105 protein-coding genes and 1 pseudogene (1 of these 106 only partly in view) are annotated in these 112,617 nt (G+C 69.1%); 61 read left to right on the top strand and 45 right to left on the bottom strand.

Annotation, left to right across the window (positions count from 1 at the left end):
• Positions 1–664, top strand: partial view of a pyridoxal-dependent decarboxylase, exosortase A system-associated gene (locus EOINJALH_RS20095; RefSeq protein WP_088283342.1) — the 3' portion only. Its footprint begins 593 nt before the window's first position; only the last 664 of its 1,257 coding nucleotides appear in the window; the start codon falls outside the window, past its left edge; it ends in the stop codon at positions 662–664.
• Between the two features lie 132 nt (positions 665–796).
• The gene (locus EOINJALH_RS20090) at positions 797–1,477 is read left to right on the top strand and encodes a hypothetical protein (protein ID WP_144290104.1); all 681 of its coding nucleotides are present in this window, start codon (positions 797–799) and stop codon (positions 1,475–1,477) included.
• Here the strand turns inward: EOINJALH_RS20090 and EOINJALH_RS20085 are convergent.
• The 4 genes from EOINJALH_RS20085 to EOINJALH_RS20070 form a co-directional block, all read right to left on the bottom strand.
• Positions 1,447–2,526: a nucleotidyltransferase family protein gene (locus EOINJALH_RS20085; protein ID WP_158219827.1), complete on the bottom strand. Its 1,080-nt coding sequence runs from the start codon at positions 2,524–2,526 to the stop codon at positions 1,447–1,449. The genes EOINJALH_RS20090 and EOINJALH_RS20085 overlap by 31 nt on opposite strands.
• A gap of 70 nt (positions 2,527–2,596) precedes the next feature.
• A complete protein-coding gene (locus tag EOINJALH_RS20080; RefSeq protein WP_088283336.1) occupies positions 2,597–3,514 on the bottom strand; it encodes an HprK-related kinase A in 918 nt (305 codons plus the stop codon).
• Positions 3,511–3,804 carry an HPr-rel-A system PqqD family peptide chaperone gene (locus EOINJALH_RS20075; protein WP_088283334.1) on the bottom strand — a complete coding sequence of 98 codons (294 nt, stop codon included), beginning with the start codon at positions 3,802–3,804 and terminating at the stop codon, positions 3,511–3,513. Before EOINJALH_RS20075 ends, EOINJALH_RS20080 begins: the two co-directional genes overlap by 4 nt.
• 36 nt (positions 3,805–3,840) lie before the next feature.
• The gene (locus EOINJALH_RS20070) at positions 3,841–4,428 is read right to left on the bottom strand and encodes a hypothetical protein (RefSeq protein WP_088283332.1); all 588 of its coding nucleotides are present in this window, start codon (positions 4,426–4,428) and stop codon (positions 3,841–3,843) included.
• A 256-nt stretch (positions 4,429–4,684) separates the two neighbouring features.
• Here EOINJALH_RS20070 and EOINJALH_RS20065 point away from each other — a divergent pair, with 256 nt between their 5' ends.
• Positions 4,685–5,161, top strand: coding sequence for a (2Fe-2S)-binding protein (locus tag EOINJALH_RS20065; protein ID WP_088283330.1), 477 nt, complete (start codon positions 4,685–4,687; stop codon positions 5,159–5,161).
• A gap of 58 nt (positions 5,162–5,219) precedes the next feature.
• The gene (locus EOINJALH_RS20060; RefSeq protein ID WP_088283328.1) at positions 5,220–7,574 is read left to right on the top strand and encodes a xanthine dehydrogenase family protein molybdopterin-binding subunit; all 2,355 of its coding nucleotides are present in this window, start codon (positions 5,220–5,222) and stop codon (positions 7,572–7,574) included.
• A 49-nt stretch (positions 7,575–7,623) separates the two neighbouring features.
• Here the strand turns inward: EOINJALH_RS20060 and EOINJALH_RS20055 are convergent, their stop codons facing one another.
• The 5 genes from EOINJALH_RS20055 to EOINJALH_RS20035 all read right to left on the bottom strand — a co-directional run bounded on the left by EOINJALH_RS20055 (position 7,624) and on the right by EOINJALH_RS20035 (position 12,983).
• A complete protein-coding gene (locus EOINJALH_RS20055; protein ID WP_088283327.1) occupies positions 7,624–8,793 on the bottom strand; it encodes an ABC transporter permease in 1,170 nt (389 codons plus the stop codon).
• Between the two features lie 8 nt (positions 8,794–8,801).
• Entirely contained in the window at positions 8,802–9,959 is a 1,158-nt protein-coding gene (locus EOINJALH_RS20050) for an ABC transporter permease (RefSeq protein WP_088283325.1), read from the bottom strand.
• 164 nt (positions 9,960–10,123) lie between these two features.
• The gene (locus EOINJALH_RS20045; RefSeq protein ID WP_088283323.1) at positions 10,124–10,819 is read right to left on the bottom strand and encodes an ABC transporter ATP-binding protein; all 696 of its coding nucleotides are present in this window, start codon (positions 10,817–10,819) and stop codon (positions 10,124–10,126) included.
• On the bottom strand, positions 10,816–12,111 hold the full coding sequence (locus EOINJALH_RS20040) for an efflux RND transporter periplasmic adaptor subunit (RefSeq protein WP_088283683.1): 1,296 nt from the start codon (positions 12,109–12,111) through the stop codon (positions 10,816–10,818). The genes EOINJALH_RS20045 and EOINJALH_RS20040 overlap by 4 nt, the downstream gene beginning before the upstream one ends.
• A 44-nt stretch (positions 12,112–12,155) precedes the next feature.
• Positions 12,156–12,983, bottom strand: coding sequence for a Rossmann-like domain-containing protein (locus EOINJALH_RS20035; protein WP_088283321.1), 828 nt, complete (start codon positions 12,981–12,983; stop codon positions 12,156–12,158).
• Positions 12,984–13,097: 114 nt separating this feature from the next.
• Between EOINJALH_RS20035 and htpG the strand changes: the two genes are divergently transcribed.
• Positions 13,098–14,984 carry a molecular chaperone HtpG gene (htpG, locus tag EOINJALH_RS20030; RefSeq protein ID WP_088283319.1) on the top strand — a complete coding sequence of 629 codons (1,887 nt, stop codon included), beginning with the start codon at positions 13,098–13,100 and terminating at the stop codon, positions 14,982–14,984.
• A 37-nt stretch (positions 14,985–15,021) separates the two neighbouring features.
• Here htpG and EOINJALH_RS20025 read toward each other — a convergent pair whose 3' ends face one another.
• From EOINJALH_RS20025 to EOINJALH_RS20015, 3 genes are all read right to left on the bottom strand, one after another.
• Entirely contained in the window at positions 15,022–16,032 is a 1,011-nt protein-coding gene (locus EOINJALH_RS20025; protein WP_088283681.1) for a serine/threonine protein kinase, read from the bottom strand.
• Between the two features lie 61 nt (positions 16,033–16,093).
• The gene (locus EOINJALH_RS20020) at positions 16,094–16,876 is read right to left on the bottom strand and encodes a DUF2726 domain-containing protein (protein WP_088283317.1); all 783 of its coding nucleotides are present in this window, start codon (positions 16,874–16,876) and stop codon (positions 16,094–16,096) included.
• Positions 16,877–17,047: 171 nt separating this feature from the next.
• Positions 17,048–17,815 (bottom strand): GNAT family N-acetyltransferase, encoded by a 768-nt coding sequence (locus EOINJALH_RS20015; RefSeq protein WP_234413950.1) that lies wholly within the window; start codon positions 17,813–17,815, stop codon positions 17,048–17,050.
• A 351-nt stretch (positions 17,816–18,166) separates the two neighbouring features.
• On the opposite strand from EOINJALH_RS20015, the gene rplM reads away from it, so the two are divergent.
• From rplM to erpA, 5 genes are all read left to right on the top strand, one after another.
• Positions 18,167–18,595 carry a 50S ribosomal protein L13 gene (gene rplM, locus EOINJALH_RS20010; protein ID WP_088283315.1) on the top strand — a complete coding sequence of 143 codons (429 nt, stop codon included), beginning with the start codon at positions 18,167–18,169 and terminating at the stop codon, positions 18,593–18,595.
• 9 nt (positions 18,596–18,604) lie between these two features.
• A complete protein-coding gene (rpsI, locus tag EOINJALH_RS20005; protein WP_088283677.1) occupies positions 18,605–18,997 on the top strand; it encodes a 30S ribosomal protein S9 in 393 nt (130 codons plus the stop codon).
• A 79-nt stretch (positions 18,998–19,076) separates the two neighbouring features.
• A complete protein-coding gene (locus tag EOINJALH_RS20000; RefSeq protein WP_088283313.1) occupies positions 19,077–19,787 on the top strand; it encodes a DUF6776 family protein in 711 nt (236 codons plus the stop codon).
• A gap of 37 nt (positions 19,788–19,824) precedes the next feature.
• Entirely contained in the window at positions 19,825–20,223 is a 399-nt protein-coding gene (locus tag EOINJALH_RS19995; protein WP_088283311.1) for a polymer-forming cytoskeletal protein, read from the top strand.
• Between the two features lie 66 nt (positions 20,224–20,289).
• The gene (gene erpA, locus EOINJALH_RS19990; RefSeq protein ID WP_088283308.1) at positions 20,290–20,664 is read left to right on the top strand and encodes an iron-sulfur cluster insertion protein ErpA; all 375 of its coding nucleotides are present in this window, start codon (positions 20,290–20,292) and stop codon (positions 20,662–20,664) included.
• Here erpA and EOINJALH_RS19985 read toward each other — a convergent pair whose 3' ends face one another.
• Together EOINJALH_RS19985 and EOINJALH_RS19980 are read right to left on the bottom strand one after the other, a co-directional pair.
• Positions 20,665–21,792 (bottom strand): anhydro-N-acetylmuramic acid kinase, encoded by a 1,128-nt coding sequence (locus EOINJALH_RS19985; protein WP_088283306.1) that lies wholly within the window; start codon positions 21,790–21,792, stop codon positions 20,665–20,667.
• Positions 21,793–21,821: 29 nt separating this feature from the next.
• Positions 21,822–23,372 carry a peptidoglycan DD-metalloendopeptidase family protein gene (locus tag EOINJALH_RS19980; protein WP_310732323.1) on the bottom strand — a complete coding sequence of 517 codons (1,551 nt, stop codon included), beginning with the start codon at positions 23,370–23,372 and terminating at the stop codon, positions 21,822–21,824.
• A gap of 26 nt (positions 23,373–23,398) precedes the next feature.
• Here EOINJALH_RS19980 and tyrS point away from each other — a divergent pair, with 26 nt between their 5' ends.
• From tyrS to dtd, 3 genes are read left to right on the top strand one after another with little or no spacing between them, the layout of a single operon-like run.
• The gene (gene tyrS, locus EOINJALH_RS19975) at positions 23,399–24,646 is read left to right on the top strand and encodes a tyrosine--tRNA ligase (RefSeq protein WP_088283305.1); all 1,248 of its coding nucleotides are present in this window, start codon (positions 23,399–23,401) and stop codon (positions 24,644–24,646) included.
• A gap of 34 nt (positions 24,647–24,680) precedes the next feature.
• Positions 24,681–25,571 carry a cation diffusion facilitator family transporter gene (locus EOINJALH_RS19970; RefSeq protein ID WP_088283303.1) on the top strand — a complete coding sequence of 297 codons (891 nt, stop codon included), beginning with the start codon at positions 24,681–24,683 and terminating at the stop codon, positions 25,569–25,571.
• Positions 25,568–26,008 carry a D-aminoacyl-tRNA deacylase gene (gene dtd / locus EOINJALH_RS19965; RefSeq protein WP_088283300.1) on the top strand — a complete coding sequence of 147 codons (441 nt, stop codon included), beginning with the start codon at positions 25,568–25,570 and terminating at the stop codon, positions 26,006–26,008. Before EOINJALH_RS19970 ends, dtd begins: the two co-directional genes overlap by 4 nt.
• A 91-nt stretch (positions 26,009–26,099) precedes the next feature.
• On the opposite strand, the gene EOINJALH_RS19960 is transcribed toward dtd, so the two are convergent.
• The 9 genes from EOINJALH_RS19960 to EOINJALH_RS19920 form a co-directional block, all read right to left on the bottom strand.
• On the bottom strand, positions 26,100–27,068 hold the full coding sequence (locus EOINJALH_RS19960; protein ID WP_088283298.1) for a tripartite tricarboxylate transporter substrate-binding protein: 969 nt from the start codon (positions 27,066–27,068) through the stop codon (positions 26,100–26,102).
• Between the two features lie 174 nt (positions 27,069–27,242).
• Complete coding sequence (locus EOINJALH_RS19955) at positions 27,243–28,505, bottom strand: phenylacetate--CoA ligase family protein (protein ID WP_088283296.1); 1,263 nt, start codon at positions 28,503–28,505, stop codon at positions 27,243–27,245.
• A complete protein-coding gene (locus EOINJALH_RS19950) occupies positions 28,498–28,797 on the bottom strand; it encodes a hypothetical protein (protein WP_088283294.1) in 300 nt (99 codons plus the stop codon). The genes EOINJALH_RS19955 and EOINJALH_RS19950 overlap by 8 nt, the downstream gene beginning before the upstream one ends.
• Positions 28,798–28,810: 13 nt before the next feature.
• Positions 28,811–29,623: an ABC transporter ATP-binding protein gene (locus EOINJALH_RS19945; RefSeq protein ID WP_088283292.1), complete on the bottom strand. Its 813-nt coding sequence runs from the start codon at positions 29,621–29,623 to the stop codon at positions 28,811–28,813.
• Between the two features lie 82 nt (positions 29,624–29,705).
• The gene (locus EOINJALH_RS19940) at positions 29,706–31,034 is read right to left on the bottom strand and encodes an ABC transporter substrate-binding protein (protein WP_088283290.1); all 1,329 of its coding nucleotides are present in this window, start codon (positions 31,032–31,034) and stop codon (positions 29,706–29,708) included.
• Positions 31,035–31,133: 99 nt separating this feature from the next.
• Positions 31,134–32,198 carry a branched-chain amino acid ABC transporter permease gene (locus tag EOINJALH_RS19935; RefSeq protein ID WP_088283288.1) on the bottom strand — a complete coding sequence of 355 codons (1,065 nt, stop codon included), beginning with the start codon at positions 32,196–32,198 and terminating at the stop codon, positions 31,134–31,136.
• Between the two features lie 18 nt (positions 32,199–32,216).
• The gene (locus EOINJALH_RS19930) at positions 32,217–33,146 is read right to left on the bottom strand and encodes a branched-chain amino acid ABC transporter permease (protein ID WP_088283286.1); all 930 of its coding nucleotides are present in this window, start codon (positions 33,144–33,146) and stop codon (positions 32,217–32,219) included.
• A gap of 13 nt (positions 33,147–33,159) precedes the next feature.
• Positions 33,160–33,957: an ABC transporter ATP-binding protein gene (locus tag EOINJALH_RS19925; RefSeq protein ID WP_088283284.1), complete on the bottom strand. Its 798-nt coding sequence runs from the start codon at positions 33,955–33,957 to the stop codon at positions 33,160–33,162.
• Position 33,958: 1 nt separating this feature from the next.
• Positions 33,959–35,905, bottom strand: a complete 1,947-nt coding sequence (locus EOINJALH_RS19920) for a long-chain fatty acid--CoA ligase (RefSeq protein ID WP_088283282.1) — start codon at positions 35,903–35,905, stop codon at positions 33,959–33,961.
• Positions 35,906–36,044: 139 nt separating this feature from the next.
• On the opposite strand from EOINJALH_RS19920, the gene EOINJALH_RS19915 reads away from it, so the two are divergent.
• From EOINJALH_RS19915 to EOINJALH_RS19875, 9 genes are all read left to right on the top strand, one after another.
• Positions 36,045–36,758 (top strand): Crp/Fnr family transcriptional regulator, encoded by a 714-nt coding sequence (locus EOINJALH_RS19915; protein WP_088283280.1) that lies wholly within the window; start codon positions 36,045–36,047, stop codon positions 36,756–36,758.
• 148 nt (positions 36,759–36,906) lie between these two features.
• Entirely contained in the window at positions 36,907–39,636 is a 2,730-nt protein-coding gene (locus tag EOINJALH_RS19910; RefSeq protein WP_404872780.1) for a M16 family metallopeptidase, read from the top strand.
• A gap of 165 nt (positions 39,637–39,801) precedes the next feature.
• Complete coding sequence (locus EOINJALH_RS19905) at positions 39,802–41,763, top strand: sigma-54-dependent Fis family transcriptional regulator (RefSeq protein WP_088283276.1); 1,962 nt, start codon at positions 39,802–39,804, stop codon at positions 41,761–41,763.
• 208 nt (positions 41,764–41,971) lie between these two features.
• Positions 41,972–43,048, top strand: coding sequence for an ATP-NAD kinase family protein (locus EOINJALH_RS19900; protein ID WP_088283274.1), 1,077 nt, complete (start codon positions 41,972–41,974; stop codon positions 43,046–43,048).
• A 21-nt stretch (positions 43,049–43,069) separates the two neighbouring features.
• Complete coding sequence (locus tag EOINJALH_RS19895) at positions 43,070–44,065, top strand: thiamine pyrophosphate-dependent dehydrogenase E1 component subunit alpha (protein ID WP_088283272.1); 996 nt, start codon at positions 43,070–43,072, stop codon at positions 44,063–44,065.
• Positions 44,066–44,085: 20 nt separating this feature from the next.
• Positions 44,086–45,102 carry an alpha-ketoacid dehydrogenase subunit beta gene (locus EOINJALH_RS19890; protein WP_088283270.1) on the top strand — a complete coding sequence of 339 codons (1,017 nt, stop codon included), beginning with the start codon at positions 44,086–44,088 and terminating at the stop codon, positions 45,100–45,102.
• Positions 45,102–46,229, top strand: a complete 1,128-nt coding sequence (locus EOINJALH_RS19885) for an acetoin dehydrogenase dihydrolipoyllysine-residue acetyltransferase subunit (RefSeq protein WP_088283268.1) — start codon at positions 45,102–45,104, stop codon at positions 46,227–46,229. Before EOINJALH_RS19890 ends, EOINJALH_RS19885 begins: the two co-directional genes overlap by 1 nt.
• 38 nt (positions 46,230–46,267) lie before the next feature.
• Positions 46,268–47,032, top strand: a complete 765-nt coding sequence (locus EOINJALH_RS19880; RefSeq protein WP_088283266.1) for a lipoyl protein ligase domain-containing protein — start codon at positions 46,268–46,270, stop codon at positions 47,030–47,032.
• Positions 47,033–47,048: 16 nt separating this feature from the next.
• Positions 47,049–47,357, top strand: a complete 309-nt coding sequence (locus tag EOINJALH_RS19875; RefSeq protein ID WP_088283264.1) for an MTH1187 family thiamine-binding protein — start codon at positions 47,049–47,051, stop codon at positions 47,355–47,357.
• A gap of 10 nt (positions 47,358–47,367) precedes the next feature.
• On the opposite strand, the gene EOINJALH_RS19870 is transcribed toward EOINJALH_RS19875, so the two are convergent.
• Positions 47,368–48,279, bottom strand: coding sequence for a 5'-nucleotidase (locus EOINJALH_RS19870; RefSeq protein ID WP_088283673.1), 912 nt, complete (start codon positions 48,277–48,279; stop codon positions 47,368–47,370).
• Between EOINJALH_RS19870 and EOINJALH_RS33345 the strand changes: the two genes are divergently transcribed.
• Positions 48,178–50,148 (top strand): methyl-accepting chemotaxis protein, encoded by a 1,971-nt coding sequence (locus EOINJALH_RS33345; RefSeq protein ID WP_310732322.1) that lies wholly within the window; start codon positions 48,178–48,180, stop codon positions 50,146–50,148. The genes EOINJALH_RS19870 and EOINJALH_RS33345 overlap by 102 nt on opposite strands.
• A gap of 49 nt (positions 50,149–50,197) precedes the next feature.
• Here EOINJALH_RS33345 and EOINJALH_RS19860 read toward each other — a convergent pair whose 3' ends face one another.
• Entirely contained in the window at positions 50,198–51,205 is a 1,008-nt protein-coding gene (locus tag EOINJALH_RS19860) for an AAA family ATPase (protein WP_088283260.1), read from the bottom strand.
• Between the two features lie 299 nt (positions 51,206–51,504).
• On the opposite strand from EOINJALH_RS19860, the gene EOINJALH_RS31895 reads away from it, so the two are divergent.
• Positions 51,505–51,651, top strand: a complete 147-nt coding sequence (locus EOINJALH_RS31895) for a hypothetical protein (protein ID WP_158219826.1) — start codon at positions 51,505–51,507, stop codon at positions 51,649–51,651.
• A 51-nt stretch (positions 51,652–51,702) separates the two neighbouring features.
• On the opposite strand, the gene EOINJALH_RS32245 is transcribed toward EOINJALH_RS31895, so the two are convergent.
• Positions 51,703–52,596 carry a peptidylprolyl isomerase gene (locus EOINJALH_RS32245; protein ID WP_199873431.1) on the bottom strand — a complete coding sequence of 298 codons (894 nt, stop codon included), beginning with the start codon at positions 52,594–52,596 and terminating at the stop codon, positions 51,703–51,705.
• Positions 52,597–52,695: 99 nt separating this feature from the next.
• Between EOINJALH_RS32245 and EOINJALH_RS19850 the strand changes: the two genes are divergently transcribed.
• Positions 52,696–52,938, top strand: a complete 243-nt coding sequence (locus tag EOINJALH_RS19850; RefSeq protein WP_088283258.1) for a hypothetical protein — start codon at positions 52,696–52,698, stop codon at positions 52,936–52,938.
• A 31-nt stretch (positions 52,939–52,969) separates the two neighbouring features.
• Here EOINJALH_RS19850 and gspF read toward each other — a convergent pair whose 3' ends face one another.
• From gspF to gspG, 11 genes are all read right to left on the bottom strand, one after another.
• Entirely contained in the window at positions 52,970–54,184 is a 1,215-nt protein-coding gene (gene gspF / locus EOINJALH_RS19845) for a type II secretion system inner membrane protein GspF (protein WP_088283256.1), read from the bottom strand.
• Between the two features lie 101 nt (positions 54,185–54,285).
• Positions 54,286–55,704, bottom strand: a complete 1,419-nt coding sequence (gene gspE / locus EOINJALH_RS19840) for a type II secretion system ATPase GspE (protein ID WP_088283254.1) — start codon at positions 55,702–55,704, stop codon at positions 54,286–54,288.
• A gap of 2 nt (positions 55,705–55,706) precedes the next feature.
• Positions 55,707–57,833, bottom strand: coding sequence for a type II secretion system secretin GspD (gspD, locus tag EOINJALH_RS19835; protein ID WP_088283252.1), 2,127 nt, complete (start codon positions 57,831–57,833; stop codon positions 55,707–55,709).
• Between the two features lie 86 nt (positions 57,834–57,919).
• A complete protein-coding gene (gene gspN / locus EOINJALH_RS19830) occupies positions 57,920–58,759 on the bottom strand; it encodes a type II secretion system protein N (protein ID WP_088283250.1) in 840 nt (279 codons plus the stop codon).
• Positions 58,756–59,241 carry a type II secretion system protein GspM gene (gene gspM, locus EOINJALH_RS19825; RefSeq protein ID WP_088283249.1) on the bottom strand — a complete coding sequence of 162 codons (486 nt, stop codon included), beginning with the start codon at positions 59,239–59,241 and terminating at the stop codon, positions 58,756–58,758. The genes gspN and gspM overlap by 4 nt, the downstream gene beginning before the upstream one ends.
• The gene (gspL, locus tag EOINJALH_RS19820; RefSeq protein WP_088283247.1) at positions 59,238–60,470 is read right to left on the bottom strand and encodes a type II secretion system protein GspL; all 1,233 of its coding nucleotides are present in this window, start codon (positions 60,468–60,470) and stop codon (positions 59,238–59,240) included. The genes gspM and gspL overlap by 4 nt, the downstream gene beginning before the upstream one ends.
• A 66-nt stretch (positions 60,471–60,536) precedes the next feature.
• Positions 60,537–61,511, bottom strand: a complete 975-nt coding sequence (gene gspK / locus EOINJALH_RS19815) for a type II secretion system minor pseudopilin GspK (RefSeq protein ID WP_088283244.1) — start codon at positions 61,509–61,511, stop codon at positions 60,537–60,539.
• Positions 61,508–62,119 (bottom strand): type II secretion system protein GspJ, encoded by a 612-nt coding sequence (locus EOINJALH_RS19810; RefSeq protein WP_088283242.1) that lies wholly within the window; start codon positions 62,117–62,119, stop codon positions 61,508–61,510. Before EOINJALH_RS19810 ends, gspK begins: the two co-directional genes overlap by 4 nt.
• A 1-nt stretch (position 62,120) precedes the next feature.
• Entirely contained in the window at positions 62,121–62,528 is a 408-nt protein-coding gene (gspI, locus tag EOINJALH_RS19805; RefSeq protein ID WP_234413947.1) for a type II secretion system minor pseudopilin GspI, read from the bottom strand.
• Entirely contained in the window at positions 62,525–63,052 is a 528-nt protein-coding gene (locus tag EOINJALH_RS19800) for a Tfp pilus assembly protein FimT/FimU (RefSeq protein ID WP_088283240.1), read from the bottom strand. The genes gspI and EOINJALH_RS19800 overlap by 4 nt, the downstream gene beginning before the upstream one ends.
• Positions 62,979–63,422 (bottom strand): type II secretion system major pseudopilin GspG, encoded by a 444-nt coding sequence (gspG, locus tag EOINJALH_RS19795; RefSeq protein WP_199873430.1) that lies wholly within the window; start codon positions 63,420–63,422, stop codon positions 62,979–62,981. Before gspG ends, EOINJALH_RS19800 begins: the two co-directional genes overlap by 74 nt.
• Here gspG and EOINJALH_RS19790 point away from each other — a divergent pair.
• Positions 63,417–64,151, top strand: a complete 735-nt coding sequence (locus EOINJALH_RS19790) for a type II secretion system protein N (protein WP_199873429.1) — start codon at positions 63,417–63,419, stop codon at positions 64,149–64,151. The genes gspG and EOINJALH_RS19790 overlap by 6 nt on opposite strands.
• A gap of 90 nt (positions 64,152–64,241) precedes the next feature.
• Here the strand turns inward: EOINJALH_RS19790 and EOINJALH_RS19785 are convergent, their stop codons facing one another.
• Positions 64,242–65,354: a nicotinate-nucleotide--dimethylbenzimidazole phosphoribosyltransferase gene (locus EOINJALH_RS19785; RefSeq protein ID WP_088283236.1), complete on the bottom strand. Its 1,113-nt coding sequence runs from the start codon at positions 65,352–65,354 to the stop codon at positions 64,242–64,244.
• A gap of 108 nt (positions 65,355–65,462) precedes the next feature.
• A complete protein-coding gene (gene ilvA, locus EOINJALH_RS19780; RefSeq protein ID WP_088283234.1) occupies positions 65,463–66,986 on the bottom strand; it encodes a threonine ammonia-lyase, biosynthetic in 1,524 nt (507 codons plus the stop codon).
• A gap of 361 nt (positions 66,987–67,347) precedes the next feature.
• Between ilvA and EOINJALH_RS19775 the strand changes: the two genes are divergently transcribed.
• Positions 67,348–67,770 (top strand): OsmC family protein, encoded by a 423-nt coding sequence (locus EOINJALH_RS19775; RefSeq protein WP_088283232.1) that lies wholly within the window; start codon positions 67,348–67,350, stop codon positions 67,768–67,770.
• 39 nt (positions 67,771–67,809) lie between these two features.
• Here EOINJALH_RS19775 and coq7 read toward each other — a convergent pair whose 3' ends face one another.
• Positions 67,810–68,430, bottom strand: a complete 621-nt coding sequence (coq7, locus tag EOINJALH_RS19770) for a 2-polyprenyl-3-methyl-6-methoxy-1,4-benzoquinone monooxygenase (protein ID WP_234413945.1) — start codon at positions 68,428–68,430, stop codon at positions 67,810–67,812.
• Between the two features lie 258 nt (positions 68,431–68,688).
• Between coq7 and EOINJALH_RS19765 the strand changes: the two genes are divergently transcribed.
• The 5 genes from EOINJALH_RS19765 (at position 68,689) to EOINJALH_RS19745 (ending at position 73,980) form a co-directional block, all read left to right on the top strand.
• On the top strand, positions 68,689–69,735 hold the full coding sequence (locus EOINJALH_RS19765) for a porin (protein WP_088283228.1): 1,047 nt from the start codon (positions 68,689–68,691) through the stop codon (positions 69,733–69,735).
• A 249-nt stretch (positions 69,736–69,984) separates the two neighbouring features.
• Positions 69,985–70,968, top strand: a complete 984-nt coding sequence (locus EOINJALH_RS19760; RefSeq protein WP_088283226.1) for an ABC transporter permease — start codon at positions 69,985–69,987, stop codon at positions 70,966–70,968.
• Between the two features lie 81 nt (positions 70,969–71,049).
• The gene (locus tag EOINJALH_RS19755; protein ID WP_088283224.1) at positions 71,050–71,994 is read left to right on the top strand and encodes an ABC transporter permease; all 945 of its coding nucleotides are present in this window, start codon (positions 71,050–71,052) and stop codon (positions 71,992–71,994) included.
• A gap of 7 nt (positions 71,995–72,001) precedes the next feature.
• The gene (locus EOINJALH_RS19750; protein ID WP_088283222.1) at positions 72,002–72,991 is read left to right on the top strand and encodes an ABC transporter ATP-binding protein; all 990 of its coding nucleotides are present in this window, start codon (positions 72,002–72,004) and stop codon (positions 72,989–72,991) included.
• A complete protein-coding gene (locus EOINJALH_RS19745) occupies positions 72,988–73,980 on the top strand; it encodes an ABC transporter ATP-binding protein (protein ID WP_088283220.1) in 993 nt (330 codons plus the stop codon). Before EOINJALH_RS19750 ends, EOINJALH_RS19745 begins: the two co-directional genes overlap by 4 nt.
• A 28-nt stretch (positions 73,981–74,008) precedes the next feature.
• Here EOINJALH_RS19745 and EOINJALH_RS31325 read toward each other — a convergent pair whose 3' ends face one another.
• Entirely contained in the window at positions 74,009–74,197 is a 189-nt protein-coding gene (locus EOINJALH_RS31325) for an LPS translocon maturation chaperone LptM (RefSeq protein ID WP_144290103.1), read from the bottom strand.
• A gap of 30 nt (positions 74,198–74,227) precedes the next feature.
• Here EOINJALH_RS31325 and cyaY point away from each other — a divergent pair, with 30 nt between their 5' ends.
• Positions 74,228–74,569 (top strand): iron donor protein CyaY, encoded by a 342-nt coding sequence (cyaY, locus tag EOINJALH_RS19740; RefSeq protein ID WP_234413943.1) that lies wholly within the window; start codon positions 74,228–74,230, stop codon positions 74,567–74,569.
• A gap of 47 nt (positions 74,570–74,616) precedes the next feature.
• Here cyaY and EOINJALH_RS19735 read toward each other — a convergent pair whose 3' ends face one another.
• The gene (locus EOINJALH_RS19735) at positions 74,617–76,908 is read right to left on the bottom strand and encodes a penicillin-binding protein 1A (RefSeq protein ID WP_088283216.1); all 2,292 of its coding nucleotides are present in this window, start codon (positions 76,906–76,908) and stop codon (positions 74,617–74,619) included.
• A gap of 282 nt (positions 76,909–77,190) precedes the next feature.
• On the opposite strand from EOINJALH_RS19735, the gene EOINJALH_RS19730 reads away from it, so the two are divergent.
• From EOINJALH_RS19730 to EOINJALH_RS19645, 18 genes and pseudogenes are all read left to right on the top strand, one after another.
• Positions 77,191–78,270 (top strand): pilus assembly protein PilM, encoded by a 1,080-nt coding sequence (locus tag EOINJALH_RS19730; RefSeq protein WP_404872779.1) that lies wholly within the window; start codon positions 77,191–77,193, stop codon positions 78,268–78,270.
• On the top strand, positions 78,267–78,920 hold the full coding sequence (locus EOINJALH_RS19725) for a PilN domain-containing protein (RefSeq protein WP_088283214.1): 654 nt from the start codon (positions 78,267–78,269) through the stop codon (positions 78,918–78,920). The genes EOINJALH_RS19730 and EOINJALH_RS19725 overlap by 4 nt, the downstream gene beginning before the upstream one ends.
• Before the next feature lie 15 nt (positions 78,921–78,935).
• Entirely contained in the window at positions 78,936–79,631 is a 696-nt protein-coding gene (locus EOINJALH_RS19720; protein ID WP_088283212.1) for a type 4a pilus biogenesis protein PilO, read from the top strand.
• A 23-nt stretch (positions 79,632–79,654) separates the two neighbouring features.
• Positions 79,655–80,170 (top strand): pilus assembly protein PilP, encoded by a 516-nt coding sequence (locus tag EOINJALH_RS19715; protein ID WP_088283210.1) that lies wholly within the window; start codon positions 79,655–79,657, stop codon positions 80,168–80,170.
• A complete protein-coding gene (gene pilQ, locus EOINJALH_RS19710; RefSeq protein WP_088283208.1) occupies positions 80,167–82,332 on the top strand; it encodes a type IV pilus secretin PilQ in 2,166 nt (721 codons plus the stop codon). Before EOINJALH_RS19715 ends, pilQ begins: the two co-directional genes overlap by 4 nt.
• A gap of 42 nt (positions 82,333–82,374) precedes the next feature.
• Entirely contained in the window at positions 82,375–84,414 is a 2,040-nt protein-coding gene (locus EOINJALH_RS19705) for a hypothetical protein (protein ID WP_088283206.1), read from the top strand.
• Between the two features lie 2 nt (positions 84,415–84,416).
• Positions 84,417–85,010 carry a shikimate kinase gene (locus EOINJALH_RS19700; protein WP_088283663.1) on the top strand — a complete coding sequence of 198 codons (594 nt, stop codon included), beginning with the start codon at positions 84,417–84,419 and terminating at the stop codon, positions 85,008–85,010.
• Positions 85,007–86,113, top strand: a complete 1,107-nt coding sequence (gene aroB / locus EOINJALH_RS19695; RefSeq protein ID WP_088283204.1) for a 3-dehydroquinate synthase — start codon at positions 85,007–85,009, stop codon at positions 86,111–86,113. Before EOINJALH_RS19700 ends, aroB begins: the two co-directional genes overlap by 4 nt.
• 5 nt (positions 86,114–86,118) lie before the next feature.
• Positions 86,119–87,225: pseudogene (locus EOINJALH_RS19690) on the top strand (deoxyguanosinetriphosphate triphosphohydrolase); the annotation flags it as partial.
• A 139-nt stretch (positions 87,226–87,364) separates the two neighbouring features.
• Positions 87,365–88,057: a transposase gene (locus EOINJALH_RS19685; RefSeq protein WP_088283200.1), complete on the top strand. Its 693-nt coding sequence runs from the start codon at positions 87,365–87,367 to the stop codon at positions 88,055–88,057.
• 287 nt (positions 88,058–88,344) lie between these two features.
• The gene (locus EOINJALH_RS19680) at positions 88,345–93,096 is read left to right on the top strand and encodes a glutamate synthase-related protein (RefSeq protein ID WP_088283198.1); all 4,752 of its coding nucleotides are present in this window, start codon (positions 88,345–88,347) and stop codon (positions 93,094–93,096) included.
• Positions 93,097–93,216: 120 nt separating this feature from the next.
• Positions 93,217–94,695: a glutamate synthase subunit beta gene (locus EOINJALH_RS19675; protein ID WP_088283196.1), complete on the top strand. Its 1,479-nt coding sequence runs from the start codon at positions 93,217–93,219 to the stop codon at positions 94,693–94,695.
• Between the two features lie 190 nt (positions 94,696–94,885).
• Positions 94,886–95,701 (top strand): ABC transporter ATP-binding protein, encoded by an 816-nt coding sequence (locus EOINJALH_RS19670; protein ID WP_088283661.1) that lies wholly within the window; start codon positions 94,886–94,888, stop codon positions 95,699–95,701.
• Entirely contained in the window at positions 95,698–96,480 is a 783-nt protein-coding gene (gene mlaE / locus EOINJALH_RS19665) for a lipid asymmetry maintenance ABC transporter permease subunit MlaE (RefSeq protein ID WP_088283194.1), read from the top strand. The genes EOINJALH_RS19670 and mlaE overlap by 4 nt, the downstream gene beginning before the upstream one ends.
• A gap of 24 nt (positions 96,481–96,504) precedes the next feature.
• A complete protein-coding gene (gene mlaD / locus EOINJALH_RS19660) occupies positions 96,505–96,987 on the top strand; it encodes an outer membrane lipid asymmetry maintenance protein MlaD (protein ID WP_088283192.1) in 483 nt (160 codons plus the stop codon).
• The gene (locus tag EOINJALH_RS19655) at positions 96,984–97,766 is read left to right on the top strand and encodes a VacJ family lipoprotein (protein ID WP_234413942.1); all 783 of its coding nucleotides are present in this window, start codon (positions 96,984–96,986) and stop codon (positions 97,764–97,766) included. The genes mlaD and EOINJALH_RS19655 overlap by 4 nt, the downstream gene beginning before the upstream one ends.
• A 65-nt stretch (positions 97,767–97,831) precedes the next feature.
• Positions 97,832–98,455, top strand: a complete 624-nt coding sequence (locus EOINJALH_RS19650; protein WP_088283190.1) for a phospholipid-binding protein MlaC — start codon at positions 97,832–97,834, stop codon at positions 98,453–98,455.
• A 20-nt stretch (positions 98,456–98,475) separates the two neighbouring features.
• Positions 98,476–98,739: a lipid asymmetry maintenance protein MlaB gene (locus EOINJALH_RS19645; protein ID WP_088283657.1), complete on the top strand. Its 264-nt coding sequence runs from the start codon at positions 98,476–98,478 to the stop codon at positions 98,737–98,739.
• A 36-nt stretch (positions 98,740–98,775) separates the two neighbouring features.
• Here the strand turns inward: EOINJALH_RS19645 and EOINJALH_RS19640 are convergent, their stop codons facing one another.
• The 3 genes from EOINJALH_RS19640 to EOINJALH_RS19630 form a co-directional block, all read right to left on the bottom strand.
• Positions 98,776–99,642, bottom strand: coding sequence for a MurR/RpiR family transcriptional regulator (locus EOINJALH_RS19640; protein ID WP_088283655.1), 867 nt, complete (start codon positions 99,640–99,642; stop codon positions 98,776–98,778).
• An 8-nt stretch (positions 99,643–99,650) separates the two neighbouring features.
• Positions 99,651–101,096, bottom strand: coding sequence for a glucose-6-phosphate dehydrogenase (zwf, locus tag EOINJALH_RS19635; protein WP_088283188.1), 1,446 nt, complete (start codon positions 101,094–101,096; stop codon positions 99,651–99,653).
• Positions 101,097–101,193: 97 nt separating this feature from the next.
• Positions 101,194–102,174, bottom strand: coding sequence for a hypothetical protein (locus EOINJALH_RS19630; RefSeq protein ID WP_234413941.1), 981 nt, complete (start codon positions 102,172–102,174; stop codon positions 101,194–101,196).
• A 189-nt stretch (positions 102,175–102,363) separates the two neighbouring features.
• On the opposite strand from EOINJALH_RS19630, the gene EOINJALH_RS19625 reads away from it, so the two are divergent.
• The 10 genes from EOINJALH_RS19625 to EOINJALH_RS32865 all read left to right on the top strand — a co-directional run.
• Entirely contained in the window at positions 102,364–102,837 is a 474-nt protein-coding gene (locus EOINJALH_RS19625; RefSeq protein WP_234413940.1) for a cytochrome c, read from the top strand.
• A gap of 147 nt (positions 102,838–102,984) precedes the next feature.
• Positions 102,985–103,944: a transaldolase gene (tal, locus tag EOINJALH_RS19620; protein ID WP_088283184.1), complete on the top strand. Its 960-nt coding sequence runs from the start codon at positions 102,985–102,987 to the stop codon at positions 103,942–103,944.
• The gene (gene pgi, locus EOINJALH_RS19615; RefSeq protein WP_088283181.1) at positions 103,944–105,548 is read left to right on the top strand and encodes a glucose-6-phosphate isomerase; all 1,605 of its coding nucleotides are present in this window, start codon (positions 103,944–103,946) and stop codon (positions 105,546–105,548) included. Before tal ends, pgi begins: the two co-directional genes overlap by 1 nt.
• Positions 105,545–106,207, top strand: a complete 663-nt coding sequence (locus tag EOINJALH_RS19610) for an HAD family phosphatase (RefSeq protein ID WP_088283179.1) — start codon at positions 105,545–105,547, stop codon at positions 106,205–106,207. The genes pgi and EOINJALH_RS19610 overlap by 4 nt, the downstream gene beginning before the upstream one ends.
• Before the next feature lie 110 nt (positions 106,208–106,317).
• Positions 106,318–107,160 carry an ABC transporter ATP-binding protein gene (locus EOINJALH_RS19605; RefSeq protein WP_234413939.1) on the top strand — a complete coding sequence of 281 codons (843 nt, stop codon included), beginning with the start codon at positions 106,318–106,320 and terminating at the stop codon, positions 107,158–107,160.
• Positions 107,144–108,058 (top strand): ABC transporter permease, encoded by a 915-nt coding sequence (locus EOINJALH_RS19600; RefSeq protein ID WP_234413938.1) that lies wholly within the window; start codon positions 107,144–107,146, stop codon positions 108,056–108,058. The genes EOINJALH_RS19605 and EOINJALH_RS19600 overlap by 17 nt, the downstream gene beginning before the upstream one ends.
• Complete coding sequence (locus tag EOINJALH_RS19595) at positions 108,055–109,014, top strand: ABC transporter permease (RefSeq protein ID WP_199873446.1); 960 nt, start codon at positions 108,055–108,057, stop codon at positions 109,012–109,014. The genes EOINJALH_RS19600 and EOINJALH_RS19595 overlap by 4 nt, the downstream gene beginning before the upstream one ends.
• A gap of 67 nt (positions 109,015–109,081) precedes the next feature.
• Positions 109,082–110,083 carry an ABC transporter substrate-binding protein gene (locus EOINJALH_RS19590; protein ID WP_088283176.1) on the top strand — a complete coding sequence of 334 codons (1,002 nt, stop codon included), beginning with the start codon at positions 109,082–109,084 and terminating at the stop codon, positions 110,081–110,083.
• A complete protein-coding gene (locus tag EOINJALH_RS19585) occupies positions 110,055–110,873 on the top strand; it encodes a TetR/AcrR family transcriptional regulator (RefSeq protein WP_088283174.1) in 819 nt (272 codons plus the stop codon). Before EOINJALH_RS19590 ends, EOINJALH_RS19585 begins: the two co-directional genes overlap by 29 nt.
• Positions 110,874–110,962: 89 nt before the next feature.
• The coding region (locus EOINJALH_RS32865) for a serine/threonine-protein kinase (RefSeq protein WP_234413937.1) at positions 110,963–112,617 on the top strand (1,655 nt) is incomplete at its 3' end.

Below are 112,617 nucleotides of genomic sequence, written 5' to 3'. Positions count from 1 at the left end.
GCGCATCGCGCAGGCGGGTCTGTCGTTCGAAGGCTTCCACCTCTTCGCCGGCTCGCAGAACCTGCGCGCCGACTCCATCTGCGAAGCCCAGCGAAAGTCGTACGAGCTGGCGCTGCGGCTCGCCGAGGCCGTTCCGGCGCCCGTGAAGTTCCTGAACCTCGGCGGAGGCTTCGGCATCCCCTACTTCCCAGGTGAGCAGCGGCTCGACCTGGCGCCCATCGGCGACAACCTCCGGGCGATCCAGGATCGCGCGCGGTCCGAACTGCCCGAGGCCTCCATCGTCATCGAACTCGGCCGCTACTTCGTCGGCGAGGCCGGTGTCTACGTGGCCCGCGTGGTGGACCGCAAGGTGTCGCGCGGTCAGGTGTACCTGGTCACCGACGGCGGCCTGCACCACCACCTGTCGGCCTCGGGCAACTTCGGCCAGGTGGTGCGCAAGAATTACCCGGTCACGATCGGCAGCAAGGCGGGCGACGGCGAGCGCGAGGTCGCCTCGGTGGTCGGACCCCTGTGCACGCCGCTCGACCTGCTGGCCGATCGCATGGACCTGCCGGTGGCCGACGTGGGCGACCTCGTGGTCGTGTACCAGTCTGGCGCCTACGGTGCGAGCGCCAGCCCGCAATCGTTCCTGGGCCATCCGGCCTGCGTAGAAGTGCTCGTCTGACCGATCCGTCGGACCACCCATTCAGGTGGTTTGCCGGTTCTGCGGCCTTGCAGCGCGAAGGGCCGATGCCAGAATGAACGGTCCCCCGGCATGGTGGGCTTCTACGGGTTGGCACGCGGTCGAGGTGTTGAGATGAGCAAGCGCGCTTTGGTGGCATTGGTGGCCTGGGCTGCATGCCAGGCGGCGATGGCCGCTGACGCGCCGAAGGCATCGACCGAGCGTGCCGCAGCCGGGCCGACCGGTGGCGGATCAGAAGCAGCCGAAGAGCCCGAGCCAGCGCGTCCATCGCAGCTCGAGGTCTCCACCGGTGACCGCAGCATGGACCTCTTGCTGAAGGCGAAGCTGGGCGGCGATTCCGGCGTCGAGGGCGATCCGGCGGCGTTGGATCGTGCCTCTCGCGGGATGTCAGTCGCCGTGCCCGACCCGTCCCGCCGCGCCAGCGCACCGCCGGGCACGCTGGCGGCCGATCGCGACGCCGCCGACCCCACCCTCGTCAGGCAGTTGATCAAGTCGGCCGTCGGCGTCCTGGGCGGTGGCGAGCGTGCGCCACCGCGCGAGAGCCCGACGGTCAACGATCGGGCGGAAGCCACGGCCATGCCCCTGGTGGTGGCCGCGCCGGCCGACGGCGTGCTGGCCGTACCGGGAAGGTTCTTCGCCTTCATCCGGGAGCATCGTGACTGGGTGGTCAGTCTGGCCGTGCTGGTCGGTGCCACGGCGGGCTTCGTCACCTGGCGGCAAGGGCGGGCTTCATCCAGGCCTGCCGCGCCCGCCGGAACCCGGCGTCATGGCTCGCGCCGCAGGCGCCGCACGTAGGCCTTGCGCACCAGGTGCGGCACCACCTGGTGCATGGGCATGCGCACGTAGTGCGACCGCACGTACAGCAGCCAGCGTGCCCAGGGCGATGACGGCAGGTCGCTGCTGGGGTGGGGCGGCCTGAGCGCAATGGTCAGCAGCGCACTCAACCCCTTCGCGCTGGCGCCCCAGGGTTCGATCTCGACCAGGCGGTCGTGCGCCTCGGCCGGCCAGGTCAGGCCGGTCAGGCGCTGCAGTTGAACCAGCACCTGGCGCAGCGGCTCCGCCAGCCGCAGCGAGGCGGCCCGATCGACCAGCGAGGGCCAGAACCTGGCATCGGCACCGAAATGCAGCAGCAGTTCGCGCAGATCCAGAAGGTCGCGCAGCCCCGTGCCGAATTCGCCTTCCTGCAGAAGGTGGATGGCACTGTGCAACACCATGTCTTCTGGGCAGAGAATGTGCAGTCGACCACCCGGCCTGAGCGGCCGAGCCCGGGCCATCAGGGCGCTGCCATCGACGCGGTAGCGCGAGGTCGGTGGCGCGATCGTGTGGTGCAGGTCGATGTAGGTGCCCCGCTGCACATGCTTGAGCGGCGGGATCTCGTGCATCCAGTCGCGGTAGTAGCGTTCATCGTACGCATCGTGACGGCCGGGGATCCAGCCGGCCACGAAGAGCGCCGTTTCCGCGTCCGCCATGCGCGGGCGGTCGACCATGACGTCGATGTCGGAGAACATCCGGCCGCGGGCGGCGGGCAGGCCGCCGGCCAGGTAGGCCGCACCCTTGAGCAGCACCACCGGTGTGTCGACGCTGGCCAGGGCCGATTCGATGCAATCGATCTCCCAGGCCACCTCGCGGTGCTGGCGCTCGGCGGCCATGAGGGCATTGCGCAGGTAGTGGTCGGGGCCGCGCGGCACCCGGTCCATCCAGCCTCGGTCCTGGAACAGCAGGGCCATGCGTGCCTGCAGCCGGCACTGGCGGGCCTGGCCGAGTGCGTCTTCCCAGTCGCGCAACGACCAGGTCGGGCACTCGTCGGCCACCCACAGGCCGGACAACAGGTCGCGACCGCTCACCCCAGCCCCCTGGGTGCTGCGCGCCGTCCCCCCGACGGGGAATGAGCGCCTCCGGACGGCAGAGCGGCGCTCATGACTGTGAATCGGCAGCCAGCCGGTCGAACACCGCGACGGCATCGTCGAGCCGGCTGTAGCTGAACTCGTAGCAGTCGCTGGTGTCGATCACGCCGGCCAGTGCGTCGAAGGCCGTGCGGCCGAGCAGTGAGTAGTTGAAGCCATTGCGGGCCAGTTCCAGCATGCTGTCGGCCTTGGGGCGGGGCCTGAGGTCGGCGTCCGAACCGGCCACGAAGCGCGGGAAGATGACCCAGCGCGGCTGCGCCGTTTCGTCCAGCCTGGCCAGATGCTCGGCAGGCACGCGCATGTGGGTCACCGTGCCCTTGGTGGTCTCGCGCGTCTCCTGGTTCAGCACGGCACTGGGCTCGAAGGCGCGGATCACCTGCAGCGACTCGTTCTTCAGGCTGACGGGGCGTGCCAACGGCGTGATCGACAGGGTCGCAGGGTCGATGAGGGCCAACTCGTCGGACAGCAGGCGCCAGCCACGGTGGATGAGGCCCGCACACAGCGTGCTCTTGCCCGAGCCGGGCGGCGCCGGCAGGATGGCGGCGAAGCCGTGGCGCTCGATCACGGCCGCATGCAGCAACAGGTACTGGTGCGCCTGGGTCGAGATGCACCAGTTCATCGACCATTCCAGCAGCGGGTAGGCGTGGTCCTCCGGCAGCGGCTCGAACGGCGACTCGCCGTCGTAGACGAAGCGGGCCTGGGGCTTGATCCAGCGGCGCAGGCCGGTGCCTCTCGCCATCGTCACCGTGAAGTCGATGAAGTCGGCGTCGTCGGACAGAGGCGATTCACCGTACAGCAGCGCCAAACCATCGGCCACTGATTCGATGGGCGACTGCAGCCGAAAGTTGAACGGGCCCGTGCGCACCCGCAGTCCGTCGCCGTGCAGGCGGGCGCGCAGTTCCTGGCGCGACAGTTCGCGGAGCTTCATGGGGTGCCTGCCTGCAGCCACCCCAGGACGACCAGGCGACCGACGATCACGTTCAGGGCTTCCGGCAGTTGCGCCTGCTCGGTGCCATCCACCGCGTCGGCCAAGTCAAGCCGCAGCGCCTCGACCGAGGCGGGTTGCTGCTCCAGGTGGGCCACCACGGCGGCCGTCAGGCGATCGAGTTGGTGGGTCTGCCCGGAACTGGCTTCGTAGACGACGGCATCGCCACCCCAGTCTCGCCATTGCAGCGAGACCAGCGGGTTCAGCCGCCAGACGGCATCGGGTGCGCTCAAGCAGACAGGCCCTGCGTCAGGGCGGCGCGGTGCGGGTCAGCCGCCCAGTTCCATGTAGGTCTTGAAGAACGCCAGTGCAGCGGCCCGCTTCAGCGCGTTGGAGTACAAGGCAACGATCTCCAACGCTGTGTAGGGGTAGTTGATGCCGTTGGTGCTGCCCGCATTGAGCAGCGCCACGATCCAGTGCGCCTCGTCGGACGCGGTGGCGTTGGTGAGGCCGCCGGCAAACAGGGTGGCCATCGTCGAGGCGCTGCCCCCTCCGAACACCCCGGCGAACGTGGCCCCGCTGCGCAGGTAGGTGTTGGTGCCGTTGTACACCGACTCCTGCCCGCCACTGAGGGGCCAGCGGCCCGCAGGCTGGTAGTACTGGAACGACTTGCCGCTGCAGGTGGGCAGGCTGCCGGGGTTGGAGCGCACGCCGGATTGCACCCCGGACACCGTGCACAGGTGCTTGTCGGCGGTGATCGACGTGACTGCCAACGCCTTGATCGGAACCGTGGCGGCCAGCACCACGGAGCCCTTGCCCAGACCCTTGAGCAGCATGCGGCGCCGGCTGTCCTGGCTCGGCGACGGGGCCGCCGTGGCGTCGTCGGAGGCCGGGGATCGGTCGGGTGCTTGGCTCATGGCTGACTTTCGGAATACGTGGGCCCCAACGGGCATTCAATGGCCGCTTGCGGGTCAGCGTAACGGCCGGACGGCAGGGTAGCAAAGTTCAGTCCATATTCTCACGCGACAACGCGCCGAGACAAGGCGCGTCGTGCAGTTTTGGCCGCTTCGCCCCTCGAACAAGGGGTCCGTTTCCGGAGGCAGCCCCCCGGTCGCGGGGGTCCTGTGAGGCTCGGCGATAACATGTGCCGAACGCTCGGAGACCCATCGCGCCATGACAACGATCCACTTGAACGTCAACGGGCGACCCGTGGCCTGCCAGGCCGGCCCCGAAGCCCTGCTGATCGAGGTGTTGCGGGGCCCGCTGGGCCTGACCGGCACCCATGCCGGCTGCGACACCACCCAGTGCGGCGCCTGCACGGTGCTGCTGGACGGCGAGGCGGTCAAGAGCTGCAGCGTCCTGGCCGTCCAGGCACAGGGGTGCCGCGTGACCACGGTCGAAGGCCTCGCACGGGACGGCCAGCTGCATCCGGTGCAGCAGGCCTTCATCGACTGCCACGGCCTGCAGTGCGGCTTCTGCACGCCGGGCATGGTGATGACGGCCACCTGCCTGCTGTCGAAGACACCCCGGCCCACCGACGCCCAGATCGTCGATGCGCTCGAGGGCAACCTGTGCCGCTGCACCGGCTACGTCAACATCGTGGCCGCGGTCCGGCAGGCCGCCCAGGCCATCGAAGGCGGTGCGGCATGAGCGCGCCGGGCCGCTCCCCAGCGCGAATCCCGGAGCGCAAAGCGCGGAGGGCAGTCCAATGAGCACGAGCGTCACCGTCGGCCGCTTCGGCAGCGGCCAGGCCGTCAAGCGCATCGAAGACCCGGCGCTGGTGGCCGGCCAGGGACGTTACACCGACGACCTGTCGATGCCCGGCCAGTTGCACATGGCCTTCCTGCGGTCGCCCTACGCCCATGCCGAGATCGGCCCGATCGACACCGAGGCGGCCCAGGCGATGCCGGGCGTCGTGGCTGTCTACACCGGTGCCGACCTCGCCGAGGCCGGCGTGAAGCCGATCCCGGGGCCGGCGTCCTTCGGCCGTCCCGATGGCAGCCCCGGTGCGTCGGCGCCCCGCCGTGCCCTGGCCCACGGGCGCGTGCGCTTCGTCGGCGAGGCGGTGGTGGCCGTGGTGGCCACCAGCCTGGCCCAGGCTCGCGCGGCGGCGGACGCCGTGATGGTGGACTACGACGAACTGCCCGCCGTCGTCGACCCCTTCGACGCGATGACGCCTGGGGCGCCGGTGCTGTGCGACGTGGCGCCCGACAACATCGCTGCGGCGATGCGCCACGGCGACGCCGCGGCCACTGCGGCGGCCTTTGTCCGCGCCGTGCACACCGTGCAGGTCGACGTTGACAACCAGCGCCTGGCGCCCAGCCCGATCGAGCCTCGCTGCGTACTGGCCTGGACCGACGACGACGACGGGCGGCTGATGGTGCGCCTGTCCAGCCAGATGCCCACCGGTGTGCGCAGCTCGCTGGCCGATGCGCTGCCCGAACTCGAGGTCGACGACGTGCGCGTGCTGGTGGGCGACGTCGGCGGCGGCTTCGGCATGAAGACCGGCATCTACCCCGAGGACATCGCGGTGGCGCATGCGGCCCGCGAACTGGGGCGCCCGGTCAAGTGGCGCGCCGAGCGGCTGGAAGAGTTCCTCTCGGCCGTGCACGGCCGGGACGTGCGCAGCCGCGGCGAACTGGCGCTGGACGCCGACGGCCGGGTGCTGGCCCTGCGCGTGCGCGGGGTGGCCAATGTCGGCGCCTACGCCAGCACCACCGGCGTGGCCATCCAGGTGCTCATCGGTCCCTGGGTGCAGACCAGCGTCTACGACATCCCGGCCATCGATTTCGAGTTCACCGCGGTGATGACCAACACCGCCAGCGTCGGCGCCTACCGGGGTGCCGGCCGCCCCGAGGCGATCTACCTGGTCGAGCGGCTGATGGACGCCGCCGCGCGACGCCTGAAGCTGGACCCGGCCGAACTGCGCCGCCGCAACATGCTCCGGCCCGTGCAGATGCCCTACAAGAACCCGATGGGGCAGACCTACGACAGCGGCAGTTTCGAGAAGATCCTCGACCAGGGGCTGGCGCTGGCCGACTGGCAGGGCTACGCCGCCCGCCGCGAGGCCTCGCGCGCGCGGGGGCGCCTGCGCGGCCGCGGCATCGCCACCTTCCTGGAATGGACCGGCGGCAACGCGTTCGAGGAGCGCGTCACCGTCAACGTCACGGCCGATGGCTTCATCGAGCTGGGCTCGGCCACCCAGGCCATGGGACAGGGCATCGCCACCAGCTATGCGCAGCTGGCGGTCGACGTGTTCGACGTGCCGATCGACCGCATCCGGGTGCTGCAGGGCGACACCGACCGCGTCAACGGCTTCGGCAGCGCTGGCTCGCGCTCGCTGTTCACCGGCGGCACGGCGGTCAGCGTCGCCGCGACACGCACGCTCGACAAGGCACGCGACCTGGCCGCCCAGTCGCTGGAAGCACCGGCCGACGACCTGCAGTACCAGGCCGGTCGATTCGTCGTGGCCGGCACCGACCTGGGGGTGGACTTGTTCGAGCTGGCCGGCCAGCAGCCCGAGTCGGTCATCGTCGTCGACAGCACCAGCAGCGTCGGCGGGCCGACCTGGCCCAACGGCTGCCACGTCTGCGAGGTCGAACTCGATCCCGACACCGGCGAGGTGGCGGTGGTGGCCTATGCCTCGGTCAACGACATCGGCCGCGTCATCAGCCCGACCATCGTGCGCGGGCAGATCGAGGGCGGCGCGGTGCAGGGCATCGGCCAGGCACTGTGCGAGCGGGTGGCCTACGACCGCGAGAGCGGCCAGTTGCTCAGCGCCAGCTTCATGGACTACGCGCTGCCGCGGGCCGACGGCTTCCTCGGCTTCAAGACCGTGTTCGACACGTCCATCCCCTGTCGCACCAACGCGCTGGGCGTCAAGGGCGTCGGCGAACTGGGCACCATCGGCGCCACGCCGGCGGTGGTCAATGCGGTGATCGATGCGCTGGATGCCGCCGGGCTGGGCGCGTCGGCCGAGGCGATCCAGATGCCGGTGACGGCCGAGCGGGTGTGGCGCGCACTGCACCTGAAGCAGTTCGACCCGTCGCCGTTCCGCGGATAGGTCAGCTCCCGCCGGGGCGCCGGCCGACCACCTGGCCTGTTCGGGCGGGCTATGCGGCGCGCAGGCAGTCGACGATCTGCAGGCGCGCGGCCCGCCAGGCCGGGATGAAGCCGCCGACCACGCCCATCACGAGCGCGAAGGCCATCGACTGCCACGCGATCTGCGGGGTCAGCACGAAGCGGAAGGCCAGCTCGGCAAAGGTCTGGAAGTTGGTGGTCGACACGTCCACCGCCTGCATCGCGCTGGCCGCGGCCAGGCCCAGCACGCCGCCGATCGACGCCAGCTGCAGCGACTCGGCCATGAAGGCGCCCAGCACAGCGCGGCGCCGGAAGCCCAGTGCCCGCAGCGTGCCGATCTCGCCGGTGCGCGAGGCGACCGCGGCGAACATCGTGATCATCGCGCCCACCACCGCGCCGATCGAGAAGATCACCGCCAGCGACAGGCCCAGGATGTTGATGAAGGTGGCCAGCGCCTCGCTCTGCTCGGCATAGAAGCGGATCTCGGGCTTGGCCTCCAGCGACAGGCGCGGGTCGCCGTCGATCAGGTCGCGCGTGGCGTCGAAGCGCCCGGCGTCGGCCAGCCGGAACACGACGATCGAGTACACGCCACGCCGGAAGGCCTGCAGCATCTGCTCGGCGTCGCCCCAGATCTCGCTGTCGAAGCCGCTGCGGCTGGCGTCGTAGCGGCCGACGATCTGCCAGTCGCGGCCGGCGAAGCGCAGCGAGGCCCCGAGATCGACGCCGGCGAAGCCCTCGGCCGTGGCGCGGCCGACGACGATCTCGGACGTGCCCGGCCGGAACATCCGGCCTTCGACGATCCGCACGCCCGGGCGCAGCTGCAGGCCCCGCTCGGAGGTGCCGCGCACCGTGACGTTGCTCGGCTTGCCGTTGCTGCGCTTGGGCAGGTTGATCAGCACCACCGGCTCGGCGCTGACCAGGGGCCGGCCCAGGCCGTCGGTGGCGATGCCGGGCAAGGTCGACAGCAGGGCCGCCTGGCCGCGTTCGATGCCGCTGTTGATCTCGGCGCCGGCGCCCTTGCGCAGCACCATCACGTTGTCGGGCTGGCCGGTGGCCACCAGGGTGGAGCGGATGCCCTCGCTCATCATCAGCACGGTGGCGAACACATACACCACCAGCGCCATGCCACCGGCCGTCAGCACCGTGGTGACGCGCCGCACCCACAGGTTGCGGGCGATGTAGGCCAGGGGCACGCCGCGCATGGAATGGCTCAGCCGACGTGGCGCAGGCCCGCGACGATGTCGATGCGGCTCATGCGCCAGGCCGGCCAGGCGGCCGCCACGGCGCCCACGCCCAGCGCCGCCAGCAGTTGCAGCGCCATCGTCAGCGTGGACACCTGGAACACCGGGAACAGGGTGCCGGCGGCGCTGCGGAAGGCGCCGGCCAGCGGCCAGGTGAGCAGCAGCCCGGCGACGCCGCCGATGGCCGCGATCAGCAGGCTCTCGCCGAACAGCAGGCGCACCACGAAGCCGGGCGAGAAGCCCAGCGCCTTCAGCGTGGCGTATTCGGCCAGGCGCTCGCGGGCCGTCATCGTCATGGTGTTGGCCATCACCGCCATGATGATCACCACGATGATCAGGCTCACCGCCTGCACCGCCACCAGGATGGCCTCGCTCATCGAGACGAAGCTCAGCTGGAAGGCGGCCTCGGTTTCGGTCATGGTCTCGGCCAGCGAGTTGGCGAAGAGCTTGTCCACCCGCTGGCCGATCAGCGCCGCGTTGGTGGGCTCGTCGATGCCGACGATGTACACGCCCACCTGGTCGGCGCGGCCCTTGAAGCGCTGGCGCAGGCTCTCGTTGATGTAGCCCCAGTGCACCAGCATCTGGCTCTCGTCGGTCTTGGCCTCGGCGCCATCCCAGATGCCGCGCAAGGTGAAGGTCCAGGTGCCGGGGTAGATGGTGCCGCGCAGCGGGATCGCATCGCCGAGCTTCCAGCCGAACTTGTCGGCCAGCTTGCGGCCGACCACCGCGCCCTGGCGGTCGCGCAGGAAGGCCAGCTTCTGCTCGTCGGGGATGCGGTACTCGGGGTACAGCGGCAGGTAGGTGGCGGGGTCGACCGCGAACTGCGGGAAGAAGTTGCGCTCGGTGACGTACACGCCGCCGAACCAGTTGGCCCAGCTCACCTGCCGCACCCCTTCGACGGCGCGCAGGCGCTGGGCGTAGTTGAGTGGCAGCGGGAAGGTCAGCGAGATGTTGCTGCGGGTGATCAACCGGGTGCTGCTGCTGCCCTCGACCCCGGCGTACCAGGCGTCGACGATGGTGCGCAGCAGGCCGAAGGCGCAGATCGCCACCACCAGGCCCACCAGCGTCAGGCCGGTGCGCAGCTTGTGGCGGAAGGCGTTCTTCAGCAGCAGCTTCAGCAGGAACATGGCTCAGAGGCTGAGAGGAATTCGAGCGTGCCCGAGCGACGCCCCCAGACGTGCCCGATCTAGGCGCAAAGCGCAGCCATAGCTCGGGCTATGGCGAGCACTGTAACGACGAGCGGGTGCGTTTGGGGGTGGTGAGCGGGCATGATCGAAAGACTCTCAGCCGCTCAGGCCCCGGCGGCCACGTCGTCCACCAGTACGCCCTTTTCCAGGTGCACCATGCGGCCGGCACGGGCGGCGGCCTTGGGGTCGTGGGTGACCATCACGATGGTCTTGCCCAGTTCGTGCACCAGTTGGTCGAGCAGGCCCAGCACCTCGTCGCCGGTGGTGCGGTCGAGGTCACCGGTGGGCTCGTCGGCGACGATCAGCACCGGGTCGGTGACCAGCGCCCGGGCGATGGCCACGCGCTGCTGCTGTCCGCCGGAGAGCTCGCTCGGGTAGTGGTCGGCGCGGTCTGTCAGGCCCACCAGGTCGAGCACCGCCGCGACGCGCTCGTGCCGCTCGCGCGACGACAGGCCGGTCAGCAGCAGCGGCAGCTCGACGTTGTCGAAGGCCGACAGCACCGGCATCAGGTTGTAGAACTGGAAGATGAAGCCGACGTGGGCGGCCCGCCAGTCGGCCAGCGCGCCTTCACCCAGCCGGGCGATGTCGACGCCGCCGATCTCGATGGTGCCGCGGTCGGGTTTGTCGATGCCGGCGATCAGGTTCAGCAGCGTGCTCTTGCCCGAGCCGCTGGGGCCCATCAGGGCCACGAACTCGCCGACGGCCACGTCGAGGTGGATGTCCTCCAGCACCGGGATCGCCTGGCCGCCGCGCACATAGCCCTTGCGAAGGTTGGCGATGCGGATCAGCGGCGCCGTCATTTCGTCGCCACCGACACCTTGGCGCCGGCCTGCAGCGTGTCGCCCGGGTTCAGCACCAGGCGGTCGCCGGATTTCAGCGCGCTGGAGGTCAGTTCCTGCAGGTCGCCGATGCGCCGGCCGGGCGTCACCGGCACGGCCTCCACGATGTCGCCGACCACGCGGAACACCAGCTTCGCGCCGCCCCGCTCGACGATGGCCTTGGGCTGCACCGCGATCACCGCCTTCTGGTCGTCGGCGGTGGCCGGCTTCGACAGGAAGCTGACCTTGGCGCTCATCTCCGGCAGGATGCGCGGGTCGAGCACTTCGAAGCGGATCTTCGTCATCACCGTGGCCTTGGCCCGGTCCACCGTGGGCACGATGCGGGCGACGCTGCCGCGCAGGCGCATGTCGGGCAGTGCGTCGAGCGTGATCTCCACCGGCTGGTCGACCTTGACCTGGGCGACGTTGCTCTCCGACACGTCGGCCTCGACCTCCAGCGTGCCCATGTCGGCCATCGTGACCACCGCGCCCGAGGTGCCGCTGGCGCTGGAGAACGGCGTGATCATGTCGCCGACGTTGGCGTTCTTGACCAGCACCACGCCGTCGAACGGGGCGCGGATCTCGGTGTTGCCCTGGGCCACCTGCTGCACCCGCACCTGCGCGCGGCTCTGGCCCAGCGCCGCCTGGGCGGTGCCGATGGCGGCCTGCTGCGTGGCCAGCGCCGAGCGCGCCACGTCCACCCGCCGCCGCGCGCCGTCCACCGCCTGCGGCGAGACGAAGCCCTGGGCCTGCAGCGCCTGCTGGCGCTCGAGTTCGACCTCGGCGTTGGCCAGTTCGGCCCGGGCCTGCCCCACCGCCGCCTCGGCCTGCACCTTGGCCGCCTGCGCCTGCAGCACACCCACTTCGGCCGAGGCCAGGCTGGCTTGCACGTCGGCGGCGTCGAGTCGGCCGATCAGGTCGCCCTGCTTGACCACGCTGCCTTCGCGCACCCGCAGCTCGATCAGCCGGCCGGTGCCCTTGGAGGCCACGGCGGCGCGGCGCTGTGCCACCACGTAGCCCGAGGCCGTGAGCGCGGCATAGGCCTGCGACGGGTAGGCCACCACCACCGAGCCCACCTGCACCGCCACCGGCCGCGGTGCCAGTGCCGCCACGCCAGCGCCGAGCAACAGCACGCCGCCGACCACCCAGGGCCACCAGCGCCGCCGCCGCCTCAGCGAGGGGGCGGCGCTGCGGTCGATCGTCAGGCGGCTGAGTCGGGACGGGGCGGGGGCGCCGGCATCGGCCGTGGGCGCGCGGTCATCGGAGGAAGCCATGCCAGCGAGCATGCCATGGATGCGGCGCCCGATCGGCGCGACGGTCAATTCGCCGGCCGCGCCCCCTGACGAGGGACCTGAGCGGCCGTCCACAGCGTCTTGCGGGCGCAGCCGCCCCAGGGCTCGCCACGGGTGAGCGCTGCCACGAAACCGGGCCGGTCGACGATCCACGCGCCGCCGACGGCCGTGACGCCCCGGGCGAACAGAGCCTCGGGCAGGCAACCGGCGCCGGGGCCGATCATCGCCACCTGGCGTGCCCGGGAGCACGCCGCCAGGATGGCGTCGAGCGTGTCGTTCAACAGCACCGTGCTGGTCGTCAGCACCTTGTCGCAATCGGCCAGGGCGGCCGGGTCCAGGCTCACGGTGAAATCCGCCCGCGCGCCGGCCAGGTCTTCGCGCAGTTCCAGCACCGTCAGGCGGGCGCCGCAGGCCGTCACCCGGCGCACCAGCGGCGGGAACAGGCCCACCATGCCGATGTGCTCGCCCGGCTGCGGGTCGAGCCCGCCGATGGCGTCGGTGGCGTCCGGCGGCACCCGGCCGGCGCGGTCGAGCAGGTGGCGGCTGAGCGCATTCACCGCCGCAAAGCCCAGCGCCCGCTCGGCGCCACGGCCGTCGCGCCAGCGGCCGGCCAGTTCGAGGGCGTCGGCCCCGACCACCTGCCGATCCGAGCCGGCGCTGGCCAAGCGCGCCAGCGTGTCGTCCAGCAGCACGTAGCTCAGGCCCAGCGAGCCGTCGTCCAGTTCGATGGCGCAGAACTCACCGTCCTTGGTGCCGTTCCACGGCCTGGGCGGCAGGTGCAGCGCGCGCACGCGCGGCGCCGGCCCGGCGAGGCCGTCCTTCAGTTGCGCCAGCAGGTCGTCGGCCAGGGTCATGGCGGACGATCATGCCGCATCGGGCCTTGAAAGCGCCACGCCGGCCCCAAAATGCCGCCCGCGCGTCCGAGGAGTTCCGAGGGACGCTTCCGCACCCCTTCCAAGATCGACACCATGACCAAACAGACGCACGCCTTCCAGGCCGAGGTCAAGCAGATCCTGCACCTCGTCACCCATTCGCTCTACTCCAACAAGGAGATCTTCCTGCGCGAGCTGGTCTCCAACGCGTCCGACGCCTGCGACAAGCTGCGTTTCGAGGCGCTGGACAACGCCGCGCTGTACGAGGACGCGCCCAACCTCGAAGTGCGCGTGTTCTTCGACACCGAGGCCAAGACCCTGACCATCCGCGACAACGGCATCGGCATGAGCGCCGACGAGGCCGCCTCGCACCTGGGCACCATCGCCAAGAGCGGCACCCGCGAATTCGTCGCCCGGCTCGAAGGCGAGCAGAAGAAGGACGCCAACCTGATCGGCCAGTTCGGCGTGGGCTTCTATTCCGGCTTCATCGTCGCCGACCGCATCACGGTGGAATGCCGCCGAGCCGGCCTGCCCGCCGACCAGGGCGTGCGCTGGTCGAGCGAGGGCACCGGCGAGTACGAACTGGAGACCATCGACCGCACCACCCGCGGCACCGACGTCATCCTGCACCTGCGCGACGAGGAGGCCGACGAGTTCCTCAAGACCTGGAAGCTCAAGTCGGTCATCGGCAAGTACTCCGACCACATCTCGCTGCCCATCCTGATGAAGAAGGAAAGCTGGGACGACGAGAAGAAGGAGCAGGTCGTCACCGACGAATGGGAAACGGTGAACAAGGCCGCCGCGCTGTGGACACGCAGCAAGAGCGACATCACCGACGCCGAGTACCAGGCCTTCTACCAGCAGATCAGCTACGACACCCAGCCGCCGCTGGCCTACACGCACAACCGCGTCGAGGGCCGCAGCGAGTACACGCAGCTGCTGTTCGTGCCGGCCAAGGCGCCGTTCGACCTGTGGAACCGCGACAAGCGCGGCGGCGTCAAGCTGTACGTCAAGCGCGTCTTCATCATGGACGACGCCGAGGCGCTGATGCCGGTGTACCTGCGCTTCGTCAAGGGCGTGATCGACTCGGCCGACCTGCCGCTGAACGTCAGCCGCGAGCTGCTGCAGGAAAGCCGCGACGTCAAGGCCATCCGCGAGGGCAGCACCAAGCGCGTGCTGGGCATGCTGGAGTCGCTGGCCGACAGCGAGAGCGCCGAGGACAAGGCCAAGTACCAGGCCTTCTGGAACGAGTTCGGCGCGGTGCTGAAGGAAGGCATCGGCGAAGACTTCGCCAACCGCGAGCGCCTGGCCAAGCTGTTCCGCTTTGCGTCCACCCACGCCGACGAGGGCGTGTCCTTCGCCGACTACGTGTCGCGCATGAAGGAAGGCCAGGAGGCCATCTACGTCATCACCGCCGATTCGCTCACGGCCGCCAAGTCCAGCCCGCAGCTCGAGATCTTCCGCAAGAAGGGCATCGAGGTGCTGCTGCTGGTCGACCGTGTGGACGAATGGCTGCTGAGCCACCTGTACGAGTTCGAAGGCAAGCCGCTGCAGAGCGTGGCCAAGGGCGCGGTCGATCTCGGCACGCTGCAGGACGAGGAAGAGAAGAAACAGGCCGAGGCGGTGGCCGAGGCCTTCAAGCCGACGCTCGACAAGCTGAAGGACGCGCTGAAGGACCGCGCCAAGGACGTGCGGGTGACCACCCGCCTGGTCGACTCGCCCGCCTGCCTGGTGGTGGAAGAGGGCGACATGAGCTCGCACCTGGCCCGCATGCTGAAACAGTCGGGCCAGAGCGCGCCGAAGTCGCAGCCCATCCTCGAAGTCAACGCCGAGCACGCGCTGGTCAAGCGCATGGCGGCGGACGAGGGGCGCTTCGACGATCTGGCGAACATCCTGTTCGACCAGGCCATGCTTGCCGAGGGCGGTCAGCTGGACGATCCGGCGGCCTACGTGGCGCGGGTGACCCGCCTGCTGGCGGCCTGAGCCGGCTGGCGGCCCGGCCCCGCGCGGGCCGCTGTGCTCAGTCCGGCAGCGGCAGCTCGAGCGGCGGCTCGGCCATCGCGTCGACCTGCTCTCTCAGTTGCATGGTCTGCTGGCCCCAGTAGCCCGGCGTGCCGAACCACGGAAAGGCGGCCGGGAAGGCCGGGTCCGTCCAGCGCTCGGCCAGCCAGGCCGAGTGGTGGATCATGCGCAGGGTGCGCAGTGGTTCGATCAGCGCCAGTTCGCGCCGGTCGAAGGCCTTGAACGCGACATAGCCCGCCAGCACGGTGGCCATCTGCGCGGCCATCGCCTCACGGCCGCCGGACAGCAGCATCCACAGGTCCTGCACCGCGGGGCCGTTGCAGGCGTCGTCCAGGTCCACCACGTGCGGGCCTTCGTCGCGCCAGAGGATGTTGCCCGGATGGCAGTCGCCATGCAGCCGCAGCGCGGTTGGCCGAATCGCCGCGAAGGCCGCGTCGACCGCTTTCAATGCGTCATGGCAGGCATCCAGCCAGCCCGGGGCTTGCGCGGGCGGGAGCAGGTCCATCGCCAGGATGCGGTCGCGCGCGCCGTGGCCGAATGTCTGCGCATCCATCGTCCGGCGAGTCTCGAACGGGCGGCGCGCGCCCACGGCGTGCAGCCGCCCGATGAAGCGCCCGAGCCAGGCCAGGGTGCCGTCTTGTTCGAGTTCGGGTCCGTGGCCGGCGCGTCGCGGGTAGACGGCGTGCCGGAAGGGCTGCCCGTCGATCGTGACGTGGGCCAGCGTCGAGCCGCCGGGCAGCACGATGGGGGCGACCACCGGCACCTCGGCCTCGGCCAGCTCGAGCGAGAACGCGTGCTCTTCGAGGATCTGATCGTCGGTCCAGCGGCCCGGCCGGTAGAACTTGGAGACGATGGTGCCGCCGTCCTCCAGTTGCACCTGGAACACCCGGTTCTCGTATGAGTTGAGCTGCAGCAGCCGGCCGTCGCCGCGCACGCCAACGGCGTCGAGTGCGTCCAGCAGGGCCTGCGGGTTCAGGCGATCGAAGGGGTGTTCGTGGGCAGCAGGCATCGCCCATTGTCGGCGCATCACCCCCGGGGCCTACCCTGGCGGCCGACCGATGGGCGCAGGTTCAGTGGCGCGTCGGTGTCGTCGGCGCGCGCATGGCGCCCGGCGTTCGCGCGACGCCCGCTGCGGGTTCGGCCGCAGGCAGGAGCGAGTCGACGCCGGGCGGCACGGTGTCCAGCGCACCCGACTCGCTGTTGCCGGCCTCGCGCCGGCTGTCCGCGGCGAAGAACGAATCGTTGAAGAACCCGGAGTCCTGCCACAGCGTGGTGCGCTCCCGACGCCGCGACGCCACGGCGGTCGACAGGGTGTTCTGGGCCTCGTAGATGGCAGGTGCCGGCTGCGGCCCGCGCGACGCGGCCGCGCTCTGCGGCACCAGCATCTGCAGTTCGGGAATCGACGGCAGGTGGTCGATCGGGCAGCGCAGGTAGCGCACGCGGCAGGCGCTGAGCACGGCCTGCTTGATCTGTCCGACACGGTTCAGCCCGCCGCGTTCGTTGGACAGGTCGACCGCGGCCAGCACGCGGCCATTGGCACTGCACACGGCGAACGTGACGTGGATGCCGCCCAGCAGGTCGTACCAGTAGCGCACCTGCTGCGGGTCGTTCGGCTGGCAGAACCGGACCAGCGGCAACTTGGACAGCACGATGTGGTGCGGCAGTGCCTCGCGCAGTTGGCGGTACACGCGGCGCTCGTCGTTGCTGAAGACGGGCCGCGCCGTCAGGGCCCACTCGGTGGGCAGCGGACGGGCTGCGCCCGGCCGGCGCGGACGCAGCGCCAACCACACCAACGCCGGCGCCATCACGGCCACCGCGACGAGGGCAATGATCCACGGAAGGGTCTGTTGCATCGATGGGCCAGGCGGAGACGACACGCCGTGGAGTCGATCCACGACCTGCCAGTGAATGGGAGCAACTGATATTACCCCGCAGGACCTCACTGCGCCGCGCGGTCACGGCGCAGGCAGGCCTCCGTGTCAGGGGGCTTTCCCTCGGATGAGGGATGAGACCCGATCGGGCGCTCAGTCGCGGTCGACTCGGGCCGTCGATCGAACGCCGGAACGCACCTCGGCAATGGCATCGACCATCGCACCAACGATCTGGGAGTGCTGCTTCAGGCGGTAGTCCAGGGCTGCGGCGCCCTCGGCCACCACCTGCTCGAAGTGCGAGGCCATGGTCTCGGGGGGCAGCTTGAGGTAGGCCTCCGACTCGGGCCCGTCGCGTTCGACCGTCGCCCCGGCGCGCCGGGCAATGCGCAACATGGCCGCGTTCTCACTGAGGGCATGGATGAAGATCGTTCCGAAACCCCGGTTGCGGGCGTGCAGCATGGCGTGCTCGAACAATTTGCCGCCGTAACCACGGCCACGCAGTCGCCCGACCACCGAGCCACCGAACTCTGCCGCGCCCACCGCGCCGGCAGGCCCCGCGGGCAGTTTTGCCACGTCGCGCGCCGGGCAAGCCAGGTGGGCGAGGGCGACGATTTCCAGTCGCCGATTGAACACACCAAAGATCTCGTCGCGATCGAAGTCCAGGCTGTCGACGTAGCGGGCCAAGTGTTCGTCGTTGGCCTGGTAGCCGAAGCGCAGGTAGCGGTCCCGGTCCGAGAGCGCGTGGAGATGGTCCAGAATCCGGTCCCGGTGCGCGGGGGCCAGCGAGCGGATGGGAATCCAGGGCAGGCGCTGTACGGCTTCAGCGGTCGTGCCGGCGCCGGCGGCCGGGCTGCTGTGTCCGACGACGGGGCCATTGGCGCGGTCGTCGGCCGTCAGCGCGGGGTTCGGTGTGTTCGGCATGGCCTCATCCGTGTTGCGGGAAAACCCTTATACACGATCTCGGCGCAGGCGTATGTGGGTTGGCGAAGGGTGAGGTTGTTGCGGCTGCAGGGTTGAGGCTATACTCCTCGGCTGCCCGAATGATGGCCGGGCAGGCTGTGAGCGCCCATGTGGGGCTTGCAGGTCGCTGGTGCAGTTCATGGGGCAGCAATGCTCTCGAGGGGCTGCGGGATCTCGATCTTGCCGAAAATGCCGAGAGGCTGCCCTGATAAGCAGTTCCGAGGCGGTCGGTCACGAGCGGCCAGCCATCTTGTCATGCGTTTCCTGTGCGGCAGAGTCGATGTCGGGGAACGCACCAACACAGAAGCACTCATGAAGACCTTCAGCGCCAAGCCGGCCGAGGTGAAGCACGAGTGGTTTGTGCTCGATGCCACCGATAAGGTGCTCGGACGTGTCGCCAGCGAAGTGGCACTCCGTTTGCGCGGCAAGCACAAGGCCATTTACACGCCTCACGTCGACACCGGTGATTTCATCATCGTCCTCAATGCCGAGAAGCTCCGTGTCACGGGCAACAAGGCCGAGCAAAAGGTGTACTACCGCCACTCCGGCTATCCGGGCGGCATCTACGGCACCAAGTTCAAGGACATGCAAGCCAAGCACCCCGGCCGCGCGCTGGAGAAGGCCGTGAAGGGCATGCTGCCCAAGGGCCCGCTCGGCTACGCGATGATCAAGAAGCTGAAGGTGTATGCCGGGAATTCGCACCCGCACACCGCCCAGCAGCCCAAGGCGCTGGAACTTTAAGGAGCGGTGATGATCGGCAATTGGAACTATGGCACCGGCCGCCGCAAGTCGTCGGTGGCACGCGTCTTCATCAAGAAGGGCGAAGGCCTGATCGTGGTGAACGGCAAGCCCGTCGACCAGTATTTCGGTCGGCAGACCTCGATCATGATCGTCAAGCAGCCGCTGCTGCTGACGAACAATGAAATGACGTTCGACATCAAGGTGAACGTGAACGGCGGTGGCGAATCCGGGCAGGCCGGTGCGGTCCGCCACGGCATCACCCGCGCCCTGATCGACTACGACGCAACGCTCAAGCCCGACCTGAGCCACGCCGGCTTCGTCACGCGTGACGCGCGTGAGGTCGAGCGCAAGAAGGTCGGTCTGCACGGCGCCCGCCGTCGGAAGCAGTTCAGCAAGCGCTGATCTGCACCCCGGGGCGACCCCGGCTCGATGCTGGAACCCAGGGCCGCTCGATGCGGCCCTTTTCATTTCTGTACCGACCATGCGCTGGAAACTGCTGCGCAGACGCCTGTCGATCAGTGCCCCGCGCGTCATCGTGCGGCGGCATCTGCCGTGGCCTCTGCGTTGGGCGGCCGTCGCGGTGGTGCTGGGGTTCTCCGGTGCGATCGCGCTGTGGGCGTTCGAACTGGGCAAGGACCTGGCCGGTCTCGACCATGATGCCAAGGACGAACTGGCGCGCCTGCGCATCGAGGTGGCGCAGTTGCGCGAGGCCCGCGACAAGGCCCAATCGCTGGCCGACACCGCGGGCAGTGTGCTGAAGGCCGAGCGCACCGCGCAGGACCGCTTGATGCAGCAGGTGCGCCAGCTCGAGGCGGGCAACCAGGCACTGCGCGCCGACCTCGGATTCTTCGAGCGCCTGTTGCCGGCCACGGGCGGCGACGGCCTGTCGATCCGGTCGCTGCAGGCCATTCCCCAGGCGCCGGGTCAGTTGCGTTTTCAGTTGCTGGTGATGCAGGGTGGCAAGAGCCCCGCCGAATTCAAGGGGCGCTTCGACCTGGTGCTCGGCGGCATGCTGGAAGGCCGCCCCTGGACACTCCTGGCAACGACGGGCGGAACTTCATTGGTGCTGACCCAGTACGCGCGCAGCGAAGGGCTCGTCGAGTACCCTGCTGCGGCTGTGGTAAAAACGGTACAGGTGAGGATCGTCGACGACGCTGGCGCCATGCGCGCCTCGCACACCCTGAGGCTGTGACGCAAAGGCGCTTGGCGTTTGACATGAAGGATGACCGATGTGGTTCAAGCGCAAGGCACAGCCGCCGATCCGCTCGTTGATCGGCGAGGGCACGCGCCTCCAGGGCAACCTGAACTTCACCGATGGCCTGCGCATCGACGGTGAAGTCGACGGCGACATCGTTGCCTTGGGTGATGCGCCGAACTTGCTGGTGATCAGCGAAAAAGCCCGGGTCCATGGCAAGGTCAAGGCCGGGCATGTGATCATCAACGGAGAAGTGCTCGGCCCGGTTGAATCGACCGAGTTGCTGGAGTTGCAGCCGAAGGCCCGCGTCACGGGGCAAGTCAACTATCTGCTCTTGGAGATGCATGTCGGCGCAAGGGTCGAAGGGGATCTTCGGCCGGGCAGGACGGATGATCGTCCCGTGCTCACGCTGGCATCGTCGAAATCCGCCTGATCGAAGGCCTTGCGGCTGCGCCAGTCCCACCCCATATTCCGTCAAGATTTTTCTGGAGCCCACCCCATGAATGCAGTTGCAGAGTCTCTCGCCGCCGATCCGATCGCCATGCCGTCGCCCCTGGTGTTCACCGACAGTGCCGCGGCCAAGGTGGCCGATCTGGTGGCCGAAGAGGGCAATCCCGACCTCAAGTTGCGCGTGTTCGTGCAGGGCGGCGGGTGTTCGGGCTTCCAGTACGGATTCACCTTCGACGAGGTCGTGAACGACGACGACACGCAGATGACCAAGCACGGCGTCACGCTGCTGATCGATGCCATGAGCCTGCAGTACCTCGTCGGTGCGGAGATCGACTACAAGGAAGACCTGCAGGGTGCGCAGTTCGTGATCAAGAACCCCAACGCCACCACGACCTGTGGTTGCGGATCGAGTTTCTCAGCCTGATCAACCGGCTGGGTGCAGGGCACCCAGCACGCGAGAGCCGGCCGCGCCGGTGACCTCCGGTCGATTGCCGGGCAGGTGCTCGACCCGCACGTACGCGAGCCACGCAAACGCAGCTGCCTCCACCTGCAGCGGCGGGAGGCCGACGGCCGACGTCGAGACGACCTCGCATCGCGCGAGGTGAGCCTGGATTCGTCGCATCAGGTGGGCGTTGAGCGCGCCACCCCCACAGACCATCAAGCGCGTCGTCGCCGGGGCGGTGGCTTGCAGTGCCAGGCAGGCGGCCCGAGCAGTGAGTTCGGTCAAGGTGGCCTGGACAGCCTCAGGGGCCAGGTCGCCCGCCGGGGCCACCTTTGACAGCATGGCGTCGAGCCACGGCGGATTGAACAGATCACGCCCTGTGCTCTTCGGTGGTGGCTTGGCGAAGTAGGGCTCGGCGAGCATCTGCTCGAGCAGGCTGTCATGGACCTGCCCGCTGGCAGCCCAGGTGCCCTCGGCGTCGAAGCCGGCGCCTGTGTGTCGCGCGCACCAGTGGTCCATCAAGGCGTTGCCCGGTCCACAGTCGAAGCCGCCGACACCGCCATCGGCCCGCAGCAGGCTGAGGTTGGCAATGCCGCCGACATTGAGCACGGCCTGATCCTGGCCCGGCCGGAACCAGCACGCGGCGTGGAAGGCGGGCACCAGGGGTGCGCCCTGGCCCCCTGCCGCGACGTCACGACTGCGGAAATCGCAGGCCACGTCGATGCCGGATCGCTCGGCAAGCGCCGCACCGTTGAGCAACTGGATCGTGTAGCCGCACCGGTCGAACTCACCGGGACGGTGGCGCACTGTCTGGCCATGTGCGCCGATGGCCCGCACATCGGCAGGTGCCACGTTGGCGGCGGCCAGCAGGCGGTGCACCGAGTCGGCGTACCAGTCGGCGAGCGCGTTGGCGGCCAGGGCTGCGCGGTGCAGTTCGTTGGCGCCAGGCGCATTCAGGTCCATCAGCGCCTGCCGCAGCGCTGGCGGCATGGCCCCGTGATCGTGGCCCAGGACCTGCACTGGCAGGGCGCCTTCTCCGGGGATGCGCACGAGCACGCTGTCCACGCCATCCATCGAGGTGCCGGACATCTGTCCGACGTACAACGCCATCGTGGCGAACCGTGATGCGAGGGCGGGGCTTACTCGCTGTCGGCGCGGGCGCCCCGCGTCGACCCTGCGGTGTCCAGGCCGGCCTGCGCTGACGCCGCCAGGATCTGGAAGCGAGCCCTGGAACTGGCCTCGACGGCGACCGTCTCGGCCTGCCTTGCGATGGTCAACGGGTCCTGGAATTGGCCACCCACACGCAGCTCGAAGTGCAGGTGAGGCCCGGTGGCCCAACCCGTGGCACCGACCTGGCCGATCGATTGGCCTTGGCTGACGCGCTGGCCCTGGCGGACGTCGATGCGGCTGAGGTGCGCATAGACGGTGGATTTGTCGCCGCCGTGTTTGAGGGTGATGACGTTGCCGTAGCCGTTCTGCCAGCCGGCTTTCTCGACGACGCCGTCGCCCACGGCGTTGACCGGAGTTCCGGTCGGCGCGGCGTAGTCGACGCCGTTGTGGGCACGCCAAGTCTGCATGATGGGGTGCAGGCGCTGCGCAAAGCCCGAGGTCATGCGAGAAAATGCCACGGGGCTGGCCAGAAAGCCGCGGCGCTTGCTGCGGCCATCGAAGCCGAAATAGGCGCCCTTGCCGGTGGCCGGGTCGGTGAACCAGACGGCTTGCGAGCTGCGTCCGGCGTGCGTGAACTCGGCGGCCAGCACGCGGCCGATGCCTTCGTTCCAGCTGATCGGGTGACCATCGGCCAGCAGCGATTCGAACATCACATTGAAGCTGTCGCCCTTGCGGAGCTCACGGTGAAAGTCGATCTCGGTCGCGAAGATTTCGAGCATCTGCGCCGCGATGCCGTCGGGCAGACCGGCATCGTCGATGGCGGCGAACAGGCTGCTGCGGACGGTGCCGCTGCCCATGCGCACCTGAGCCATCAGAGGTGCGGTATCGATCTGGCTGACAAAGCGGCCGTTGGCACGCTGCAGGCTGAGGCGGGTGAAGTGGGTGAGCTGTTGGGCGTCGTCCTGGGCCGGATAGCGTGCGATCAGTTCGACCAAGGTGCCATCGGGCAGGGTGCGGGCCTGAACCATCTTGCCGGCGCGGCCCTCGATCAGTCGCCGCGCCCACCGGTCTGTGCGGATGTATGCCGCCGCGGCAGGGTCGGACACGCCGAGTCGGCGCAGCAGGTTGTCGGCGGTGTCGCTGCCGCGGGTGAGATCGGACCGCCACAGTTGCAGGTCGTGGAACGCGAGGTCTTCGGCCTGCCGCTCGAGGTCGGACGGCACCACGGCCTCGGAAACAAGGCGCTGGGGCAGGTCGGCAGCATCCGGCGCCATCGGCGCAATGCCAAAGGCCGCCACTGCGAAGCCGCCGAGTGCCGTCAGCAGCACGGCGGACAGTCGCCGCGGGTGACGGCGAACCAGTGAATGCAGGCTCGCCAACGGCCGCAGTGCCAACTGAGTGATCGAGTCCAACGAAATGAATCCTCTCGGGGCCGGGACGGGTGCCGACCGGGGAGACTGCGGAGGGCGTCCTCTAGAATCTCTGATTCTGTGAAGCGTGCGGTGCTTTCGAAGACAAGCACGCGCCCGCCCCAGTCCGCAGGCGAGTCGCGAGTATAGCCGCGACCTACCGCCTGGCACCCTGCGAAAAGCACCAACTTCTGCCCATGTCGACCCCTCCGAACGCCGCCCCCGACGGCACACATCCGGTCACCGAACGCGTCCAGGAGGCGCTGGAGATTTCGCTGCGCGGCTGTGACGAACTGCTGCCTCAGGGCGACTGGGTGCGCAAGCTGGCCCGCGCCGAGGCGACCGGCACGCCCCTGCGAATCAAGCTCGGGCTCGATCCGACAGCCCCCGATCTGCACCTGGGCCACACGGTGGTGTTGAACAAGATGCGGCAGTTGCAGGACCTGGGGCACCAGGTGATCTTCCTGGTGGGGGATTTCACCTCGATGATCGGTGACCCGTCGGGGCGCAACACCACCCGTCCGCCGTTGACGCGCGAGCAGATCGAGGCGAATGCCCAGACCTACTACGCGCAGGCCAGCCTGGTGCTCGACCCCGACAAGACCGAGATCCGCTACAACAGCGAGTGGAGCGACCCGCTCGGCGCCCGCGGCATGATCCAACTGGCCGCCCGCTACACGGTGGCGCGCATGATGGAGCGCGACGATTTCAAGAAGCGATTCGAATCGAACACGCCGATCAGCGTTCACGAGTTCCTCTATCCGTTGATGCAAGGCTACGACTCGGTGGCGCTCAAGAGCGATCTTGAACTCGGCGGCACCGACCAGAAGTTCAACCTGCTGGTCGGCCGTGCGCTGCAACAGGAGTACGGTCAGGAACCACAGTGCATCCTGACCATGCCCCTGCTCGAAGGGCTGGACGGCGTGGACAAGATGTCCAAGAGCAAGAACAACTACATCGGCCTCACCGAGTCGGCCAACCTGATGTTCGCCAAGACGCTGTCCGTCAGCGACGACCTGATGTGGCGCTGGTTCACGCTGCTGAGCTTCCGGCCGCTGGCCGAGATCGAGGCCTTGCGCACCGAGGTGTCCGGCGGGCGCAACCCGAAGGAGGCCAAGGTGATGCTGGCGCGCGAGTTGGTCACGCGATTCCACAGTGTCGCGGCCGCCGATGCGGCCGAGCAGGACTTCGCCAACCGAGCCCGTGGCGGGGTGCCCGACCAGATCGACGAGGTGCGGCTCGGCGGTGCACCGCTGGCGATCGGCGCCCTGCTCAAGCAAGCGGGGCTGGTGCCCTCGACCAGCGAGGCCCTGCGCATGATCGAACAGGGCGGCGTGCGCCTGGATGGTGCGGTGGTCAGCGACAAGGCGCTGAAGGTGCCGGCCGGCACGGTGGTGGTGCAGGTGGGCAAGCGCAAGTTCGCGCGCGTGACGATCGACGTCTGAGACTCCCGGCCGGCCACTGCCTTCTCTCCTCCCGATGCAGGTCAGCTCCTACCTCAAGCTGTCGATCGCGGTGGCCGTGGCCACCATTGCGCTGAAAACCGGGGCCTGGTGGCTGACGGGCTCGGTCGGGCTGTTGTCGGACGCGCTGGAGTCGCTGGTCAACTTGGCCGGCGCCACGTTCGCCCTGGCGATGGTCACGGTGGCCGCCCAGCCACCCGACGACGACCACCCCTACGGGCACCACAAGGCCGAGTACTTCTCGAGCGGCTTCGAGGGTGTGCTCATCCTCGTGGCCGCCATCGCCATCATGTGGGCGGCCGCCAGCCGTCTGGCAGCGCCGCAACCGCTCGAATCGCTGGGACTGGGCCTGCTGCTGTCGGTGATCAGCTCCGTGCTCAACGGTGCCCTGGCCTGGGCCATGCTGCGCAAGGCGCGCGAGCACCGCTCGATGGCACTGGAGGCCGATGCCCGCCACCTGTTCACCGATGTGTGGACCTCGGCCGGTGTCGTGGTCGGGCTGGGGGCGGTGCACTGGACCGGCTGGCTGTGGCTGGATCCGGTGATCGCCATCCTGCTCGGCCTGAACATCGCGCGCGAAGGCGTCCACCTGGTGTGGCGCTCTGCCGATGGCCTGATGGACCAGGCCGTCGAACCCGAGACCCGGGCCGAGATCGACCGGGTCCTCGCGAGTTTCGACCATGCCACGATCCGCTTCGACCATGTCACCACGCGCCGGGCGGGACAGCGCCGCTATGTCGACCTGCACATGCACATGCCGGCGGCCTGGTCATTGGGTCGCTCGGCGGCTTTGCGGGTGTCGGTGGAACAAGCCCTGATGAGTGCGGTGCCTGGACTGCGCGCGACGATCCAGTTGCTGCCGATGGACATGGAGGCGCACTTCGACGACCCGAAGGATCCCCTGTGATCGGGCTGGTTCAGCGCGTGTCGGAAGCCAGGGTCACCGTGGACGGAGCTGTGCTCGGCGAGATCGGCCATGGCCTGCTGGTGCTGGTGTGTGCCGAGCCGGCGGACACGCCCGCGCACGCGGCCAGGATGGTGGACAAGCTGCTCAAGCTGCGCATCTTTTCAGACGACGCCGGCAAGATGAACCGCAGCGTGGTCGACGTGGCGGGCGGCCTGCTCATCGTCAGCCAGTTCACCCTGGCGGCCGATGTGAGCGGCGGCAACCGGCCGAGCTTCACGGCGGCCGCCGGACCGGACCTGGGGCGCCAGCTCTATGAGCGTGTGCTCGCGCTGGCCCGCGAGCGGCATCCCGTGGTGGCCTGCGGCGTGTTCGGCGCCGACATGCGGGTCGCGCTGGTCAACGACGGGCCGGTGACGATTCCCTTGCGCATCACCTGAGCGCGGCCATGAAGAAGGGGCCCGCGAGGGCCCCGTGACCGACGGCGCGACCCAGGGCCGCGCCGCATGGTGACATGCGTTGCCGCGAGACTCAGTCGGCGTACTGGCCGGCCGCCTTGATGGCCGGGCCCCACTTGGCGATCTCGGATTCGACGAACTTCTTGTGCTCGGCGCCGGCCAGGCGGCCGTCGGTGACGATCACGGCCCCCAGGGCTTCCTGGCGCTTGATGAACTCCGGATCCTTCAGTGCATTGCGCAAGGCGGCATTGACCTGATCGACCACGGCCTTCGGCGTGCCCTTCGGGGCGTACAGGCCGTGCCAGATGCTGACGTTGAAGCCCTTCAGGCCCGACTCGTCCAGCGTCGGCAACTTGGCCAGCACGGGCGTGGACAGGCGCTTGGTGCTGGTGACCGCGAACGCCTTGATCTTGCCGCTTTCGATCTGTCCGGTGGTGTTGGTGGTCTGGTCGCACATCAGGTCGACCTGGCCGCCGAGCAGGTCGGTCATCGCCGGCGCCGTGCCCTTGTACGGCACCGTGGTCATGTCGACGCCCATGCTTTGCTGGAACAGCAGGCCGCAGAGGTGCGAGGCGGCGCCCAGGCCAGCATTGGCCAGGTTGATCTTGCCCTTGTTGGCGTCGATCCACTTGCGCAGTTCGGCGAAGTTGGCAGCCGGCAGCGTGGAGCGGCCGACCAGGGTCATCGGCACCTCGTTGACCATGCCCAGGTACTCGAAGTCGTTGGCTGTGTCGTAGGGCAGCTTGCGGTACAGCGCCGGCGAAGTGGCCATGCCGATGTGGTGCAGCAGCAGCGTGTGACCATCCGGCGAGGCCTTGGCCACCTTGGCGGCGCCCAGCGTGCCACCGGCGCCGCCGACGTTCTCGATGATCACGGTCTGGTTGTTCAGGCCCTTGCGCAGCACCTCTGCGAGGTCACGTGCCACCTTGTCCGTCGGTCCGCCGGCGGCGAAGGGCACGACGATGGTGACCGGCTTGTCGGGATAGGCCGATGCGGTGCCTGCGATGGCGGCGATGGCGATGGCAGTGAGCAGCTTCTTCATGGACGTGTCTCCGGCAACTGTGTGGGTGTGAAGGCCGCCATGCTAGTCAGGCGGGATCGGCGTGCGACGGGGGAACTACTTAGGATCCGCCCTCTGCATGACCGAGATCACGCCGCCGCGACCGCACAACGCCGGACCTCATCAGGTGGTGGACAGGCCCGGTGGCGCGCCGGCTCAAGCGTAGCTTCGCGCGTCTTCGATGACCTTGCCGTCATTGGGCAGGCTGCCTGGCGGCACCAGTTGAACGTCGCCGCGCAGCTTGGTCACGTCGCGGATGCTGCCGGCGATGGCGTCCTGCAGTCCGGTTGGCGTCGAGGCCACCTCGGCCCGCAGCGTCATGCGGTCGTTGGCCATCTCGCCTTCGATCACCAGCCGGGCGCGGCCGATCTCGGGGTGACGGCGCACCACCTCGGCCACCTGGCTGGGGTGCACGAACATGCCACGCACCTTGGTCGTCTGGTCGGCGCGGCCGAGCCAACCCTTGATGCGGGTGTTGGTGCGGCCGGTGGGGCAGGGCCCCGCCAGCACGGCCGACAGGTCGCCGGTGCCGAAACGCACCAGCGGGTAGGACGGGTTGAGCACGGTGACCACCACCTCGCCGACCTCGCCGTCGGGCACCGGGTCGCCGGTGCCGGGCCGCACGATCTCGAGGACGATGGACTCGTCCAGCACCAGACCTTCGCGGGCGGGCGTCTCGTAGGCGATCAGGCCGGCGTCGGCGGTGGCATAGCTCTGGTAGACCTCGATGCCGCGCTCTCGCAACCAGTCGCGCAGGGAGGGCGGAAAGGCCTCGCCGCCGACCATGCCCTTGGTGATCGACGCGATCGAGGTTCCTGTTTCGGTGGCCTTCTCGACCAGGATCTTCAGGAAGCTGGGCGTGCCGATGTAGCCGTGCGGGCGCAGTTCGGACACCGCCTGCAACTGCAGTTCGGTGTTGCCGATGCCGCCGGCAAAGGTGGTGCAGCCAACGGCATGCGCGCCGCCTTCCATCATGGCGCCGGCCGGTGTCAGGTGGTAGCTGAAGCTGCAGTGGGCGAGGTCGCCCTCGCGGAAGCCCGCGGCGTAGATGGCGCGGGCCATGCGCCAGTAGTCGGGGCCGTCGCCCTCGGGCTCGTAGATCGGGCCCGGGGACTGGAACACGCGCCGGGCGCCCTGGCCGGCGCGCAGCCCGCGCCAGCCGATGGCCGAATAGCCGCCGAAGGGATCCCGTGCGCGCAACGCCTTCTGCCGTTCGAGCAGCTCGTGCTTGCGCAGCACGGGCAGCCGGGCCAGCGCGGCGCGGCTGGTGATGGTGGCGGCGTCCACGCCGGCCAGCGATTCGGCGAACGCACTCGTCGCCTGCTGGGCGCGGGCCACGTGGCCCGGCAGCGCCGCCATCAGCGCAGCCTCGCGGGCGGTGGGGGTGCGTGTTTCCAGCGCATCGAAGAAGTCAGTCATCGCGGTCGCTCCAGAGCGCCAGTTGTTTCTTCAGGTCGGCCACGAAGTCGCGCACATCGGCGCTGCTTCGCAGGGTTCGTGCCTGCCATTCGGGGCTGTTTCGCGAAGGCTTGCGCACGCGCGCCGCGAGCAAGGCGCCGTCGTCGACCGAGGCGCGCGCCATCGCGACACCGCGCCGCTCGAAGCGGCCATCGCGCTCGGCCAGGCCGAGGTCGCGCAACTCGCGCTTCAGTCGTTGCAGGGCCTCGCCGGGGTCGAACGGCGGCGCGGCAAAGGCGAAGTCGTCACTCATCGCCTGCCCGGCCTCAAGCCAGCCAGCGCTTGCGGCGCTTGTAGCTCTTGACGTCACGGAAGCTCTTGCGGTCACCGCCCCCCATGCCGAGGTAGAACTCCTTCACGTCCTCGTTCTCGCGCAGCGCATGGGCCTCGCCGTCCATCACGATGCGGCCGTTCTCGAGGATGTAGCCGTAGTCGGAATAGCGCAGCGCGATGTTCGTGTTCTGCTCGGCCAGCAGGAAGGTGACGCGCTCCTTGGTGTTCAGGTCCTTCACGATCTCGAACACCTCCTCGACGATCTGCGGTGCCAGGCCCATCGAGGGCTCGTCGAGCAGCACCATCTTCGGGTTGGCCATCAGCGCGCGGCCGATGGCGCACATCTGCTGCTCGCCGCCCGAGGTGTAGGCGGCCTGCGAGCTGCGCCGCGTCTTCAGCCGCGGAAAGTAGTTGTAGACCTTCTCCAGCGTCGCCGCCACGGCGCCCTTGCCGTCCTTGCGCGTGTAGGCGCCGGTGAGCAGGTTCTCCTCGATCGTGAGGTGGGCGAAGCAGTGCCGGCCCTCCATCACCTGGATCACGCCGCGGTCGACCATCTGGGCCGGCGACAGCCCCTGGATGCGCTCGCCGCGCAGGTCGATCGACCCCTTGGTGACATCGCCTCGCTCGCCGGCGAGCAGGTTGCTCACCGCCCGCAGCGTGGTCGTCTTGCCGGCACCGTTGCCGCCGAGCAGCGCCACGACCTTGCCCTCGGGCACCTGCAGCGACACGCCCTTGAGCACCAGGATCACATGGTTGTAGATGACCTCGATGCCATTGACGTTGAGGAGGATGTTCGGTGTGCTCATCGGGTGCCCTTTGTCTCTTCGAAGCGCCGCACGCGGTGCTTCGAAGAGGGCCCGCGAGGGGCCCTCGGCGATCAGTGCGAGATCAGCTCTGGCAGTCGGCCGGCGTGCGGCGCGTCAGCTTCTTCTCGCCGGCGTACTTGTCGGCGGCGGCCTTGACCATCGGGCGGATGATCTGCTCGTCGGCCTGGTACCAGTCGGAGCTGAAAGCCCACTTCTTGCCGTCCCAGGTCTGCACACGCGCCCAGGTGGAGCCCATGTGGTCCTGGCACGAGGTGCTGACCGGGCGGATCAGGCCGGTGAGGCCCAGCTTGTCCAACTGCTTGGCGTCGAGCGACAGGTTCTCCAGGCCCCAGCGCATCTGGTCACCGGTGATGACCTTGCCCTTGCCGAAGCGCTCCTGCGCGCGGCGCATGGCCTCGATCATCATGGCCTGCATCACCACGCCGCGGGTGTAGAGCACCGAGCCCACTTCGTCCTTCGGGCCCGTGCCCTGGCCCTTGTCGTGCACCTGCTTCAGGATGTCCTGGATGACCTTGGAGTCGGTGCCCGAGCCGTTCAGCGCCAGCGCGTTGTAGCCCTTGGCACCCTCGCCCACGTCCTTCACGTCGGGTTCGGCGCCCGACCACCACACGCCGTACATCTTGTCGCGCGGGAAGCCGGTGGCCTGCGCTTCCTTCAGCGCAGTGGAGTTCATCACGCCCCAGCCCCACAGCAGCACGTAATCGGGGCGGCTCTGGCGCACCTGCAGCCAGGCCGACTTCTGCTCGACGCCAGGCGCGGTGACCGGGACCATCTGCAGCTCGAAGCCGTGTGTCTTGGAGCGCTCCTGCAGCAGCGGGATGGGTTCCTTGCCGAACGGGCTGTCGTGGTAGACCAGCGCGATCTTCTTGCCCTTGAGCTTGTCCAGGCCGCCGTTCTGCTTGCCCAGGTGCTGGATCAGGATGTCGGCGGCCGTCCAGTAGCTGCCCATCAGCGGGAAGTTCCACTTGAACACGCCGCCGTCCTGCGAGGCGGCCAGGCCGTAGCCCATGGTCACCAGCGGGATCTTGTCGTTGGGCACCTTGTCGGTCAGCGCGAAGGTGATGCCGGTGGCCTGCGGATCGAACACCGTGGCACCCTTGCCCTTCAGGCGCTCGTAGCACTCGACGCCCTTGTCGGTGGCGTAGCCGGTCTCGCACTCCTCATAGACGATCTTCACGCCGTTCACGCCGCCGTCGCGGGCGTTGATCATCTTGATGTAGTCCTGCTTGCCGTTGGCCCAAGGCGTGCCGTTGGGCGCGTACGGGCCGGTGCGGTACACCAGCAGCGGGAAGAACTGTTCCTTGGCCTGCGCGAAGGCGGGGCTGGTGAACAGGGCGCTGGTGCCGGCGGCAACGAGCGCAGCGGTGAGGGCCAGGGATTTCAGTTTCATGTCTGTCTCCGGTGGTGGACGCAATGCACGTTGCCGTGCCTCAATGGCTCGCTCTGGCGGAGCGAAGTCAGGTCTTGGAACTCGATGGGACGCTGGGGTTCAGTGCGGGAAGGGCCACAAGCGCAGCTTTTCCTTGGCGGTGGACCAGAGTCGCGCGATGCCATGCGGCTCGACGATCAGGAAGAACACGATCAGGCCGCCGAAAATCATGAAGGTCAGGTGCGAGGCCAGGGCGGTGTCGATGGGGATGCCCAGGCGCTGGGGCAGGCTGTCCAGGATGATCGGCAGGATCACGATGAAAGCGGCGCCGAAGAAGCTGCCCATGATCGAGCCCAGGCCGCCGATGATCACCATGAACAGCAGCTGAAAGGAGCGGTCGACCGAGAAGGCCGCGGGCTCCCACGAGCCCAGGTGCACGAAGCCCCACAGCGCGCCGGCCACGCCGACGATGAACGAACTGACGGCGAAGGCGCTGAGCTTGGCGTAGACCGGGCGGATGCCGATGACGGCGGCGGCCACGTCCATGTCGCGGATGGCCATCCACTCGCGTCCGATGTGGCCTCGCACCAGGTTCTTGGCCAGCAGCGCGAAGACGACGACGAAGGCCAGGCAGAACAGGTACTTCTGCGCCGGCGTCTCGATGCTCCAGCCCAACACGTTGACGCCCGACACGCTGACCGACCCCGACGACGAATCGTTGGTGAACCACTTGATGCGCAGGAAGGCCCAGTCGGTGAAGAACTGCGCCGCCAGCGTGGCCACTGCCAAGTACAGGCCCTTGATGCGCAGGCTGGGAATGCCGAACAGCACGCCCACCGCCGTGGCGCTGAGTCCGCCCAGCAGGATGGCCACGATCACGGGCATGCCTTCGACGCGCACGAAGGCGTTGTAGGCCATGTACGCGCCCACCGCCATGAAGCCGCCGGTGCCCAGCGAGATCTGGCCGCAGTAGCCCACCAGGATGTTCAGCCCGATGGCGGCCAGCGACAGGATCAGGAAGGGGATCAGGATGGCGCGGAACAGGTACTCGGACGCCAGCATCGGCACTGCGAAGGCGGCGAAGGCGATGATCGCCAGGATCACCACCTTGTCCTGGATGATCGGGAAGATCTGCTGGTCGGCCCGGTAGGTGGTCTTGAACTGGCCGTTCTCACGGTAGAGCATTGTTGTTCTCCTTGTGGCTCAGACGCGGTCGATGATCTTCTCGCCGAACAGCCCCTGCGGCCGGACGAGGAGGAACAACAGAGCCAGCACGTACGCAAACCAGATCTCGATGCCGCCGCCCACCATCGGGCCGATGAACACCTCGGACAGTTTTTCTCCGACGCCGATGATCAGCCCGCCGATGATGGCGCCGGGCACCGAGGTGAGGCCGCCCAGGATCACCACCGGCAGCGCCTTCAGCGCCACCAGCGACAACGAGAACTGAACGCCCAGCTTGCTGCCCCAGATGACACCGGCCACCAGCGCGGCAAAGCCGGCCACCGACCACACGATGACCCAGATGCGCTTGAGCGGGATGCCGATGGACTGCGCCGCCTGGTGATCGTCGGCCACCGCGCGCAGCGCCCGGCCCGTGGCGGTGTACTGGAAGAACGCCGCCAGCGCGCCGACCAGAGCCGCCGCGATGGCGGCGGCGGCCATGTCTTCCTGGTTGACCAGCACGCCACCCGGGAACATCGATTCGAACAGGAAGACCGGATCCTTGGGCAGGCCGACGTCGATCTTGTAGATGTCGCTGCCGAAGATGGTCTGGCCCAGGCCGTCCAGGAAATAGGTGATGCCGAGAGTGGCCATCAGCAGGGTGATGCCCTCCTGGTTGACCAGCTTGCCCAGCACCAGGCGTTCGATCAGCCAGGCCACGATGACCATCACCACCATGGCAGCGCCGAAGGCCAGCACATTGACCAGCACCTTGTCGGTGAGGCCGGTCCATTGCGGGATCCAGGTAGAAAAGCGCGCCATCGCCAGCGCGGCGAACAGCACCATCGCGCCCTGGGCGAAGTTGAAGACGCCGCTGGCCTTGAAGATCAGCACGAAGCCGAGCGCCACCAGCGAGTACAGCATGCCCGTCATCAGGCCGCCGATCAGGGTTTCCAGAAAGAATGCCATGGCCCGCCCCGATTCAGTGTGAAGTGCCGAGGTACGCGCTGATCACGTCCTCGTTGTTGCGCACCTCGTCGGGGGTGCCGTCGCCGATCTTCTTGCCGTAGTCGAGCACGACCACGCGATCGCTGATGTCCATCACCACACCCATGTCGTGCTCGATCAGCACGATGGTGGTGCCGAACTCGTCGTTCACGTCGAGCACGAAGCGGCACATGTCCTGCTTCTCCTCGACGTTCATGCCGGCCATCGGCTCGTCGAGCAGCAGCACCTGCGGCTCCATGGCCAGTGCGCGGCCCAGGTCGACGCGCTTCTGCAGGCCGTAGGGCAGGCGGCCGACGGGCGTCTTGCGGAAGGCCTGGATCTCGAGGAAGTCGATGATGTGCTCGACGAACTCGCGGTGCTCGGCTTCCTCGCGCGCCGCCGCGCCGATGCGGATGGCCTGCTGGAAGAGGTTGGTCTTCATCTTCAGGTTGCGGCCGGACATGATGTTGTCGATCACGTTCATGCCCTTGAAGAGGGCCAGGTTCTGGAACGTGCGCGCCACGCCCATCTCGGCCACCTGCCGGCTGCTCATGTGGCTGAAGGTCTTGCCGCGGAAGGTGATCGAACCCTGTTGCGGCTGGTAGACGCCATTGATGCAGTTGAGCATCGAGCTCTTGCCCGCGCCGTTGGGGCCGATGATGGCCCGCACCTCGTGCTCGCGCACGTTGAAGCTGATGTCGGTGAGCGCCTTCACGCCGCCGAAGGCCAGCGAGATGTTCTTGACGTCGAGGATGACCTCGCCGCTGCGGCGGCCGGTGTCTGCGGTGGCCATGTCAGGCGGCCTTTCTGATCGCGGGGAAGGTCTTCACGTCGGCCAGCTTCAGCGTGGCCGAGATCGAGCCGCTGCGGCCGTCTTCGAACTTCACGGCCGTCTCGATGAACTGCTCGGTCTTGCCGCCGTACAGCGCGTCCACCAGCACCTGGTACTTGTCGTTGATGTAGCCGCGTTTGACCTTGCGGGTGCGGGTCATCTCGCCGTCGTCGGCGTCCAGTTCCTTGTGCAGCACCAGGAAGCGGCCGATCTGGCTGCCGGTGAGCAGTTCGTCCTGCGCCAGGTCGGCGTTGACCTTCTCGACGCAGTCGCGGATCAGCTCGTACACCTCGGGCTTCTGTGCCAGGTCGGTGTAGCCGGCATAAGGCAGGTTGCGGCGCTCGGCCCAGTTGCCCACGGCCTCGAAGTCGATGTTGATGAAGGCGCAGACCGACGAGCGCTTGTCGCCGAAGGCCACCGCCTCCTTGATGTGCGGAAAGAACTTCAGCTTGTTCTCGACGTACTTGGGCGCGAACATCGCGCCGTCGTTGGGGCCGCCGACGATGCGGCCGACGTCCTTGGCGCGGTCGATGATCTTGAGCTGGCCGCTGGCGTCGATGAAGCCGGCGTCGCCGGTGTGGTACCAACCCTCGGGCGTCAGCACCTCGGCGGTGGCCGCCGGGTTCTTGTAGTACTCCTTCAGCAGTCCGGGCGACTTGACGAGGATCTCGCCCGACTCCGACAGCTTGATCTCCACGCCGTCGATCGGCACGCCCACGGTGTCGGCGCGCGCACCGTTGTCGGGCTGCAGGCAGACGAACACGGCGGTCTCGGTGGAGCCGTAGAGCTGCTTCAGGTTGATGCCGATGGAGCGATAGAAGGTGAACAGGTCGGGCCCGATGGCCTCGCCCGCGGTGTAGGCCACCCGCACCCGAGACAGCCCCAGCGTGTTGCGCAGCGGGCCGTAGATGCACAGGTCGCCCAGGCGCCACTTCAGGCTGTCGATGAAGCTCACCGGCTTGCCGTCCATGCGGTCAGGTCCCACACGGCGGGCCACCGCCATGCAGGTGTGGAACAGCCACTTCTTGAAGGTGCCGGCGTCTTCCATGCGGATCATCACGCTGGTGAGCAGGCCTTCGAAGATTCGCGGCGGGGCGAAGTAGTAGGTGGGCCCGACTTCCTTCAGGTCAATCGTGACGGTGGCGTTCGATTCGGGGCAGTTCACCACGTAGCCGCAGCTCAGCCACTGCGCATAGCTGAAGATGTTCTGGCCGACCCAGGCCGGCGGCATGTAGGCCAGCACCTCTTCGCTCTCGGTCAGCTTGTCGAAGCGCTGGCCGGCAGCGGCACGGTCGAGCAGCGAGAAGTGCGTGTGCACCACGCCCTTCGGGTTGCCCGTGGTGCCCGAGGTGAAGAACATCGCGGCCACGTCCTTGGGGTCGGTGGTGGCCACCTCGGCGTCGAAGAACTTCGGCTCGCGCTCGTGGCGCTTCTGGCCGGCCTCGATCAGTGCATCGAGCGAGACCAGGCCCGGCTCGTCGTACTTGCGCAGGCCGCGCGGGTCATCGAACCAGATGTGGCCCAGTTGCGGGCACTGCGGCCGGATCTCGATCAGCTTGTCGACCTGCTCCTGGTCCTCGACCACCGCGAAGGCGACCTCGGCATTGTTGATGGGGAACACCATCTCGGCGCCCACCGCGTCCTGGTACAGCGCGATCGGCACCGCCCCCAGCGACTGCGCCGCCAGCATGCTGGCGTACAGGCGCGGCCGGTTCTCGCCGATCACCACGAGGTGCTGGCCGCGCTTCAGTCCGGCCTCGGCCATGCCGCAGGCCAGGTGGCGCACCAGGGCCGCGAGCTGGCTCCAGGTGGTGGTTTGCCAGATGCCGTATTCCTTCTCGCGCAATGCCGCGGCTTGGGGACGCTGCTTGGCGTGCTCCAGCATCAGGCGGGGAAAGGTGGTCTGCAACGTGGTCTCCTTCTGCGTGCTCGGTCCCGGTCGGCCGGTCAGCGATTGGAGGCGGATGCTAGGTGTAAGTTTGACGCCATGTTGTCTGTAGGACGACAATCCTAGGGTCATCCCGAGGCAGACTTTCCCGGAGTCATCGATGGTCGAGCGCCCCCAGTTGCGTGAACGAGCCCGGCCGCCCACCGAGCGCGAGTGCGCCGACATCCCCTGGCTCAAGGTGCTGTCGCCCGAGGACCGGGCCGATGCCGTCGACCACCTGATGGTCAGCGTGGCTGTGCCCGGCGACCGCGTCTGCCGCATCGGCCGCCCGTCGACGTTCTGGTTCGGCGTCATCGACGGGCTGCTGAAGATGAGCAACGACACCAGCGACGGCGCGCAGATCACCTACACCGGCATCCCGCCCGGCGCGTGGTTCGGCGAGGGCACCCTGCTCAAGCGCGAGACCTACCGCTACAACATCGAGGCCTTGCGGCGCAGCACCGTCGCCGGCCTGACCAGCGACACCTTCCAGCGCCTGCTCGACCGCAGCATCCCGTTCAACCGCTTCGTGATGAACCAGCTCAACGAGCGCCTGGGCCAGTTCATCGCCGCGCGCGAGATCGACCGCCACAACCAACCCGATGCGCGGGTGGCGCGCAACCTGGCCGCGCTGTTCCACCCGGTGCTGTACCCGGGGGTGGGCGATCTGCTGCGCATCACCCAGCAGGAACTGGGCTACCTGGTCGGGCTGTCGCGACAGCGCGTCAACCAGGCGCTGAACGCGCTGCAGCAGGCCAAGCTGATCCGCATCGACTATGGCGGCGTGCGCGTGCTCGACCTCGATCGCCTGCGGCGCTACACCCCGCCGGGCTGATCACCGGCACTGCACGGGTCGGCCTGATCATCGGCTCGACCTGCCGGACCACCCATGGGTGGTTCATTCCCGCCTCACCCACGCACCCCCCCTGGCGCGCCTACACTGCGCGCCGTCCCGAAGCTCGTCGAAAGCCGCCATGCCGGTGTTGCGTTTGCTGCTTGTCCTGGTCCTTGCCCTTGCAGGCCGTTTGGCCCTCGCCCAGGCCGCAGCCGCGCTGCCCGAGGGCCTGACCCGCATCACCGAGGTCGAGGGCGTGGCCGAGTACCGACTCGCCAACGGCCTGCAACTGCTGCTGGTGCCCGACGACGCCAAGCCGACGACCACCGTCAACCTCACCTACCGGGTGGGTTCGCGCCACGAGAGCTACGGCGAGACCGGCATGGCGCACCTGCTCGAGCACCTGCTGTTCAAAGGCACGCCGACGCACCGCAACCCCTGGGCCGAGTTCAGCCGGCGCGGCCTGCGCGCCAACGGCACCACCTCGTTCGACCGCACCAATTACTTCGCCAGCTTCGCCGCCAACCCCGACACGCTGCGCTGGTACCTGGGCTGGCAGGCCGACGCGATGACGAACAGCTTCATCGCCCGCGCCGACCTGGACACCGAGATGACCGTGGTGCGCAACGAGATGGAGTCGGGCGAGAACAACCCGGGCCGCATCCTGCTGCAGCAGACCATGGCCACGATGTACCAGTGGCACAACTACGGCAAGGGCATCATCGGCGCCCGCAGCGATGTCGAGAACGTCGACATCTCTCGCCTGCAGGCCTTCTACCGCCAGCACTACCAGCCCGACAACGCCACGCTCATCGTTGCCGGCAAGTTCGACGTGGCGCCGGTGCTGCGCGCGGTGGCCGAGCTGTTCGGCCCCATCCCCCGGCCGACGCGGCCCCCGGTGCCGCAGTACACGCTGGACCCGGTGCAGGATGGCGAGCGCGCGGTGACGCTGCGGCGTGCCGGCGGCAATCCGATGCTGTACCTGGCCTTCCACGTGCCGCCGGCCTCGCACCCCGACTTTGCGGCGATCGAGATGCTGACCTCGGTGCTCGGCGACACGCCCGGCGGGCGCCTGCACAAGGGCCTGGTCGAGCCGCGCCTGGCTGCGTCGGCGTTTGCCTACGCCTGGGGCCTGGCCGATCCGGGGCCGCTGTTCCTCGGCGCGCAACTGGCGCCTGGGCAGGACGTGGGACCAGCCCGCGATGCGCTGCTGGCCGCGGTCGATGGCCTGGCCGCCAAGCCGGTCACCGCGGAAGAACTCGAGCGCGCCCGCACTCAGTGGCTGAACGACTGGACGCAGGGCTTCAACGACCCCGAGCGCGTGGGGGTGGAACTGTCCGAGGCCGTGTCGCACGGCGATTGGCGGCTGTACTTCCTGGGCCGCGACCAGATCCGCCGACTGGCACTGGCCGACGTGCAGCGCGTGGCCGCCGAGCGGCTGCGGCGCGACAACCGCACGCTGGGCACCTACCTGCCCACATCGCAGCCCGAGCGCGCCCCGCCGCCGCAGCGCACCGACCTGACCGCCTTGTTGAAGGACTTCAAGGGCGAGGCCGCGGTGGCCCAGGCCGAGGCCTTCGACGCCACCCCGGCCAACCTGGATGCCCGCACCCAGCGCTTCGACCTGGCCCATGGCCTGAAGGTGGCACTGCTGCCCAAGACGACGCGTGGCAGCGTGGTGCGCGCCTCGCTGCGCCTGCACCTGGGCGACGAACAAAGCCTGCGCGGCCAGTCGACCGTGGCCGCGCTGGCCGGCAGCCTGCTCGACAAGGGCGGTGCGGGCCTCACGCGGCAGCAGATCGCCGACCAGTTCGACCGCTGGCGTGCGCAGGTGGGCTTCGGCATCGACGGACAAACGCTCAGCGTGTCGATCAACACCACCCGCGAGCACCTGCCCGCGGTGGTGTCGCTGGTGGGCCGGCTGCTGCGCGAACCGGCCTTCCCGGCCGACGTGCTGGAAGAAGGCCGCAGCCAGTGGCTGGCCGACATCGAACGACAGCGCAAGGAACCCGAATCGCTGGTGTCCGATGCGATCGACCGCCATGGCAACCCCTACCCGCGCGGCGACCTGCGCCATTCGCCCAACTTCGACGAACAGGTGCAGGACGTGCAGGCGGTGACCATCGAGCAGGTCCGCGCGTTCCACCGGCGCTTCGTCAGCGCGGCCCGGGGCGAGTTCGCGGCGGTGGGCGACATGGACGTGCCGGCGCTGCGGGCGGCGCTCGACGCCGGGTTGACCGGATGGCGCCAGCCGGCCGGCGGCCCGCTGGCCTATGTGCGCGTGCCGCGACCGCTGGTGGACGCGACCCCCACGCGCCTGGTGCTGCGCACGCCCGACAAGGCCAACGCCACGCTGATGGCCGTGCTGAGCCTGCCGCTCAACGACCTGCACCCCGACTTCCCGGCGCTGATGGTGGCCAACCACATGTTCGGCGACGGGGGCACGGGCCGGCTGTGGATGCGCATCCGCGAGCGCGACGGGCTGAGCTACAGCGTCTACTCGGGCGTGGCCTGGAGCAATGTCGAACTGAACTCGCGCTGGGTGGCCAGCGCCATCTTCGCGCCGCAGAATCGCCCGGCGGTCGAGCAGGCCTTCCGCGAGGAGCTCGAGCGGTCGCTGAAGGAAGGCTTCAGCGCGCAGGAGCTCGATCAGGCCCGCACCGGCCTGCTCAACGCGCGGCGCCTGTCGCGGGCGCAGGACCGCGTTGTCACCAGCCAGCTGGCCGGCCAGTTGCACCTGGGCCGCGACTTCGGCCTGTCGCAGCGCGTCGACGAGGCCATCGGCCGCCTCACCCTGGCCGAGGTGAACGACGCCTGGCGTCGTCACATCGATCCGGCCCGGCTCGTGACGGCCCTGGGCGGCGACTTCCCGCCCTGACCAGCATTCGGCGGCGACCTCCCGCCCTGAAGCACTTCGGGTCGGCGGCCTGAACGCCCCGAACCCGGGCAAGCCCGGGGGACGCGGGCCGGGTACCCCGGTGTACGCTGCGCCCTCCGCCGGCGGACAGCCGCAGGCGGTGGTCAGCCTGACCGGAGGTGCGGCATGCAAGGGCGACATCAGGACCACATCCAGGCCGTGATGCGGCTGGCCGGCGAGGGGCGCAGCCTGGCGCCGGCGGCCGCGGCCTTGCACACGCCGGACGACCTGATCCGCGATTCGTGGCGCCGCTGCGTGCACCAGCACCGACTCGACCCTACGCGCATGCAGGAGGCCGTGATCCTGCCGCACCACGTGCTGCGCGAACACCGCGAGCGCATCGACGATTTCCTGCACATCGCCCGCCATGGCATGGAGACGCTGTACCAGCAGGTCGCCGGCATGGGCTACTGCGTGCTGCTCACCGACGAGCGCGGGGTCACGGTGGACTTCATCGGCGACCTGCAACTCGACACCAGCCTGCGCCGCGCCGGCCTGTACCTGGGCGCCGACTGGAGCGAGCACCACGCCGGCACCTGCGGCGTCGGCACCGCCATCGCCACCGGGCAGGCGCTGACGGTGCACCAGGACGACCACTTCGACGCCACCCACATCCCGCTCACCTGCACCGCGGCGCCGGTGTTCGACCCGCTGGGGCGGCTCAATGCCATCCTCGACATCTCGGCCCTGTCGTCGCCGCTGGCCAAGAGCAGCCAGCACCTGGCGCTGCAACTGGTCAAGGTGTACGCGCACCATGTCGAGAACGCCAACTTCCTGCGCTGGTTCCAGCGCGACTGGGTGCTCAAGCTCAACCCCTCGCCCGAGTTCGTCGACGCCAACCCCGACTACCTGGTGGCGCTGGACGCGTCGGGCCTGGTCATCGGCCACAACCGGCGCGCCCAACTGCTGCTGGAGCGCGAGGCCGGCGGCCCTGTGATCGGCCAGCCGTTCACCCAACTGTTCAACGCACGCTTCGAGGAACTGGGCCGCTTCGTGGCGTCGCGGCCCACCGACCAGCGCGCGCTCACGTTGCGCGCGAGCGGGCGCCTGCTGTTCCTGCACGCCGTGCCGCCGCCGTCGCGCTGGGCCACCACCCTGGCGACCGAACCCAGCGCCAGCCGCCACCTGCCCGCACCGCTGGCGGTGCTGTCGGGCGGCGACGCGGCGCTCGACCGGCAGATCGAGCGCGCGGCGCGGCTCGTCAACTCGCCGGTCAGCATGCTGCTCACCGGCGAGACCGGCACCGGCAAGGAGTACTTCGCCAAGGCCCTGCACGCGGCCAGCGAGCGGCGCGGCAAGCCCTTCGTGGCCGTCAACTGCGCGGCCATCCCCGAGTCGCTGATCGAGAGCGAACTGTTCGGCCACACCGCCGGCAGCTTCACCGGCGCCGCAACGCGCGGCAAGCGCGGGCTCATTCTCGAAGCGGACGGGGGTACGCTCTTCCTCGACGAGATCGGCGACATGCCGCGCGAGGCCCAGGCGCGCCTGCTGCGCGTGCTGGCCGAACGCGAGGTGCTGCCGGTGGGCGCCTCGCGCCCCCTGCCGGTGAACCTGCGGGTGATCTCCGCCACGCATTGCGACCTCGAGGCCCTGGTGCGCGCCTCGCGCTTCCGCGACGACCTGTACTACCGTCTCAATGGCGCCCACCTGCAGTTGCCGCCGCTGCGCGAGCGCAGCGACCTGGCCTGGCTCATCCGGCGCATGCTGCGCGAGGCCGTGCCGACGGGTGCACCGGTGCCCACGCTGGCGCCCGAAGCCGCCGAATGGCTGCGCGCCTGGCGCTGGCCCGGCAACCTGCGCGAGTTGCGCAACGCGATCGAGTACGCCTGCGCGGTGTGCTCGGGCGGCTACATCGGGCTGGCCGATCTGCCCGATGCATTGCAGGCGGCCGTGCCGCACGGTGCGCACGGCCACGTCGCCGCCGGCCCGGCGGCCTTGCCGGCCGAAGGCCAGTTGCTGCTGCAGTACCTGCGCGCCGCCCACTGGAACGTCACCGCGGTGGCGCGCCAGCTCGGCGTGGCCCGCATGACGCTGTACCGGCGCATGAAGCGCTGGGGCATCGAGGCCCCCAACCACCTCGCGCACTGACCCCGCAGGCCGGCGCGCGCTGCGACTGTCACAGGGCGGACCTGTGACACCTGTCACGGCGTGACATTGCTGCGGTGCGCCAGCACACGGGGTGCCCACGGCGAATCCGCGTGGCCTGGCGCGGACCTGCGCACCTGCTGCGGTGCAGCGTGCTGCGTGGCATGTCGATTGCGATTCACTGGGCTGCTTCAGCCCCCAGGAGAGCGCATTGACCCATCGGTCGCCCAGCGGGCCCGCCCCCATCGGCGTGATCGCCAACCCGGTCTCGGCCCGCGACATCCGCCGCGTGGTGGCCAATGCCGGCAACCTGCAGATCAGCGACCGCGTGAACATCGTGCTGCGGGTGTTGGGCGCGGCGGCGGCCTGCGGCGTGACCCACGCCCTGATGATGCCCGACCGTGGCGGCATCCGTTACGGGCTCGAGCGCACGCTCAAGCGCGAGAAGGAGCAGGCGAACCACACCAGCCTGTACCCCGCGCTGCAGTTCCTCGACATGGACACCACGTCCACCGTGGACGACACCTTCGCGGCCACGCGCCTGATGGTCGAGGCCGGCGTGGCCGCCATCGTGGTGCTGGGCGGCGACGGCACCCACCGCGCGGTGGTGCGCGAACTGCTGCGCTGCGGCGCCCGCATCCCGATCGCCGGCCTGTCCACCGGCACCAACAACGCCTTCCCCGAGATGCGCGAGCCCACCATCACCGGCATGGCGGCCGGGCTGTACGCCAGCGGGCGCCTGCCGGCCGAGCAGGCGCTGGCGATGCACAAGCTGGTGGAGGTGACCATCGAATCGAACGGCCGCGTCCAGAGCGACATCGCCATCGTCGACGCGGTGATCAGCAGCGACCGCTACGTCGGCGCGCGCGCCATCTGGAAGCCCGAATCGCTGCTGGCGGCCTACCTCGCGTTCGCCGATCCGCAGTGCATCGGCCTGTCGGCCATCGGCGGGCTGCTCGAGCCCGTGGGCCGCCAACAGAGCGGCGGCCTGGCCATCGAGATGGCGGCCGACGCCGCCCACGCCCTGCTGGCGCTGAACGCGCCGATCGCGCCGGGCATGGTGCGGCCGGTGCCCATCGCCAGCTGGCAGCGCATGGTGGCCAACGAGCCGCTGGTGGTGGCGCACGAGGCCGGTACCGTGGCGCTGGATGGCGAACGCGAGCTGGGCTTCGAACCCGGCCAGCGCGTCACCGCCACCCTGCGCGAGAACGCTTTTTCCACCGTGGACGTGGCCCGTTGCATGCACCTGGCGGCATGCGAGGGGTTGCTCCGCACTTCCGTCCGTTGACCCCCCTCGAGGAGACAAGACATGGCAGGCAACCCGTTCCCGTTGAACAAGGAGCAGCTGCTCCAGGCCTATCGCACGATGCGAACGATCCGCGAATTCGAGGATCGGCTGCACATCGACTTCAGCCGCGGCGACATCCCCGGCTTCGTGCACCTGTACGCCGGCGAAGAGGCGGCGGGCACCGGGATCATGATGCACCTGGGCGCCAGCGACCGCATCGCCAGCACCCACCGCGGCCACGGCCACTGCATCGCCAAGGGCGTCGACCCGATGGCCATGATGAAGGAGATCTACGGGCGCAAGGGCGGCAGTTGCGAGGGCAAGGGCGGCTCGATGCACATCGCCGACCTGAGCAAGGGCATGATGGGCGCCAACGGCATCCTCGGTGCCGGCGCGCCGCTGGTCTGCGGCGCCGCGCTGGCCGCCAAGTACCGCGCCAAGAAGGGCGGGCCCAGCGACGTGGCGATCAGCTTCGTCGGCGACGGTGCCAGCAACCAGGGCACCTTCCTCGAGAGCCTGAACCTGGCCGCGGTGTGGAACCTGCCGGCGATCTTCGTCGTCGAGAACAACGGCTACGCCGAGAGCACCTCGCGCGAGTACGGCACGGCGGTGGACAGCTACGTCGACCGCGCCGCCGGCTTCGGACTGCCCGGCGTCACGGTGGACGGCACCGACTTCTTCGCGGTGTACGAGGCCGCTGGCGAGATCATCAAGCGGGCTCGCGAAGGCGGTGGCCCCTCGCTGCTCGAATGCAAGATGGTGCGCTTCCACGGCCACTTCGAGGGCGATGCGCAGACCTACCGCGGTGCCGGCGAGATCGAGGACAACCGTGCCAACAAGGACTGCCTGAAGAAGTTCGCCGCCGCCGTCACCGGCGCTGGCGTGATCGGCGCTGCCGAACTGACGGCGATCGACCACGAGGTGCTGGGGCTGATCGAGCGCGCCGTGGCCGAGGCCAAGGCCGCGCCGCAGCCGACGCTGGCCGACCTGACCACCGACGTCTACGTCAAGTATTGAGAGCGAAGAGGAGACACGACATGGCACGCAAGATCAGCATGAAGCAGGCGATCAACGAGGCGATCGACCAGGAAATGGCGCGCGACCCCTCGGTGATCATGATGGGCGAGGACATCGTCGGCGGCGCCGGCGGCAACGGCGAGCTCGACGCCTGGGGCGGGGTGCTCGGCGTCACCAAAGGCCTGTACGCCAAGCATGGCGACCGCCTGCTCGACACGCCGCTGTCCGAGAGCGCCTACATCGGCGCGGCCATCGGTGCTGCGGCCTGCGGCATGCGCCCGGTGGCCGAACTGATGTTCGTCGACTTCATGGGCGTGTGTTTCGACCAGATCTTCAACCAGGCCGCCAAGTTCAAGTACATGTTCGGCGGCAAGGCCGAGACGCCGGTGGTCATCCGCGCGATGTGCGGCGCGGGCTTCCGCGCGGCGGCCCAGCACAGCCAGATGCTCACGCCGCTGTTCGCCCACATCCCGGGCCTGAAGGTGGTGTGTCCGAGCACGCCGTACGACACCAAGGGCCTGCTCATCCAGAGCATCCGCGACAACGACCCGGTGATCTTCCTCGAGCACAAGAACCTGTACGGCCTGGAAGGCGAGGTGCCCGAAGGCCTGTACACCATCCCATTCGGCGAGGCCAACGTGGTGCGCGAGGGCAAGACCGTGTCCATCGTCACCTACGGGATGATGGTGCACCGCTCGCTGGAGGCCGCGGCCACGCTGGCCAAGGAGGGTGTCGAGTGCGAGGTGATCGACCTGCGCACCCTCAGCCCGCTGGACATGGACACGGTGCTCGAGAGCGTCACCAAGACCGGCCGTCTGGTCTGCGTGGACGAGGCCAATCCGCGCTGCAACATCGCCTGCGACATCTCGGCCCAGGTGGCGCAGCAGGCCTTCAGCGCGCTGAAGGGGCCGATCGAGATGGTCTCGGCGCCGCACGCACCGGTGCCGTTCTCGCCGGTGCTGGAAGATGCCTACATCCCCAGCGCCGGGCAGATCGTGGCGGCCGTCAAGCGCACGATGGCCGGAGGCCGCAACTGATGAGCGACGCTGCCGCCATCACCCCCATCGTCATGCCCAAGTGGGGGCTGTCGATGAAGGAGGGCACGGTCATGGACTGGCTGGTCGAGGAGGGCACCGACATCGCGGTGGGCACGCCCATCCTCGACGTCGAGACCGACAAGATCGCCAATGCCGTGGAGGCGCCCGACGCCGGCCTGCTGCGGCGCAAGGTGGCCCAGCCCGGCGAGACACTGCCGGTCAAGGCGCTGCTGGGCGTGATGGCGCGGCCCGAGGTGCCCGAGGTCGATCTGGACGCGTACATCGCTGCCTATGTGGTGCCGGCCGCCGCCAGCGACGACGAGGACGCCGAGCCGGCCTATGCCCACGTGGAGGTCGACGGGCTGCGCATCCGCCATGCCAGGCGCGGCGACTTCGCGCCCGGCGCGGTGCCGGTGCTCTTCATCCACGGCTTCGGCGGCGACCTCGACAACTGGCTGTTCAACCTGGACGCCGCGGCCGAGCATTCACCGGTGATCGCGCTCGACCTGCCCGGCCACGGGCAGAGCGACGCGCGGGTGCCCGAGGCCTCCATCGCCGGGCTGGCCGCGTTCGTGCTGCGTTTCATGGATGCGCTGGACGTCGAGCGGGTGCATGCGGTGGGCCATTCGATGGGCGGCGCCATCGCCGCGCAGATGGCGCTGTCCGCGCCGCAGCGCGTCGCCAGCGTGGCGCTGGTCAACAGCGCCGGCCTGGGCGACGAGATCAACAGCGGCTACACCGAGGGCTTTGCCGCGGCGCAGTCGAGGCGCGATCTCAAGCCCGTGCTGGAGCAACTGTTCGCCGACCCGACTCTGGTGAGTCGGCAGATGGTCGACGACGTGCTGAAGTACAAGCGCCTCGACGGCGTGGACGCCGTGCTGGCCCAACTGGGCGCTGCGCTGTTCGGCGGTGGCCGACAGGCCGAACTGCCGGCGCGCGAGCTCGAATCCACCGGCAAGCCGGTGCTGGTGGTGTGGGGTCGCGAGGACCGCATCATCCCGGCCGCGCATGCCGGCAACGCCCCGGCCGGTGCCACGGTGCAGGTGTTCGACGCCACCGGCCACATGACGATGATGGAGCGGGCCAACGAGGTGAATGCGCTGCTGAAGACCCATGTCGGAAGCTGACGTGATGGGTGGCGCACGATCATCGGCAGACCCCTGACATGGGCCTGCCGACCTTCGGCTTCGTGGCGGTGCACGAGCGGCCGCTGGCCGACGGCATCGCCGCCGAGGCCGACTGGATGCGCGAGGTGGCCCTTCACGGCCGGGCGCTGGCGCAGTTGTGGCAAGGCGCGGCGGGGCTGGTGGTGCCGCGCAGCTACGAGCGCCAGCCCGGCTGGGTGGCGGCCCGCGAACGCTGGGCCGCCGCGGGCCGGCCGGTGCACGTGCGCGCGTCCGGCGGCGGCCTCGTGCCGCAGGGACCGGGTGTGTTGAACCTCAGCCTGGTGTGGCGCGGTCCGGTGGCGCCTGCTGCGGCGCCGGTCGACACCGATGGCGTCTACCGCGACCTGTGCGACGGCCTGGCCGCCGCGCTGTCGCGGCTGGGCATCGCGGCGTCGGCGCAGCCGGTGGAGGGTTCGTTCTGCGACGGCCGCTACAACCTGGCGGTGGATGGCCGCAAGCTGGTCGGCACAGCGCAGTCGTGGCGGCGCATCGACGGCGTGCCGGTGGCGCTGGCGCATGCAGTGCTGCTGGTCGACGCCGACCCGGTGCAACTCACCGACGAGGCCAACGCCTTCGAAGCCGCGCTGCCGTCCGGCCGCTGCTATCGTGCCGACGCGTTGACCACGGTGGCGCAGGCGTGGTGCTCGGCACACCGGCAGGAGCGCGCCCCCGCCGACCTCGGCGCGCGTTGCCGCCATCTGCTCGCTGAGCAATTTGCCCGCGTGCTGCCGCCCTTGGCAACCTGCGGATCGACCGAACCTTGACATGAAGGAGACCTGAATGGTCCTGCTCGAATTCTCGATCGCCCCGGCTGGCCAGGGCGAGAGCGTCAGTGCCCATGTGGCGCGGGTGCTCGACCTCATCGACCGCAGCGGCGTGCCCTACCAGCTGACGCCGATGGGCACCATCCTCGAAGGCGAATGGGCCGAGGTGATGGGCGTGGTGACGCAGTGCTTCGAACTGCTCGCCGCCGACTACGCGCGCGTCGGCGTGCACATGAAGGTGGACTACCGCGCCGGCCCGGCCGGGCGGCTGAAGTCCAAGACCGCCAAGGTGCAGGAGCGGCTGGGCCGCGCGCTGAGCACCTGAGCGACGGCGCTCACCGCTCGTTGGACACGCCCGCGGCCACGTGGCCGGCGGGCACGTGCGGCGCCGCGCCCTCCACATGGCGGGTCTGGTCGTCGAAGAAGAAGTCCGGCTCGAACTCGCGCAGGAACTCGCCCTTCGGCAGGCCGCCGAGGAACATCGCCTCGTCGACCTCGATGCGCCAATCCATCAGCGTGCGGATGGCGCGTTCGTGCGCCGGGGCGCTGCGGGCGGTGACCAGCGCGGTGCGCACGCGCATGCCGGCGGGGTCGGCCGGGTCGGCCATCTGGCGCAGCCGCTGCAAGGCCTGCAGCAGCGGCTTGAACGGCCCGGCGGCCAGCGGCGTGGTGGCCTGGCTCGTTTCATGGCGCTGGAAGGCATCGAGCCCGTCGCGCTGGTAGACCCGTTCGGCCTCGTCGGAAAACAGCACCGCGTCGCCGTCGAAGGCGATGCGCACTTCGTTGGGGTGGCCATCCGACGCGCGCGCGCCATGCGGCAGCACGCGCGCGGCGGGCACGCCGGCCTCCAACGCCGAGCGCACATCGGCCTCGTTGGCCGACAGGAACAACTGCGCGGCCAGCGGCCGCAGGTAGCGCCACGGCGCCTCGCCGCGGGTGAACACCCCCCGCTCGACGCCCAGACCGTAGTGCTGGCAGGAGCGGAACACGCGCAGGCCCGACACCGGGTCGTTGCGCGACAGGATCACCACCTCCACCCGCCCGGGGCAACCGCGGTTGAAGGCCACCAGCTTGCGCGCCAGCGAGAACGCCACGCCTGGCTGCGCCGGCTGATCCAGCCGGGCCAGCTGCAGCCGCATGTAGGCGTGGTCGTCGCCGCCTTCGAAGACCCGGTTCTCTTCTTCGAAGTCGAACAGGGCACGCGACGACAGCGCGATCACCAGCCGGTCGGGGGGGGCCATGGGCATGCCGTCGATCATAGGGTGCGGCCCCGGGGTGGTCGGGCGTTGACCAAGATCATGTGGCGGGGCGCTGTGGCGCTCAAGGTGGGCGTGCCGAAGCCGATTCCCCGGTTGGCGGGATCGAATGTGCCTGCCGGGTCAATCCTTGTTTGGAGCGAGACGATGCAGAGCATGAAGGTTGGGGCGCGGCTCGCGATGCTGGCGGCTGTGATGCTGGTGCTGCTGGCGTCCGTCGGTGGCGTGGCGTTGTATGGCATGCACCAGACCGACGTTGCACTGAAGTCGATGTACGAGGACCGCACCGTGGCCCTCGGTCAGCTGGGCGAGGCACGCGACCGCATGCTCCGCAACCTGCAGCACCTGACGGCGGCCGTGGCCGACCCGGCGGCACCAGCGGTGCCGGCGCGACTGACCGAGGTCGAGGCCAACGCGGCCGCCATCACCAAGGTGTGGGCGGCCTATTCGGCGACTTACCTGACCGACGCGGAGAAGGTGCTGGCCACGACCTACGCCGCGGCCCGGGGCCGCTTCGTGTCGGAGGCCATCAAGCCTGCCCTGGCGGCGCTTCGCGCGGGCGATGCCGCCTCCGCGCGCCGCATCGTGCTGGAGCTGGCGCCGGGTTTGTCTGGCCAGGCCGACAAGACCATGGGCGAACTGGTGGCCCTGCAGGTCAACGAGGCCGAGAAGCTCTACGTCGAGGGCCAGGCCCGCTACCAGGCGATGTTGTGGCTGTCCTCCGCGCTGCTGGCCATCGGCCTGGTGGCCGGTGCCGGGCTCGCCTGGGCGGTGTCACGGTCGGTGACACGGCAGCTCGGCGGCGAGCCGTCCGAGGTGGTGCGGCTGGCCAACGCGGTCGCCGAGGGCGATCTCGGCCATGCGATCCATGTGGCGCCCGGCGACGAATCCAGCATCGTCGCGGCGATGGCCCGTATGCAGTCCGGCCTGTCCGGCATCGTGGGCCGGGTGCGCGCCAGCAGCGACTCGATCGCCACCGGCGCGACGCAGATCGCGGCCGGCAACACCGACCTCAGCCAGCGCACCGAGCAGCAGGCCAGCAACCTGCAGCAGACCGCCTCGTCGATGGAGGAGCTGAGCAGCACCGTGCGCCACAACGCCGACACCGCGCAGCAGGCCAACCAGCTGGCGGCGTCGGCGTCGGGCGCTGCGGCCAAGGGCGGCGAGGTGGTCGGCCAGGTGGTGTCGACGATGCAGGACATCAGCGCGTCGTCGAAGAAGATCGCCGACATCATCGGCGTGATCGACGGCATCGCCTTCCAGACCAACATCCTGGCGCTGAATGCTGCGGTGGAAGCAGCCCGCGCCGGCGAGCAGGGCCGCGGCTTCGCGGTGGTGGCCGGCGAAGTGCGTTCGCTGGCCCAACGAAGCGCCGAGGCGGCGCGCGAGATCAAGGCCCTGATCGGCGCCAGCGTCGACAAGGTGGAGGCCGGCACCCGCCTGGTCGGCGCGGCCGGTCAGGCCATGACCGACATCGTGGCGCAGGTCAATCGCGTCACCGACCTGATCGGCGAGATCTCCAGCGCGACCGCCGAACAGACCAGCGGCATCGACCAGGTCAGCACCGCGGTGTCGCAACTCGACCAGGTGACGCAGCAGAACGCGGCGCTGGTGGAAGAGAGCGCCGCAGCGGCCGAGAGCCTGCGTCACCAGGGCAATGCGCTGGCCGAGGTGGTGGGCTTCTTCCGGCTCGGGTCCGGCGCGTCGTCGTTCGGCGCCAGCGCGCCGTCCCGGGCGGTGTCCGCGCCGTCGGCCGCTCGGCCCGCCGCAGCATCGCCGGCAGCGGCCGCACCGAGGCCGGTCAAACCGGCGTCCGCCCAGAACAAGCCGAGCGCCGACGCCGATTGGGAGACGTTCTAATCGACGCCGGCTGACCCTGCCGGGCGAGGTACTCCCTCTCCCTGGCCGATCAGTGCACGAACCCGGGCGGTGCGCGCTTGCCCGCCCCCGCCGACGGCAGATCCTGCGGCTCGATGCGGCCGCGGCCGTCGAGGCGCGCATTGCCGAAGGCGGTCATCCAGGCCCGGCGCATTTCGCGCGGGGCGAGCTCGGCCATGCGTTCCTGCACCGCTTCGCTGGGCTCGGGCTCGAAGCGCTCGCCCCAGTCGTGCTGCGCGCGCAGGCTGTCGTACAGCCGCCGCGCGATGGTGCGGGCGGCGTCGCGATCGGGCGCCTGCACCGTGTAGACGTTGACGCGGTTGAGGATGGGCTCGGGAATCGCCCGCTCGTCGTTGGCCGTGGCCACCCAGATCACCTGACTGGCGTCCACCGCCACCTCGGCAAACTCGTCGACGAACTGCTTGGCGGTGTCGTGCTCGAGCAGGCTGTACAGCGCGCCCAGCGGATCGTAGGCGTGCTCGCCGCGGGCCTTGTCGATCTCGTCGACCACCATCACCGGGTTGGCGTACTGGCCGTCGACCAGGGTCTCGAACACCTTGCCCGGCCGCGCGCCCTTCCACTGCGACGACGCCCCTGACAGCACCCAGCCCGCGGTGAGCGAGCTCATCGGCACGAAACCCATGCCGGTGCCCAGCAACTGGGCCACTTCACGCGCGAAGTGGGTCTTGCCCACCCCCGGCGGCCCCAGCAGCAGCATCGGCGTGATCTCGAGCGCGTCGCGGCTGTCGTGGCACAGCGCGAGCTGGCGGCGGATGTCGTCGAGCACCTCGTGGAAGTTCGGCAGCTCGTCGTACAGGTGGGCCATCGCCGGCAGCCCGGAGGGCTTGACCTGGAAACGCTCTGGGCCCTTCTCGAGCATGCGCTCGTAGGTGCTGCGCAGGCTCTCGTGCTCCTTGGGCGGCAGCTTGGTCAGCCGGCGCTCGACCTCGTCGCATCGGTAGACGCGGCGCATGCTCGCGATCGGCATGCCGCCGCTGCGCGGCGAGACGGTGACCAGGTCGGTCGACGAAGTTGCCATGCACGAACTCCTTGCTGTCCTGCTGACCCATTGCAGCAAACCATCCACCGGGCCAAGCCACGATCAGCGGCAGGAACCGACGGCAGTTGCTGGCAATGATCCTAGCAACTGCCGGGCCCGGCGCAACCCGCCTGGACGAGTGCCCCTGCACAAGGCTGGTGCTCCGGCCGGGGTGGACATCCGTCGCCGGTGCCGGCGTTTCATCGCCCGCGCGCTGCAGTTGGTCGCAACGGGCTCGCGGCGGTTGGCGTGGTTGCCGACACTGCATCCATCCGATCCAGCCCACCCAGGAGATGCACATGAACCGCTCGACCACCACCCGCCTGCTGTCCGTTGTCCTGGCTGCCGGCCTGACGCTGTCGGTGTTGATGGGCCTCGATGCGCTGGCCACGCCCGACGCCGCCGCTCCGGCCCTGGCCGCCACGGCGGCAGCCTCCCGCGGTTGATGGTGCGTGCCGGTCAGGCCCGAACGGCCGCCCGGCCTGTCACGCGTGCCGTCAGTACCCTTCGGCCGCGGCGATGGCCAGCCAGTCGGCCAGGCTGCCCAGCCGGGTGATGTCGGGGCTGAGCGCGGGCACCAGGTAGAACACCGAGCCGCCTTGCGTGCCGACGTAGCTGTTGGTGCCGCGGTAGTACCGGTAGTAGTAGCCCAGGGCATTGCCCGAGCCGGAGTCCGCGGGTGACGCGAACTGCGGGTAGGTGGCCTCGAGGTAGTTGAACACCCGGTCGGAATCGCTCAGCGTGGCCGGGGAGCCGAGTTCGGTCACGCTGAGCACGCGCACCACGTTGTCGGGCAGCACCGTGGTGCCCGTGAAGTTGACGACCGGGAGTTCCCCCAGCGCACCGTTGTTCGACCGGGCGCGGTAGTCGATGGTGCGCAGCCGCGCGATGGCATCGAACACCACCATGCCGCTGGTCGTCACCCGCCCGAAGACACTGAAGCCGCCGTTCTGGGTGTCGAGGTTGGAGGAGTTGTTGGCCAGGTTGACGAACCACTGGTTGGTGGCGCTGTTCGGATTGCCCCCGAGCTTGGCCATGGCCACCGTGCCGCGGACGTTGGAGCGCGTGGCACTGAACTCGTTGATCACCGGCACCTGCGCAGGGACGGCGGTGATTCCGCGGCTGGCGTCGGTGTACGCGAAACCGCCCGCCTGGACGATGAAGCCCGGCACGCTGCGGTGGAAGATCGACCCTTCGTAGGACTTGCGCCGCACGTAGCCCAGGAAGTTGGCCACCGTGTTGGGCGCGCCGGTGTCGTAAAGCTGGATGTCGATCAGCCCTTGCGTCGTATTGAAGCGCAGCATGCTGTCTGTCCCGGCCTGCTGGGCCATGCTGGACAGCGGGGCCAGCAGACCCGGGGCGAGCGCGAGGAAATCACGGCGAGAGGTCATGAACACATCCAGAAAGCGGGAAACGGCAGAAAGCTTAGCATCGGAACGAAACAGGGCCTCAAGTTCGCCGGCGGGTGGCCGATACACCGTCTGGATGCCATGAACTCCGCCCACTCCATCGCCGGACTGCACGCCGCCATGGCGTCGCTGACCGCCACCTCCAGCCAGATCGCCCGCGCTCCCCGTCCCGCGGCGTTGAACCTCGCCACGGCGGATCCCGCGGCGGCGATGGCGCAGGGGCTGATCCAGCAGCGCTGGGTCATCTATCGGTTCGAGGCGAACCTGAAGGTCATCCAGGCCGGCACCGAGATGGTGGGCTCGGTGCTCGACACCCGGGCCTGACGGGCCCGACGGACCTGCGGCCTGGCCGCCGTCACTTCACCCAGGTGTTGAGCTGGATGATCGGCAGCAGCACGGCCAGCACGATGACCATCACCACGCCGCCCATCGCCACGATGAGCAGCGGCTCGAGGATCGTGGCCAGGGCCATGGCGCGGCGCTGCACCTCGCCGGCCAGTTGGCGGGCGGCGCGGTCGAGCATCTGCGGCAACTGGCCGGTCTGCTCTCCGAGACGGGCGAACATGGCCAGCAGGCCCGGGAAGCGCTTCTTGGCCGCCATGGCCGAGGCCAGTGGCGCGCCTTCGCGCACCTGCACCAGGGCATCGAGCGCATCGGCCCGCATCGCGCGGTTGGCCAGGGTCTCGGCCGCGGCCTGCAGCGCCTTCAGGATCGGCACGCCCGCGTTGGCCAGCATCGACAGCGTGCCCGCGAAGCGCGCCGCGTTGTAGCCGCGCGCCAGCCGGCCGATCAGGGGCAGGCGCAGGAAGGCGGCGTCGAAGCGCAGACGGAAGGCCTCGCCGCGCAAGGCCAGCGACAGCGCGACCGCGCCGCCGGCGGCCATCAGCAGCGCCAGCCAGCCCCACGTGCGCACGAAATCGCTGGTGGCCAGCATGGCGGTCGTCAGCCAGGGCAGGGCCCGCTTGCTGCTGGTGAACACGCTCGCCACCTGGGGCACGACGTAGGTGACCAGGAAGATCACGATCACCAGCGCGATCAGCGACACGATGGCCGGGTACAGCGCCGCGCCGATCAGCTTGGACTTCAGCGCCTGGCGCTCTTCCAGGTCGTCGGCCAGACGCTCGAGCACGGCGCCGAGTGCGCCGCTCTGCTCGCCGGCGGCGACCACGGCGCAGTACACCTCGTCGAACTCGCGCGGCGCCGCCGCCAGCGCCCGGGCGAACTGCGAGCCGGCGTTGACCTCGGCGCGCAGGTGCGAGACCAGCTCGCGCTGGCGCGGGTCTTCGGCCTCGTCGGCCAGCGCGGTGAGCGCCCGCTCGAGCGGCAGGCCGGCACCCACCAGCCCGGCCAGCTGGCGTGTCCAGACGGCCAGCGTGGTGCTGTTGAAGACGCGGCTCACCCAGCGTGAGTTGCCGGCCTTCTGCACCGCCGCCGCCACCGCGTCGACGGTGAGCGGCACCAGCCCCTGCGTGCGCAACTGCGCGCGCGCCGCACGTGCGCTCTCAGCCTCGAGGATGCCCTTGCGCGGCTTGCCCTGGGCGTCCAGCGCGTCGAAGTGGAAGGCCGGCATGTGGATGGATCAGCCGCCGTCCGGGCCGACACCCGGGCGGCTGGGCGCCCCCAGGGGGCAGCGAGTGAGCGAAGCGATGAGCGTGGGGGTCACCATGATGTTCAGTCTCGGGTGACGCGCAGAATCTCTTCGAGCGAGGTCACGCCGGAGGTCACCAGCCGGTCGCCGTCCTCGCGCATCGAGCGCAGGCCACTGCCGCGCGCGGCCTCGTGGATGGCGCTCTCGGCCGCCTGGCCGTGGATCAGTGCGCGCACCGCGTCGTCGGCGACCATCAGCTCGTACACGCCGGTGCGGCCCTTGTAGCCGGTGTGGCTGCACTCGGGGCAGCCCACCGGGTGCCAGCGTTCGTCGCCGTCCAGGCGCTTGCAGCGGCCGCACAGCTTGCGCACCAGGCGCTGCGCCAGCACGCCGAGCAGGCTGGAACTGAGCAGGAAGGGCTCGACGCCCATGTCGATGAGCCGGGTCACCGTGGACGGCGCGTCGTTGGTGTGCACCGTGGCCAGCACCAGGTGGCCGGTGAGCGAGGCCTGGATGGCGATCTGCGCGGTCTCGAAGTCGCGGATCTCGCCGATCATGATCACGTCCGGGTCCTGCCGCAGGATGGCGCGCAGGGCCTTGGCGAAGGTGAGGTCGATCTTGGCGTTGACCTGCGTCTGGCCGATGCCGGGCAGTTCGTATTCCACCGGGTCCTCGACCGTGAGGATGTTGGTGCCGGCGGTGTCGATGCGGCCCAGCGACGCGTACAGCGTGGTCGTCTTGCCCGAGCCGGTGGGCCCGGTCACCAGCACGATGCCGTGCGGCTGGTGCACCAGGCGGTCGAAGGCCGACAGCACGTCGCCGCTCATGCCCAGGCCTTCGAGCGTGAACTTCGATTCGGCCTTGTCCAGCAGGCGCAGCACCGCGCGCTCGCCGTGCGCCGAGGGCAGGGTGGACACGCGCACGTCGATGGCGCGGCCGCCAATGCGCAGCGAGATGCGGCCGTCCTGCGGCAGGCGCTTCTCGGCGATGTCGAGCTCGGCCATGATCTTCAGTCGCGAGATCAGCGCCGCGTGCAGCGCGCGGTTGGGCTGCACCACCTCGCGCAGCGTGCCGTCGACGCGGAAGCGCACGCTGGAACTGCGCTCGTAGGGCTCAATATGGATGTCGCTGGCGCCGTCCTTGGCGGCCTGCGTCAGCAGCGCATTGAGCATTCGGATGATCGGCGCGTCGTCGGCGGCTTCCAGCAGGTCTTCGACCGCCGGCAGGTCCTGCAGCAGGCGCGACAGGTCGACCGCGCTCTCCACCTCGCCGACCACGGTGGCCGCGCTCGATTCGGCGCCGGCGTAGGCCGCGGAAATGCGCTGGTCGAGCGTGGCCGCCACCTCGCGCTCGAAGCGGGCCACGTCGTGGCGCCGCACCACCTCGGCCACCGCGCCAGCGGGCGCCGTCTCGGCGGCCCACAGCACCGTCTCGCGGCCGTCGTCCTCGAGCAGCAGGTGGTTCGCCTTGGCGAAGGCGTAAGGCAGCGGGTGTCGGGCCATCGTCAGTTGCCGGGCGACGGCGTCGGGGGGGGAGCGGGCGACAGTGGCGGCGGGGATGACGGTGCAGCCGGCTCGCGCATCGGCGGCAGCACCGGGGCCTCGTTGATGGGCAGCAGCACCGACGTGTTGGGCTGCGCGTCCTTCTGCTGGCCGCGCATCAGGTCGTATCGGTCGAGGGACAGCTTTTGCGTGCTCGCCGTGTCTCGCAGCACCACGGGACGCAGGAACACCATCAGGTTGGTGCGCTTGCGTGTGCGCGATTCGTTGCGGAACAGTGCGCCCACCCAAGGCAGGTCGCCGAGCAGCGGCACCTTGCTGGTGGTGGTGGAGTAGTTGTCTTCGATCAGGCCGCCCAGCGCGAGCACCTGACCGTCGTCGACGGTGACCGTGCCCTCGATCGAGCGCTTGGTGGTGGAGGGCCCGGCATTGCTGGTACCCGCCGCCGTGGTGTCCTTGACGCTGGACTGCTCCTGGTAGATCTGCATGCGGATCGCGCCGCCTTCGCCGATCTGCGGGCGGATGCGCAGCGTGATGCCGACGTCCTTGCGCTCGATGGTCTGGAACGGGTTGTTGGTCGACGTGCCGGTGCTGGTGAACTGGCCGGTGATGAAGGGCACGTTCTCGCCGACGACGATCTTGGCCTCCTCGTTGTCCAGCGTGATCATGTTGGGCGTGGACACGACGTTGGTGTTGCCCTTCGTCTGCAGCATGCGCAGGATCGCCGACAACGACGCCACCCCGTTGACGGTGCGCAGCAGGCCGAGGTTCAGGCCTTCGCCCAGCGTCAGGTTGTTCGACGCCAGACCGCTGTTGATGCTGATGATGCCCGGCGACTTGGTCGACGGCAGGTTCTGCACGGCACGGCCTTCGCTGCCCAGCGCGCCGAGCCACTGGAAGCCCAGTTCGGCCGTGTCGTCCCCGGACACCTCGACGATCATGCTCTCGATGTAGACCTGGGCGCGGCGCTCGTCGAGCCGGTCGATCACGGCGCGTATCTGCAGGTAAAGGGGCTCCGGGGCCGAGATGATCAGCGAATTGGTCGCCGCATCGGCCTGGATGAAGCCGCCGGTCGATGGCTGGGCCGATGCAGCCACCGGCGTCGTGGCCGCCGAACTGCCGGCCCCGGTGTTCGAGGGGCTCGACTGGCTGGTGGGTGCGGCGGGCGAACCACCCAGCGAGCCGCCGCCGGTGGCCGTCGAGCCGGACAACCCGGATCCACCGCCGGACGATCCGGCGGCGAAGGCCGCGCGCAGCACGGTGGCCAGCCGCGCGGCGTCGGCGTTCTTGAGCGCCACCACATGGATGCTGCCCGCCGGGCCAGCAGCGCCTGGCTGGTCGAGTCGCTGGATCAGCGCGCGCATGGCCGCCAGCCTGGCCGGGTTCTGGGCCCGGATGATCAGTGCGTTGCTGCGCGTGTCGACCATCACCGTGGCCGAGCCGGCGCCGCCGCCCGGCACCAGCGCTGCCACTCCGCCCGCGCCCCCCTCGCCCAGGCGCTGCACCAGCGTGGCCAGATCGGCCGCCACCGCATGCTTGAGCGGGATGACCTCGATGTCGGTGGACGCCGGTTGGTCGAGTGCCGCGATGATCTTCGCGATCCGGGCCAGGTTGTCCGCGTAGTCGGTGATCACCAGCGAGCCGTTGCCTGGGTTGGCGTTGATCGTGTTGTTGGGGCTGATCAGGGGCCGCAGCACCGCGACCAGGTTGTTCGGGTTCTCGTGGCTGAGGCGGAAGATCTGCGTGATCACCAGATCGGCGCGCTGATCGACCGGGCCCACCGACACCACGCCGGTCTGCAGCTTGGCGTCGGCCTCGGGCACCACCTTCAGCAGGCCTGCGCTGTCGACCACCGAGAAGCCCATGCCGCGCAGCGCGGACAGGTAGTTCTGGTAGGCCTCGCGAGGCGGCATCGCGCGCTCGCTGTAGACGGTCATGCTGCCCTTGACGCGCGGGTCGACCATGATCTGCCGGTTGATCATCGCCGAGATCGCGCGTGTGACCGCCTCGATGTCGGCATTGACGAAGTTCAGCGTCACCGGTGCCGACGACATGGACGGCGTTGACGTGCGGGCAGCAGGCTTGTCGGCGGCCACCTGCGCGGTGGACGGCAGCACCGAGCCTGTGGCCATGCAGGCCAGGACGAGGGCACGCAGGCGCGAAGGCGTTCGGCGGGAAGGGGCCGGACGGTCGGGCGGCAGTCGCGGGGTCATGGGGGTCATCCGATCGAGAGGACGGACAACGCACCTTGGCGTCGCCCGATGATGTTGAGCAGGTTGGCCAGGCCCGCGTCCTGGCCCTCGGCGGCGCGGGCTTCGCCACGGAAGCGCAATCGCGCGCCGGACCATTGGCCCGAGCCGTTCAGGCGCAGGGCACCATCGAGCGTGCTCAGGCCGAGGGTGGCACTGTCGGCCCCGGCCGAGTCGCTGCGCACGCTGAGGCGGTAGCTGCCCAGCGGCTGGATCGACGACAGGCGCGACGATGCGCCGATCAGGCTCAGGTCCAACGCGCCGTCGAAGCGCGTGCGGCCCTGCACCGTCTGCACCGTGAAGCCGGTGCTCGAGAGTTGCATCATGCCGCCGAGCTGCAGCGTGTTCCAGGGCGTGCCCAGGCCTTCGAGCCATCGCGCCGGCCACTGGCCGATGCCCTCGGGTCGGGCCGGCACCCGCAAGGTCATGCCGGACCAGCCGGGCCGCAGCTCGATGCGCAACGGCGCGAACAGGCAGCAGGCCTGGCGCAACGTGAGCCGCAGGCCGCTCCAGGTGGGTGACAGGCGCCAGTGCAGCCGCCCGGGCAGTGCCGAGGCATCGCGGCTGCCCGGGCCGCCTTGCAGCACGGCCACGGCATTGCCGGACCAGACACTGCCCCTGGCGTCGGCCAGCAGCAGGCGTTCGCCGCTGGCGCGGTGCAGGTTGTCTGCCAGCCAGGCGGCAGGCGCGAAGGCGACGGCGCCGATGGCCGTGCCGAGCAGCGCACCCCAGATCGCCCAGCGCCGGCCGGCCCGCTGGTTGCGGGCCCAGGCCCGATCCGGCACGGCCGCAGTGCGCCGCCGTGTCATGGGCGCCCCCCCAGGGCCAATGTCAACCGGCCGGTGTAGGTGCCTTGTGGCGACCGGGTCAGCTGGGCCTCGACCACGCGCGCCCGCGCATTGGCGCGCAACTCGCCCAGCCATCCGGACAGCGACTCGCCGTCGATGCCCATCAGCTCGACCACGGCACGCTCACCCTGCACGTTGGGGCGCACCTTGTCGCCCAGCCGCTGGGCCGATGCGGTCAGCGCCGTCTGGGCCTGGGCCAGTGGCACGGCGGGCGTGGCACGCAGGGCCTTGGCCTCGGTGGCCAGCCGCTGCATCTCGAGCAACTGGACATCGAGCGCCTCGATCTGGGCGGGTGCGGCCTTCAAGGTGCGCACTGCCGGCGCCAGGCCCACCCACCACACCAGGGCCAGCGCCAGCAGCACGGCTCCGACGGCGACCGCGGTGCGTTCGCGTTCGGCCAGCGACTGGTAGTGCTGTGCCAGTGCCTTTCGCCAGGCGGTCATGGTGTGGCCTTGCGTCCGCCGCGGCTGATGATCAGCTCGGCTTCGGTGCTGTCGAGCTGACCGCCGGCCGCCGCGATGCGGGTGCGCAGTTGCTGCAACTGCTCGGGGGCCCAGCCGGTGGCGGGCAGCGTCAGGCGGCCCGGCTCGAACTTCAGCTGCTCCACCGGCGGCCGGCCCTCGGGCCAGGCCGCGGCGGCCAAGGACAGCAGCGTTTCGAGATCGGTGTCGCCCACCTGGCCCGCAGCGGCGCGCAGCAGGTCGGTTTCGCGCTGCATCTGCACGGGCGCGTCCAGCACCGCGCGCACCTGGGGGTGGGCGGTGCGCAGCAGTTCAGTGACCGCGCCGCGCCTGGCGTCGATGGCACGCTGCTGTTGCCAGGCCCAGGCGTTGACGCCGATCAACTGCACGCCCAGCAACGCGGCCAGTCCCCAGCGCACCGGGCGCCACGACGGCCCCAGCACCTGGCGGGCCGCCGTCCGCACGGCCCGCAGGCCGCGGGTTTGCAGGGCCAGGTCGAACTGCCGCAGGTTCCAGCCCGACCGCGCGGCCGCCAGCGCATGTTCGGCGTCCGACTGCACCACCACGGGGCTGCCGAGCCATCGCTCGGCGGCGGCCGCGGCGGCGGGCGTGGCCGTCCACTGCGGCGACTGTGCCGACCAGCCGGGCAGCAAGGACTTGGCCAGGTCACCCGAGGTGCGCAGGCAGATGGCGCCCTGCACATCGCTCCAGGCCAACCACAGGTCGTCGGCACCCGCGTGGTCGGCGTCGTTGCCGGTGAAGAAGTGGCCCTGGGCCAGTTCGCTCGGTGCGCACGAGGGCACGACGCGGTCGACGACGATGCCTGCGGCGGTCAGGCGGGACAGTGCCGCGGCCAGGGGCGGGCGTTGCGTGGCGCCGACCCACCCGGCCTGCCCCGGCTTGGCATCGGGGGCCAGCGCCAGGTGCACGTCGTCCGGTTCGTCGAGCAACTGCTCTTCGAGCACGCCGCTCAGTGCCAGACGCATGCGCGCAGCCGGCGCCCGTGGCACGTCGACACGGTGCCAGGCCACGTCGCCGGCCGGCAGCACCGCCACCACGGTGTCGGCGCGCGGCAACTGGGCCGGGTCGGCCCGGCCACTGCTGGCCACCGCCATCCCGTCGTTGCTGAGCACATGGGCCAGCGCACCTGGCTCGGGCGCCTCGTGGCCGACGCGGGCGTGCGGCGGCAGCAGGATCACGAGCATGCTCATGGGAAGTCGGTCGGCGGCGGAGTCGGTGGCGAAGCGTGCATTGTGGCAAACAGGCTGTGCCGGGTTTCAGCCGCCACCGGTAGAAAGTACCGTGGAAACGCGTTGTCGCTGTTCGACGGCCACCTCGCCGGCATTGCGCTTGTGCACCACCGACACCTCCTCGAGCACACGGTCCTCGAGCCGAAGTCGGCCACGCACCTCGAAGTACTCGGATTTCACGGTCACCCCGTCGAGCCCCGCGTTCGGCGGCAGGTGGGCCCGCGCATCGTCCACTTTCTCGAAGGGCTTGCTCTTGCGCGTCTGGACCAGGCGGTCCGCGGTGCCGAGGTCGATGCCCTCGATCACGGCAGCCAGTACCTCCCGCGACGCGGTGTTCAGGTTGACCTTGCTGGTGCCCTGGCCGGGGCTGATCCACACCAGCGGCCGCAAGCGCTGGATCTGGTCGGCCGTCAGGGGAATCCAGGCCAGGTCGTCCAGGCGCCCCGGCCCCAGGGCCATCTTCGGATCGGTGCCGCTCCAGGCCACGGCCAGCGACTGGGCCAGGGTGGGCGCGAGGCCGGGCGACAGGCCGCCGACCTCGCACAGGCGCTTGAGCACCTCGACTTCCTTCTCGACCGGCTTGCCATCGGCCACCAGGTTGCGCAGGTTGTAACGCGTCTGCGCATCGGTGATGAGCCCGGACAGGAAGGCCTCCGGGCCGCCCTCGGCGTTGTTGTCCTTGTCGGCCGCCAGGAAGGTCGACAGCCGCGCCTCGGCCAGCGGCTGGGCCCAGGTGTCTTCGAGGCTGGTGAATTCGCGGCGGTGCTCGCGCAGGATGAGCCGCGCCCAGTCGAGTGCCCCCATCAGGATCCAGGCCGACTGGCTGCGGCTGCGTTCGGCCACCTCGACCTGGATGCCGCGCCACTGCTGCCACACCATGCCGGCCGACATCGTGGCCACGACAGTGAGCAGGACCATCGCCACCAGGATCGCGGCCCCTCGCTGGCGGTGCCGCGGGCGGGAGAGGGGACTGCGCCCGCGCGTGGTTGGCGATGTCCTCATCCCGGCCCCCGCATCAGCACATCGCGGGTGAGCGTGCCCTCGGGCAGCTCCATCACCATCCGCACGCCGGAGGGCAGCAGTTCGCGCGGCGGCGCCGAGGCGCTGCCGGCCGGCGGCGTGACCACCGTGCCGGTCGATTGCGCGTTGCTCCAGCCGTTTTCACGGTAGTAGTAGAGCTGCCAGCCCTGCACGCCATCGAGCACGCGCAGTTGCTGGGGCTCGTTGCCCTGCAACTGCTGGCTTCGCATCCAGGCCTCCTGCAACTCGCCGGCCTTGGTCATCGCCGGTGTGGTCCAGCGCTGCCACACGCCTTCGCGCACCGACCACACCACCAGTTGCAGGCCACCTTCGGTGCGGCGGGTCAGGCGAAGGCTGGCACCGTCGAACGCCAGGCCCGGCACCGCGATGCTGTCCTGCACGGCCTGCAGGTCTTGTTCCCACTGCCCGATCACGGCGCCGAGCAGCAGGCTGCGTTCGGAGGTCGCCAGGCTGACGATGCGCGCATTGGCCATGCTGTCGATGCCGCGCCAGCCCATCACGGCCATCAGCGCCATGATGAGCAGGGCCACCAGCACCTCGACGAGCGTGAATCCGTGCGCCCGCCGCATGCTAGAAGCGCCCGACGATCGTCGACAGCGTCAGGATCACGTGCCCGCCGTCGTCGAGGATCACCGCGTCGACACGGCGGAAGTTCGGGTTCGGCGTGCCCTTGGTGATGAGCTTGCCGGCGTAGTCACGCCCAAGTTGCTGGCACTGGAACTCCGCTTCCCCGGTGCCCGGAAACTGCTTGCCCAGCCGCAGGTCGGCCAAGGCGTTGTCGGCGCACCAGGTCGCCGCCGTCACGTCGCGCATGCGCCCGGCGTTGTCGGTCAGCGCCGCAGCGGCCTTGAGGCCGGCGCCCAGCGAGACGGCCACGATGGTCAGCGCCACCAGCACCTCCACCAGCGTGAAGCCCCGGCGCCGCAGCCCAGCCGTGGCGGCCCGGACACCACCGCGCCGATCCGCCCGGTCGTTCACGCAGGGTTCTCCTCGATCTGCTTGAACGGCCCCAGCCCATCGGTGGCCAGCACGATGCGGCGGTCACCCAGCTGCAGTTCGATGCGCTGTGCGCCGATCAGCGGCTCGGGCCCGAGCACCAGCGCGCGGGCCCCGACGATGCGGGCCGTCACCCCCTCGTACAACCAGTGGTGCGGCAGTTCGATGCGCGGCGGCAGGCCGATGAAGCGGAAGGGCCCGCCACTGCCGTTGGCATCCGAGGCCAGCTCGAAGCGCACCATCAGGCCGCTGGCCCTGGCTTCGGCGCGGCCGGCTTCGAGCAGGGCGGACAGGCGCAGCGCCTCGCGGTCGAGCCGGGACGCCGCCGGGTCGCGCAACGCCAGGCTGACCACGCCGGCCGCCAACCCGATGAGGACCATCACCACCATCAGCTCGACCAGCGTGAAGCCGGTCGGTCGTGCCCTGCGGACGCTACTGCCAGGAGCCGATTTCTGCGTTCTTGCCGTCGCCACCGGCCTGCCCGTCAGCACCGTAACTGAACACATCGATCTCGCCCTTCACACCTGGGTTCACGTACTGGTACGGCCGGCCCCAGGGGTCGCTGGGCAGCTTGTCCAGGTAGGGCCTCCAGTTCGGGGGCACGCTTCCACCGGTCGGCCTGCGCACCAAGGCCTCGAGGCCTTGCTCGGCGCTGGGGTAACGCTGATTGTCGAGCTTGTAGAGCTTGAGCGACTGCATCAGATTGTTCACATCCGCACGGGCCGCGGTGGCACGTGCGTCGTCGGTGCGGTCCAGCAGATTCGGCACGATCAGGGCCGCCAGCACGCCGATGATGACCAGCACCACCAGGAGTTCGATCAGTGTGAAGCCGCGCGTCAGCAGCTGGCGTGGGCGTGCGGTGGAGAGCGGGTGCATTTCGACGTTTGGGGTCCGGAGTCGCTGAATCATAATCGCGCGATGAGTGCACGGCTGTTGTCGTTGGTGGTCTGGGCCCTGGCAGCGGCCAGCGTGGTGTTCTGGGTGAGCCGATTCACCGCCCGACCGGCCCCGACGCCCGGGCATGCGTCGACGGTGGGTCCGGCGGCGGTGCCCGCGGCACCGTTGACGCGCCTGTTCGGCGTGCCGCCGCCGCCCCCGCCGGTCGAAGAGGCAGCCCCGCAGCCCGTGGTGGCCGATGCGCGCTTCAAGCTGATCGGCGTGGCGGCCGCTCGTTCGGGGCAGCGCAGTGGGCTGGCCCTGATCGCCGTCGATGACAAGCCTGCCCGCGCCGTGCCGATCGGCGGGCGCGTGGACGGCGAATTGGTCGTGCTGTCTATCAGTCATCGACAGGTCGACATCGGCACGGCCAGGGGCCCGGTGGTCAGTTCCCTGACCTTGCCCGCCTTGCCCGAGGCCAACCGCGGCGTCCCGGGCGCGTTGTCCGGGGCGGCCGCCCCGACGATGCCTGGCATGCAGCCTCAGCAGCCCATGCAGGCGCCGGCCATGCCGGGGCTGCCGTACTCCCACGCGCCGGCAGTGCCTGGCGCACCGGTGTACAACGTGCCCGGGTCAAGGCCTCCGACCATGCCTGGCCAGCTGCGCCATTCGGGCCAGATGCCCCAACCCACGCAGCAGATGCCATTGGGCACGGCCGAGCCTCAGTAGTCACAGCGCCCGCTGTCGCGTGGGCCTTGTGTGCATGTCCCCACCCGCCAGGGCCCGGGTGGCTGGGATCCTGCTGCCCGCCTGGCGCACTCAGTACAAGGTGGTCTGGCGCCCGTGGCCGGTCGGGTGGAAGCCCGACAGGCTGCCCATGCCGCTGTCGCCCAGGGAGTGCGGCTGGGACGGTCCCGGGTCATCACCGTCGGCCACCTCGGCCAGCAGCGCTGCGGCGCTGCGCACCAGCGGCCAGGAGACGCAGGCCCCCGTGCCGTCGATGCTGTCCATGCCGAGCTCGAGCAATGCCGACGCGCTGAACAGGTTGAACGCCTGGTCCAGGCCGCGGTGGGTCTGGCTGCGGCAGAAGACACAGTAGTCGGTGACGGCCGCGGCGATCTGAGATGCCACCATCATGGCCGCGCAGGCCGCCATGCCGTCCACCATGATCAGGTGGCGCTTGCTGGCGGCCACCAGCATCACGCCCACCATCACCGCGGTCTCGAAGCCGCCGAAGGCCGCCAGCGTTTCCACCGGGTCGATGATGTCGCGATGCCGCCCGTGCGCGCTGAGCAGCACGACCATCATGCGGGCGAGCATGTCGGGGTCCATCTGCGGGCCGCTGATCAGCAGGTCGCGCAGCGGCGACTGCGTCAGCCGCGACAGCACCAGCGCTGCCGCCTCGTGCGAGCCCACGCCCACCCCGGCGCAGGCGACCATGTTGCCGCGCAGCCCGTCGCCGATCTCCATGCCGGCGCGGATGGCCGCATGCGCCTGCTCCAGCGCCATGGCCGGGCCCACGCGGGCGTTGCGGGTGCCGTGCGCGATCTTGCGGGCCATCAGCCTTTCGTGGGGCGCCACCGGGTTGGCCAGGCCGCAATCGACGACCGTGGTCTCCAGACCCTGGATGCGGGCGAACACACTCACCGGCAGGCGTCCCGTGAGCAGTTGGCGCACCAGCTCGTGGGTCTGCAGGGCCTGCGGCGCCTGGATGCCCTCGACGGCCAGACCGTGGTCTGCCGCGAACACCACCAGTTGCGGATCGCGAAAGCGCGGCTTCAGCGTGTTCTGCATGAGGCCCAGCCGAACCGAGACGGGTTCAAGCTCGCCCAGGCTGCCGGCGGCTTCGCAACGGCGCTGAAGCTTCTCGATCAGGGCCCGCTCCAGCACCGGGTTCGACGTGGGCGAGATGAGTGACCGGTTCAGCGACATCGCTCAAGTGTAGTCAGCCGCCGAGCACGGCGGCAAGGGCGAGGCCGTCGCACCGGGCCGGCGCGCCCGAGCCACGGTGGCCCATGCGTGCCCTGCCGGCTGCGACCATCAACGGAGGAACAGCCGGTACACCGGGTTGTCGGTTTCCTCGACGCAGGGATACGCCAGCTCTTCGAGAAAGGCATCGAAGGCGGCCCGGTCCTGCGGCGGCACCTGGATGCCGACCAGGATGCGGCCGTAGTCGGCGCCCTGGTTGCGGTAGTGGAACAGGCTGATGTTCCAGCCCGGGTGCAGCGACGACAGGAAGCGCATCAGCGCGCCCGGCCGCTCGGGGAAGACGAAGCGGAACAGCCGTTCGTCGGCCGCCAGTGGCGAGCGGCCACCGACCATGTGGCGCACGTGTTCCTTGGCCATCTCGTCATCCGTGAGGTTCACGGTGGCGAAGCCGTGGCGCACGAAGTTGCGCTCGATCTTGTCGGCCTCGTCGCGCTTGCTGATGGCCACGCCGACGAACACGTGGGCCAGGCGCTCGTCCGAGATGCGGTAGTTGAACTCGGTGACCGCGCGCGGGCCGACCAGTTCGCAGAAGCGCTTGAACGAGCCCCTCTCCTCGGGGATCGTCACCGCGAAGAGTGCCTCGCGCTGCTCGCCGAATTCGGCCCGCTCGGCGACGAAGCGCAGGCGGTCGAAGTTCATGTTGGCGCCGCAGGTGATGGCCACCAGCGTGCGGCCCTTGCACTTGTGGGCCGCCACGTACTGCTTGATCGCGGCCACGCCCAGCGCGCCGGCGGGTTCGAGGATGCTGCGGGTGTCCTGGAACACGTCCTTGATGGCGGCACACACCTCGTCGGTGTCGACGATGATGTAGTCGTCGACCAGCTTGCGCGTCAGGCGGAAGGTTTCCTCGCCCACCAGCTTGACGGCCGTGCCGTCCGAGAACAGGCCCACGTCACCGAGCTGCACGCGCTTGCCGGCGCGCACCGAGCGCACCATCGCGTCCGAATCGCGGGTCTGCACGCCGATCACCTGGATCTCGGGCCGCACCGCCTTGATGTACGACGCCACGCCGGAGATCAGGCCGCCGCCGCCGATGGCGACGAACACCGCATCGATCGGCCCCTGGTGCTGGCGCAGGATCTCCATCGCGATGGTGCCCTGGCCGGCGATGACATCGGGGTCGTCGAACGGGTGCACGAAGGTCAGGCCCTGGGTCTGCTGCAGCTCGACGGCGTGCCCGTAGGCGTCGGAATAACTCTCGCCGTGCAGCACCACCTCGCCACCCAGCGCCGCGACGGCGTCGATCTTCAAGCGGGGCGTGGTGACCGGCATCACGATCACGGCGCGGCAGCCCAGCCGCTTGGCCGACAGCGCCACCCCCTGGGCGTGGTTGCCGGCCGAGGCGCAGATGACGCCCAGGTCCAGCTGCGCCTTGGGCAGGTTCACCATCTTGTTGTAGGCGCCGCGCAGCTTGAAGCTGAACACCGGCTGCTGGTCCTCGCGCTTGAGCAGCACATGGTTGCCCACACGGCGAGACAGGCTGCGCGCCGCATCGAGCGAAGTCTCGATGGCCACGTCGTACACCCGCGCGGTGAGGATCTTCTTCAGGTAGTCGGGGCTGGGGGCGCGGGGCATGGGTGGCAAGCGGCAGGTCAGGGGCGCGGAATGATAGCCGCCGGCCCACAAGAAAAAGGGCCCGAGGCTTGCGCCTCGGGCCCAATCCACCAATGGAGGAGGTGGAGGAGACAACCGGTCGAGACCAGCGGGCCATCGCCCGATCACCAGTCTCTGCTGGCTGCAGTCTAGTCGCGAGAATGCTGCGCCGCAATAAGATCGGTTGCCGAAACCCTAGGGGCCCCGCTCAAATGGGTGGTGCGCCCTGCACCCCGGCGGTGCCCCAACTTGGACTCTGCCATCCACGACCGCCCTTCGAGGCGCTCGCGCGTTCTCGGATGCGACCCGCCGTAGACTCCCGTGCGCAATGGGAGATGGTTCGATGGAATGCAAGATTCACTGGGTGCCCGCCAGCGGCATGGCCATGGTGGCCGAAACGGGCAGTGGACACCTGCTGACGATGGACGGCGCACCGGATGGCGGTGGGCGCAACCTGGCGCCGCGGCCGATGGAAACGCTGCTGGCCGGGGCCGGGGGCTGCACCGCCTACGACGTGGTGCTGATCCTCAAGCGCGGCCGGCATGAGGTGACTGGCTGCGATGTGCAACTGAAGGCCGAGCGCGCCGCCGCCGACCCGAAGGTCTTCACGAAGCTGCACCTGCATTTTGTTGTCACCGGCCGCAACCTGCCCGAGGCCGCCGTGGCTCGCGCCATCGAGCTGTCGCATGAGAAGTACTGCTCGGCGACCATCATGCTCGGCAAGACCGCCGAGGTGAGCACCAGCCACGAAGTCGTCAACGGCTGATGCTGCTTGGCGCGCGTGCGCCGCGCCCACGGACCTGGGTCAGATCACGTGCGCGGTGCGTGTCATCACGCGGGCGGCGGCACGCATCAACCAGGCCACGGGTGGCGGCACCAGGGCGGCTCCGGCCTGTTCGGCCTCGTCGGCATGGCGGGCCTCGTCGTCCTTCATCTGGGCCACCACGGCGCGCGAGGCGTGATCACCCGCGGGCAGGCGCTCGAGGTGGCTGTCGAGGTGTCGCTCGACCTGGCGCTCGGTCTCGACCAGGAAGCCCAGGCTGCGCGCATCGCCGACGCTGCCGGCCGCCAGGCCAATGGCGAAGGCGCCGGCATACCACAGCGGATTGAGCAGGCTGGGGCGGCTCCCCAGGTCATCCAGCCGCTGCTCGCACCACGCCAGGTGATCGGTCTCGTCGCGTGCGGCGGCGCGCATCTGGCGACGAAGTTCGGGCGATCGCGCCGTCAGCGCCTGGGCCGCATAGAGGGCCTGCGCGCACACTTCGCCGACATGGTTGACGCGCATCAGCGCGCCCGAGAGGCGGCGCTCTTCGGGCGAAAGCTCCACCGACACGGCGGTCGGGATCGGTCGCGCCGCATGGGCGCTGCGGCTCAGCGTGCGCAGCGCGAGATCGATCGATTCGAGGACGGCATCGGTGTCTGGCATGAGCGCCAGCATAGCCCAGCCATCCCTGGCCTTGCTGAAATGTGTCTCTCGTGTGATCCCAGCGGCCCCGGACGCCACGTTGTTGTCAGGCAACATTTGCTTGTGATTTTCCGGCCAATGCTTGGCAAGCCATCCAGCGGTCTGGTGCAATAGCCGCAACTTCCGATGAGGAGGTTGGCCTGACCGGCCCGCGCCCTTCCCGGTGGGCGGGTTCTCTACGGGATCGGGACCTCTTGTTCAACCTAGGAGATTTACGCAATGAAAAAGTCTTTGCTCGCTCTGGCCGTGATCGGCTTTGCCGGTGCCGCTTCGGCCCAATCGTCGGTGACCCTGTTCGGTATCGTTGACGCGGCCTACGGCCACGTTTCGGCTGGCGGCCGTTCTGCCTCCGGCATCACGAACTCCGGCCTGAACAGCAGCCGTCTGGGCTTCCGCGGCGTCGAAGACCTCGGCGGTGGCATGAAGGCCGCCTTCCATCTGGAAGGCCAGTTGGACAACGACACCGGCACCGGCCGCTCGGGAACAGCCGCGTCTGGCGGTGGTCTGAACTTCCAGCGCCGTTCGACCGTCAGCCTGCTGGGCGGCTTCGGTGAAGTCCGCATCGGTCGCGACTACTCGCCGAACTTCTGGAACACCACGATCTATGACCCGTTCGGCACGAACGGCGTGGGCCAGTCGCTGACCCCGGCCATGCTCGCCAACATCGGCACCGGAACGAACTCCAGCGCGGTGCGCACCAGCAATTCCATCTCGTACTTCACGCCGGCAATGGGCGGCATCGGCCTTCAAGTCATGAAGGGCTTCGGCGAGAACGCCGGTGGCGTCAAGACCGGCAACTACATGGGCTTCCGCGCCGGCTACGCCGCGGGCCCGCTGTCGGTTGACTACTCCTACGCCAAGACCGAAGGCGCTACCGACGCTGCCGACACCAAGTACAGCAACATCGGCGCCTCGTTCGACCTCGGCATGGTCAAGCCGCAGTTCATCTGGGCCCAGGAAAAGACCAGCGCTGGCGCGAAGATCGGCGCCTGGCAGCTGGGCCTGACCGCCCCGATGGGCCAGGGCGAGTTCCGCGCTGCCTACAGCCGCTACGACGTCAAGAACAGCGCCAACGACTGGAACAAGTTCGCGTTGGGCTATGGCTACAACCTGTCGAAGCGCACGCAGCTGTACACCACGTACGCCCGCGTGAGCAACAAGGGTGCGCAAGTCGTCGCCGTGTCCAACAACGGCCTGTCGGCTGGCGCCGCTGCTGCTGGTGGCAACTCCACCGGCTACGAGTTCGGCGTTCGCCACTCGTTCTGATTGGTCTTCGAGATCCTTCGGGGTCTCGACCACCGCAAAGCCGCCCTTCGGGGCGGTTTTTTTTCGCCGATCATCTTCAGGCAATGGCGTCAGGCCGCCCCTCTGTCTCTCGGGGGTTCCCCGTTTGCGGGCGGCACACGAATTGCGTGATGATTCCGTCTTCCTTGTCCACCGGCGCCTTCGCGCAGGCGTGGGACCGTGCCGCGCCGTCGCGCATGCACGGGTCCGCGGTCATGCCGTTCACCTGTCATGCTTGCCTTCATCCTGCGCCGCTTGTTCCAGGCCATGATCGTGATGCTCACGGTCGCCTTCATCGCCTTCATGCTGTTCCAGTACGTGGGCGACCCGGTCACCAACCTGCTGGGCCAGGATGCGACGGTCGAGCAGCGGCAGAAGTTGCGCACCGACCTGGGGCTGGATCAACCGTTTCCGGTTCAGTTCGCACGCTTCATCGGCAACGCGGTGCAGGGCGAGTTCGGGCTGAGCCTCAGGCAGGGGCGCAAGGTCTCGGCGCTGATCGCCGAACGGTTCCCGGCCACGCTCGAGCTCGCCGCGCTGGCGGCGGTGATGGGCCTGGCGCTGGGCATCCCGCTGGGCGTGTATGCCGCGCTCAGGCGTGGCACCTTCATGTCGCAGGTGGTGATGACGGGTTCGCTGCTGGGCGTGTCGCTGCCCAACTTCCTGATCGGCATCCTGTTCATCCTGCTGTTTGCGGTCACCTTGAAGTGGCTGCCCAGTTTCGGACGCGGCGAGGTGGTGGCGATCGGGCCTTTCACCACCGGCTTGCTCACGGTCGACGGTCTCAAGCACCTGCTGCTGCCGGCGCTGACCTTGTCCTTGTTCCCGATGACGCTGGTGCTGCGCCTCGTGCGTTCGGAAATGCTGGAGGTGCTGCGCACCGATTACATCAAGTTCGCCCGGGCGCGCGGCCTGCCCGATCGCCGGGTGTACTTCGGGCACGCGTTGAAGAACACGCTGGTCCCGGTGATCACCATCGCCGGCCTGCAACTGGGGGCGATCATCGCTTTCGCCATCGTCACCGAGACGGTGTTCCAGTGGCCCGGCATGGGCCTGCTGTTCATCCAGGCGGTGCAATTCGCCGACATCCCCGTGATGGCGGCGTACCTGTGCCTGATCGCGCTGATCTTCGTCTCGATCAACCTGGCGGTCGACCTGCTTTACTTTGCGGTCGACCCCCGCCTTCGCCTCGAACGCTCGACCGTGGGACATTGACATGACGGGCCGCCCACTTCACCGCATTCGCCACCTCGGGGAGGGCGTGTCGTTCCGCCCGTCCGGCCGGGCGGTTTCCACATGAGTGCACCTTCGACACCCGTGACGGCCGAGGCACCCGGGGCCCTGGCCCGATTCCTCGACGGCGACGTCTGGTTCAGTTTCAAGAATTCGCCGGTCGCCATCGGCGCCACCGTCGTTGCCATCCTGTGCGCCGTGTTCGCGCTCGGCGCGCCCTGGCTGGCGCCACACAACCCGCTCGACCTCGCCTCGCTCGACCTGATGGACGCGCGCCTGCCGCCCGCCTGGATGCCCGACGGCAAGGCCGCCTACCTGCTGGGCACCGACGATCAGGGCCGCGACATCCTCTCGGCCTTGATGTACGGCTCGCGCATCTCGCTCTTCGTCGGTCTGGCCTCGGTGCTGGTGTCGGTGGTGATCGGCGTGGGCCTCGGCCTGCTGTCGGGCTATGTGGGCGGCCGCGTCGACAGCTTCATCATGCGCGTGTGCGACGTGATGCTGTCGTTCCCGTCGATCCTGATCGCGCTGCTCATCGACGGTGTTGGCCGGGCGATGTTTCCCAACGCGCACGATACGCTGGCCTTCACCGTGCTCATCATCTCGATCTCGCTCACGGGCTGGGTGCAGTATGCGCGCACGGTTCGTGGGTCGACGCTGGTCGAGCGCCAGCGCGAGTACGTGCAGGCCGCGCGCGTGATCGGCGTCAGCCCGGCGCGCATCATGCGGCGCCACGTGCTGCCCAACGTGCTCGGGCCGGTGCTGGTGCTGGCCACCATCCACATCGCCACGGCCATCATCACCGAGGCCACGCTGTCCTTCCTGGGCGTCGGCGTGCCGCCGACCTCGCCGTCGCTGGGCACGCTGATCCGCGTCGGCCAGGATTTCCTGTTCTCCGGCGAGTGGTGGATCACCATCTTCCCGGGCCTGGTGCTGGTGACCATCGCGCTGTCGGTGAACCTGCTCGGCGACTGGTTGCGCGATGCGCTCAACCCGCGCTTGCGCTGAGTTCGAGATGACCGTGGCTTCCCCCCTCCTCGAAGTGCGCCACCTGAAGGTGGAATTCCCCACGCGCCGTGGCACGCTGCTGGCCCTGGACGACGTGTCCTTCGACATCGCGCCGGGCGAGATCCTGGGCGTGGTGGGCGAATCCGGTGCGGGCAAGTCGCTCACTGGCGCGGCCATCATCGGCCTGCTCGAACCGCCGGGCCGCATCGCCGGCGGCGAGATCCTGCTCGGCGGCGAGCGCATCGACAATTTGCCGCACGAACGCATGCGCGAGATCCGCGGCCGCCGCATCGGCGCGATCTTCCAGGATCCGCTCACCTCGCTCAACCCGCTGGTCACCGTGGGCGGCCAGATCATCGAGACCATCCAGGTCCACCTGAAGCTGGGTTTTGCCGAGGCGCGGCAGCGGGCGATCCACCTGCTGCAGGAAACCGGCATCCCGGCAGCCGAGCACCGCATCGACCAGTACCCCCACCAGTTCTCCGGCGGCATGCGACAGCGGGTGGTCATCGCGCTGGCATTGGCGGCAGAACCGCAGTTGATCGTCGCCGACGAACCCACCACGGCGCTCGACGTGTCGATCCAGGCGCAGATCATCAGCCTGCTCAAGCGCCTGACGCGCGAGCACGGCGCGGCGGTGATGCTGGTCACCCACGACATGGGCGTCATCGCCGAGGCCTGCGACCGGGTGGCCGTCATGTACGCGGGCCGCATCGCCGAGATCGGCCCGGTGGCCGATGTCATCCACCGACCGGCGCACCCTTACACGGTGGGATTGATGGGCTCGATCCCCTCGATGGAGGGCGAGCGCGAGCGGCTGATGCAGATCGACGGTGCGATGCCGCGGCTGAATGCCATCCCGACGGGGTGTGCCTTCAACCCGCGCTGCCCGCAGGCCTTCGAACGTTGCCGCCGCGAGCAGCCCGCCCTGCTGGCGGCCGACCGCACCCGCGCGGCCTGCTGGCTGCACGCGACGGATGCGGGGGGCGGGCGATGACCGCGCTGGTGCAGGTGGAGGATCTGGCCAAGACCTTCGACGTCTCGGCGCCTTGGCTCAATCGGGTGATCGAGCGCCGGCCGCGGCAGTTCGTGCATGCCGTCGACGGCGTGAGCTTTTCGATCGAGCGCGGCAAGACGCTCGCGCTGGTGGGCGAATCGGGATGCGGCAAGAGCACCGTCGCGCGTTTGCTGGTGGGCCTTTACGCGCCGTCGCGCGGCAGCGTGGCCTTCGATGGGGTGGACACTCAGGCGACGTTGGCGTCGCCGCAGGCCCGTGCGTTGCGCAAGCGCATGCAGATGATCTTCCAGGACCCCTATGCCAGCCTCAACCCGCGCTGGACAGTGCGCGACATCGTCGCCGAACCGATCACCGAGCACGGCCTGGTCACCGACGCCGACACGTTGAAGGCCAAGGTTGGCGAACTGCTCGCGTCGGTGGGGCTGGCGCCCGCCGACATGGTGAAGTTTCCGCACCAGTTCTCGGGCGGGCAGCGGCAGCGCATCTCGATCGCCCGCGCGCTGGCCACCGAGCCCGAGTTCCTGGTGTGCGACGAGCCCACCTCGGCACTGGACGTGTCGGTGCAGGCCCAGGTGCTCAACATCATGAAGGACCTGCAGCGCCAGCGCGGCCTGACCTACCTGTTCATCTCGCACAACCTGGCGGTGGTGCGGCACGTGAGCGACCAGGTCGGCGTGATGTACCTGGGCCGCCTGGTCGAACTGGCCGACCGGCCCGACCTGTTCACACGGCCGCGGCACCCCTACACCCGCATGCTGCTCGACGCGATCCCCGACGTGGCCATGTCCGGCCGCTCGCGCACGCCGGTTCAGGGCGAGGTGCCCAACCCGCTGAACCCGCCCAGCGGTTGCGCGTTCCACCCGCGCTGTCCGCATGCCAATGCGCGGTGCTCGGTAGTGCGCCCGTCGCTGGGCGCCTTCCAGGGCATCCAGGTGGCGTGCCACGCGGTGACCGAAGGGCGGATCTGACGACGCTGCCGATGGCGCACCACCGGACTCAATTGCCGGGCTGGGTGCGTCCGGTGCCCGCGGGGGACGAGGCTGCGCCGGCCGCCGTCGACTGGGTCGAGGTGGGATGCACCAGCGGGCCCTTCTGGCCACAGCCCATCAGGGCGATGACCACGCTGCCGATGACGAACCCTGTGCCGCCCATCCGGCGCACCGCTACACTGGACTTTCGTTTCATGCCGCGATCTTACCGACCATGTCCCCGACCTTGAGCGATGCCCAGTACGACGCCCTGAGCCGCGAGGTCCTCCGGGCCATCGAGACAACCGTCGACCGCTGGCTCGACGAGGACGTGATCGACATCGACACCCACCGCACCGGCGGTCTGCTGGAGTTGTCTTTTCCGGATGGCAGCAAGCTCATCGTCAACACGCAGCCGCCCCTGCACGAGATCTGGCTGGCCGCGAAATCGGGCGGCCGGCATTTCCGGCACGAGGCGGGTCGCTGGATCGACACGCGCGACGGCTCGGAGTTCTTTGCCGTGCTCTCCGCGGCGGCCACCGAGCAGGGCCGGCAGGCCTTGAGTTTCACGCCACCTTCAGCGGGCTGACCAGCCCGCGGCGCCGCCGTCTTGCCCGGGCGCGCCGCTGCGGGCCGTCAGCGGCGGAACAAGTCCAGGATGCTGTTGCGCTCTTCTTCCGTGGGCGAGCCGGGCAGCTTGTCGTCCAGGCCCACGCTGCCCACGCCGGCGCCCGGACCGTACTCATCGTAGATCCAGTCGTTGCCGACACGCATGAGGCCTTCCGGCACCACGGCTTCTCGCACCGGCAGGCGCTTGAGCGCCTGGCCCATGTACTCGATCCAGACCGGCAGTGCCAGTCCGCCACCCGTCTCGCGATCGCCGAGCTTTCGCGGGTTGTCGTAGCCGATCCAGACGACGGCGGCCAGGTCGGGGTGATAGCCCGCAAACCATGCGTCCATCGAGTCGTTGGTGGTGCCGGTCTTGCCGTAGAAGTCGGCGCGCTTGAAGGCCTGGTAGACGCTTGCGGCCGTGCCGGCCCGGGTGACCTCGCCCATCAGTTGCGTCATCACGAAGGCGTTGCGGGCGTCGATTGCGCGCATCGATTCGTTCAGCTCCGGGGGCTTGCTCTGTTGAAGGATGCGGCCCTGGCTGTCGGTGACGCGGGTGATCAGCATCGGGTTCACGCGGTACCCGCCATTCGCGAAGACGCTGTAAGCCCCGACCATCTGCAGCGGCGTGACCGAGCCGGCCCCGAGTGCCATGGTGAGGAAGGGCGGATGCTTCTCGGCATCGAAGCCGAACTGCGTGGCCCAGGTCTGCGCGTGGTGCACGCCGATCGACTGCAGCACACGGATCGACACCATGTTCTTGGAGCGCGCGAGGCCCTGCTTCAGCGGCATCGGACCGTCGAACTTCCCGTCGTAGTTCTTTGGTTCCCAGGGTTGGCTGCCGGTGGCGCCGGCATCGAAAAACAAAGGGGCGTCGTTGACCACCGTCTGGGGCGTGAAGCCCTTCTCCAGTGCCGCGGAGTAGATGAAAGGCTTGAAGCTCGATCCGGGTTGGCGCCAGGCCTGCACCACGTGGTTGAACTTGCTCTTGTCGAAGTCGAAGCCGCCGACCAGCGCGCGGATGGCACCGGTGGAGGGCTCCATCGACACGAAGGCGCCTTCGACTTCGGGCAACTGAGTGAGCACCCAGTCACCCTTGGGGCCCTTGGCGGCGCGCACCACCGCACCTCGGCGGATCTGCGTCTTGGGCCCCGACTTGTCCGACAGGCCCGACGCCACCGGCCGCAGGCCGTCGCCAGCCACCGTGATGGATTCACCCGACTGCAACACGGCGACGACTTTCTTCGGACTGGCCTCCAGCACCACCGCGGCACGCAGTTCATCGTTGTCAGGATGGTCGGACAGCGCCTCGGCGATGCGGTTGTCCACGTCCCGGGGGTCGGCCGGCAGGTCGATGTAGGCCTCGGGACCGCGGTAGACCTGGCGACGCTCGTAGTTCAGCAGTCCGCGGCGCAGTGCCTTGTAAGCCACGGCCTGGTCGGCCGAATCCACCGTCACGTGAACCACCAAGCCGCGGGTGGTGGTTTCCTCGCCGTACTGGCTGAAGATCAGTTGGCGGACCGTCTCGGCCACGAACTCGGCATGCAGGCCGGATTCCGTGTTGCCCCTGTAGACCAGGGTCTGCTTGCGGGCGGCCTCGGCCTGGGGAGCGGCGATGAAGCCGTTGTCCAGCATGCGCTGGATGATGTACTGCTGGCGCCGCGTGGCGCGCTGGGGGTTGACGATCGGGTTGTAGGCCGACGGGGCCTGCGGCAGGCCAGCCAGCATGGCCGCCTCGGCCACGGTCACTTCCTGCAGCGGCTTGCCGAAGTAGATCTCGCTGGCCGCGGCAAAGCCGTAGGCGCGCTGGCCGAGGTAGATCTGGTTCATGTAGACCTCGAGGATCTGCTCCTTGCTGAGCTGACTCTCGATCTTCAGCGCGAGCAGGATCTCGTAGATCTTCCGGGTGAAGGTCTTCTCGGTGGACAGGTAGAAGTTGCGCGCCACCTGCATCGTGATGGTCGAGGCCCCCTGGCTCTTGGCCTTGTTGAACTGCGCCAGGCCGGCGCGTATGACGCCGAGGTAGTCGACGCCACCGTGGCGATAGAAGCGTGCATCCTCGATGGCCAGCACGGCGTCCTGCATCACCTTGGGGATCTGCCCGATCGGCATGAAGCGGCGGCGTTCTTCGCCGAACTCGGCCAGCAACACGCCATCGGACGACATGATGCGCAGTGGCAAGCGCGGCCGGTAATCCGTCAGGCCGCTGATCGGCGGCAGGTTGGGGTAGGCCACCGCGAGCGCGAGCGACACCAGGATCATCACCGTCAGGACACCGGCGCCCACCGCGGCCGCGGCCCAGGCCAGCACCCGGAGCATCCGACGGGCCAAGCCGCTGGTCGGCGCACCCGTTGGCGACGTGGGTTGTGGTCCTTGGTTCACGCGCAGGAGTGTATAGAAGGCCCTGGGCATCGAGCGATCGACCGGGCTCGCAACAAAGTGCGCCTTGTTTCAAATGCCTGTCCATGCGTCGGCCCGTCGCAACGAGACTACAGGTTGTGGCGGGCAAATTCCTTTGGTGCACAAAGGCTTTACTGCTAGCATTGAAGTAACTTCTTAAGATTTGAATAACCCTTTTTCTGCCCGTCGGGGGAGTTTGTCGTGAGCCTTCTGGACCTGCTGCTGGGTCGCAAGCATGCGCCGATGGTCGGGCTGGACATCAGTTCATCGAGCGCCAAGCTCGTCGAACTGGGCCAGGCGGCCAACGGCGAGTACGTGCTCGAGCGATTCGCCTCGGAGCCCTTCGAGAAGGGCTGGATCACTGACGGCCAGATCGAGAAATTCGACGAGGTTGCCGAGGCGGTGCGCAAGCTCGTGCAAAAAAGCGGCACCAAGACCAAGCAAGTGGTCATGGCCATGCCGCAGTCTGCGGTGATCACCAAGAAGATCGTGCTGCCCTCGGGCCTGCGCGAAGAGGAACTCGAACTCCAGGTCGAGTCGGAGGCCAACCAGTACATCCCGTTCTCGCTCGACGAGGTGAGCCTCGACTTCTGCGTCATCGGGCCGAGCCCCACGTCCGGTGGCGACGTGGAGGTGCTGATCGCCGCGTCGCGCAAGGATCGTGTCCAGGACCGTCAAGGCCTGGCCGAGGCTGCCGGCCTGAAACCAGTGGTGCTCGACATCGAGTCCCATGCGTCGCGGCTCGCCATGAGCCGTGTTGTATCGGCGTTACCCAGTGGCGGGCGCGATGCCCTCGTGGCGCTGTTCGAGATCGGTGCCGACACCACCAGCCTCAAGGTCCTGCGCGACGACGAGATGCTGTACGACCGCGACCAGGCCTTCGGCGGTTCGCAACTCACGCAGTTGATCTCGCGTCAGTACGGCTTCTCGTTCGAAGAGGCCGAGCAGAAGAAGCTGGCCAACGACCTGCCCGACGACTACGACACGGCCATCCTTGCCCCGTTCGTGGACAGTTTGTCACAGGAAATCGGCCGCGCCCTGCAGTACTTCTTCACGAGTACGCCCCATCACAAGGTGCACTACGTGATGTTGGCCGGAGGCACTGCCACACTGCCGGGCCTGAAGGATCGGGTGACCGATCTCACCGGCTTCGCGTCGATGGTCGTCAACCCGTTCGACAACATGAGGTTCGGTTCCGGTGTGCGTGAAGCCAAGGTTCGCCGCGAGGCCCCGTCGTACCTGACGGCCTGTGGCTTGGCCATGCGGAGGTTCGTGCAGTGATCCTGATCAACCTGCTGCCCCATCGTGAAGAGCGTCGTCGACAACGCAAGGTGGCCTTCTTCGTGGGGCTGGCGGCGGCCGCGATGGCAGGCATGCTCATCGCCGGCGTCTGGTACCTGGTCCTGCAACAGATGACAGCGGCCCAGCAGTCGCGCAACGAGTTCCTGACCTCCGAGATCAAGCGGCTCGAGGGCCAGATCAAGGACATCGCCACCCTGCGCGCCGAAATCGACAGCCTGAAGGCGCGCCAGAAGGCCGTGGAAGATCTGCAGACCAACCGCAACATCCCGGTGTATCTGCTCGACGAGCTTGTTCGCTACACCCCTGAGGGCATCTACCTCACCTCGGTCAAGCAGAGCGGGGCGCAGGTGGTGGTCACCGGCGTGGCGCAGACCAACGAGCGGGTGTCCGAGTTTCTGCGCAATACGCAGAATCAGTCGAAGTGGCTGCACAAGCCCGAACTCGTCGAAATCAAGGCAGTCACCCAGGCCGCCACGCCAGGCAGCCGCGAACAGCGCCGCTTGTTCGATTTCTCGATGAAGGTCTCGCTGACCCAGCCTGCCGCGGCGCCACCGGCCGCCCCAGCGGCGTCGGGCGCGGTGCCGCTGCCAGGTGCGCGTCCGGCGCCCGGCGCCGGCAAGGCGGCCTGAAGGAGGTTCATCGTCATGGCACACACCACCAGTCCGGTCAATCTCGACAGCATCAGCCGGCTCAACCGTGCAGGTTCCCAGTTCAAGGGCCTGAATCCGCGGGAGCCTGGGCAGTGGCCGCTCCTGCCCAAGCTGTGCGCATGGGCGGCTGCTGCGGCGGCCGTCGTGGGCTTGCTTTGGGTCGGTCTGGTGTCCGACGCGGACGCCGAACTCGAAGCCGCTCGCAAGCGGGAGCCCGAGCTCAAGAATGACTACCGCAACAAGTTGGGACAGGCCGTCAATCTCACCGAGTTGCGCAAGCAGAAGCAACAGGTGCAGGAGTACGTGACGCAGCTCGAGAAGCAGTTGCCGGGCAAGGCCGACATGGATGCGTTGCTGTCCGACATCAATCAGGCGGGCATCGGACGCGGTCTGCAGTTCGAGTTGTTCCGACCGGGCCTGGTGGAACTGAAAGACTACTACGCGGAACTGCCGATTGCCCTTCGGGTCACGGGCCGCTACCACGACATCGGGGCGTTTGCCGCTGATGTGGCCAACCTGTCGCGCATCGTGACATTGCACAACCTGGCGATCGCGACCCCTCCGAAGGACACCTCCGGGCTGTTGTCGATGGATGCGACGGCACGCACCTACCGCTATCTGGACGTCAACGAGATCGCGGAAATTCGCAAGGCCAAGTCGGATGCCGCGGCCAAGGGAGCCAAGAAATGAGGTCGTGGACAGCCGCGGTGCCCATGCCGCTGGCCCTGGTGTTGAGCCTGTTGCTGGCGGCCTGCGGGGCCGAGCAGGAGGAACTGAATGTCTGGATGGAGCAGCAGCGCCGGGAGGTGAAGCCGAACGTTCAGCCGCTCGCTGCGCCCAAGCGATTCGATCCAGCGCCGTTCAACGCCACCCAGCTGGTCGACCCGTTCAGCAACCAGAAGCTCAGTGTCGCGATCAAGCAGGAAGCGAGGCAGCCCAATTCGCTGCTGGCGTCGGAGATGAACCGTCGCAAGGAGCCGCTGGAGTCCTACCCGACGGACGGCATGGTCATGGTCGGCAGCGTCACCAAGTCGGGCAAGCCCGTGGCGCTGCTGAAGGTGGACAGCCTGCTGTATCAGGTGAAGCTTGGCGACTACCTCGGACAGAACTTCGGAAAGATCACACGCATCTCGGAGACGGAAGTGAGCCTGCGCGAGATCGTGCAGGACGCCGCCGGCGAATGGATAGAGCGCACCAGCACGCTCCAGCTGCAGGAGAAGGCGCGATGAATCACACGCAGGAGAAACACAACATGCTCAACTGGCGTGCCCGGCTGCTTGCCGTCGTGCTGGCGCTCTTGTCCCCGCTGGCGGCCGTGGCGCAGAACGCGATCCAGTCGATCACCAGCACCCAGCAGGCCGGAGCGGAGGTGGTGCGCATCGAACTGTCCGAGCCTCTTGCTGCGGTGCCGAAGGGGTTCTCCGTGCAGGCGCCCCCCCGCGTCGCCATCGATCTGCCGGGAGTCGTCAACGCGATCGGCCGCTCCGTGGTCGAGATCAATCAGGGCAACCTGCGGGCGGTCAACATCGCCCAGGCCGGTGACCGCACGCGCCTGGTGCTCAACCTTCGGCAGGCGTCCAACTACCGCGCCGAGCTGCAAGGCAAGGCACTCCTGCTGGTGCTCGAGGCCCCATCGGCACCCGCCATGGCGTCGGCGTCCACCACCGAACAGCCCGCGCCATTCGCCCCCAGCCAGAACAAGGATCAGTTGCCCCTGCGCGACATCGATTTTCGTCGTGGCCCCGATGGGGCAGGCCGCGTGGTCGTGTCGCTGGCCAGCACGCAGGTGGGTGTCGACATCCGACAGCAGGGCCAGACCCTGGTCGTCGAGTTCATGCGGTCCAGCCTGCCCGACACCCTGCGGCGCCGGCTCGATGTGTCGGATTTCGGCACGCCGGTCCACAGTGTTTCCACCTTCCAGTCGGGCGACCGGGTGCGGATGGTGGTCGAGCCGCGCGGCTCCTGGGAGCACAGTGCCTACCAGAGCGACAACCAGTTTGTGCTCGAGGTGCGGCCGATGAAGGTCGACCCGAACAAGCTCACACAGGGTCCGGGGTATTCGGGCGAGAAGCTGTCGCTCAATTTCCAGAACATCGAGGTTCGGGCGCTGTTGCAGGTCATCGCCGATTTCACCAACTTCAACGTGGTGACCAGCGACACGGTCACCGGCAATGTGACGTTGCGGCTGAAGGACGTGCCGTGGGATCAGGCGCTGGACATCATCATGCAGAGCAAGGGGCTCGGCGTTCGCAAATCCGGCAATGTGCTGTGGATCGCGCCGAAGGATGAGCTCGCCGCCAAGGAGCAGGTCGAGCTCGAGTCCAAGAAAAAGATCGCAGACCTCGAGCCGGTGCGCACCCAATCTTTCCAGCTGAACTACACCAAGGCCGAGGAAGTGGCCAAGGGGCTGGTCGGCCAGAATCTGGGCGGCGGCACAGGCGGCGGCGCCGCCTCGCGCATCCTGACGTCCCGCGGCAGCGTGATCTTCGAGACCCGCACCAATCAACTCTTCGTCACCGACATCCCGTCGAAGCTCGAGGAGATCCAGGCCATGGTCGCCAAGATCGACATCCCGGTGCGCCAGGTGCTGATCGAGGCGCGCATCGTCGAGGCAGATGACAAGTTTGGCCGTGCCCTGGGCGTCAAGCTCGGCGCGGTTGACGTCCGGGGCCTCAGTGGAGGTGTGCCCGGCTACAGCGTGGGCGGTGGCAACTACATGCAGTTCGCCGGCAACTACGTCAGCGCCAACAAGCAACTCGGGTTGATCAGTGAGACCATCGATGTGGCCGAGACGCAGTTCGTCAACCTGCCGGCTGCGTCAGTGAACGGGGCGCAGGCCGCGTCCCTGGCGTTGTCGCTGTTCAGCCCGACCGCCAACCGGATCCTCAACCTCGAACTCTCTGCCCTGGAGGCCGACGGCAAGGGCAAGATCATTTCCAGCCCGCGTGTCATCACCTCCGACCAGGGCAAGGCCGTGATCGAACAGGGCGAAGAGATTCCCTACCAGGTGGCCACGTCCAGCGGCGCCACGTCCATCCAGTTCAAGAAGGCCAGCCTGAAACTGGAGGTGACGCCGCAGATCACTCCGGAAGGCAGTGTGATCATGGAACTGGACATCGCCAAGGACAGCCGCGGCGTTGCCACGCTCGCCGGCCCAGCCATCAACACCAAGCATGCCCGCACCCAGGTGCTGGTCGAGAACGGCGGCACGGTGGTCATTGGCGGCATCTTCACGCAGGAAGAGCGCAACGATGTCAACAAGGTGCCGGTGCTTGGCGACGTGCCGGTGCTCGGCCACCTGTTCCGCAACACGGTCAAGAACTCCAACAAGACCGAGTTGCTCATTTTCATCACGCCGAAGATCGTCACCGAACGGTCTGCCGCGCGTTAACCACGGCCTGATTCGATGATGAATGTCCAAGGAGTGAACTCCATGAAGACCTGGCGCGCATGGGCGGCCTGTCTGGCAACGGCCTTCCTGGCTGCGGCGTGTGGTGGCGGCGGCAGTGGCACGGGCACACCGCTGGTCGGCGGTGGCGACACGGGCGGCCCGGTGGTTGTCGGCCCCACGGCCAGTGATCTGGCGGTCACGGTGTCGGCTGCCACGATGCCGAACGTGGTGACTTCCTCGGTCGTGGTCACCGTGACGGCGGTCGATGCCAACCGGGCCACGATGGCCGACATCGGCGTCACGCTGTCCGTGGATTCGGGAGCGGTGATCCAGGCCAGTGCGGCCAAGACCAATGCCGCCGGACAGGTCACCGGCACTGTCACGATGGGCAGCGACACCACGCCCAGGCGGATCACCGTGACCGCGGTCAGTGGTTCGGTCACGCGCACCGCCACAGTCGACGTGGTCAGCACGGCCATCTCGGCGTCGGACCTCACCTTGACGATCGGCCCGCTGGCGGAACTGAAGAACTCCGGCTCGGAGACCGTGACGGCCACCGTGACGGCGGTCGACGCGAACCGTGCCACGGTGGCGGGCATCCCCGTGCGCCTGAGCGTCGACGCGGGCGCCACGATCCAGACCTCCGGCACCGTGACCAATGCTGCCGGCCAAGTGACGGGCACGATCCGGATCGGCGAGAACAAGGCCAATCGCACCATCATCGTCACGGCGGTCAGCGGCGGCATCACCCGCACCGCGGCCGTCCAGGTCGTCGGCACGACGATTTCGTCCACGGTGCTCGGCGCGGTGCTCCAGCCCAACCAAGCCGGCGAGATCCAGTACCTCGTCAAGGACAGTGCCGGCACCCCCATCCCGGGGCAGCCGATCGTCATCACCGGACCCGGGGGCGTGCAGACCTCCGCCGTGACCAGCGCCACCGGCTCCTATGACTACAAGTTCCTCGCGCCGTCGGTCACCGGCACGCTCATCGTCCGTGCGTCGTCCGCCGGCAAGGAGACGGAGTCCTCGATCCTCGTGGCATCGTCGACCTCTGGCTCCATCCCGGTCGTGACCACGCCGGTCCGTTCGTCGTCCCTGTCGGCGAACCCGAGTGTGGTTCCCATCAACACCACGGGCACCACCAACCGCTCGGAGGTGCGCGCGCTGTTCCTCAGCGACACGAACGCCCCGGTCAAGAACATCCGCGTGCGATTCGACCTGGACGGTGACCCCAATTCGATCGGCGGCAGCTTCACCTCGGGCACCACGCTGGTCTACAGCGACGCCAATGGCGTGGCCACCGCGGGCTACATCCCCGGCAGTCGCTTCAGCCCCACCGACGGGGTGTCGGTCCGGGCCTGCTGGTCGACGTCCGACTTCACACCTGGCACCTGCCCGAATGAGGTCAAGACCACGCTGACGGTGATTTCCGATGCCCTGTCGGTGTCGATCGGCACCAACAACCTGATCAGCGAAGGCGATTCGAAGCTCACCTACGTCACGCGTTATGTCGTGCAGGTGGTCGATTCGTCCGGCTTGGCTGCCGCCGGCGTGCAGGTCAGCGCCTCGGTCGATCTGCTCAACTACCTCAAGGGCTTCTGGGTCAAGGGCGCCGAATCCTGGGCTCAGCAGACCACGGCCCTCTGTGCCAACGAGGACCTGAACCGCAACGGCGTGGCCGAAGTGTTCAGCAATGGTGTGGTCGAGGATGCCAACGGCAGCTTCAACCTCACACCCGGCCGCCCGGCGCTGGAACCCCGCAGGGCCGACGTGGCCGTGTCGTTCGAAGGCTCCAGCCGCACCAACGCCATCGGGCAGGTCGTGATGCGGATCGAGTACCCACAGAACATCGGCTCCTGGGTTCAGTTCAACATCGTCGTGGCGGCCTCCGGGGTGGCGGGTACCGAAGGCCGGGCCAACTTCGACGGGACACTGTTGGTGCCCGCAGCGGTGGTCAACAACATCGATGCAGATCCGCCGTTCATTCGCAGCCCCTATGGCACTGCGGCCAGCGCGACGGTGGCGGCATCGATCCCGGGAAGCAGCCGTCCGCCGGTGCTGCTGTGCACTGAACCGCGTTGAGCATCTCGATCTCCCTGGTGGGCATGCCCGGTTGCGGGAAGTCCACCGTGGGGCGGCAACTGGCGCGCCAGTTGGGCTGGCGCCACGTCGACAGCGACACCGAGATCGAGCACCAGATTGGTGGCTCGATCCGATCGTTTTTCGAGCAGCATGGCGAGGACGCGTTTCGCGACATCGAGCAAGACGTCATTGAACGGCTGAGCCAGCTGCCTTCGACCGTGCTGGCCACGGGCGGCGGCGCGGTGCTCCGCGCGGCCAACCGCGAGGCGCTGGCCAAGCACACCCAGGTGGTTTACCTGAGGTCCACTCCGGACGAGCTGTTTCGACGCCTGCGCCACGACACCCAGCGCCCGCTGCTGCAGGTGCGCGACCCATTGCGTCGTCTGCGTGAGCTCTATCAGGAGCGCGACCCGCTGTACCGCCAGGCGGCGCGTTATGTCATCGAGACCGGGCGGCCGTCCGTCCCGACCCTGGTGAACATGATCCTGATGCAGCTGGAACTGGCCGGGGTGATCGACCCAGACCAGGTGCCGGCCACGGTGGGCCGAGTGCTGGCCCCGAGCCAGGACCGAGGCGACCTAAACTCCGGGGAATGAGCCCCGACACCCGCAGTACCCAGCGCGTGAGCATCGCGCTGGACAGCCGCAGCTACGACATCCACATCGGCAGTGGCCTCTTCGACGACCCGGCCAGCTGGCAGGGCCTGCCCGAATCGGCCGACGCGCTGGTGGTCACCAACACCACCGTGGCGCCACTGTACGGCGCCGCGCTGGCGCAGCGGCTTGCCCAGCGCCACCGACGGGTGCTGCAGGTGGCCTTGCCCGACGGCGAGGTGTACAAGGATTGGCAGCACCTCAACCTGATCTTCGACCGCCTGCTCGAGTCTGGGTGCGACCGCAAGACGGTGCTCTACGCCCTGGGTGGTGGGGTGGTCGGCGACATGACCGGTTTCGCCGCTGCCTCGTACATGCGCGGCGTGCCCTTCGTGCAGGTCCCGACCACCTTGCTCGCTCAGGTGGACTCGTCGGTCGGCGGCAAGACCGCCATCAACCACCCCGCCGGCAAGAACATGATCGGCGCGTTCTACCAACCGGCGCGGGTGCTGTGCGATCTCGATGTGCTGGACACCTTGCCCGACCGTGAACTGTCCGCGGGACTGGCCGAGGTGATCAAGTACGGGCCGATCGCCGATGTCGCCTTCCTCGACTGGATCGAGGGGCACGTGGACGCGCTGCGACAGCGCGACCGTGCCGCGCTGACCCATGCGGTGCAACGCTCGTGCGAGATCAAGGCCTGGGTCGTCGGCCAGGACGAGCGCGAGGCCGGACTGCGCGCCATCCTGAACTTCGGCCACACCTTTGGCCATGCGATCGAAGCTGGCTTGGGCTATGGCCAGTGGTTGCACGGCGAGGCCGTGGGCTGCGGCATGGTGCTGGCCACCGAACTGTCGATGCGCCTGGGCCTGGTCGATGCCGCGTTCGGTGCTCGATTGACCCGCCTGATCGAACGCGCCGGTCTGCCGACGCAGGCACCGCGCATGGACATCGACCGGTGGCTGCAACTCATGCGCGTGGACAAGAAGGCCGAGGGCGGCGAGATCCGCTTCGTGGTCATCGACGGTCCCGGGCGCGCCGCGGTGCGCGGCGCCTCGGATGCGCTGGTGGCCGACGTCATCCGCGCACACACACCGCCGGGCTGACCGGCATGGGCCTGGCCCCCTACGCCAGCCACGCCGCGGCGTCGCGCGGACGTCGGCACGCCGAGCCGCCGGTGCGGCTGCGCAACGCCTTTCAGCGCGATCGAGACCGCATCGTGCACAGCACGGCATTTCGTCGCCTGGTCTACAAGACGCAGGTGTTCATCAACCACGAGGGCGACCTGTTCCGCACCCGCCTCACGCATTCGTTGGAGGTGGCCCAACTCGGCCGCTCCATTGCCCGGGCGCTGTCGCTCGACGAGGACCTGGTGGAAGCGATCGCGCTGGCCCACGACCTGGGTCACACGCCCTTCGGCCATGCCGGCCAGGACGCGTTGCATGACTGCATGCGGGCGCATGGCGGCTTCGAGCACAACCTGCAGAGCCTGCGGGTCGTCGACGTGCTGGAGGCTCGCTACCCGGCGTTCGATGGCCTGAACCTGAGCTTCGAGACGCGCGAAGGCATCCTGAAGCACTGCTCGCGCGCGGAGGCCGAGCGCATCGAACTGGACGAGCCAGGCGGGGTGGGGCGCCGTTTCCTCGACGGTCTGCAGCCGGGCCTGGAGGCGCAACTGACGAACCTGGCCGACGAGATCGCCTACAACGCACACGACATCGATGACGGCGTGCGGTCGGGCTTGCTCACGGTCGAGCAGATGCTGGACCTGCCACTGTTTCGCCGGCACCACGACTCGGCATTGGCAGACCACCCTGCGCTGCGCGGCCGCCGCCTCCTGTTCGAGACCCTGCGCCGCATGCTGTCGGCCCAGGTGCACGACGTGGTCGATGCGACCGCGGCGGCGCTGGCCCGCATCGCGCCGGCGGACGCGGATGCCGTTCGCCACCTGCCGCGGCTTGTGAGCTTCAGCGATGCGATGCATCGGGACAGCCAGGCGCTGAAACGCGTGCTGATGAAACTGCTGTACCGACACCCCCAGGTGATGCGCACGACCGGTGCCGCCCGTGTCGTCGTGCGCGAGTTGTTCGAGGCCTACGTCGCCGCGCCCGGCGAGATGCCGGGCGAGTACTCGGAACGGGCCGATCGCCATCGCGCCGTGGCCGACTACGTGTCTGGCATGACCGATCGCTTTGCGACGCGAGAGCATCAGCGCCTGACGGGTCGCACCGCCTTTGCCAATGCCGTGGGCGATGGGATGTCAGCGGCCCATCTGGCGACGATGGCATCGCCCCCGTCGACAGTCGAGGTGCCAGCGCCTGCCCGCCAGGGCGCCTGGCCGCCCGAGGACTGAGGTCGTGGCCCGCCTGCCGAGGCTGGCAGTGGCCGGTCTGCCGCACCTGCTGCTGCTGAGCGGGCTCGACCGCCAACCCATCGCGCTGGATGACGACGACCGCCGGCATTGCCTGGCCACCCTGCGCGAGGCATCGTTGCAGCAGGGGGTGGCGGTGCACGCCTATGCCCTGCTGGGCGACCGCCTGCGATTGCTGGCCACGCCGCGCGATGCGGGCGCCTTGGGCCGGCTGGTCCAGGACTTCGGCCGCCGCTATGTGGGCAGCTTCAACCGTCGGCATGGCCGCCGGGGCACGCTGTGGGACGGCCGCTACCGCGCCACAGTGGTGCAGTCTGGCGCCACCGCATTGCAGGCCATGCTGTTCGTCGACACCGAACCGGTGCGCGCCGGTTTGGTGCTTGCCGCGTGCGACCACGCCTGGTCGAGCGCCGGCCACCACGTCGGACGCCAGCCCGACCCCTTGGTCAGCAGCCTCGTCGACTATTGGCAGTTGGGCAACACGCCGTTCGAGCGCGAGTCGGCCTATGCGCGGCGGCTCGACGATGGTCTGTCCTTGCGCGATGCCGATCGGTTGTCAGAGGCCTGCCACAAGGGCTGGGCGATCGGCGATGCCCCGTTCATTGCGGCACTGTCGGCACAGATCGAGCGGCCGCTGCTGCCGCGACGACGGGGGCGGCCGACCAAGGCCGCCGGCTGACTCGCCAACCCCGGCCGGGCTTCCCGCGGACAGGCCCTGCCGAACGCGCCTCAGTCGCGTGGCGGGGATCCCGTGAGGCGGCCCCGCGCGTGCCTTCGATGACCAGAGGCCGCCTCAGGCTCGGGAGTTGCTAGCTCTGGACCGGAGCACGTCAGTTGATATGTCCCCAATTAAATGCAGCGGAGTCACTCTCGCTGAATTAAATGGATCAGACCCCATTTAATTTGCCTTGAGATCTTTGCTGCGCCGCAGTAAATTCCCGTTCCCGTTTTGCGAAGGAGTGCGTCATGAGCCACCTGCCCCAACTGCCTGCCTCCTGCGAGGAGATCGACGCACTCGCCTCACAGGGCCTCTATGACCCGACGCAGGAGCACGACGCCTGCGGCGTCGGCTTCGTCGCCCACATCAAGGGCCAGCGCGCCCATGGCATCGTCGAGCAGGGCCTGAAGATCCTCGAGAACCTCGACCACCGCGGCGCGGTCGGTGCCGACAAGCTGATGGGCGACGGGGCCGGCATCCTGATCCAGCTGCCCGACGAGTTCTACCGCGCCGAGATGACCGCCCAGGGTGTGCAGCTGCCGCCGCCCGGAGAGTACGGCGTGGGCATGATCTTCCTGCCGAAGGAGCACGCGTCGCGTCTGGCCTGCGAGCAGGAGCTCGAGCGCGCCGTCAAGGCCGAGGGCCAGGTGCTGATCGGCTGGCGCGACGTGCCGGTGGACCGCGACATGCCGATGAGCCCGGCCGTGCGCGCCAAGGAGCCGGTGATCCGCCAGATCTTCATCGGCCGCGGCGCCGACGTGATCGTGCCCGACGCGCTGGAGCGCAAGCTCTACGTCATCCGCAAGACCGCCTCGGCGGCCATCCAGAAGCTCAAGCTCACCCACAGCCGCGAGTACTACGTGCCCAGCATGAGCTGCCGCACGGTCATCTACAAGGGCCTGCTGCTGGCCGACCAGGTGGGCGTGTACTTCAAGGACCTGGCTGACTCGCGCGTGGTGTCGGCCCTGGCCCTGGTGCACCAGCGCTTCTCGACCAACACCTTCCCCGAGTGGCCGCTGGCGCACCCGTACCGCATGGTCGCGCACAACGGCGAGATCAACACCGTCAAGGGCAACTTCAACTGGATGCGCGCCCGCGAGGGCGTGATGAAGTCGCCGGTGCTGGGCGACGACCTGCAGAAGCTCTACCCGATCAGCTTCGAGGGCCAGAGCGACACCGCCACCTTCGACAACGCGCTCGAGCTGCTGACGATGGCGGGCTACCCGCTGGCGCACGCGGCCATGATGATGATCCCCGAAGCCTGGGAGCAGCACGAGCTGATGGACGCCCGCCGCCGCGCGTTCTACGAGTACCACGCCGCGATGATCGAGCCCTGGGACGGCCCGGCCGCGATGGTCTTCACCGACGGCAAGCAGATCGGTGCCACGCTCGACCGCAACGGCCTGCGCCCGGCGCGCTACATCGTCACCAACGATGACCTGGTGGTGATGGCGTCCGAATCCGGCGTGTTGCCGATCCCCGAGAACAAGATCTCCAAGAAGTGGCGCCTGCAGCCGGGCAAGATGTTCCTGATCGACCTCGAGCAGGGCCGTATCGTCGACGACGAAGAGCTGAAGGCGCAGTACGCCAGCGCGCGGCCGTACCGCCAGTGGATCGAGAACGTGCGCATCAAGCTCGACTCGATCGACGTGCATGGCCGCATCGGCGAATTCAAGGAGTCGCTGCTCGACCGCCAGCAGGCCTTCGGCACGACCCAGGAAGACGTCAAGTTCCTGCTCGCCCCGATGGCCAGTGCCGGCGAAGAGGCCATCGGCTCGATGGGCAACGACTCGCCGCTGGCGGTGCTGTCGGACAAGAACAAGCCGCTGTTCAACTACTTCAAGCAGCTGTTCGCGCAGGTGACCAACCCGCCGATCGATCCGATCCGCGAGGCCATCGTGATGTCGCTGAACAGCTTCATCGGGCCGCGCCCGAACCTGCTGGACATCAACGCGGTGAACCCGCCGATGCGGCTGGAGGTGGGCCAGCCGGTGCTCGATTTCGACGACATGGAGCGCCTGCGCACCATCGCCAAGCACACCCACGGCAAGTTCCGCAGCTACGAACTCGACATCACCTACCCGCGCGCCTGGGGCCACGAGGGCGTCGAGGCCAAGCTGGCCTCGCTGTGCGCCGAGGTGGTCGATGCGCTGCGCGGCGGCCACAACATCGTGATCATCACCGACCGCCACATGTCGCGCGAGCAGGTGGCGATTCCCGCGCTGCTGGCGCTGTCGGCGGTGCACCACCACCTGGTGCGCGAAGGGCTGCGCACCACGGTCGGCCTGGTGGTCGAGACCGGCACTGCGCGCGAGGTGCACCACTTCGCCGTGCTCGCCGGCTACGGCGCCGAGGCCGTGCACCCGTACCTGGCGATGGAAACGCTGGCCGCGATGCACGCCGAACTGCCCGGCGCGCTCTCGGCCGAGAAGGCGATCTACAACTACGTCAAGGCCATCGGCAAGGGGCTGTCGAAGATCATGTCCAAGATGGGCGTGTCGACCTACATGTCCTACTGCGGCGCGCAGCTCTTCGAGGCCATCGGCCTGGAGAAGACCTTCGTCGAGAAGTACTTCCGTGGCACGGCCACGCAGGTGGGCGGCATCGGCGTGTTCGAAGTGGCTGAAGAAGCCTTGCGCACGCACCAGGCCGCCTTCAGCGACGACCCGGTGCTGGAAGGCATGCTCGATGCCGGCGGTGAGTACGCCTGGCGCTCGCGCGGCGAAGAGCACATGTGGACGCCGGACGCCATCGCCAAGCTGCAGCACAGCACGCGCTCGGGCAAGTTCGACACCTACAAGGAGTACGCCCAGCTCATCAACGACCAGAGCAAGCGGCACATGACGCTGCGCGGCCTGTTCGAGTTCAAGGTCGACCCGGGCAAGGCCATCCCGCTCGACGAGGTGGAATCGGCCGCCGACATCGTCAAGCGCTTCGCCACCGGCGCCATGTCGCTGGGTTCGATCTCTACCGAGGCCCACAGCACGCTGGCCATCGCGATGAACCGCATCGGCGGCAAGAGCAACACCGGCGAGGGCGGCGAAGATCCGGCGCGCTACCGCAACGAGCTCAAGGGCATCAAGGTCGTGGCTGGCACCAAGGTCAGCGACATCATTGGCGCCAAGGTCATCGAGTCCGACTACGAGCTGAAGGACGGCGACAGCCTGCGCAGCAAGATCAAGCAGGTGGCGTCGGGCCGCTTCGGTGTCACCACCGAGTACCTGGTCTCGGCCGATCAGATCCAGATCAAGATGGCCCAGGGAGCCAAGCCGGGCGAGGGCGGCCAGCTGCCCGGTGGCAAGGTCAGCGAGTACATCGGCATGCTGCGCTACAGCGTGCCGGGCGTGGGCCTCATCAGCCCGCCGCCGCACCACGACATCTACTCGATCGAGGACCTGGCCCAGCTGATCCACGACCTGAAGAACGCCAACCCGCGCGCCAGCATCAGTGTCAAGCTGGTCAGCGAAGTGGGCGTGGGCACCATTGCCGCGGGCGTGGCCAAGTGCAAGGCCGACCACGTGGTGATCGCCGGCCACGACGGCGGCACGGGTGCCTCGCCCTGGTCCAGCATCAAGCACGCCGGCACGCCCTGGGAGCTGGGCCTGGCCGAGACGCAGCAGACGCTGGTGCTCAACCGCCTGCGCAGCCGCATCCGCGTGCAGGCCGACGGCCAGATGAAGACCGGGCGCGACGTGGTCATCGGCGCGCTGCTGGGTGCCGACGAGTTCGGCTTCGCCACCGCGCCGCTGGTGGTCGAGGGCTGCATCATGATGCGCAAGTGCCACCTCAACACCTGCCCGGTGGGCGTGGCCACGCAAGACCCGGTGCTGCGCAAGAAGTTCTCGGGCAAGCCCGAGCATGTTGTCAACTACTTCTTCTTCGTGGCCGAAGAAGCGCGCCAGATCATGGCGCAGCTGGGCATCCGCAAGTTCGACGATCTGATCGGTCGTGCCGACCTGCTCGACACCAAGAAGGGCATCGCCCACTGGAAGGCCCGCGGCCTGGACTTCAGCCGCGTCTTCCACCAGCCGAAGGTGGACGCGTCGGTCCAGCGCTATCACGTCGAGACCCAGGACCACGGCCTGGACAAGGCGCTGGACGTCAAGCTGATCGAGAAGTGCCAGCCCGCCATCCTGCGCGGCGAGAAGGTGCAGTTCATGGAGGAGGCGCGCAACCGCAACCGCAGCGTCGGCGCCATGCTGTCGGGCGAGCTGATCCGCCAACGGCCCGAGGGCTTGCCGGACCACACCATCTTCATGCAGATGGAAGGCACCGGCGGCCAGAGCTTCGCGGCCTTCCTGGCCAAGGGCATCACGCAGTACCTGATCGGCGACGCCAACGACTATGCCGGCAAGGGCCTGTCGGGCGGCCGCGTGGTGGTGCGGCCGAGCATCGAGTTCCGTGGCGATGCCACCAAGAACATCATCATCGGCAACACCGCGCTGTATGGCGCCACCAGCGGTGAGGCCTTCTTCCGCGGCGTCGCCGGCGAGCGTTTTGCGGTGCGGTTGTCGGGCGCCACCGCGGTGGTGGAGGGCACTGGCGACCACGGCTGCGAGTACATGACCGGCGGCACCGTGGCGGTGCTCGGCAAGACCGGGCGCAACTTCGCGGCCGGCATGTCGGGCGGCATCGCCTACGTCTACGACGAGGACGGCCAGTTCGCCCGCCGCTGCAACCCCGCGATGGTGTCGCTCGACAAGGTGCTGCCGGCCGAGGAGCAGGCGGCCGCGGTCGACCGTGCCATCTGGCACCGTGACGAAGCCGACGAGGTGCAGCTGAAGGCGCTGATCGAGCAACACCACAGCTGGACCGGTTCGCTGCGGGCGCGCGAGATCCTCGACGACTGGACGGCCGCGCGGGCGCGCTTCATCAAGGTCTTCCCCAATGAGTACAAGCGTGCCCTGGGCGAGATCCACGCCGCCAAGGCTGGCAGCGAGACCATCGCCAAGGCCAAGGGCGATGTCAAGAAGGGCGGCAAGACTGTCCCGGCCAAGTAAGCGTCCAGCCCTGGCTGCGGTGTGCCGCGGCCAACCCCGAAGGGCGCACCCAGATCTTGCCGCCGAGGCGACCGGGTGCCCCCTTCGACGCACAGCGTAGAACCACACAGCGAGATCATCATGGGAAAAGTCACCGGGTTCATGGAGTACGAGCGCCTCGAGGAGGGCTACGAGCCCGTGCCCCAGCGCATCAAGAACTACAAGGAATTCGTCATCGGCCTGAACGCCGAGCAGGCCAAGGTGCAGGGCGCGCGCTGCATGGACTGCGGCACGCCGTTCTGCAACAGCGGCTGTCCGGTCAACAACATCATCCCGGACTTCAATGACCTGGTGTACCGCGGTGACTGGAAGAACGCGATCGCGGTGCTGCACAGCACCAACAACTTTCCCGAGTTCACCGGCCGCATCTGTCCCGCCCCCTGCGAGGCCGCCTGCACGCTGAACGTCAACGACGACGCGGTCGGCATCAAGTCGATCGAGCACGCCATCATCGACCGCGCCTGGGCCGAGGGCTGGGTGACGCCCCAGCCGCCCAAGGCCAAGACCGGCAAGACGGTGGCCATCGTCGGTTCCGGCCCGGCCGGCCTGGCTGCCGCGCAGCAACTGGCGCGGGCCGGCCACGCCGTCACGGTGTTCGAGAAGAACAGCCGCATCGGCGGCCTGCTGCGCTACGGCATCCCTGACTTCAAGATGGAGAAGTCGCACATCGACCGCCGCATCGCGCAGATGCAGGCCGAGGGCGTCATTTTCCGCACCGGCGTGCTGATCGGCACCATGCCCCAGGGCAGCAAGATCACCAACGACGCCAAGGACACGATCTCGGCGGACGATCTGAAGGCGCAGTTCGATGCCGTGGTGCTGGCCGGCGGCTCTGAACAGAGCCGCGACCTGCCGGTGCCCGGGCGCGACCTCGACGGCGTGCACTTTGCGATGGAGTTCCTGCCGATGCAGAACAAGGTCGTGGCCGGCGACAAGTTTCCGTCTGGAAAAGGGGGCCAGATCATGGCCACCGGCAAGCACGTCATCGTCATCGGCGGTGGCGACACCGGCAGCGACTGTGTCGGCACCAGCAACCGCCACGGTGCGGCCAGTGTCACGCAGTTCGAGGTCATGCCCCGCCCGCCCGAGGAAGAGAACCGCCCGCTGACCTGGCCCTATTGGCCGACCAAGCTGCGCACCAGTTCCAGCCACGAGGAAGGCTGCGAGCGCGCCTTCGCCATCGCCACCAAGTCTTTCAACGGGGCCAAGGGCAAGGTCACCGGCCTGACCACCGTCCAGATCGAGATGAAGGACGGCAAGTTGGTCGAGATCGCCGGCACCGAGAAGGAATACAAGGCCGACCTGGTGCTGCTGGCGATGGGCTTCGTCAACCCCGTGTCGACGGTGCTCGAGGCCTTCGGCGTTGACAAGGACGCCCGAGGCAACGCCAAGGCCGGCACCGACGACCGCACTGGTTACCGCACTCAGGTCGACAAGGTGTTTGCAGCCGGCGATATGCGGCGTGGGCAGTCGCTGGTCGTCTGGGCCATCCGCGAAGGTCGGCAGGCCGCGCGCGAGGTCGACCAGTACCTGATGGGCGCCACGATCCTGCCGCGTTGAGGTTCAGTTTGGGTGGCCGCCCCGTGTTGCACGGGTCACAGGCCGTGTGCGCACCTTGACATTTCTTTGCCCCGGGCGCCGGCGAGGCAGCGCCTTAGGGGTAAACACGGCATGCGACAATGATTTTCTTTGACCGGATGACGATGTCCGGTCGCCCGATTGGCGGTTGCCGCGCGCCGCCACACGCCTGTTGAAGACCGACACCCTCATCGAGATCGACCACGTCACGTTCGGCTACGACGAGCGGAGGCGCATCCTGAACGACGTGAACCTGCGCTTCGCGCGCGGCAAGGTCACGGCCGTGCTGGGTGGGTCGGGCTGCGGCAAGACCACGCTGCTGCGCCTGATTGGCGGGGTGCATGGTGTCGACGCCGGGCGCGTGGTGTTCGACGGCGAGGTGGTCGACGTCCACGACCGCGACCAGCTCTACCGTCTGCGCCGCCGCCTGGGCATGCTGTTCCAGTTCGGCGCGCTGTTCACCGACCTCTCGGTCTACGACAACGTGGCCTTCCCGTTGCGCGAGATGACCGACCTGCCCGAGTCGCTGATCCGCGACATCGTGCTGATGAAGCTCAATGCGGTGGGCCTGCGCGGTGCCGCGCCGCTGAAGATCAGCGAAGTCTCCGGCGGCATGGCCCGGCGCATCGCACTGGCCCGGGCCATTGCGCTCGATCCCGAACTGATCATGTACGACGAGCCCTTCGCCGGGCTCGACCTCATCTCGATGGGGGTGGCCGCCAAGCTCATCCGCACGCTCAACGACATCACCGGCGCCACCTCGCTCGTCATCAGCCACGACGTGCCCGAGTGCATGGCCATCAGCGACTGGGTGGTGTTGATGGCCACGGGCGGCCGCATCGTCGCCCAGGGCACGCCGGCCGAGTTGATGGCCAGCACGGAGCCCGAGGTGCGGCAGTTCGTGCGCGGCGAACCCGACGGTCCGGTCAAGTTCCACTACCCGGCGGTCGAGATTTCCGATGACTTCGGCCTGGGGTCTGGGCGATGACCGACTGGATTGCCGCCCTCGGGGCCCGCGCGCTGGACGTGCTGCGCGGCTGGGGCCACGCCGCGCTGTTCTTCCTCGACCTGCTGCGGGCACTGCCAGGTTCGCTGCGGCGGCCCGATCTGATCGTCGTGCAGATGCACGCCATCGGCAACCGCTCGCTGATCATCATCCTGGCCTCGGGCCTGGCGGTGGGCTTCGTGCTGGCGCTGCAGATGTACTACGCGTTGGTCCGCTATGGCGCCGCCGAGTCGCTGGGGCTGGTGGTCAACCTGTCGCTGGTGCGCGAGTTGGGACCGGTGGTCACCGCGCTTCTGTTCGCCGGCCGCGCAGGCACCTCGCTCACGGCCGAGATCGGGTTGATGAAGGCTGGCGAGCAGATCGCCGCGCTGGAACTGATGGCCATCGACCCGCGTGCCCGCGTGCTGGCGCCGCGCTTCCTGGCGGGCGTGCTGTCGATGCCCCTGCTGGCCATCCTGTTCTCCGCCATCGGCATCATCGGGGCCTGGGTGGTCGCGGTGGGGCTGATCGGCATCGATGCGGGCAACTTCTGGTCGATCCAGCAGAATGGCGTCGACGCCTGGCGCGACGTGGGCAACGGTGTGGCCAAGAGCTTCGTCTTCGGCATCATCTGCACGGCCGTGGCGCTGTACCAGGGCTACGAGACCGAAGCCACACCCGAAGGTGTGGCCTACGCCACCACCCGCACTGTCGTGACCTCGTCTCTGGCCGTGCTGGGCATGGACTTCATCCTCACCGCGTTGATGTTCTCGACGCCCTGAACGCGCAAATCCGGAGCCGCTCCCATGGCAAGACGAAACATTGAAATCCTGGTCGGCCTGTTCGTGCTGCTGGGCCTGGCCGGGCTGCTGTTCGTGGCCCTGAAGGCCGCCAACCTCACCAGCTTCGGCAATGGCGACGGCTACGTCGTCACGGCCCGCTTCGACAACATCGGCGGCCTCAAGACCCGCGCGCCGGTGCGCTCGGCCGGCGTGGTGGTCGGGCGGGTCACGGCCATCAACCTCGATGCCAAGACCTACCAGGGCGTGGTCACGCTCGAGATCGACCGCGGCTACCAGTTCCCGAAGGACAGCTCGGCCAAGATCCTGACCACCGGCCTGCTGGGCGACCAGTACATCGGCCTCGAGCCGGGCGGCGACGAGAAGAACCTCGCTGCCGGCGAGGTCATCAAGCAGACGCAGTCGGCCGTGGTGCTCGAAAACCTGATCAGCCAGTTCCTCTTCAGCAAGGCCGCCGATGCCGGCGCCGGAACCGGGGGCACCAAGTGAGCACCATCGACCGATTCCTCGGCCTCGTGGTGGCCGCGCTGGCGTTGTCGCTGGCCGGTGGCTGCGCCGTGCTGGGCCCTGTCAGTTCCAGCGAGGTGGCCGCCACCACCGGCCCCACGACCAGCCGGTCCGACCCCTGGGAGCGATTCAACCGGGCCGTGTTCGGCTTCAACGAGGTGGTCGACGTGGCGGTGGTCAAGCCGGCTGCGCAGGTCTACCGCGACGTCGTGCCGCGGATCGTCCGCACGGGCATCAACAACGTCTTCGGCAATCTCGGTGACCTGTGGTCCGCCGCCAACCTGGTGCTGCAACTCAAGCCGCAACCCGCGCTCGAGATGGGCATGCGGGTGGCCACCAACACCGTCTTCGGCCTCGGTGGCCTGCTCGATGTGGCCGAGGAGATGGGCCTCGAGCGCCGCTCGTACGAAGATTTCGGCCAGACGCTGGGCCGCTGGGGTCTGTCGACCGGGCCGTATCTGGTGCTGCCGATTCTGGGGCCATCCACCGTGCGCGATGGCACTGCCCGCATCGTCGACAACCGCTACTCACCCGGCCGCATCGCCCTGCGCGAACAGCGTGACCGCAACACCGCGCTGGGCCTGCAGGCGCTGTCGGCGCGGGTCGGATTGCTCAACGCGTCGAGGGTGCTGGACGATATCGCGCTCGACAAGTACGTGTTTGTCCGCGATGCCTACCTGGCGCGCCGCCGCAGCCAGATCTACGACGGCGAGCCGCCCGAAGACGACGAACCGGCCGCACCGGCCAGTCCGACCAAGTGAACCGGAATGCCGGCCCGCGCGTTGTGGGTCGGCGCGACGCTGCTGTCGCACGAAAAGGAACTGACATGTCGAGACGCACCTGGATGGCCGCCGTGGCCCTGTCGATGGCCAGCCTGGTCGGCGTGGCCCGCGCCGAGGCACCTGCCGCCGATGCATTCGTTCGCCAACTGTCCACCGAGGTCATGGATGCCGTGAAGGCCGACAAGGCCATCCAGGCCGGCGATGTCGGCCGCATCCGCGCCCTGGTCGACACCAAGGTGATGCCCTACGTCAACTTCGACCGCATGACGTCGATGTCGGTCGGGCCGCAGTGGCGCAGCGCCTCGCCGGAGCAGCGCAAGCGCATGCTCGAGGAGTTCAAGACCCTGCTGGTCAACACCTACTCCGGTGCGCTGTCGCAGGTGAAGGACCAGAGCGTCGTCGTCAAGCCGCTGCGCACCGCCGCGACCGATGGCGACCTCGTGGTTCGCAGCGAGGTGCGCGGCAAGGGCGAGCCGATCCAACTCGACTACCGCCTCGAGAAGGCCGGCGACGGCTGGAAGATCTACGACGTCAACGTCGGCGGCTTCTGGGTGGTCGAGGCCTACAAGGGCCAGTTCGCCAAGGACCTGAGCACCGGCGGCCTCGATGCGCTGATCGCGCGCCTGGCCGAGAAGAACAAGTCCCTCAGCGCCGCCCCCAAGAGCTGAGGGCTGGAGGAGCGATGTCGATGCTGGCGCTGCCCGCCGTGCTGACCATGTCCGAGGCGCGCGAGACACTCGCGCAACTCGGCACTGCGCTGGCGGCCGATGCTGCGCCGGAGATCGACGCCTCCGGCCTGCAGTCGCTGGACACCGCAGCCGTCGCGGTGCTGCTCGAGATCCAGCGCCAGGCTCGCGCAGCCGGCAAGCCGCTGCGCATCACCGGCGCGCCGCCGAAGCTGGGCGAACTGGCTCGGCTGTATGGCGTCGAGGCGCTGCTGGGCCTGGCCTGACCACACAACGGGCTGTCGCCTGGCGGGCGCGGCCCGCTACTCCGGCAGTGCGTAGCGCTTGGCCCGCAGGTTGCGCTTGATCTCCTGCAGCATCGGCCGCAGTGCCGGGCCCAGCCGCAAGGCCACGCCGGTGGTCAGGATGTCAATGATGGTCAGGTGCAGCAGCCGCGAGACCATCGGGCTGTAGCGGTCGTAGTCTTCCGGGTGGTCGGCCGCCAGCAGCACCTGGTGGCCCGTTTGTGCCAGCTTGGCCAGCGGTGAGCCGCTGGCGCTGATGACGATCACCGTGGCGCCCTTGCGCCGCGCGATGTCGGCGGCGTCGAGCAGGTCGCGGCTGCGCCCCGAGTTGCTGATCACCACCGCGCAGTCGCCAGGCCCCAGCATGGTGGCGCTCATCACCTGCACATGGCCGTCGCTGCAGGCCACGGCGTTGACACCGAGGCGGAAGAACTTGTGCTGTGCGTCCTGCGCCACGATGCCGGAGTTGCCGACGCCGTAGAACTCGATGCGCTTGCCGGCCTGGCCGGCGCGGGTGAGCGCGTCGATGGCCAGTTCGAAGGCATGGCCGGCGGCGTTGTTGCGGTACTTCAGCATCGCCGCCACGGCGTTGTCGATGACCTTGACGATCAGGTCGTTGGGCTTGTCGTCCTCGTCCACGGCCCGGTGCACGAAGGGCACGCCCTCGTTCACCGTGCCGGCCAGCTTGAGCTTGAAGTCGGCCAGGCCGTCGTAGCCCACGCTGCGGCAGAAGCGCACCACCGTGGGCTTGCTGACGTTCGAGCGCGCCGCCAGTTCGGTGACCGGCAGCGTCGCGAAGCTGCGCGGGTCGGCCAGCAGCAGCTTGGCCACCCGCTGCTCCGCCGGCGGCAGCGCAGGCATCGAGGCCAGCACGCGTTCGAGCATCGACATGGCTACTGCTCCTCGTCCCAACTGCAGCCGTCGCGCGCCACCATCGCGCTCGACGCCGGCGGGCCCCAGGTGCCGGCCGCATAGGGCCGCGGGCCGTTGGGGTCGGCGCGCCACGCATCCAGGATGGGCTCGACCCAACGCCAGGCCTGCTCCTGCTCGTCGCTGCGCACGAACAGGTTCAGCCGGCCGGCCAGCGCGTCCATCAGCAGGCGCTCGTAGGCACCGACGCGCTCGCTGGTGAAGGCCTTGTCGAAATCCAGGTCCAGCGACACCGGTGCCAGCAACTCGCCCTGGCCGCTGCCTTTGGCGGCCAGCAGGTGCAGCTCCAGACCGTCCTCGGGCTGCAGCTTGATGACCAGCTTGTTGGCGCGCGACGAGCCCGGGAAGATCGGGTGCGGCACCGGCCGGAAGTTGACGACGATCTGCGCATGGCGCGCTGCCAGCCGCTTGCCAGTGCGCAGGTAAAAGGGCACGCCGGCCCAGCGCCAGTTCTGCACCTCGGTGCGCAGCGCGACGAAGGTCTCGGTGGTGCTGTCGGCCGGCACCTTGGGTTCGTCCAGGTAGCCCGGCACCGCCTGGCCGTCGATCGTGCCGGCGCGGTACTGGCCACGCACCACGTCGCGGCCGACGCTCTCGGGGGTGAAGGGCTTCAGCGACTTCAGCACCTTGAGCTTCTCGTCGCGGATGGCGTCGGCGTCGTGGGTCGGCGGCGGCTCCATCGCGATCATCGTCAGCAACTGCAGCGCGTGGTTCTGCACCATGTCGCGCAGCGCGCCGGTGCCGTCGTAGAAGTCGCCACGCGTGCCCACGCCCAGGCTCTCGGCCAGCGTGATCTGGATGTTGGCGATGCTCTCGCGCCGCCACAGCGGCTCGAACAGCGCGTTGCCGAAGCGCAGCGCCGACAGGTTCTGCACCGCCGGCTTGCCCAGGTAATGGTCGATGCGCAAGGCCTGGTGTTCGGCGAACGAGGCGCGAACCACGCGGTTGATCTCCTGCGCGCTGGCCAGGTCGTGGCCGAGCGGCTTTTCGAGCACCACGCGCACCTGCGGGCCGTTGATGCCCGCACTGCCCAGTTGCGCGCAGATGTCGGTGAACAGGTGCGGGCTGGTGGCCAGGAACAGCACCACGGTGTCTGCCGCGCGCTCGTCGAGCCAGGCTTTCAGGCCGGCGTAGTCGTCGGCGTGCGACAGGTCCATGCGACGGTAGTGCAGCAGTTCGGCGAAGCGCGCGAACTCGTCCTCGCGCGGCTGCTTGGGCGCATCGACGTCGGCGAACTTCTCGCGGATGAAGGCGCGGTACTCGTCGTCGGTGCGGGCATCGCGGGCCACCGCCAGGATGCGGCCACCGGGCGGCAGCTTGCCGTGTCGGAAGGCCTGGAACAGTGCCGGCATCAGCTTGCGCCAGGTCAGGTCGCCGGTACCACCAAAGAGGACGAGGTCGAAGGACATGGGCAGGCTCGCGCGGTCGATGTAACTTGATTACATCATACCGCACACCTTGGTTTCTTGACCAGCGGGACCCTTAGAGGCCGCCACAGCGTGGTGTTCAGGGCCGCGGCACGGTGAGGTTGCCGTCCACCACGGCCGCTGGGCCTGCGGCCATCCGACCGGTGCCCACCAGCCGGTTGCGCCGCACCACCACCGGCGTGCCATCGGGCAGGCGCTCGGGCCAGACGCGCAGGAACCAGGCCGGGCGCGACGCCTCGTTGACCAGGGTGTTGTCCTCCATCGTCAACGCGCTGTCGGGCCAGGCCGAGCCCTCGGCGCCGAAGGCCACCAGCACCAGATTGTCGGCGCCGTCGCCTTGGCCGATGGTGTTGCCGCTGACGCGCGCGCGGCCGCCGTTGGGCAGGTCGATCTCGTACGAGGCCTGGCCCATCGGGCCGTCGACCAGGGTGTTGCCGGTGATCACGCTCTCGCGGGCCCGCGACTTGATCAGGTGCCCGAGGTGGCCCTGGTGGAAGCGGCTGCCGGTGACCTCGACGCGAGCGATGCGTCCGACGTACAGCAGGTGGTGCAGGCTGCCGGCGTGGCGCGGCGCCAGGCCGAACTCGCTGTCCTCGATGCGCAGTTCGGCGTCGCCGAAGTTGGCCGTCAGCAGGCCCATCTCGTTGTCGAGGAAGGCACAGCGCACGATGCGCAGCCGGCCCTTCTCGAAACGGATGCCGGCACCGTTGAGGTCGGGCACGCGGGCGCCGCGGAATTCGATGTTCTCCACCGTGATGTCGCCGTCGCGCACCACCCAGATCGCCTTGCCCTCGGCATGGCGGCCGTCGGCACTGAGCACCGGCCGCGCGCCGACGCCGCGGATGGTGAGCCCGCGCTGGGTGATCACCGCGACGTCGCCGCGGTAGGTGCCCGGCATCACCTCGACCACGTCGCCGTCGGCGGCCCGCCGCAGCGCCTCGGCCACCGAGGGCAGGTGCGGCGCAGGGCCCACCACCCAGGTGGCGGCCCACGCCGCGGGCGCCGCGCCCAGCAGCAGCGCCGCAGTGAGCGCCAGGCCGAGCCGTCGCAGGGGCCGCATCGAGGTCATGCCGGATTCTGGCCTGGGTCTGGCCCGCGCGTGCCCGGTGTCGGGCCGCCCGACGCCACAGGCGCGACCAGAACCCACGCGGCGCGCCGCCTGCGCCGGTCTGCCGCAGGTCACCTGCGTGGCCCGACCCGATTGCGAAAGAGCAATCCGACGCCAAAGCGGCGCAGGTAGCCTGCGCACATGAACACGACCGGGGCGACCCCTATCGGATGGACCCAGGGTCGGGCGCTCGTCGCCACGGCGGCTGCGGCGCTGATGATCGCCGTGCCCTGCGGCGCGGCGGAGGATGCGCGACAGCTCGCGCCCTTGCCCGAGCCGGCGCTGGCCACGCTGCGGGCCGAGATGCTGGCCAACCTCCGGGCGGTCCATGAGATCGTCAGCCTCATGGCGGCCGGCAAGGTGCAGATGGCCGGCGAGGTGGCCGAGCGCGAACTGGGCACCAGTGCAATGGGCCGCAACCGCAGCCTGCCGCCCGAGGCGCGACCGGGGCCGCAGATGCCCGCGGCCATGCACGCCATGGGCATCGAAGGCCACCAGGCGGCGAGTCGGTTCGCCCGCGAGGCCGCCACCGGCGACCGCGACCGGGCGTTTGCCGCGCTGCCGGCGGTGATGACGTCCTGCCTGTCCTGCCACCACGCCTATCGCACGCGCTGAGGGGGTGTTGCCCGCGGGCTGTGGTGGCTGCGCGCCCTGATCGGTCGGTGAGGCTGGCGGGGACGTCAGCCGCGCCCGTAACCCGGTTGAAACCCGCTCGGGGTCGGGGCGCGGTCTAATCCGGGTTGTCACCGATCCCGCCCGCCCATGAACCAGCTCGAACGACTCAAGGCCTTCACCACCGTGGTGGCCGACACCGGCAACTTCCACCAACTGGCGCAATTCACGCCGCGCGACGCCACCACCAACCCGTCGCTGATCCTCAAGGCGGTGCAGCAGCCCGACTACGCGCCGCTGCTGGCCGACACCGTGGTCCTGCACCGCGGCCGGCCGCTCGACGAAATCGTCGACGAGGTGCTGGTGCGCTTCGGCCTGGAGATCCTGAAGGTGGTGCCGGGCCGCGTGTCCACCGAGGTCGACGCGCGGCTGTCCTTCGACACGCCCGCCACGCTGGCGCGCGCGCGGCGGCTGATCGGGCTGTACCAGAAGGCCGGCATCCACCGCGAGCGCGTGCTCATCAAGATCGCCGCCACCTGGGAAGGCATCCAGGCCGCCCGCGTGCTGGAGCGCGAGGGCATCCACTGCAACCTGACGCTGCTGTTCGCCTTCTGCCAGGCGGTGGCCTGCGGCGAGGCCGGCGTGCGGCTGATCTCGCCCTTCGTCGGCCGCATCTACGACTGGCACAAGAAGCAGGCCGGCGCGTCGTGGGACGAGGCCGCGATGGCCGGCGCCAATGACCCCGGCGTGCGCTCGGTGGAGCGCATCTACACCCACTACAAGCGCTTCGGCATCGGCACCGAGGTGATGGGGGCGAGCTTCCGCAACGTCGGCCAGATCGTGGCGTTGGCCGGCTGCGACCTGCTGACCATCAGCCCCGAGCTGCTGGCGCAGCTGCAGGCCAGCGACGCGCCGTTCGAGCGCCGGCTCGATCCGCAGGCAGCCCACACCTCCGCAGGCACGGCCGATCGGCCCCCGGCGAGCCTGGACGAAGCCGCCTTCCGCTACGCCCTCAACGACGATGCCATGGCCACCGAGAAGCTGGCCGAGGGCATTCGCGCCTTCGCCGCCGACGCGGCCCGGCTGGACCAGATGATCGGAGCCTTGTGATGGACCACCCGCGTTGTGATGCCACCGTCGCCTGGAAGGCCTTGCAGGGCCATTTCGAGGCCCATGGTCGCGAGCTCGACCTGCGCGAGGCCTTCGCCCGCGACCCGGCCCGCTTCGACGCCTTCACGCTGCAGGCGCCCGAGGTCTTCGCCGACCTGTCGAAGAACCGCTGGGATTTGATGACGCGCCAGCTGCTGGTCGACCTGGCGCGCGAATGCGGCCTCGAGGCGCGCCGCGACGCGATGCTGGCCGGCGAGCCGATCAACACCACCGAGGGCCGCGCCGTGCTGCACACGGCCCTGCGTGCGCCGCCGGGCGAGGGGCTGTTCAGCGACGAGGTGCACGGCGTGCTCGACCGCCTGCTGGCCTTCGCCGAGAGCGTGCGCGACACCGCCACCAGCGGCATCACCGATGTGGTCAACATCGGCATCGGCGGCTCTGACCTCGGCCCGCAGATGGTGGTGCCGGCGCTGCAGTCGATCGTGCACCCGGGCCTGCGCTTCCATTTCGTCAGCAACGTCGACGGCCACGACATCGACCCCGTGCTGCGCCGACTCGATGCGCGCACCACGCTGTTCATCGTTGCCAGCAAGACCTTCACCACGCAGGAGACCATGGCCAACGCGGCCGTGGCGCGCGCCTGGTTCCTGGCCCAGGGCGGCACCGACATCGGCCGCCACTTCGTCGGCGCCACCACCAACCTGGCGGCGGCGGCCGAGTTCGGCATCCACACCACCTTCGGCTTCTGGGACTGGGTGGGTGGCCGCTACTCGCTGTGGAGCGCCATCGGCCTGCCCATCGCCATCGCCATCGGCAGCGAGCATTTCCGTGCGCTGCTCGCGGGTGCCCATGCGATGGACCGCCATTTCGCCACCGCGCCGCTCGAATCCAACCTGCCGGTGCAGCTGGGCCTGCTCGACGTCTGGTACCGCAACTTCCACCGCTTCACCAGCCGCTCGGTGGCGCCCTACCACCAAGGGCTGAAGCGCCTGCCGGCCTACCTTCAGCAGCTCGAGATGGAGAGCAACGGCAAGTGCGTCGATCTCGACGGCCAGCCGTTGCCCTTCGGCACCAGCCCGGTGGTCTGGGGCGAGCCCGGCACCAATGGCCAGCACGCCTACTTCCAGATGCTGCACCAGGGCACCGACGTGATCCCGGTGGAGTTCATCGCGGTCAAGACACCGAGCCATGCCCACGCCGGCCTGCAGTCCAAGGCCCTGGCCAACTGCCTGGCGCAGAGCCAGGCGCTGATGCTGGGCAAGACCACCGAGGCCGCGCTGGTCGAGAAGGCGCCCACCGCGTCGGCCTCTCTGGGCAAGCTTACCGTCGCGCGGCACCGCACCTTCCCCGGCAACCGGCCCAGCACCACGCTGCTGCTCGAGGCGTTGACGCCGCGCGCGCTGGGCGCACTGATCGCGATGTACGAGCACCGCGTGTTCACCAGCGGCGCGCTGTGGGGCATCAACTCGTTCGACCAGTGGGGCGTCGAGCTGGGCAAGGCGCTGGCCGGGGCGCTGCTGCCGCGGTTGGAGGGCACCGGGCCGGTCGACGTGACGGGCCTCGATGCGTCCACCGCCGGGCTGCTGCGCCGCCTGCGCGCGTGAGCTTCGTCTTCGACTTCGCCAACGTGCTGTTCGGCTGGCAGCCGACGGCGGTGGTGCGGCAGGCGCTGCCGCAGCAGGCCGCCGACGAGGCCAGCGCGGCGCACTGGGCGCGCGAGATCTTCCAGGCCTATGGCGGCGACTGGGCCGACTTCGACCGCGGCACGGTCGAGCCCGACGCGCTGGTCGAGCGCATCGCGGCGCGCACCGGGCTGCCGCCCGAGGCCGTGCGGCGCGTGGTGGACGCGGTGCCGATCGCGCTGCAGCCCATCGCCGGTACCGTCGACCTGCTGGAGCGCCTGCACGCACTGGGCGATCCGGTGTACTTCCTGTCCAACATGCCGGCACCCTATGCCGACCACCTCGACCGCAGCCACGCGTTCCTGCGCTGCTTCGCGGATGGCGTGTACTCGGGCCGGGTGCAGCTGATCAAGCCCGAGCCGGCGATCTTCGAGCTGGCCGCGCGGCGCTTCGGCGTGCCGCCGGCCGACCTGGTGTTCCTCGACGACCACCTGCCCAATGTCGAGGCGGCGCGCGCGGCCGGCTGGCAGGCGCTGCACTTCATCGACGCCGCCCAGTGCGAGGCAGAGTTGCACCAGCGCGGGCTGTGGCCGCAGGCCCTGCCGTCGACCGCCCCGGCCCGGCGCACCCCGCCGGGTTGACGCCGGGCGTGGCGCAGCCACGGCCATTGCCACGGATCTGGCCGCCTCGTGGACAATGACCTGACCATCTGGTTAGGTTTTCAGACCGCTGCTCCCGGCCCGCACCGCCCATGAACGCACCCCACCGGCTGTCCGCCATGGCCTCACCCGATCGCGTCGCCGCGCCGGCCGACGCCCGGCCGGCCGTCGAGGTGCGCCGCGCCAGCGTCGTCTACGCCGCCGCCGATGCGCCGGTGCATGCGCTGGCCGACATCGACCTCACCATCGGCCAGGGCGAGTTCGTCTCGCTGATTGGCCCGTCGGGCTGCGGCAAGACCACGCTGCTGCGTGTCATCGCCGACCTCGAGCCCATCACCGCCGGCCAGGTGCTCGTCAACGGCATGACGCCGCACGAGGCGCGGCTGGCCCGTGCCTATGGCTATGTGTTCCAGGCGCCGGCGCTGTTCCCGTGGCGCACCGTGCTGGCCAATGTGATGCTGCCGCTGCAGATCCAGGGTCGCGCCAAGGCCGAGTGCGAGGCGGTGGCGCGCGAGCACCTCGACCGCGTCGGCCTCACCGGCTTCGAGCGCAAGTACCCATGGCAGTTGTCGGGCGGCATGCAGCAGCGGGTGTCCATCGCCCGCGCGCTGGGCTTCGAGCCCAAGATCCTGATGATGGACGAGCCCTTCGGCGCGCTCGACGAGATCACGCGCGATCGGCTCAACGAGCAGCTGCAGCAACTGTGGCAGCGCGAGCGCCGCACGGTGGTCTTCGTCACCCACTCCATCGCGGAGGCGGTGTACCTGTCCACGCGCATCGTCGTGATGTCGCCGCGGCCGGGCCGCATCCTCGAAGTCATCCAGTCCACGCTGCCCGACGAGCGCCACCTGGGCCTGCGCGATTCGCCCGAGTTCATGGCCCTCGCCCACCGTGTGCGCGAGGGCCTGGCCATCGGCCATGGCAGCGATGACTGAGATCGCCTTGCGCCAGCGCGTGCTGCCCGTGGCCACCGTGTTGGCGGTGGTGGCGGTGCTCTGGTACGCGGGTGCGGTGGGGCTCAATGCGGCCGGCGCGATCGAGCGCGTGCTCACGCCACGCGGGCCCTGGACCTTTTCGGACCTGGTGTCGGCCACGCTGGCCATGGAGCGCCCGGTGCTGCCGGCGCCGCACCAGGTGGCGGCCGACCTGTGGAGCAGCATCGTCGACTGGCCGCTCGATTCGCCGCGCAACCTGCTGTACCACGCGGCGGTGACGGCCGAGTCCACGCTGGTGGGCTTCGTGCTGGGCACGCTGCTGGGCATGGTGCTGGCGGCGGCCATCGTCCACTCGCGCACGCTCGACCGCGCGCTGCTGCCCTGGATCGTGGCGTCGCAGACCGTGCCGGTGCTGGCCATCGCGCCCATCGTGCTGGTGATCCTGGGCAGCCTGGGCTTCTCGGGCCTGGCCCCCAAGGCGGCGATCGCGATGTACCTGTGCTTCTTCCCGGTGACGGTGGCCATGGTGCAGGGCCTGCGCGCGCCGCAGCGCATCGAGACCGAGCTGATGCACACCTACGCGGCCAGCCGCGCGCAGGCCTTCTGGCTGCTGCGGCTGCCGTCGGCGCTGCCTTTCCTGTTCCCGTCGCTGCGGGTGGCCATCGCCGCCGGGCTGGTGGGCGCGATGGTGGCCGAGCTGCCCACCGGCGCGCAGGCCGGCCTGGGCGCGCGGCTGCTCACCGGCTCGTACTACGGCAACACCGTGGGCATCTGGTCGGCGCTGGTGCTGTCGGCGCTGCTCGGGCTGGGCCTGACCGGCGCGGTGGCCGGGGTCGAGCGGCTGGCGCTGCGCACGCGCAGGCGGGCCAGTGCCGGCAGACCGGGGATGCACAAGTGAATGCGCCGCAAGGCAAGGGCAGGGCGCTGGCCGCGGTGGCCGTGGCGGCGCTGGCCGCCGCTGCGCTGTGGTGGGCCCTGCCCGAGCCCGGTGGCGAGTCCGGCGCGCCGACCCTGCTGGTGCTGGGGCTGCTGGGCGTCGCCGTGCTCGCCGGCGTCAGCGTCACGCAGGTGGCGGCGCTAGACGGCCGCCCCTGGGCCACCGCCACGGCGGCGCTGTTCGGCCTGTGGGTGCTGGTGCTGTGGCAGATCGGCGTCACGCTGTTCGACGTGCCGCGCGTGCTGCTGCCGGCGCCCAGCCTCATCGGCCAGTCGCTCGTCGACCGCTGGGACACGCTGGCCGGCGACTTCGTGCAGACGGTGCTCAAATCGGTGCTCTTCGGCTGGGCGCTGGGCTCGGGCCTGGGCTTTGCCATCGGCGTGGCGATCGATCGCGCACCCTTCCTGCAGCGCGGCCTGCTGCCCCTGGCCTCGCTCACCAGCACCGTGCCGCTGGTGGCGGTGGCGCCGATCGCGGTGATGTGGTTCGGCTTCGAGTGGCCCAGCAAGGCCGCGGTGGTGGTGCTGATGACCTTCTTCCCGATGCTGGTCAGCACGCTGGCCGGCCTGCAGGCGGCCGGCAGGCTGGAGCTCGAGCTGATGCACAGCTACGCCGCCGGCTATGGCCGCACGCTGCGCGAGCTGCGCCTGCCGGCGGCCATGCCCTTCATCTTCGGCGCGCTCAAGGTCAACGCCACGCTGGCGCTGATCGGGGCCATCGTCGCCGAGTTCTTCGGCTCGCCCACGGTGGGGCTGGGCTTTCGCATCAGCACCGAGGCCGCGCGCATGAACATGGCGCTGGTCTGGGGCGCCATCGTCGTGGCCGCGGTCACCGGCTCGGTGGCCTATGCCTTGCTGGTGCAACTGGAACGGCGCGTGGCCTTCTGGCACCCTTCGGTGCGGGCGACGACGCGATGACTGTTTTGCGAGGAGCGTCCCGTCGCGGGCGCCCGATACCTTCGACCATCAACCACAGGAGCGAGCGATGAAGGGTTTCAACATCAGGGCGGCGGTGCTGGCCGCGGCGGCGGTGGGTGCGGCGTTCAGCGCACAGGCCGCCGACAAGGTGACGGTGCAGCTGAAGTGGGTGCCTCAGGCCCAGTTCGCCGGCTACTACGTCGCCCAGGCCAAGGGTTATTACAAGGCCGAGGGCCTGGACGTCACCATCAAGCCGGGCGGCCCCGACATCTCGCCGGTGCAGGTGATCGCCGGCAACCAGGCCGACGTGGTCGTCAACTGGATGCCCGACGCGCTGGCCGCGCGCGAGGCCGGCGTGCCGCTGGTGAACATCGCTCAGGTGTTCGACAAGTCCGGCCTGATGCTCACCTGCAAGAAGGCCAGCGGCGTGGCCAGCCCGAAGGATTTCAAGGGCAAGACGCTGGGCGTCTGGTTCGGCGGCAACGAGTACCCCTTCCTCAACTGGATGGGCAAGCTGGGCCTGAAGCCCGACAGCGACGTCAAGGTGCTCAAGCAGGGCTTCAACGTCGACCCGCTGCTGCAGAACCAGGCCGCCTGCATCTCCACGATGATCTACAACGAGTACTGGCAGGTGGTGGATGCCGGCGTCAAGGAGAGCGACCTCGTCACCTTCTTCTACGAGAAGGAAGGCGTGGCCACGCTGGAAGACGGCCTGTACGTGCTCGAGGGCAAGCTCAAGGACCCGGCCTTTGTCGCCAAGATGGCCAAGTTCCTGAAGGCCAGCTTCAAGGGCTGGAACGATGCCGTCAAGAACCCCGAGGAGGCGGCCAAGATCGTCGTCGCAGCCGACCCGTCGGGCAGCTCGAAGGTGCCGGTGCAGAAGCGCCAGATGGAGAACGTGGCCAAGCTGATCAGCAATGCGTCCACGCCCAAGGTGGGCTACCTCGACCCCGCGGCCTACGAGCGCACGGTGAAGGTGCTGCTGGCCGGCGGCAGCTCGCCGGTGATCAAGAAGGATCCGGGCAAGGCGGCGATGTCCCATGTCGTCTGGCAAGCGGCGTCCAAGTGAGCGGCTGACGGCCGGGCCACTGCGGCCCGGCCGGCCGGTCAACGGCGCGCGGGCCAGCCAGGGCCTGGCCGCCGGGCCGGGCCCTGCCGTGCAGCGTGCGCTGGCCACAGACCACGGGCGCCATCCCACGCCCGCCGACCCCCCCGACGACGACGCCCGCAAGGGCGCCATCCGCCAGGCCGCCGAGGCGCGCATCCTCGGCGCCGGCGAGCACATCTTTGCCCGCGCCGGCTTCGGCGGCGCCACCATGGCCGCCATCGCCGACGAGGCCGGGCTGCCCAAGGCCAACCTGCACTACTACTTCGGCAGCAAGCACGCGCTCTACCGCGCGGTGCTGGCGCGCACGCTGCACGACTGGCTGGTGCCGCTGGACGGCCTGGTGCCCGAGGCCGACCCCGCCGAGGCGCTGGCGCGCTACATCCGCGCCAAGATGACCATGAGCGTGCAGCGGCCCGATGCGTCGCGCGTGTTCGCCAACGAACTGCTGCACGGCGCCGCGGTGCTGGGCGACCTGATGCGCACCGATCTGCGCAGCATGGTGCGCCGCAAGGCCGCGGTGATCGACGGCTGGATCGCCGCCGGCCGCATGGCGCCGGTGGATTCGATCCACCTGTTCTTCACCATCTGGGCTGCCACGCAGACCTATGCCGACTTCGACGTGCAGGTGCGCGCGGTGCTGGGCCGTGACGAACTCGGCCCGCGCGACCACGCCCGGGCCGCCGAGCACGTGGTGTCGCTGGTGCTGCGCGGTTGCGGCCTGGCCGACGCCGCGGTCCCTGCAATTGTGTAGAACACGGCACCGACCCCCGGGGTCGTGGGCCTGCCACCGGGTGAAAGTCGGCCACACTTCGGGGATGAACCCCAGGAGCCCGTTCCCGCATGGCCTCTGACCCCACGTCCGGCAACGGCCGCCGCATGGCGTCGGTGCTGCCCGACGTTGATCTCGACGGCAATTCGCCCACGGTCGGCAACAAGCTGGCGGTGGGCCTGCGCCTGGACGAGTACGAGATCAGCGGCGTCATCGGCGAGGGCGGCTTCGGCATCGTCTACCTGGCCTGGGACCATTCGCTGCAGCGCCGGCTGGCCATCAAGGAGTACATGCCGGCCTCGCTGGCCTGGCGCTCCACCGGACTGCAGGTGGAGGTGCGCGGCGAAGAGCATGTCGATTCCTTCACTGCGGGTCTGCGCAGCTTCATCAACGAGGCCAAGCTGCTGGCGCGCTTCGACCACCCGTCGCTGCTGAAGGTGCACCGCTTCTGGCAGGCCAACGGCACCGCCTACATGGTGATGCCGTACTACGAGGGGCCGACGGTGAAGCAGGAGCTGGCCGCGCGAGAGCAGCGCCCCGACGAAGGCTGGCTGCGCGCGCTGCTGTCGCCCCTGCTCGACGCGCTGGAGTACCTGCACGCGGCCTCGTGCTACCACCGCGACATCGCGCCCGACAACATCCTGCTGATCGACGGCGGCCGGCCGCTGCTGCTCGACTTCGGCGCCGCGCGCCGGCTGATCGGCGACATGTCGAAATCGGCCACCGTGATCCTGAAATCCGGTTACGCGCCGATCGAGCAGTACGGCGAGATGCCGGGCCTCAGCCAGGGCCCGTGGACCGACATCTACGCGCTGGGCGCGGTGCTGCACTACGCCATCACCGGCAAGGTGCCGCGGGCGTCGGTGTCGCGCCTGTTGCGCGACGACGAGGTGCCGCTGGCGGTGAGCGCGGCCGGCCGCTACAGCGAGCGGTTGCTGCGCACCGTCGACCGCATGTTGGCGGTGCAGCCGTCCGATCGCCCGCAATCGATTGCCGAGGTGCGCCAGTTGCTGGGCCCCGACCGCGCGCCGCGGCCCGCGCAGGCCCCGGCGCCGACGGCATCGCACCGCCGTGCCGGCGACGAGCGGCCGGCCCCGGCGCCCGCCCCCGTGCCCATGCCGGCGACCCCCAGGCGCTGGGGCGCGTCGGTCGGTCTGGTGCTGGCCGGCGCGGTGCTGGCCGCGGCGGCGGGGGGGCTGTGGCAGATGCTGTCCCACCGTGCGGCGCCGACGACCGAGTCCGCGTCTCCGGTGCGCGAGGCCGCGCCCTCGCCAGACAGTGGGCAGGGGCGGCCCGAGGCGGCCCCCAAGGCGGTGGTCGCCGCACCCGCGACCACACCCGAGGCCGCGGCTGCGGCCTCGGCGGCCAACTTGCCAGTGCCTGCCCCGGCGCCTGCGGCGACCACCGTGGTCACCGCCACCACACCACAGCTGGCGGCGTCCGCCGCGGCGTCGGCCCCGACCGGCGCGGCTGCCATGCCTGCGGCACCGCTGCCGCAGGCGCCCGCGCTCGTCACGGCGCCCGCACCCGCACCCGCGCCGGCCGAGACGAAGCCGGCGCCGTCCGACCTGGCCGCGATGCCCAAGCCGGGGCCGGCGTCTGCGGTGGTCAGCGCGCCACCGGCGGCCGCCAGGCCGGCACCGGCACCGGTCACGGTACGGCCCGACGCGGGCCCGAAGGCCGTGGCGGTGCTGCCCTCGACCCCCCCGGCCACCACGCCGACGAC

The sequence above is a fragment of the Ideonella sp. A 288 genome, from assembly GCF_002198735.1.
GTDB lineage: Bacteria > Pseudomonadota > Gammaproteobacteria > Burkholderiales > Burkholderiaceae_C > Pseudaquabacterium.
This window is presented reverse-complemented; position numbering and strand designations above follow the sequence as displayed.

Excerpts from the sequence above, each read along its gene's own strand:
- EOINJALH_RS19590 (WP_088283176.1), top strand. The coding sequence starts at position 109,082 with ATGAAGGGTTTCAACATCAGGGCGGCGGTGCTGGCCGCGGCGGCGGTG.
- EOINJALH_RS19935 (WP_088283288.1), bottom strand. The coding sequence starts at position 32,198 with ATGCTCTACCGTGAGAACGGCCAGTTCAAGACCACCTACCGGGCCGAC.
- EOINJALH_RS19715 (WP_088283210.1), top strand. The coding sequence starts at position 79,655 with ATGCCGCTGGCCCTGGTGTTGAGCCTGTTGCTGGCGGCCTGCGGGGCC.
- aroB (WP_088283204.1), top strand. The coding sequence starts at position 85,007 with ATGAGCCCCGACACCCGCAGTACCCAGCGCGTGAGCATCGCGCTGGAC.
- EOINJALH_RS19605 (WP_234413939.1), top strand. The coding sequence starts at position 106,318 with ATGAACGCACCCCACCGGCTGTCCGCCATGGCCTCACCCGATCGCGTC.
- EOINJALH_RS20035 (WP_088283321.1), bottom strand. The coding sequence starts at position 12,983 with ATGACCCTGGCCGACGACCTGCTGGCGCAACTGAAGGACGGCCTCGCC.
- EOINJALH_RS20090 (WP_144290104.1), top strand. The coding sequence starts at position 797 with ATGAGCAAGCGCGCTTTGGTGGCATTGGTGGCCTGGGCTGCATGCCAG.
- zwf (WP_088283188.1), bottom strand. The coding sequence starts at position 101,096 with ATGTCCTTCGACCTCGTCCTCTTTGGTGGTACCGGCGACCTGACCTGG.
- EOINJALH_RS20015 (WP_234413950.1), bottom strand. The coding sequence starts at position 17,815 with ATGCCGAACACACCGAACCCCGCGCTGACGGCCGACGACCGCGCCAAT.
- EOINJALH_RS19745 (WP_088283220.1), top strand. The coding sequence starts at position 72,988 with ATGACCGCGCTGGTGCAGGTGGAGGATCTGGCCAAGACCTTCGACGTC.
- coq7 (WP_234413945.1), bottom strand. The coding sequence starts at position 68,430 with ATGCCAGACACCGATGCCGTCCTCGAATCGATCGATCTCGCGCTGCGC.
- EOINJALH_RS19705 (WP_088283206.1), top strand. The coding sequence starts at position 82,375 with ATGAAGACCTGGCGCGCATGGGCGGCCTGTCTGGCAACGGCCTTCCTG.
- EOINJALH_RS19735 (WP_088283216.1), bottom strand. The coding sequence starts at position 76,908 with ATGCTCCGGGTGCTGGCCTGGGCCGCGGCCGCGGTGGGCGCCGGTGTC.
- EOINJALH_RS31325 (WP_144290103.1), bottom strand. The coding sequence starts at position 74,197 with ATGAAACGAAAGTCCAGTGTAGCGGTGCGCCGGATGGGCGGCACAGGG.
- rpsI (WP_088283677.1), top strand. The coding sequence starts at position 18,605 with ATGATCGGCAATTGGAACTATGGCACCGGCCGCCGCAAGTCGTCGGTG.
- EOINJALH_RS19650 (WP_088283190.1), top strand. The coding sequence starts at position 97,832 with ATGTCGAGACGCACCTGGATGGCCGCCGTGGCCCTGTCGATGGCCAGC.
- EOINJALH_RS19960 (WP_088283298.1), bottom strand. The coding sequence starts at position 27,068 with ATGAAGAAGCTGCTCACTGCCATCGCCATCGCCGCCATCGCAGGCACC.
- EOINJALH_RS19970 (WP_088283303.1), top strand. The coding sequence starts at position 24,681 with ATGCAGGTCAGCTCCTACCTCAAGCTGTCGATCGCGGTGGCCGTGGCC.
- EOINJALH_RS19800 (WP_088283240.1), bottom strand. The coding sequence starts at position 63,052 with ATGTGTTCAGTTACGGTGCTGACGGGCAGGCCGGTGGCGACGGCAAGA.
- gspE (WP_088283254.1), bottom strand. The coding sequence starts at position 55,704 with ATGGCCCGACACCCGCTGCCTTACGCCTTCGCCAAGGCGAACCACCTG.
- EOINJALH_RS19915 (WP_088283280.1), top strand. The coding sequence starts at position 36,045 with ATGGTCGAGCGCCCCCAGTTGCGTGAACGAGCCCGGCCGCCCACCGAG.
- EOINJALH_RS19905 (WP_088283276.1), top strand. The coding sequence starts at position 39,802 with ATGCAAGGGCGACATCAGGACCACATCCAGGCCGTGATGCGGCTGGCC.
- EOINJALH_RS20025 (WP_088283681.1), bottom strand. The coding sequence starts at position 16,032 with ATGCCTGCTGCCCACGAACACCCCTTCGATCGCCTGAACCCGCAGGCC.
- mlaD (WP_088283192.1), top strand. The coding sequence starts at position 96,505 with ATGGCAAGACGAAACATTGAAATCCTGGTCGGCCTGTTCGTGCTGCTG.
- mlaE (WP_088283194.1), top strand. The coding sequence starts at position 95,698 with ATGACCGACTGGATTGCCGCCCTCGGGGCCCGCGCGCTGGACGTGCTG.
- EOINJALH_RS19750 (WP_088283222.1), top strand. The coding sequence starts at position 72,002 with ATGACCGTGGCTTCCCCCCTCCTCGAAGTGCGCCACCTGAAGGTGGAA.
- EOINJALH_RS20070 (WP_088283332.1), bottom strand. The coding sequence starts at position 4,428 with ATGAGCCAAGCACCCGACCGATCCCCGGCCTCCGACGACGCCACGGCG.
- EOINJALH_RS19600 (WP_234413938.1), top strand. The coding sequence starts at position 107,144 with ATGGCAGCGATGACTGAGATCGCCTTGCGCCAGCGCGTGCTGCCCGTG.
- pilQ (WP_088283208.1), top strand. The coding sequence starts at position 80,167 with ATGAATCACACGCAGGAGAAACACAACATGCTCAACTGGCGTGCCCGG.
- EOINJALH_RS20000 (WP_088283313.1), top strand. The coding sequence starts at position 19,077 with ATGCGCTGGAAACTGCTGCGCAGACGCCTGTCGATCAGTGCCCCGCGC.
- EOINJALH_RS19720 (WP_088283212.1), top strand. The coding sequence starts at position 78,936 with ATGGCACACACCACCAGTCCGGTCAATCTCGACAGCATCAGCCGGCTC.
- ilvA (WP_088283234.1), bottom strand. The coding sequence starts at position 66,986 with ATGCCCCGCGCCCCCAGCCCCGACTACCTGAAGAAGATCCTCACCGCG.
- EOINJALH_RS19810 (WP_088283242.1), bottom strand. The coding sequence starts at position 62,119 with ATGCGGCGGGCGCACGGATTCACGCTCGTCGAGGTGCTGGTGGCCCTG.
- EOINJALH_RS31895 (WP_158219826.1), top strand. The coding sequence starts at position 51,505 with ATGAACCGCTCGACCACCACCCGCCTGCTGTCCGTTGTCCTGGCTGCC.
- htpG (WP_088283319.1), top strand. The coding sequence starts at position 13,098 with ATGACCAAACAGACGCACGCCTTCCAGGCCGAGGTCAAGCAGATCCTG.
- EOINJALH_RS20045 (WP_088283323.1), bottom strand. The coding sequence starts at position 10,819 with ATGACGGCGCCGCTGATCCGCATCGCCAACCTTCGCAAGGGCTATGTG.
- EOINJALH_RS20080 (WP_088283336.1), bottom strand. The coding sequence starts at position 3,514 with ATGAAGCTCCGCGAACTGTCGCGCCAGGAACTGCGCGCCCGCCTGCAC.
- EOINJALH_RS20020 (WP_088283317.1), bottom strand. The coding sequence starts at position 16,876 with ATGCAACAGACCCTTCCGTGGATCATTGCCCTCGTCGCGGTGGCCGTG.
- EOINJALH_RS19940 (WP_088283290.1), bottom strand. The coding sequence starts at position 31,034 with ATGAAACTGAAATCCCTGGCCCTCACCGCTGCGCTCGTTGCCGCCGGC.
- EOINJALH_RS19645 (WP_088283657.1), top strand. The coding sequence starts at position 98,476 with ATGCTGGCGCTGCCCGCCGTGCTGACCATGTCCGAGGCGCGCGAGACA.
- EOINJALH_RS19640 (WP_088283655.1), bottom strand. The coding sequence starts at position 99,642 with ATGCTCGAACGCGTGCTGGCCTCGATGCCTGCGCTGCCGCCGGCGGAG.
- gspD (WP_088283252.1), bottom strand. The coding sequence starts at position 57,833 with ATGGCCACAGGCTCGGTGCTGCCGTCCACCGCGCAGGTGGCCGCCGAC.
- EOINJALH_RS19755 (WP_088283224.1), top strand. The coding sequence starts at position 71,050 with ATGAGTGCACCTTCGACACCCGTGACGGCCGAGGCACCCGGGGCCCTG.
- EOINJALH_RS20040 (WP_088283683.1), bottom strand. The coding sequence starts at position 12,111 with ATGGCTTCCTCCGATGACCGCGCGCCCACGGCCGATGCCGGCGCCCCC.
- EOINJALH_RS19955 (WP_088283296.1), bottom strand. The coding sequence starts at position 28,505 with ATGACTGACTTCTTCGATGCGCTGGAAACACGCACCCCCACCGCCCGC.
- EOINJALH_RS19680 (WP_088283198.1), top strand. The coding sequence starts at position 88,345 with ATGAGCCACCTGCCCCAACTGCCTGCCTCCTGCGAGGAGATCGACGCA.
- gspN (WP_088283250.1), bottom strand. The coding sequence starts at position 58,759 with ATGACACGGCGGCGCACTGCGGCCGTGCCGGATCGGGCCTGGGCCCGC.
- EOINJALH_RS19930 (WP_088283286.1), bottom strand. The coding sequence starts at position 33,146 with ATGGCATTCTTTCTGGAAACCCTGATCGGCGGCCTGATGACGGGCATG.
- EOINJALH_RS20050 (WP_088283325.1), bottom strand. The coding sequence starts at position 9,959 with ATGTTCCTGCTGAAGCTGCTGCTGAAGAACGCCTTCCGCCACAAGCTG.
- tyrS (WP_088283305.1), top strand. The coding sequence starts at position 23,399 with ATGTCGACCCCTCCGAACGCCGCCCCCGACGGCACACATCCGGTCACC.
- EOINJALH_RS20060 (WP_088283328.1), top strand. The coding sequence starts at position 5,220 with ATGAGCACGAGCGTCACCGTCGGCCGCTTCGGCAGCGGCCAGGCCGTC.
- EOINJALH_RS19760 (WP_088283226.1), top strand. The coding sequence starts at position 69,985 with ATGCTTGCCTTCATCCTGCGCCGCTTGTTCCAGGCCATGATCGTGATG.
- tal (WP_088283184.1), top strand. The coding sequence starts at position 102,985 with ATGAACCAGCTCGAACGACTCAAGGCCTTCACCACCGTGGTGGCCGAC.
- gspF (WP_088283256.1), bottom strand. The coding sequence starts at position 54,184 with ATGCCGGCCTTCCACTTCGACGCGCTGGACGCCCAGGGCAAGCCGCGC.
- EOINJALH_RS19625 (WP_234413940.1), top strand. The coding sequence starts at position 102,364 with ATGAACACGACCGGGGCGACCCCTATCGGATGGACCCAGGGTCGGGCG.
- EOINJALH_RS19985 (WP_088283306.1), bottom strand. The coding sequence starts at position 21,792 with ATGGCGTTGTACGTCGGACAGATGTCCGGCACCTCGATGGATGGCGTG.
- gspL (WP_088283247.1), bottom strand. The coding sequence starts at position 60,470 with ATGAGCATGCTCGTGATCCTGCTGCCGCCGCACGCCCGCGTCGGCCAC.
- rplM (WP_088283315.1), top strand. The coding sequence starts at position 18,167 with ATGAAGACCTTCAGCGCCAAGCCGGCCGAGGTGAAGCACGAGTGGTTT.
- erpA (WP_088283308.1), top strand. The coding sequence starts at position 20,290 with ATGAATGCAGTTGCAGAGTCTCTCGCCGCCGATCCGATCGCCATGCCG.
- EOINJALH_RS19950 (WP_088283294.1), bottom strand. The coding sequence starts at position 28,797 with ATGAGTGACGACTTCGCCTTTGCCGCGCCGCCGTTCGACCCCGGCGAG.
- EOINJALH_RS19875 (WP_088283264.1), top strand. The coding sequence starts at position 47,049 with ATGGTCCTGCTCGAATTCTCGATCGCCCCGGCTGGCCAGGGCGAGAGC.
- EOINJALH_RS20065 (WP_088283330.1), top strand. The coding sequence starts at position 4,685 with ATGACAACGATCCACTTGAACGTCAACGGGCGACCCGTGGCCTGCCAG.
- EOINJALH_RS19675 (WP_088283196.1), top strand. The coding sequence starts at position 93,217 with ATGGGAAAAGTCACCGGGTTCATGGAGTACGAGCGCCTCGAGGAGGGC.
- EOINJALH_RS32245 (WP_199873431.1), bottom strand. The coding sequence starts at position 52,596 with ATGACCTCTCGCCGTGATTTCCTCGCGCTCGCCCCGGGTCTGCTGGCC.
- EOINJALH_RS19945 (WP_088283292.1), bottom strand. The coding sequence starts at position 29,623 with ATGAGCACACCGAACATCCTCCTCAACGTCAATGGCATCGAGGTCATC.
- EOINJALH_RS19890 (WP_088283270.1), top strand. The coding sequence starts at position 44,086 with ATGGCACGCAAGATCAGCATGAAGCAGGCGATCAACGAGGCGATCGAC.
- pgi (WP_088283181.1), top strand. The coding sequence starts at position 103,944 with ATGGACCACCCGCGTTGTGATGCCACCGTCGCCTGGAAGGCCTTGCAG.
- EOINJALH_RS20055 (WP_088283327.1), bottom strand. The coding sequence starts at position 8,793 with ATGCGCGGCGTGCCCCTGGCCTACATCGCCCGCAACCTGTGGGTGCGG.
- EOINJALH_RS19585 (WP_088283174.1), top strand. The coding sequence starts at position 110,055 with ATGTCGTCTGGCAAGCGGCGTCCAAGTGAGCGGCTGACGGCCGGGCCA.
- EOINJALH_RS19860 (WP_088283260.1), bottom strand. The coding sequence starts at position 51,205 with ATGGCAACTTCGTCGACCGACCTGGTCACCGTCTCGCCGCGCAGCGGC.
- gspG (WP_199873430.1), bottom strand. The coding sequence starts at position 63,422 with ATGCACCCGCTCTCCACCGCACGCCCACGCCAGCTGCTGACGCGCGGC.
- EOINJALH_RS19995 (WP_088283311.1), top strand. The coding sequence starts at position 19,825 with ATGTGGTTCAAGCGCAAGGCACAGCCGCCGATCCGCTCGTTGATCGGC.
- EOINJALH_RS19775 (WP_088283232.1), top strand. The coding sequence starts at position 67,348 with ATGGAATGCAAGATTCACTGGGTGCCCGCCAGCGGCATGGCCATGGTG.
- EOINJALH_RS19885 (WP_088283268.1), top strand. The coding sequence starts at position 45,102 with ATGAGCGACGCTGCCGCCATCACCCCCATCGTCATGCCCAAGTGGGGG.
- gspK (WP_088283244.1), bottom strand. The coding sequence starts at position 61,511 with ATGAGGACATCGCCAACCACGCGCGGGCGCAGTCCCCTCTCCCGCCCG.
- EOINJALH_RS19870 (WP_088283673.1), bottom strand. The coding sequence starts at position 48,279 with ATGCCCATGGCCCCCCCCGACCGGCTGGTGATCGCGCTGTCGTCGCGT.
- EOINJALH_RS19895 (WP_088283272.1), top strand. The coding sequence starts at position 43,070 with ATGGCAGGCAACCCGTTCCCGTTGAACAAGGAGCAGCTGCTCCAGGCC.
- gspM (WP_088283249.1), bottom strand. The coding sequence starts at position 59,241 with ATGACCGCCTGGCGAAAGGCACTGGCACAGCACTACCAGTCGCTGGCC.
- EOINJALH_RS19925 (WP_088283284.1), bottom strand. The coding sequence starts at position 33,957 with ATGGCCACCGCAGACACCGGCCGCCGCAGCGGCGAGGTCATCCTCGAC.
- EOINJALH_RS19785 (WP_088283236.1), bottom strand. The coding sequence starts at position 65,354 with ATGTCGCTGAACCGGTCACTCATCTCGCCCACGTCGAACCCGGTGCTG.
- EOINJALH_RS19765 (WP_088283228.1), top strand. The coding sequence starts at position 68,689 with ATGAAAAAGTCTTTGCTCGCTCTGGCCGTGATCGGCTTTGCCGGTGCC.
- EOINJALH_RS19630 (WP_234413941.1), bottom strand. The coding sequence starts at position 102,174 with ATGCGGCCCCTGCGACGGCTCGGCCTGGCGCTCACTGCGGCGCTGCTG.
- EOINJALH_RS19850 (WP_088283258.1), top strand. The coding sequence starts at position 52,696 with ATGAACTCCGCCCACTCCATCGCCGGACTGCACGCCGCCATGGCGTCG.
- EOINJALH_RS19880 (WP_088283266.1), top strand. The coding sequence starts at position 46,268 with ATGGGCCTGCCGACCTTCGGCTTCGTGGCGGTGCACGAGCGGCCGCTG.